Raw genomic sequence first — 115343 nt, forward strand, 5'->3', positions numbered from 1 at the left:
TTAATCCACGCCGCCAAAAAGACAGCCAACGTGACCCCGACGGTATATCGCAGGATCCGTTGCTGTGTTTGTTGGTCGAGTACGGGCTTATCGGACATAAGACAACACGCTAATAAATCGAATCCAAAGCTTGCCTATCGCATTGAAAACAAAGTTATCGCCACTATAAACAATCACATCTGCCTGACCACCGACACGCAACATGCCTTGCATGGTGTCACGCTCAAATTCGATGGTGATCGGAAGCATTTGAGTTTGGCGCAACCAGCCCGTTTGTTGGCTAGCTTGAGCAAGCTTACCCGCCTGATCGTTCTGTCCCCAATCCACACCCCAATCGATGCTGCTGACACGGCCTTTGACAATCTGACCCGGAGCAAAATCGAGCGCGACTTCCACTTCATCACCCACCGCAACATTACCTAAGCTGTTCTCACGATAATAAGCTTCGATCCAGATGTCTTCTGTTGATACAAACGTCATGATCGCTTGTCCTGCAGAAGCATAGAAACCTTCAGAAAGGCTAAAGTTAGACACACCGCCTTGAGTCGGTGCTTTGATAACGGTGCGTTCAAGGTTTAGCTGAGCCTGTTCCAACGCCAGTAATGCCGCTTTCACTTGGCTGTTCTCTTCACCCTCTTTACCCATCTGCTGCTTGGCACGCTCCAAATCCGCTTCAGCGTTAGTCACGCCTGCACGAGAAGTTGCTAATGCAGCTCGAGCCTCATCAGCGTCCGATTTAGACATCACGCCTTTTTCAGCCATTTCCAGAACACGTTTCGCTTGAAGCTGAGTATTTTGTTTCTCGACCAGAGCAGAAGTTAATTTAGCTTGTGCAGAAGCGATGTTGGCAGTTTGAGCTCCAACATTTTGCCCTGCAATCTCAAGGTTTTGTTCGGCTTGTTGCACCGCAATTCGGTAATCAGATTCATCAAGAATCGCGAGTGTGTCGCCTTGATTAACCAATTGATTCGGCTTAACTAATATATCAAGCACTTTGCCTGACACTTCAGGCTTAATAGGAACGATGTAACCCTTCACGCGGGCATTATCGGTGATTGGTATAATTCGATCAGCAACAATACTGAACAGCAGCGTGAATGCCACAAACCCAAGTAGGTAGTTGGTTACCTTTCTTACCTTATCCTTGCCATTTTCTGGTTGGCTACTTTCTTCATTGTCGTCTTGCTTGTTCCCTTTAACTTCAGACATGGAACTCCCTTCTCAATAACTAACATCAACAAAATTAATATCTTAAAAATAAACCTGACCATGGAAAACTCAAGTAAATAGGGTTAGATTTACTAAACAAAGTGTCGTAAATGATATGCACGTCCAATTATGTATCAATGCACAAGGATTGATTGATCATGGCCAACAGCTCTTACCAAGTACCCGTTATACAAACCAGTTACGCCAAGATCTTAGTCCAAATTTTTACTGACTATGGATTAGACCTACACAAACTGCTCGAAGACTCGGGTCTACCACCTGATCTTATTGAGTCAGAAAGTGACTTTGTGCCGTCGGAATCCATCAAACGATTGATTTATCTGACCTCATCACAATTGGGCGTTTCCCGATTTACGGATGTACTTGGCCTTGCTTTTAGACGAAGAATCATCCCATACGTCTTGCATCAATTTACCGAGTTCGAAACCATTGGCGACTCGTTAAAACACATCAACACGATCTTCTCTTATGACTCGCCTGGCAGTAGCGTCGATTTCGTTGTTGAGCATGGCCAAAGCTGGTTTTGTCGAACATCGCCTGATGAGCCCTCATCGATGTTCCAATGGGGCGAAGTATTTGCCATCACCTACATCATCGAACTGATCACGATTCTGTCTCACTCACCTTGGCAACCTACCAAGATTCGTTTGCAAGGACATGACACCGACATCGTCAAAACGCTGGTTCCAAGCAATTGCCAACTGTTCATCGACCACAGTTCAACCGCGGTGATGATCCCTGATGAGATCCTACAGCTTCCCATTCGTATCACCGCCAAAGACTTAAGCAATAAGCCCGCGATCATTGAGTGGCACACCAGCTTTACCGACAGTGTTTACGAGTTACTCAAGCCTTACATGAAAGAGCAAGACCTCTCACTTGAAGAGGCCGCAGAGCTGCTTAATTTCTCAGTGAGAACCTTTCAACGTAAGCTTAAAAACGAAAATACCACCTACAGAAAGATCAAAGAGAACCTGATGTTTTCTGTCGCCTGTGAGCTAATGGAAGAAGGTCATACGCTGACTTATATCTCTAGCCAACTGGGTTACACCAACATCTCGCATTTCTCTAGAGCCTTTAAACGTGTGTCTGGTCTTACACCGAAGATTTATCAACGATCGATATCGGCTTAGGCATAGTTAAGTTCATTAGCTAAATAGATTAACCAAGCACAATCGGTGCTGGGATGCCTGAACTCGAACTACACACCCTATTTCGACCATTCCCTTTGGCACGATAAAGCGCCCTATCCGCACTGCGATAGGTCGCTTCAGCTTGCGCCTGTATTTCAGACACACCGCTGCTCACGGTCAGGTTCAATGTAGTCCCTTTGGTAATCACTTCTTTCAATCGATACATGGCTTCAAACGCATCGGCCAAGTTGGTTTCTGGCATTAAGATGGCAAATTCTTCACCACCAACGCGTGCCACGATATCAGTATCTCGGCTGTTGTTTCTCAATAGTTCTGCGACCTCTTTAAGTGCCGCATCACCTTGGTCATGGCCGTGGTTATCGTTAATGGATTTAAAATGGTCCAAGTCGATCAGAGCGAGACAAGATTGCGTGTAGCCGTAACGTTCCGCGAGGTTTGAATAATGGTTTAGATCTTTATCGAAACGACGTCGGTTCCAGCAGCCTGTGAGCGAGTCTGTTTCCACCAGCATTCTTAATCGACGCTCTAAGATCTTACGTCGGCTGATATCGGTAAAAGTGACCACGTACTTTTCATTATGTGGCAGTAATTCGGTAAGCTTTTCGACAACCACGTTGACCGTAAAGTGTTCACCAAGTCGGCTGACACCACTCAACTCACCTTTCCATCTGTGATTTTGCTTGAGCGAGGTGGAAATGGTCGATATCAAGCTACTGTTGTTCATAAAACAGAGGTCAGAAATAGGACGTGCTTCGACTTGGTCGAACGCATAACCAGAGACTCTAGAGAACTGTTGATTGACCTGAATTATTCGTAATTGACTGTCGAGAATAATAAAACCGGCAACACCATCAATGATCGCCTCAGACAAGCTGTTCTGGCTTTGAGTCATTTCGTGTCGATACAGGCGTGCGGTGATCAGTGTGCTAAGAAGGAACAACGCGCATACAGAAAAAACCATAGCTGCGGTAGAAGCAATGCTCAGCAACCACAAGCTAACCAACGTATTTAGGACAAGTGCAGACACCACGTACAACGGGGCTCTGCGGTCAAAATTCAACTTGTTCATAATGTGCTCGGGAGATGGACAGAGCGCTATGATGACTAAGTTTTATAAACAATATTTACCATTTTACGACACATACAAATTCAAATTATATGAGCACTTTGAAGATCAAAAACTTATGCTAGTTATTGAGTAAGAAGAGCAAACTACCACCACTGAGCGAACTGCCGTAATTGAAGTTAATCCCAACACCAAAGTTATCAAAGAAGTAAGAATCGTAAGGCACATCGAACACTAAGCCTGCACCAAACTCATAGTAATAGTGGGTATCGAGTGGATCTGTGAGGTCCCCTGCTACGTCGATTCTTCGCAGGTTATAGTGAATCTGAGGGTTCTTTAACGACCAAGCATCCAGTGCCACATTTTGTCTGAATTCAATCTCGTTAATAAACCGCAAACCTTCAGGGTTGCCGATATCGCCATCATTGGCTTCCCCCCAGCCCGTTCCATAGAAATAACGCGTCCTTGATGACACATTCCAACTTCCCCACTCCTGTTTCTGTAGGTATTTGAGTTTGACCGACGGCTCACCAATCAATGCCCATGCAGAAGTGTTCAGCGCGTATCCATCGAGCTGAGATTGAAAGGCTTGAGAGTAGCTATTTTTATATTCGTATTTATTACGGTAGTAGAGCAAGTGAGTGCCTAAACCATAAACGATAGACCAATGTTGGTTTAAATGGCTTTGAGCGCCGAAAAAGCCATACAGGCCCAAAACTGAGTCTTTATTGGGGTTAACTCGACGGTCTGATGTGACATCCGATGAAATCTCAATATCTTGCTCAGAGAGCGCATAAGACCCGCGCACCGACCAAATCAAATCTAGGTCAGGATCATCGGTTTTAATCACGGAAGAATAAGGGATAGAGCCGACACTTACTTGGCTTCGAGTATCGATAGTTTTATCGGAGCCAAAACCACTGTCGTTTAGATTGATGAACGAGTTAGGGTCAAAATCGACAAAACCAATAGAGACGGCATCGCTGTCAGTAAGCGCAATTGAAACGGCGAATATCTTTTCCAAGCGATGTTGAATCGCCTCATTAGATGCATAGGCCGAGGAAGAAATAAGGCTCGTTAAAAGTAAAGCAATCGAAGGGGGATATAACGATTGGGGTGAAAGCATTAAGTTGACTCCATTCAAACTTATGCTTCAAGTGTAATTGGTAATTTAACTATTTCAATCATATAGTTAATAGTGTGGTTGATACCCCTCTCAGTTCCGTTTGTAAGAGTGTCGCCAAATCTATTGAGCCCCAAAGCTCTTCTACGTCTTGGATTCTAAAGTGAATAATCATATCTACCTCTGTTTAAATCTTAGGCTCATGCCGAAAACTCATACTGAATCAATCTTGATCGGGATACTTACCATAATGCGCCACGCGCACTTTAAGAGCTGTTTCGCATCCTGAGCAATAAGCGTTTGAATATCCTATATTTATCTCCTAAGTTTTTTATAACCCTTTACTCAGGAAGAAGTAGATGAGCAATATTGAAAAAGTATATGGATTTAATACGCCCCAGCGACTCTTTGTCGGCTACACACTCGCAGTACTCGTTGATTTAACCGTTCTCAATTTTTTTGATGAATACTGGGACTTCGTTAATATCGAGTCATTCACCATCTCATTTGCTGCCGCGATTTTGCTGCAGCTGTTGCTCAAACTGTCCATCGGCTTAGAACATAAGCTCGCGGATTACTTTAAGTCGAAACCCGGCACTGCACCTAAGATTTACAGAGGCCTATCTAGCTACGTAATTCTAGTCGGTTCAAAGTTCGTGATGCTAGAAGCGATCAACATCCTATTTGGTGACAAGGTCGATTTCAGTGGCCCTTGGAACGGTGTGGTCGCCTTCTTTGCCGTGGTGTTTACGATTCTGATTGCCGAAGTGATTGTCTCTAAGATCTACTTTGCACTGGATGACACGCAGAAAGCCGAAAAAGCCTAAGTGCTCGATTAGATAAAGTTTAATCGAACTAGAAACAAAAAAGTGAGCCACATGGGCTCACTTTTTACGTTTAGCTGTTAAGTCTAAAAATATAGTGTTTAGCGAAATTAGATAAACACTCTCGCTCTAATACCGAATACCCAAGCGCTACTCTCACTAGAAAACGCAGGATCTTTGATGTACTGGATGTCAGGCGTTACTTGTAGGTGGTCACCAAACTGCATGTTGTAGTAGATCTCCGCTGTCCATTGCTCTGTGCTACCGCTTATTGCCTTCGCATCAGCTGCAAAAGAATCACCATTCACTTCCGCCCAGTTTAGCGCTACACCTAGGTTATTCGTCGGTTTTCCTAACCCGAAATATCCCATACCAACCGAGATTGATTTATCGTAAAGGGCAACATCCCCTTCAGAGAAGCCACCACGAACAAACGGCATAACTTGATCATTCATGAATTGACTCCATGAAAAGTTAACTCCCGAGCCACCTTCCGCAGCAAGGCTATTACTGTGGCGCGTATCATCACCAAAATCCCAGAAAGTCACATGGAAGTTATCGGTGTAGATCTGCTCTTGCGAAGCCGTCCAACCTAATTCCAGTGTCGTAAAGTAAGACGCATCGCTGCCAAAAGCGGTATCAAAACCATCAAGAATATCATCTGATTGACCATTTGCATCCGCGATACCACCGACGACATAAAAATTCTCGCCCAACATATGACCAGCAGAAAGCGCAAGTACACCATCATCTGGTAAGCCCATTGCGCCTGAGCCTGTCGAGAACGCCAAGTTAGTAAAACCAGACCACGGGCTTGCTAGAGCGTAAACATCTGCATAGTTCGTTACATCCTGCCAACCGACAACAATAGTGCCTTTGCCATCGTTGGTTTTTTGCTTCCAATTTAAGTCTGTCACTCGAAAACCTTGGTCACTGTATGCAGGGCCAATTGCACCAACATAGCCAAGCGGGCCGAATGAATAGTCTTTGGGCGCAGTATCACCATAGGCATGCCTATGTTCCACCTTCCATACCAAGCTACCTAAGTTCTGTGTGCCATTTCCTAGTAGGTGCCATGACCCGTATAGTCGTGCGACGCCTGATGATGCATTAACGCTATCGCCACCAACGCCATCTCCAGAAGTAAGGCCCAACGCAAAGTAATCCGCACCAAATGTAAAACCATCCGCAGCAAGCTTTTCACGCCAATCCAGTTGCTGTTCTTTCTGTTTTGAAATTGTATTTTCAACAGAGTCTGGACCTTCGAAATTTGCGCTATAAACCGCTGGGCTCATTGACGTTGCTAGCACCATCACAGCCATACTTACTTTAGATAATCTTGAATTCATCTTGTCACCAATGCTTTTTGAGTGAGTTCTATTTTATTCATTGCTCACATTGAAAATTGTCATTTGATGACAACCATTAATTTTCTTTCTCGTAATAGTCTTCAATCATCGAAGCTTTCATTTCATAACCCATGGTGAGGTTACTTTTTCCATCGACTAAGAAAACTTCTTCAGTCACTTTGTTCGAGCTAAAGTCACCTTCTACCCATACTGGATACTGAACGTTCTGTACCTGAAAGCCTTCAGGGAAAGACACACGCACAATCTGGTTTGCTGGCGGAGGTGGCATGTGAATACATGCGCCCGCCACTGGCACTAAAAGAAACTCAATTGCGGTCATACCTTCTGAGAACTCTAAAGGCACGATGAAACCCGGAACTCGCACTTTCTTGCCGTCAAATTCTGTCGTGATAGCTTCAGCGTTCGCCTTCATGGTTTTCATGTATTCGTCACGCAGCGCGATCATTTCGTCTGCATCAACGCCCTGCTCATTTAGCGTTTTTTTGAATAATAAAGCCTGTTGTTGAGCTTGCTCTTCCTCTGATGCACTCATTGCTATCACACCTTGTAATAGACGCATTTGCTGATCGGTAAGATCTGGCATTTTTAATTTCATTTCGTGAGATTCTGAATTCAGATCTTGCCACTCAAGATTCATCGCTGTTTCAGCAAAGGTAGGTAAAGCGACGATAGTCAGTGACATCATCGATAAGATAAGAGAAAGCGTTTTTTGCATAAGGGACACCTTGAAGAGAGGTGACCTACCGAAGTAGGTCGCCTATTAAAGCTTAACTTTTAACTGAATAGTCGCGCTGTGTTACAGCGTGTTTTTGTAGACTTTGCCATCTTTCATGATGACTTTGATGGTATCGATTTCAGGACTACGCGGCTCTGCGTCAAACCATTTTTCGTTTGCACCAATCACTGTTAAGTCTTCAAGTGGGTTGCCTTCTACAATGATGATATCAGCGTATGCACCCGCTTCAATCACGCCCAACTTACCCTCTGGATATGGGTCCATCACACCAGACAACTTAACGATCTCGCCGTTTACTGATGTCATGCCTTTCAGAGTGAAGAAGTTACCAAGCTCTTTGCCCGCAAGGTAAATCGTATGGTCGGTTTGCTTAATACAAGAAACCACGTCACCAACACAGTCTGTGTGGAAGCCCCATTTAGGTTGGTATTTGTTTACGTTCGAGATGTAATCTTTGAACGCTTTGGTTGCAGATTCCGCTTTACGCTTAGATGCAGGGTTCGAGTTAATCGCTTCGATCTGTGTTAAGTAAGGGGAGAACGCAGTCATGTTGGTTGTGATGTAAGCATCTTTATCTTCCATCTTGTCAGCGATATCACCATCGAACATGAAGCCGTGCTCGATTGTTTTAACACCCGCATCCAAGTTACGCATGATCGCTTTTTTACTGTAGGCATGAGACATCACGTAAGAACCGTAAGCATCGGCAATTTCTACAGCTGCCTCAATCTCTTCCGCAGACATCGCATTCAGTTGCCAAGGGTCAAATGATGAGGCTACACCACCCGATGACATGATCTTAATTTGAGTATTGCCTTGCTTGAAGTTTTGACGCGCAGCGGCTTTGATTTCGGTAATCCCGTCAGCATTAAAGCTCACGCTATTACGAGCCATATTGGTCGATGAACCAAAGAAGTGTTGGTTAGCCGTGGTTAGATTACTGAAATCGGCGTGTGAACCCGTTGGCCCAATAAACGCGCCTGATGTGTAGAGTCTTGGCCCCGGCAACATGCCTGAGTCGATTGTTTTACGTAGGCCCGTGTTCAAACCACCCGCATCACGCCACGTGGTAAAGCCTGATTGAAACGCAGCGTTAGCGTTGACTGTTGCTCGAGCGGCCAGTTCTTCAATCGTACGGTTGTTTTCGTGGTCACTTAGATTACCACCATTCATCAGCAAGTGACCATGGCCTTCGATTAATCCCGGCATTAACGTTTTGCCTGTGCCATCAATCACTTCAGCTTCGCCAGCCTCGATCGGGCTTGCAGAGATTTGTTTGATTAGGTTGTCTTCGACTAATACGTGATGGTCTTCGTACAATTTGTTTTCAGTACCATTGAACACATCGACGTTAGTAAATAGCGTTGATGCTGCATTTGTAGAAAGAGCAAATGAGCACGAAAGAGCAACAACAGAGAGCTTTAAGCCTGCATTTTTCATTTTTACACCTTGATTCCGTTTGTTAGTGGCGTCCACTTCCCATAACGATTCCGTAACTACTAATGAGTGTTATGAGGTTTCAAAGATGTTTTTATTGGTCGTGACACTCACAAAAATCTAATCAAAATTCTGTGAAATAATCGAGGCAAAACAACTCATCAACATTCAATAACTTAGTAGTGATACTGCCAGTCTTCAAGGTTGATAAATGGCCATTTGATGACAATAAATAATTCTGCATTCAGGCTCCGGTTTCTGCTTACAGGCTGGAATTTTTAGTCACTGGCTAGAGTTTTACTCCGGAGCTGTTATTGCCGGATCTCTTACTGATAGCTTTGTACTGCTGCTTACCGACGTTAGCTGTGCTCTTTTCGGTACTGTCTTGGCGTCATGTTCATCTGTCTTTTAAAGGCTCGGGTAAAGTGGGAAGAATCGGAATAGCCCATCTTTGCACCAACTTGCGTGATCGATAGATCGGACTGCTCTAGCAATTCCAAAACCAGCTCAAGAACCATCTCTTCAATCAAGCTCTTGTAGACCACTCCTTCACTTTCCAGACGACGTTGAATCGTCCTAACGTGGATATTAAGAATCTCAGAAGCCAAGCTAATCGGGAGTTTCCCCATCGTGAGGTAAGGCTTGATCACCAACTTGAAGGCATTGAGAAACGTACTAGGTAAAGGGGCGGTTGGCTCAAGTACCTCAGCAACCTTTGGCAAGACAATCGGCGCAAGCATGATCTCTTCTGGAATTTCAAAGGCAGTAACGGGTCTCTGTGTATAAAACTGAGCAGTGCCCATTTGTGGAAGAGATTGAAAACATTCGAGATCGCCACTTTGAATACCAACCTCAGACGGCTTCCAACGTCCTTGCGTTAATACTGAAAGTAGCTCGTTAATGAAAATGACAGAGAACAATTCAGCGAACTTAAACCAAGGCGCGTTAGTAAATGGCTTCTCGCGAACAAACCACCACTTACCACCTGCGTGTTTGGTATAGACATGAGCCCCATTGGATACCAACTTTAACTGTTCACCAAATTGGTCTAACGCACTTTTCAATGAATCCTGCTGGCTTAGCTTAACCACAAACCTTGGTACATAAGTTTGCTTGCAAAAGCTCCACATAAACAACGAGAACTCCTCTCTCGACGCCGACTCCCCCATAATCTTGACCACATTTTTTATGGTGGTCTCTGGGAGGTAATCGTAATGGTCATTGCTGGTGAGAATGTCATTGGGGATTTTGGCACTGCGTAACAAGGTGTAGATTTCACCATCGATATGTTTGAACAGTTCCGCAAACAGCTCTACTTCCTTCTTATCAACCACTGTCATTATCTGAGAGGTATTTGGCATCCTTTCCTCTTAATCTGTTCTTTCAAGAACTCTAATTATCACCTTCTTTAAGATAGCAGAACAAACGATGGGTTACCTAGGCCTACTAACCGAATATCTCCGTCAAAATAACGGATAAACAAACGGTTAGTGGCCAAAATCATGTTTACTGACTTGGTAGATTATTGAACGGCGAGCTCCCCTCTGCGTACCCAGAATGCTCGAACATGGTCATAAATCAGATTAAACACAAACGCGTAAATGGTAATAAAAATGGTCACGCCGATATCCATCAAAAATGCCTGCCATAACCCCACGTTAAGCAAGTATGCCATCACAGGGATCGTCGCTATCAACAAGCCAGCCTCAAATAGCACGACATGAAAAACACGTAACTTGAGTGAACGCTTGGATTTTTCACCCGTGAAATAACGATCGAAAATACGGTTAAAACAGTAGTTCCAAATCATCGCGATGGTCGCAACAACTATCATTGTTCCTGATAAGGCATTTACATCGTGCTCAGTAAATATCGCTAAACCTATAATTGACAGTGTGACAGCCAATACTTCAAATAATACAGAGTGAAACACTCTTTCTAAGGTATTCATACATTCCTCTAAATAATCTAATGCGTGTTGGATTAACCGAGATTATGTCACCGGAAACAATAAGAGAAAGTTAACAGCCATCACGATTAGTGATAGCTTAAGCATGAATAACCCATTTTGTATTGAGCGAGAGATAGCATGTACAGTTTTGAGCAACTAAAAGTCTTCGTCACAGTGTGTGAAAGTGGCTCTTTTTCTGCGGCAGCACGCAAACTAAAACGCGCTCAATCCGGCGTCAGCCAGTCGATCGCCAATCTAGAAATCGCCATCGACCAAGAGCTGTTTAACCGAGAGAAAAACATCCCCGTTTTGACCAATACAGGTAAAGCGCTATTGCCTGTAGCTAAGTCGATTCTTGATCAGCAAAAGTATTTCGATCAAAAAGTAGAATCCCTGACACAGGAAGATGAGCACGAACTGATCATTACCATTGACGAAAGCATCATAGATAAAAATTTCATCAAGATAATCAGCTCACTAGCCGATCAGTTTCCAATCACACACTTCGATATCATTACCACCTCAACCTTTGATGTTGAAGATCTAGTAAGACGCAGAAAAGCACAGATTGGCATCATCTACGCGGACGGTGAGCTCAAGGTTGATATGGATTTCTTCTTGCTGGGCCAAGCGCGTTTCCTAACCGTTAGTTCAGCCACTCACGAACTGAGTCACATGTCCGTAGTACAAGACTCAGACCTCAAGCGCTATCGCCAATGTGTGCATCGTAGTTCAAAACAGCGCGAATTGTGGTTCACCTACGGTATTAGTTCGATGCTTTGGTATGCGAACAACCACAAGACCATTGTTGATCTCGTTGAACAGAACGTCGGTTGGGCAAATGTGCCCGAAATGATGGTGATGGAAGGCATTCAAAAAGGCGATCTTGTGGCGTTGCCTGTCTCACACGAGCATGGTGGTTGGATTACTCCAGTGGGTTGTTTAGTTTCTCGCAGCCACATCAATGGCCCAGTTCTCACCAGCCTTATTGAGCAGCTTAAGGGACACTCACTGCAATACAATCAATGGCAGGCAAACTAACCTCCCTTATTCTTCACACATCGTCAATTCAGAGGTTCAATATCGGCGTGGAACTCACCACTGCTACCTCATTTCTGCTTATCTTGCCGATAAATATCTTTGTCGTCTGGATAAAACACCCTAGTTGATGTCCAAAAGTGACCTAACTACACTGCGATCCCAACGGGTTTGTCTTTTCAAACAAATTTAGACGGACCCAAATCGCTCTTTAACACCACTGACCCAACTTCAAATCTCTCAGATAAACGCTCTGCCTTGCAGTCGCTTATTCCGGTTTCAAATAGATCACTTTTTGAATATTAATTCGCCCCAGTTTATGAGTGCTCATCGAGTGCTTTTTTATATCTAAATGAACCTTTTGGAAAATTTGTCGTGAACGTTTTAAGAAATATTTGCCCTGAGAAAATGGGTAAAGAGCGTAACAAACGAGAGTATGATTTACGCGTACTTAATTGTGTCAGTGAAAGCGAATATGAATCGCGTATGGCGGTTTGGAATAGTCTAGCGTTAACTGCTACTCCGTCTGCTTCGGAAACAAAGGGCTTCATCGATGAGTCTTTCAACAAGCTTCAACAAGACCTGAAAGAAGCTAGCCGTGAGTTGTCGATTAACTACACGGACTTCATCGCAATGGCGCATGAAGAGATCAACTACATTAAGGTGTTTGTTGCTGATAAAACCGCACAATACGGTTGGTACGCTGCGATCGTTCTTATGATCATCGGCACCGTTGCTCTGTGTATTCAATAGACCCAACAGTGTGTTAGATAGAGCACCTTAAATGCTCAGTCGATAAGCACATCTACCACTACTTTGTACTGGTGCTTTCACTAGAAAACAGATGACTAGCCTCATTTGTTTTCTAGTCTATAACCTCTTCACTCTCCCATTAGAGATAGTAAGTCTTGGGTCGCTTCTTTAGGGCTTTCAGCGTGACATATCGCCGACACCAAAGCCAAGCCGTGAATACCCGTCTGAACCAACTGCGGAATGTTCGACTCGTTGATGCCACCGATACCCACAATCGGCAGTTTGGTCGTTTCTAACGCTATTTGAATGCCTTCGTAACCCCAGTGTTTCTTTAGATTTGTCTTGGTAGGTGTCGCGAAAATCGCACTAAGGCCAATGTAATCAATCGGCAAACTATCGGCTTCTTGTAACTGCTGCTCAGTCTCAATCGACAAACCAAGAATCTTATCAGGGCCAATCAGCTTGCGTGCTAACGCGGCAGGCATATCCGATTGCCCCAAGTGCAAACCATCGGCATCAACGGCCAATGCCACATCAACTCGATCATTAATGATCAACGGCACACCTGAACCAGACAAAATCGACTTAACGGCCTGCGCTCGTTCAATAAAAGCTCTCACATCTCCATGCTTCTCTCTTACTTGAACCATAGTGACACCACCAGCGATTGCTTGTTCAACCACGAACTTAAGCGTTTCTAAATCTTGTTGGTCATCCGTTACTAAGTAGAGCTTATAAGGGTTCATATCGTGCCTTTGGAGTCGGAGTCTAAATTGAGTTGCTACCATTTTACCGACAATTCGCATCATGTGCATGGAAGTTAATACTAAATTAGCTCAATTAAGCGCGCACCATTGAATATACAACTCGTTGAAAGCATACCGAAAATCCTGAAATTTTTAACGAAAGCGTTACTTATTACACAAACTATTCACTTAAGCCTGCCCAGAACGCTGTTTTATGGAATACTTCGCTATGAAGGAATCAGGTAAATATAGGGATAGTTATGCGCCACCTTTCTATAGCGCTCAAGATCAAGCTGGGTTATGCCATCTGCTTGCTCTTTTTCGTCATTTCAGGCTTTGTGAGTTACAAAGGTATCCAAACCTTGTCGAACGGCTTCAGCCAATACAGTGAACTCAGCCATAAAGCAACACTCTCAGGCAACATTCAAGTGCACTTTCTTCAGGTGCGTTTGGCTTCTGAACGTTACTTAGAGTCATTGGATGAACAGTACGAAACGAATTATCAATCAAGTAAACTCGCGATTGATGAACTGCTCAACAACTTAATCCAAACCACCACCAACACCGATAGCTTGTCGAGCCTGCAATTAGTGCAAGACAGCGTTGCGGCCTTTGATGTGGCTTATGGGTCAATGAAACAGAGTGAGCTCCTCATCGACCAATTGGTGAATGTCGAGATGGTCAAACGAGAAACCAACGCCCTCAAAGCCGCTCAGAGCTTGTTGTATGAGTCGTACAACAACAATGATCCAAACGCGAGCTTATACGCGGGTATGTTGATGGAGAACTTCCTCGCAGCCAAGATCACCGTGCTCAGTTACTCAAACAACAACGACCTCAAAACCTATGAAGCGGGCAAAGATATCTTTGAATACGCGTTGCCAGGTATTGAAGGCGACATTGAATCTCTCAAATCCTCACCTTATCAAAGTGAGCTGATTGAAGACTTCTCGAACCAACGCGAAGCGTATGCAAAGGGCTTTGAGCAAGTTCATCAACAGATGATTGAGAACACGCAAAGAACCGCTACCCTCGCCTCTATTGGCGACAGTTTAGCGATTGCGGTCGCGGATGCTCAAAGTATTCTTGAACAACAAAAGCAAGCGCTCACGCCTGTACTGCAAGCCAGTGAAAAGCGCTCGATTCAAATCATTATATTGCTGACAGGAGTTGCCTTAGTTATTGGCATGACGAGCGCCGTGTTGGTGACTCGCTCTATTACCACAGGCATCGCGCAGGTTAAACAAATCACCAACGAACTTTCTCAGGGCAATCTGAATGTTGAAGTGAACATTGAGAGCAAGAACGAGATTGGTGAACTGCTAACCAACATGGAGATCACCATTGAGTCTCTGCGCGATATTGTTGGCCAAGTGAACCGCTCTAGTGTGCGTATTGGCGAGATGTCAGAGTCGCTTAACCAGGTGACCAATAATAGCTCGACCAACGCAACACAGTTGAACAGCGAAATGCTCAATATCTCTTCTGCCGTTGATCAATTGGCTTCCAGCACATCAGAAATTGCTGCAAGTGCTAACCACGCCTCTCAAGTTGCCAACCAAGCAACCGAGAATGTGGCGATGGGACTCAAAGAAGTAGACAAAACACTGCATGAGATTGGCAGTGCCGATGAAAGCATGCAGGTCAGTAGCCAGAAAGTGACGGACCTACATAAAGAGTCGATGAACATTGGTGCCATTCTTGAAGTAATCAAAGGCGTTTCTGAACAAACCAACCTACTGGCATTGAATGCGGCTATTGAAGCAGCGCGTGCAGGTGAGCAAGGTCGAGGGTTTGCTGTCGTAGCGGATGAAGTAAGAACGCTCGCTAAGCGTACTCAAGATTCTGCAAGCCAGATCGATGAACTCATCACCTCGCTACAGCGCGGTGCTAAAGACGCACTCGAGTCGATCAAAGAGAGCCACAGCACGGTTTCCGATGCTTCGACTCAGGCACAGCAAGCCTCTCAGAATTTGCATGTGATTAACCAACACATCCAGGATTTGAATCAGGCCAACAGCCAAATCGCGATATCCGTCGATGAGCAGGACTGCTTAACCAAATCACTGGGTGAAAATGCGCAAGGTGCCAATACTATCGCACAAAGTAACCAAGAGTCTGTAAGCAGTATTTCTGGCGCAGCGAGCGACTTAACTGAGGTTGCTCATCACCTAGAGAGCCAAGTGAATCGATTTAGAACCTAGCATAAGCTGCTTTATCACAGCTGACATAGTTCTGAGTCACAAACAAAAAGCCCCCTACACATAAGTGTCGGGGGCTTTCTTTTAGTTAAAAGCTTTAAATTAAGAGCCATTAACTTCGAACTATCAGTTTTGAGCTTAGAACTAGATTAAGCCTACTGAATCTTCAGACGCTGAATCAGTGTCTCTTCATCTAGTTGATACAACTCATCAAGCAAGTTCATTTGCAAGCTACCTGGGCCACGAGAGTTCTCAGCCGCGATTTCGCCAACCACACCCAACACCGCTGCAGCAGCCAAACCACTTTCATCACCGACAGCAGCAAACGCGCCCGCCAAAGTAGTTAAGGTACAACCCATGCCCGTCACATACGGCATCATTGGGTGCCCGTTATTTAACGTCACAACACTGTCTTTCGTGACAACGTAATCCGTCTCACCAGAAATCACCACATTTGCGCCATATTCAGCCACTAAGCATTGCGCAGCGCCTAATGCAGCATCACTACTATCCAACGCATCAACGCCTTTGGTCTGTGCTTGCTCACCCGCTAGCGCGATAATCTCGGACGCGTTACCACGAATGATCAACTTATCCGCTAAACGTGCGATTTCACGAGAAGTCTCAGTTCGCAGCGTACTTGCACCACAACCCACAGGGTCAAGAACCACCACCTTGTTGTTCGTGTTTGCTTGTTCTACCGCGAAGCGCATTCTTGGCGTCCACACGCTATCAAGCGTGCCAATGTTGATCACCAAAGCGCCAGAGAAAGACATCATCTCTGCCAATTCTTGTTGTGAGTGCGCCATGATAGGAGAAGCGCCAATCGCCAATAACGCATTCGCCGTATTGTTCATCACGACGTAGTTGGTGATGTTCACAACCAATGGCTTCTGCGCTCGCACATCGCGCAGCGATTGGATGATTTGTTCAGTTAGCATGGGTAAATCCTTATTCGTTAGAAGTCGCTTTAATCAGCTGGTGAATCATTAAGAGCGTTCAGCCCTTGCTGCCAGAAAGCCACTTCCATACGGGTTGCGGTTTTGAAGATATGAACGATGTTCTGACCGCGCTCGCTGTTGATATCAATTTCAGCAAGCAGTTGATTGAAGTATTCTGCGCCCGTTGCAACGCCAGACTGGAACTCTTCTCCGCCGTAAAGCTGAAGCCAGCTCGCGTATGGGTTGCCTTCTAATACGGTATCGCCACTTTCTAGAAGTGCTTTACCAATCACGGCATAACCAATTGAACACGGAGCCAGTGCCGCATATAAGTCGACAAGATCACCCGTCATGCCTGCATCCAGAACGTAGCGCGTGTAAGCAACTGTTCCGAAATCTTCTGGCTCGTTTTCCAAATCAGATTCCGTTAAGCCCCATTGACCACAGTAGGTAACGTGGTGAGAGATTTCTGAATCTAATAAAGCATGAACACTTGGCAGTGCACGACGCATATCAGCCAGTGTTTTTGCCTTGTAAATCGCCAATGCATAAGCGCGAGCATACTGTTTTAAGAACAGGAAATCTTGCTTCAAATAATGTAGAAAACAAGGCTGAGCGAGTGTGCCGTTTGCCAGCATTTTAACAAAATCATGCTCAGTGTAGTCTTGCCAATCTTGCTGACAGGCTTGGATTAAGTCTTGGTATTTCATGAGATTCCTTAGTCAAAAGTCGGCACGTAGTCAGCGGCTTTTGGTAGTGATTTAATAATACCTTTGTCGAACATGAACTGTGCGTAATCGTCGTAACGCTTTAGGTCAACAGCAGAAGGGCGAAGTGCAAAACGAGTCAGCGTGTCATTCCATGCGCGTTGGTTAAGCTCGTTATTCAACGTATCTGGTGAATACGCCACAAACTCGCTCCATGACTCTTGTGGGTGATTCACAATGTAAGTTGTTGCTTGTTCCAATGCTTTGTTGAACGCTTTGATCGCTTCATCATCGTGCTGCTTTGCGTTCGCAACAAAGATAAGCTCATCGTAAGCTGGCACACCGTGCTCTTCTGGGAAGAATGCTTTTGCTTTAAAGCCTTCAAGTGCCAGTTGGTTGGTTTCGAAGTTACGTAAGCCACCCCAAATTGCATCTACCTTGCCTGATGCCAATGAAGATGAAAGTGCCCAACCGACATTGATGGTTTGCACGTCTGTAAACGCAACATTTTCTTGTGCTAGCATGGTGCCGATAGTCGCTTCTTCGTTACCCGCAATCGCGATACCGATCTTTTTGCCTTTCAGATCCGCTAACGAATCGTTCTTGCCATTATCCAGTACCATTAGTGTGTTCAGTGGCGTCGCGATAAGGGTTGATGCACGAACCAAAGGAAGACCCGCTGCCACATCCATAGTTAAACTTGGTTGGTAAGTTACCGCTAAATCGACCTTACCTGCCGCAACCAATTTTGCTGGCGTGCTTGGGTCAGCTGGTTCTTGAATTTCAACCTCTAAGCCTTGCTCAGCAAAGTAGCCACGCTCTTGAGCGATCACAATCGGGCCATGGTTCGGGTTCACAAACCAATCCAACATCAATGTCAGTTTCTTTTGTTCAGAGTCCGCTAGAGCATGACCTGAAACCAATGAAGCAAGCAGTGCCACTGCACCTACCAATTTGGTATTTTTCATAGTTAACCTTTCCTTTTGAATATTATTATTGTGTGTATCGATCTAATTTTTAACTAGGTTTGTTTAGATAAATAGCCTTGAGCGAAGCTTTATTAAACAAAGAGTTATTGAGCTAACCATCACTGGTTCTCCCAAGGGATAGCTTTTTTAAGTAATTTATCTGTGATGAAATAGAGCGAGATAGACAGCACCGCCAAGATGAATAAGGCAGCAAACATCTCATCAATGATCATGCGTGCGTTGGCTTGCAGCATTAGGTAACCCAGCCCTTCACTTGAACCCACCCACTCACCGACAACCGCGCCAATTGGGGCAATCACCACAGCCACACGAATACCAGACGCCAGTGTTGGCAATGCAGCAGGCAGTTGGATATAACGCAACAATTGCCATTTCGATGCACCCATCGTCTTAGCAAGATCGAGATAGCCTGTCGGTGTATTACGCAAGCCGTCGTAACAACAGGTCGTCACAGGGAAGAAGATAATGATCGCCGCCATCACCACTTTTGACGCGATGCCATAGCCAAGCCACAGCATCAATACTGGAGCAATCGCAAACACGGGGATCGCTTGGCTAGCAATTAAGATAGGCAATAGCCAACGTTTCAATGGATCAAACATCAACATCTGCAAGGCGAAAAACAGCCCCATAGACAAACCTAGCAATAGCCCAAGTAAGATCTCTTGCGCAGTCACCCAAGTGTGTTTGAGCAACACATCGTAGCGTTCAATCAGCTTGAGGAAGACTTCTGCGGGAGCCGGCAGAATGAAGCTTGGCATCTCAAAGATAACCACCACCATTTGCCACAAACCAAGAATCACAGCACTGCTGATGACCAAACGCATAACAGGGTTCATTTGGCGAGGATATGTTGTGCTAGCCTGCGCGTTAGTTGAACGAGTCACAGCTTCGCTTCGCGTTAGATCATTCATAATCACGCTCCAACTGGTCTAAGATCGCCTGTTGCAACTCGGCACACTCACCATCGAGCACTCGTGGCGTTGACGTGTGAGGCACAGATAAAGAGTGAGCACTCGCCGGTGTGCCTTGCAACACATACAAGTTATCCGCCAAACGCACCGCTTCTTGTGGATCATGGGTGATCAGGACAACGGTTTTATCCCTTAACAGTTCACACGCTAAGGTCTGTAACTTGTGTCTCGTTACCGCATCCAGCGCAGAGAACGGCTCATCCATCAGCACCACTGGTTTGTCTTGCATTAAGGTGCGAGCCAAAGCAACACGTTGACGCATACCACCAGACAACTGATCCGGCATCGCATTCGCATAATCAGCCAAACCAACCGCAGCGAGCAACTCGAGTGCTTGATTGGTTTGCAGTGCTTTGTCAGAAGCTGGATTTTGAAAACGATGACTCAGGCAAACATTGTCGATGACCGATAGCCACGGCAGTAACAAATCTTGCTGCGCCATGTAAGCGATGCGATCCGTTAAAGGTAATTCATCAGACGTTGCCAATGTGCCCTGCCACTCCACCCTATCGTCCAGTAAGCCTGCCAGATAACGCAATACCGTGGTTTTTCCGCAGCCACTTCGACCCAACAATACCGTCCACTTACCTGCGTTTAAGCTAAGCGACAACCCAGACAAGGTCGCGTGCTCACTGTCGTTATAGCGTAAGGAGGCATTGCTGAGTTGAACACCAACCGTATTAACGGACATTGCCATGTCCAGCGAAGAAGTGATTGACAGGGCCATGACCTTGACCGACTTGCAACTCATCAGCATGAGCAATCGCGCGAGAAATGTATTGTTTTCCTAGGTCGACAGCCTCTGGAAGCGTGTTGCCTTGCGCTAAGAAAGAAGCAATGGCAGAAGAGAGCGTACAACCCGTGCCATGGGTGTTTTTGGTCGGAAAACGCTTCGCGCTAATCACAGCAGATGTGGTTGGTAGAATCAGTAAGTCGTTACTGTTTTCATCTTTCTCCAAGTGACCGCCTTTTAGCAGTATCGCTTTAGCACCTAAAGCGCGCAGGTCTTCAATCATATCCTGCATTTCAGCTTCGCTTTCAGGTACCGGTTTACCCGTAAGTGCTGCGCCTTCTGGCAAGTTCGGGGTAATGATATCTGCCAACGGAATCAGCTCTTGCTTTAGCGTAGTAATGGCAGCGTTTTCTAAAAGAAGGTCACCACTGGTTGCAACCATTACAGGATCAATCACTAAGTGCTTAGGCTGGTATTGCTTAATTTTGTCCGCAACGACTTTAATGATTTGCGAATCCGCCAACATACCGACTTTTACTGCCACGATATTCAAATCGGTAAATACTGCGTCTAGTTGGCTAGCGACATGCTCAAGTGGGATTGGAAAAATGGCTGACACGCCTTGTGTGTTCTGAGATGTAATAGCGGTAATCACCGAACAAGCGAAACTACCCGTTGCAGACATGGCTTTGATATCAGCTTGGATCCCTGCACCACCGCCGCTGTCAGATCCAGCGATCGTCAAAACAATCGGAGTATTCGTGCGAATCAAACCATCAGCAGAGTGCTGTAATGTTGAGGCTTTTGGAGTTAAGTCTTTTGAAATAGAACTGTGTGTCATTGTCGCTCCTACTATCTTACAAGACGTAGGAGAACGAACACTGATCGAAGGAGAAGTCGCATTAGGCTCATGAAAGCTTTCATGGGTGCAGACGTAGATCGAGTGCTTATAGTTCCCTACGCCAGTATTAACTGAATCAGGTTCAACGGGTCTCGATTAACGATCTCAGCAAACACCAAATAAGGTATATGCCCCCCGACTATTGATAGCGATAGTAACAGCACTCTCACAACTGAGATACTGATTTTATTCATTTATAAGATTCACGCATGAATAAAATTCAATTTAGCTTTCTTCACTCACTCTGAAACAAGTGCCTAAACAAGTGCTTAGACTAGCGATTAGACAAATGCTTAGCGCTGCTCTTGAGTTGGTTGTGACTGGATAAACAAGCACAGCACAATCAGGAACATACCTAACCATCCTGCCGATGGAATCAACTCTCCAACAATACACACGGCAAGTACCGCGGCAACAACTGGTTCAAGCAAGGTAATCAAGTTGGCACTGCTCGCGGTGACATGTCGCAGGCCAAAACTGAAGGCGATATAACCCATGCATTGAGGAATTAACGCCAAGTAACTCACGACCAATATATTGGTATTCGATGCGAACAGGTTATTCCCTGTAAACCAGAGCGTTGGCAACAACAGCATCGCACCGAGGCCAAAAATACTGCCCATCGCCGCTTGTGACTTAATCCCTTTATCGATCAGTGCCTTTGTCGCCCAAGAATAAATGGCATAGCACAGGCCTGCCACCAAACCTAATCCAATCCCCAAAAGCTTCAGGTCGTCGCCAGAGTCACTCTCCGATGATGATTCTGAAAATACCAACAACCCAATACCCACGACACCAATCGCAAAGCTAGTGAGCCAACGTTTGTTGATATTATTGTTTTTGCTAATCAGACACTCTAGCAGCGCAGAAAAGAAAGGTGCGGTAGCAATCGACACCACCGTGCCTATTGCGACACCCGATAATTTCATCGAAGAGTAGAAAGCCAAAGGATAGATCGCTAAAGCCAGTGCACTCGCCGCTAACAGCTTTTTGTTGAGCAAAAGCTTATCAAGTGAAGATAAAATCTTTCGATACGCCAAGCCCGCTTGCATTAGGCCGCCGACACCCATAGAGAAAGCACCAATCGCTAATGGGCTTAGATCAGGCGCAAAACTTGCGGCGGTGCCTGTCGTGCCCCATAAAATGGAAGCAAACAAGATGGATAAAGTGCCCGTTTGGAATTCGTTGACGCGATTGATGGCAAGATTCATTTCTATTACCCAATTTTCAGTTGTGAAATAGATAATAATGAAGATTGATAAAAGTTAGTTTGCCGAAAGGACGCTATTGTTGTTTCTAAAGACTGTCTTTCATTGAGCCTAAAAACGCCCTTGGAGACATCCCAAAGTGCTGAGAGAAGCGGCGACTGAAAGCAGAAACATCACTATATCCCACATTTTCAGCGATCAATTGAACAGGTAAATCTGTGTGGGTTAACAAGGCTTGAGCTTTCTCCATACGATATCGAGTGATGTATTTAAGCGCACTGATACCCAGGCATTCTTTGAAGCGTTTTTTAAATTGAGTGGGACTCAAACAGGCCGTTTCTGCAAGTTGTGATATGGATAACGGTTGTGTGTAATTATCCGCTATCAGCCTTTGTACCGCACGAATTCGAGGGTCGATGCTCTTGCTTACTTCTTGTTGTTCTAAAAGCAGTGAAAACACATCCAAGATAGACGATTCAATGCCACTGTCTACTTGATATTCCAGCTGCTTCTCAACGAACAGTAAGAAGCTCATCAAAGGTGGTGTTATCGTGAAAACCGAGAGCTCATGCTCTAACAAGTGCTGCGGTAACTCTGCCATATCTGCGACAATAAACCGTGCTGCTTCATCCGCCTTAAAGGCATGCGCTGTGGTTACCGGAATCACCACGCATTCACCTACGGCCACTTTGCCGACATATCCAACCATCTCAAGGTTGATACTCCCTTGGATCGGCAATACCAGTTGATGATGGTCATCATGAGCATGGGTATTAAATTGCTTGGTGTAAGATCGAATGCTTAAGCTAGATTTCATGAGCAACGCCGGAGTACATTTCGCTAGGTTAAAGTAAGAGACACAACGTTACATTATCACTTCCCTAGAGTCACACTCAATACTCATCAAATTCATGCGAGCTAGGTGACATGATCAAAAACGGCCTCTAAATAAGAGACCGTTTTTATTAAAAATCGTCATTCACATCAAGCTTAGAATGACACTTGGCTATCTTGACCAACCGTTACTTGCACGCCGTTTTGAACATCATAGATTTCAAAACCATCAGCAACCGGATCAGCATTATCTTCACCACTGTCATGTTGCGCAGTACAGGTATAACCCAATGAGTAAGTACCTGGGTCAATGAAGCCCAGTGAGAACTCATAGTTCGTCTGTGCTTCATTCATTGTCACTGACGCTGAAGTTACCGGTTTCACTTCATCACTGCCGCCAATTGGAGCCATGTCAGCTTGTTCAACATTACCTTCATACAAGTAGATCGACTGAACAAATGTATTATCACCACCGTTACAAGTGTCATAAGTAGAAAGAGCAACAGTGCCTTCAATATTTCCCGTCTCAACCGTATTGATAAGGCTTACAGACGTTCTTTGAATAGTGTAATCAGGGTAAGTCGAACTGTTCTTTAGGCCGCGTCGAAGATCGAACTCGACAACAAAGTCGTTACTCTGTTCGTTCACATTAAATGAGTTATTAAAGTAAAGTACGCCAGCTTTATCTTCTTTTCCCACACCTTGCGGACACGCGCCTTCACCTTTCACCGTTAACTCACGGGTCGTATCATCGTTTTCTATCACGTAAGATGGATCTGTTGGATGATCGCCATCATTGGCAAACACACACAACTTATAGCTGCCTACCGGAATGACCTCATTTTCAATCAAAGGAAGTGCATCGCTGCCTTGGTAATCCAGCAAATTCACACTTAATGGAATCGGATCCTCACCATCTGGCAAAGGATCGCCATTTTCATCAACGTAATCGCCGTTTTCGTCCGTTTTATACACATCATATATCATTGGCGAACCTCCCCCTTGAGGAAGTAAAGCGACCTTACTGAATGTCACGGTGACGTCTTTAACATCATCAATGGGCGCATCACTCACGCTTAAGGTAATGGGTGTCGTGCTGCTTGATGAACCTGAATCACCACCACAACCAACAAGCCCAGCCAGCACAAGGCTCGCTAAAGCGGTTTCCTTTAAATACTTCATAACTAGCTTCCTATAAATCACTGCTCAATAAAGGGCTTAGTTTGTTGCCCTCTTATTCATTTCCTTAATGTGGCTCATAGATAAACCGCGCTTATGGCCAAAATCGGTTAGCCCTATTACTTAAGGCTTTCTTCATCCAAAAACTCTGCTCATCAAGATGCACATATCAGGTCGCACATAGGTTAATTAAGTCTAGTAAGTAAATTGTCAGTAGTCGCACATATTTGGCAAGATTGCTGTCAATTGTGTTGAAATAGTCGGTGTGTATGGAGTCAGATAAGATAATTGAAAGCAACTCAACCAAAGCCCCAAACTACTACCAAGATCAAAAAAGGCCGTCAAGACAGCCTATTGCTGAACTTAAACGACCTTTTCATTGAATGCGAATAAGCTAAGACGATATCAGCTCATTCAAACTCACTTATTTTTGAAGTTGCTCTTTAGCCGCTTCAACCTTAGAAAAATCTAGGCCAAGCTCTTCAACTGCTTCTTTGATTAGCGCAGGGTTTTGCATTACCTGACCCATCAGCATTTGAAGTTTGTCTTGAGGTAAACCAAGTTGGCTGATCGTCGCCATTGCTGCAAGAGGGTTCTCGGTCAACGTCTTGAATAGCTCGCTGATCTGCTCGTCGCTAATATTGTTCTCTTTCAACATTGCTAAAATCGGGTTCATTTTTTTGCCTTTGAAACACTAAATTAAGTAGGAGCACAGCATACCATCTAGCTGTGCTCGATTGTACTAGCAACTTATACTTTGCCTACTATGAAATAACCCTAAGCCTAGCGAGACTCTAATGGGTAAGAGCGGTAACTCCACATACCATACGTTCTAAGAGCGTCGCGGTAGATACCTAACAGCTCACCACTGCTCGCCTTCTTAAGATCTGCGAGCGGCTTGTCTGGGTAAGAAACCGTATCAAAGGTGATGCCTTGAGGCCCCGTTTGCCAGCTCGCGATTTCAAACAGAGTTTGACCACGACGAACATGGCTTGCCGAGCTGATAATGGTCGCATGCTTAATATCATGACGAGCAAGCGCATAGCTACTGAATAAGGCATTGCCTACCGTGCTGGTCGCGTAGTTCTCTTCAATGACGCGATCTTTACTTACCCCTTTTGAGATAAGCCAATCCGCCATTAACTTGCCTTCAGTCTTATGGTTCTTCGGCACGCCACCCGTTAACACGATCATCGCATCTGGGTTCGCTTTAGACATCGCCAACGTTGTCTCAAGACGTTCGATCAAGATTTGATGCATAGAACCATCAGGGTTAAGTGCGTAGCCCAAAGTGACTATGGCACCGTGGTCGCTCAACAGCCCCTTATCCGCAGACTCTTTCAACGGTGTTTCTAACACGCGGTCGACCGTAGCAAAAATGCGTTTAATATCTTCTGCCTTACCTTTATTCAGGCTCTCTAGCTTCTCCATGTGCTTGTTGGATTCACTTTCATTGCCTTCAAAACGCTGCCAAACCGCAAGGTAAGCATGAAGATCGACATCGTCTGGTGCAACCGTCAACGCTTGTTCAAATAACTCAATCGCGCGCTCTGCGTTCTTGTTGTAGATCTGAGCATTCGCCGCCGAGATCAACAAATCAGTACGGTAAGGTTCTAGCTGGTACGCTTCTAACAATCGGTTAGTCACAATTTCCATGTTGCTTGGCATTTTGGCCGTGAAGCCCGCGTGTGAAATTCTTGCCGGAGACTTAAACGCCTGCAACGCATCAAGAAGTAATTGGTCGACAACTTGTCGCTTAGTCACCAACTGCGCGTAATCCGCAGAAGCCTGTACTGCGCCATCGTTAGCAGCAAAAGAAAATGGAGTTGCGCCAAAAGCGAGCATGCCACCAAGAGCGAGGGCGATAATGTTCTTTTTCATGGAAAGATCCTGTGTCGTTAAGTGTTCACATCAGATTTGCTCACCAATGTAAGTCCCTAAGATTAAAAAACCGTGAAGCACACCTGAATCTCTAACGTTTATATTCATTTGTTGCATAAGGTGTGGCAGCAGATCACGATTTTGAACTTACCAGTAAGCCTGTGTATCCAGATAATTCTGAGTAGAAGCAGTACTCAACAGTTATGTTGGAATATCTGACTGCGGATTTCATACGCCCTATCCCGCCAAAAACCGCCAAAAACCGCCAATCACAAAGCCGAACTCCGCATAAAACAACGAATCAAAAAAGCCACTTTAAGCTAATTTTGTCAACAACTTAAAATCCAACACACTGAATCGCGCGATGTTACCCCTCGTTCAAATAACGAAGTTTTGAGCAAATAGATTTAAAACACGCATCAACCGATTTTCAAATAATTTAAAATCAATTATTGAACGATCGTTCAAGAGGTGCTTTAATGAATTATCAATACAAGGAGTTACCCCATGCTTAAGTTCTATTTTCACCAAACACCCAACCCAATGAAGATCGCTCTGTTTCTAGAAGAGACAGGTCTAGATTTTGAACTCGTTCCTGTTGACACCTTAAAGGGCGAGCAACACACGCCGGAATATCGCTTAATAAACCCGAACGGGAAAACACCTGCCATTGAAGACGAAGGACAACGCGTATTCGATTCTAACGCTATCCTTCTGTACCTATCAGAGAAGACGGGCAAGCTTGGTGGTCAGCCAGAAGACAGAGCCGAACTACTCTCTTGGATGATGTTTATCGCGAGCGGCCTTGGTCCTTATTCGGGCCAATCGGTACACTTCCGCCATGCAGCGCCAGCAGGCTTAGACTACGCTGTGAACCGTTACCTACGTGAAGCACAACGTCATTACGAAGTGCTAGAAAAGCATATGGAAGGTCGTGAATTTATCGTCGGAAATGAGTACACGATTGTTGATGTCGCTGCATGGGGTTGGATTGATAAAGCACCTGTCGTGCTTGGTGAAGAAGGCCTAGAACCTTACCCGAACTTGAAGCGTTGGTTTAACGCAATCAACACTCGCCCAGCCGCACTACGTGCCCGTGAAACCGGTAAAGATGTTGAATTTAAAACCGAACGTGATGAAGAAGCGAAACGAGCACTGTTTCCTTCGAATTATGCGAAGTAGAAGATAGCTGCAAGTTAACACTTTTCGAAATGACGGTTAAAATCCCAAACATAAAGAGCCGCTAAAAAGCGACTCTTTATTTTCAAATCATGTTGAAACGTCATGACTTTATAATCCACTTATCCAAAACACATTTCTGGACAGAAATGAGCTACAGGTTTTGCTAAATTAGTAAAATATGAATTATCTCAGGTATGGCTGACCTATCTTTCTGTGATTAAATTTTCATCTTACTAAAACTCAACAACGTCATCTGAACACCGCTACCTTTCTTATGATTTTGGGCCTTTGTTGTCAAATCTGCCTCGTAAGTAACCTCTTAATTTACCACGGTGAAATACCCATGATTCTGTAACTAACTTTCAAGCCCTTAGGGGCTGGTTTTGCCTACAGTATGTTATACAACTAGTTGCTTTAGCGAGTTTTGTGGCTGAAGTCCCTGTTTTACGGCTTAAAATCAGCTATTTAACGTAATAGGCATAATGACTACCGAGAAAATATGGGTGAATTTACAATTACAGTCGATAGGTGTCTGGTAGCATGGGGAGATATACGATCTGAGATCGTTGAATACAATGTTATGCATTTTAAGGAAATATATTGGCAAAGTTTAATAAAGATAAGATACCTTTGTCTGGACACTATGAGATGATGTCTAAGGATAATCATAAGTTATTCAAGCGCACTGAACAGTGTTTACTCGGTAAAGGAATTTGTAGTGAAAAGGCAATCAGGTCTCATTCTATTCAGGAAGCCTCTTTACGACAAATAGCTGATAAGACTTCACATATTTATTCTTTCGAGTCACTTAGCTATAAAGAGTTGATTGATTTACACAATAACGGGGTATATTTGCCTAAAAAAATTGGTGTCTCTAACGCTACGATATTTAATGGATTTTGCTCGAAGCACGATACTGAATTATTCTTGTGTATAGAAAAGATTGAAATAACGCCAAATAAGGAACAACTAAATGCATTGTGTTTTAGAGCAATGTCTAAATCGTATTTGGGTAATAAAAGTTTAAAAGAAGCAATAATTAATATCTTAAAAAATGACTATCCAGAATATCATAAACCAGATAAACAGCTTGCATATATACGTCATCAAGCAAAAAGTCAGAATAAAAGCCTTGAACAGCAATCGCTTGAATATATTACTGCAAAAAATAAGATGTTTATACCTGAACTGATTAAAGAAAATTTTCTTTTTTTTAGGTTGCAGAGTATTCCGGACATTATGTGTTCAACAATTTTAGCTCCTATATTTGATTTTGAAGGTTTCTCGCTTTTAAATGAGGGTGTCCCTAACGATATTCAGTACCTATGTATTACTATTTCCTCTGATGTTAAAGGTGGCTATGTGATCTTGCAATGGTCCAAAAATGATGAGATTACAAGCTCATTTATCTCTTCTTTTTACAATGTTGATTGTGATTTCAATAAGTTAATGGCTTATATTATGTTGTTTACGGATTTTGTATTTTCTCCTAATTGGTGGGAGGCATTACCTGATAACCAAAAAGAGATAATTACGCACTTTGCTATGGCTCCGCATTTCATATCATTACTTGAAGATATGGGGGTTCCTTTAAAGGTCTATAACAATTTTCTATCAAAAGGTATAAATTTTGTAGATTGGAGAGTGGTTGAGTGTAAAACAAATGCATAACAATAACGGTTAAGTCGATTCAGGCTGCTTGAATTGAACATAACGCCCGTTCTATGCACCAAAACAAAAGGTCAGCTATTAGCTGACTTTTTGTTGAATCTCGCAAATAGTAGAGATTAGAAAATATATCACCAATCAGCATTAATAGATTGTGAATGAGTATTTACGTTAACAAGAAAAGGGGCAATAATGTGTTGAATGAACGTCTAACATTGAAACAACTCATACGCCTTATTTTACCCACCTTTAGTAAGGAATGTGATCGGTGATGTAGGCTGCCCATAAAAAATTTCTGTATAAGTCCCAAACAAAAAAGAGCCGCTAAAAAGCGGCTCTTGATTTTCAAACTATGTTAAAACAACCATAACGTGATAATTGTGATTCCTTTCATTTCAAAAAGTTACCAAAAAAACAACCATATGTTGATGTTTTTGTGAAAGCGCAGCTTTGCTCAACCAACACCTGAAAGAAAACTACTTTCAAATATGGGTAATTTTATTTAGCCGATTTGCTTAGGTAGGCTCTTGCATTACTTTAATTGGAACTCGAAATCAAAAAAGAAGCAGCCTAGTGCTGCTTCTGTCTATTGTTTAATGATTAAAGTGTTCTGGCAACCTCAAAACCATCCCAGATGGCGGTCATGATGGTACGAGCTTTCTGGCTATCACCAATGTTAAACACAGTATCCACGTCCAACTCATTAGCCAGCGCCTCATGAAGGTGATCTTCAGCCTTATAGCCTAAAGCTAAAACTACATGGTCAGAAAGAATTTCCATCTCTTTGTAGTCACTCTTAACCAACACACCTGTATCAGTGATGGTTTGTAGTAAAGTTGAAGTCAACACTGTCACTTGCTCTTTAACCAGCAGCTCTTTTAGCATTTGATAGTTAGCAAAACAAGTACCGTGCGGACCACCGATGATGTCATCGCTTCCCTCAATTAAAGTCACAGCTTTACCCTGTTGCGCCATCCACAATGCAGCCTCAGCACCAACTAAACCACCACCAATCACGGTGACTTTGTCTCCTGTGATCTTGTCTGGATTCATCAGCATGTCTTCTGCAACAATCACATGAGGCTTATCTTGGCCTGATAACCATTTTGGCTTCACTGGGAGCGAACCTGTCGCAAAGATAACGCTGTTTGGATTAAACGATTCAATGGTCTCTTTATCTGCCGTAACGTCAAAACGCACATCCACGTTCTTACGCTCCATCTCACCTGCAAACCATTCAATCAATAACTTGTCATCATGCTTGAACGGAGGTTGGCTACCCGGGATAACGTTTCCGCCAAGTTTTTTTGATTTTTCAAGCAGTGTCACCTTATGACCACGTTCTGAGGCAATACGCGCTGCTTCCATACCTGCAACACCGCCACCGACAACCACGACGTTCTGGCTACGATGGGTTGGCGCTAAGCGAAACTCTTCTTCACGGCCACAGCTTGGGTTCACCGCGCAAGACAAGTTCCCCACTTCTGCCATACGACCTAAACAGCCTAAGTGACACGAAAGACAAGGACGCACCTCTTCAAAACGACCACGGCGAATCTTGTTAACCGTATCTGGGTCAGCCAGCAGTGGGCGCCCCATTGATATACCATCAGAGATGCCATTCTCGACTGCATGCGCTGCTAGATCGGGGTTTTCCATGCGACCAGACATCAGTACTGGCACATCGACCACCTCTGACACTGCCTTACAGTAAGGCTTGTACATTCCAGGTTCGAAGTAGTTAGGCGGATGGTTCCAGTACCATGAATCGTAGGTACCAGCATCCACATTCAATGCATCGAAACCGGCATCTTGAAGGTATTTGGCCGCTTTAAGGCCCTCTTCCATATCACGACCAACTTCCTCAGCTACTTCGCCAGGAAGAATACCTTGGCCAAAGCCTTTCATGTTCCCTTTCACTGAGTAGCGAAGCGAAACAGGAAAATGCTCGCCACACACGGCTTTAATGCCCTTTACGATTTCAACCGCAAAGCGGTAGCGGTTTTCAAAACTACCGCCGTATTGGTCAGTACGCTGGTTAAAAAATTCCATGGTGAACTGGTCAAGCAAATAGCCTTCATGCACTGCATGGATTTCAACACCATCGAAGCCCGCTTTTTGCGCAATCGCCGCAGACTCAACAAACTTACCGATAAAGTACTTCACCTCATCCGTCGTTAGTTCTCGATGCTGAATAGAAGGATCAAAACGGTTTGGCGCGTCAGAAGGCGCTATCGATTTATCTTCTGGGGTAAAGCCTGGAATACAAGAACGCCCCCAACCTGCAGTCAACTGAGCAAAAATTTTCGCACCGTAAGTGTGAACGCGCTCAGTCATCTCTTTGGCACTACGAATATAGGCCGTTGGGTGGTTGGTTGGACACGGAAGAGAAGGCATTGGAAATTGTTCCAACTCGTTTTCGACCATTTGTACACCAGTAATAATCAAGCCTACGCCGCCACGAGCGCGCGCGACATAATACTCAACGCCACGTTGGTTGTAGGCCCCGTCGCCGTCGACACAGCCCAATGTACCCATTGGCGCCATCGAATACCGGTTTTTCAGTTTCAAGGAGCCAATTTTCATTGGCTCAAAAAGGATTTTGTGCTGTTGTTTTAACATTGAACACTCCACATTATTGGTATGCCACCAAAATAGTTAGTGACAGAATCTGCGAGTATTAAAACAACCCTCAACGCTCATTACTTGGCAAAACAGGACATCTAATTAACCGTTCAAGACATCCCAATTTTTTTTGATATGAATCATAATCAGGCGCCCTTCATCTTAGTGTCTTGCCTTATTGACATTGGCGGTACGCCCGTCCATCTCTTAAACGCACGCGAAAAAGTGCTCAAGTCTGAAAAACCAAGTTGGTAGGCGATTTCGGTCATATTGACTTTTCCGGCATCAAGGAGGTGTAGCGCTTTTTCAAGCTTATACTTTTCGATAACCCCTCGATAACTGGTATTTTGCTGTGAAAGATGTCGATTTAAGGTGCGTAAGTTCATATTCAGCGCATCGGCAATCACACGGCCATTTACATCAACTAAGTTACTCTGTTTATTGAGGAAGTGATAAATCTGAAGAATCAAATCATCTTTTTTCAGCCGTTCCGCCTCTTCTCGTAATAGGTTCACACAAGAAAAATGAAGATTTTTGTCACTATGGGTGAGGGGAATATGAAGAAAACGCTTAGGTATAACCAACTTACGGATCGGTGCCCCTTCCACTATTGTGCAGCGCATTACCTGCTCTAGTAGCGCGTTTTCTTCCTCGCGATAACGATGCTCTATCAAACAAACATCCAGCATCACTTTGCTATTGCTTAACACCTTGTGAATGATTTTAATCACCACGGCGATAAACAAGGTGATCCCAAGGTAACTGACTTTTGAATCGTTACCCAGCGACTCCGTATCCATCACCCAAAGCTCGGCATTTCCTTGGCGATCACGTTTGTAAACCAATCGCACTGGCGCACTCAATACGATCACGTACTCCTGCAGCACTCTCAGCAAGCTGTCAAGATCTCGCGCCGTCCATAGCGCAGTCGAAAAACTGCCAAACGTCAATGACTCTACAGTCTCGGCAATGTTAGCCAACATGATTGGTGTCTCATTTTGCTGATACGCGTGATAAAGCGCAGAGCGTAAATCCTGCACATTGACCCTAGCTTCGTCATTGCAACGAATAGCTTGAATCAACGACTCCTCTCCTATCGGCTTCAACAACTTTACCCATCCAGCATGGACAGAAAGCGCGTTGTCAAAAACGGATTTTTTATGATTCATATCACTTAACACCCTAAATTTGTGACCCAATACACAAAGGTTAACACTGTCTTAACTTGCATACTAGCTGTCTTAAAAAGCCAAATATTGACCTCCATCAACAGAGTAAGCTGTATGCAGTGAAACGGACTTTCTTCCCTACATAAATCACATTGGACATGATGCATCAGACATTTTCACGGTTGAGAAGTCGATGTCGAATAGTTCAATATACGAAAACAGAGAGCGTCACTATGACTGACTGGAAAAATCAATTCGCCGAAAAAATCATCTCGTTGGAGTCGGCAGTAGGCAAAATTGAATCGGGCGATAAAATCTGGGCTGGTGGCTTGTTGTCGATGCCAGTTATTTTTCTACAGGAACTCGACAAACACCTGAACCAATTTCACGGCTGTGAGCTATACACAGGCCTAATGACTTACCCATACGAATTCCTAAAACCTCAATATAAAGAGAACTTCAAACACATCAGTCTTTTCATGGGCCCGCTAGAGCGCAAGTGCCAGCATGGCGGTAACATTGAAGTCATGAACTTCCACTTCTCAAACTTCAAGCAAACGTTCGCAAAACTACAACCAAACACAGTCATTATTGAGGTGACTCCACCAAATGCTGATGGTTACGTAAGCCTAGGCGCGTGTGGCGGTGTTGGCAGCAAAGAAGCCCTGAAGTACGCAGAAAAAGTCCTTTTCGTGGTGAACGACCAACAGCCATTCATCGGCAACAAGGATAACCTTATTCATATTGACTACGCTGACTTCATTATTGAAGGCCACCACAGTGTTGCCACGCCAAAAGCGGGCGAATCAAGCGAACTAGAGCAACAAATTGCCGAGCACGTTAGTCCCTACATTAAAGACGGCATGACGGTACAAATTGGTATTGGTACCATTTCTAATGCAATGGGCATGGCGCTACGAGACCGCAAAGACTTGGGTATCCACACTGAGATGTTTACCGAATCTTTGATGGAAATGTGTAAAGCGGGCGCGGTGAGCGGCAAGCTAAAAAACTACAAGCCGAACAAAATCATCACTGCATTTGCAGCCGGTCCTCAAGAAGTGATGGACTTCCTGCACAACAACGAAGCAATTGAAATGGGTGGTATGGCCGATGTGGTCGACGCTTACGAAGTCGCCAAAAACGACAACTTCGTTTCAATCAACACCTGTGTCATGGTTGATGTGGTTGGTCAAGTCGCGTCTGAAGGCGTCGGCTTCTCACAAATTTCTGGCTCTGGCGGTCAGCTTGACTTCGTTCGCGCGGCGGGCATGTCTAAAGGCGGCGTCAGCATTCTGGCCCTATCTTCAACACGTGATGGTAAAGAAGGTCTGGAGTCAAACATCCGCATTGCACTTCCAACAGGAACACCTATCACTACGCCTCGCAACGACACGCAAGTTGTTGTCACCGAATACGGCGCAGCCGACCTACGTGGTTTGACGACGCCACAACGCGTGAAAACCCTCATCAACATTGCTCACCCAAAGTTTAGAGATGAGCTTCTAGAGCAAGCGACAAAACTTGGTTTGGCTAAATAAGGAGTCCAGATTATGTACAAAGGTCAATTTTTTACCCTAAATACACTGGGCGACAAGCAATCGGTTGAACTAGTCTTCAACGCTGAAAAAGATCCAGTCAATACACTACGTAATGCCGCGCTAACAGAGCTTGAAGCGTGTATTACTCTTCTTGAACAAGATAAGCCAAAAGGCCTCATCATTCGTTCTGGAAAAAAGCTATTCAGTGCAGGTGCTGATGTGAAAGCCTTCCGCGATCTATTTAAAGACGGTGACGCGGCGATTACACCTTTCCTAGATTGGGTACACTCTATCTACAACCGCATTGAAGATCTCGATTGCCCAAAAGTAGCGATCATCAATGGTGTAGCGGCGGGCGGCGGTGTTGAGCTGTCTTTATTAGCTGACTACCGCTTAGCAACTGCCGATGCGAAAATCAGTTTACCAGAAGTGAAACTTGGCATTATGCCTGGTTGGGGCGGCGTTACGCGTCTTCCACGTATCGTTGGCGTTGATACAGCTCTGGCTTGGCTGACTACAGGCAAAAATTTCTCAGCTGAGAAAGCGCTAAGTGATCACGTGGTTGACGGTATCATTGAACCAAACCAAGAAAATCAGGTAGAGCAAGCGCTGCGCGTTATCGAGCGTGCGCAGTGCGGTGAACTGGACTGGCAGGCACGTCAATCAGAAAAATGTCAAGCCCTGCCAATCAATGACCTAGAGCTAGCGATGTCAGTTAATGTCGCTCGCGGCATGGTGGCAAAAGTGGCAGGCCCTCACTACCCTGCCCCTGGCATTATTCTCGATACCGTATTCAACGCTGCGCGTTGCACTCGTGATGAAGCGTTGAAAGTTGAAGCAAAAGGCATCGTGGCTTGTGCAGAAAGCGGGGTCGCTGATGCACTGGTGAATGTTTTCCTAAGCGATATGGCGGTAAAAGCGGCGGCGAAAAAGCACGCTGAACAGTCTGATGTGAGCAAAACGGCGCAAGTCGGCGTGATCGGCGCAGGCATCATGGGTGGTGGCATTGCCTATGTGAGTGCCGACCGTGGCATTGATGTGGTGATGAAAGACATCAACAAGCAAGGTCTCGATCTTGGTCTATCAGAAGCGAACAACCTTTTAACCAAGCAAGTCGAACGTAACAAGAAAACCCCACGCGAGATGGGCAATGTCCTAAATCGCATCGTGCCGACACTGCACGACGCGACACTGGAAGACACCGACCTGATCATCGAAGCAGTGGTTGAAAACCCAATGGTGAAAGAGAAAGTACTGGCTCAACTTGAAGAGACGGCACCTAACGCCATCATCGCATCAAATACATCAACGTTGATGATCAGTGGGCTAGCTCAGGCACTGAAAAAACCTGAAAACTTCTGTGGTATCCACTTCTTTAACCCGGTACACCGTATGCCGCTAGTCGAAGTGATTCGTGGCGAAAAAACCTCAACGGAAACCATCGCCAAAGCGGTTAACTATGTTCTTCAATTAGGCAAAGTGCCTGTAGTAGTGAATGATTGTGCAGGCTTCTTGGTAAATCGCTGCCTAACCCCTTACTTCCTTGCATTCAACCAACTGCTGGTAGACGGCGGTAACATTGCACAAGCAGACAAAGTGATGAGCAAAGGCTTTGGATGGCCAATGGGCCCAGCGCACCTTGCAGATGTGATTGGCCTTGATACGGCTAAGCACTGTATGGATGTGATGGATGAAGCCTTCCCTACTCGCTTAGGTAAGCCTCAAGTCAACCTGATCGAAATGCTTTGTGAGCGTGAACAGCTTGGTCAAAAATCTGAACACGGCTTCTATAGCTACCAAAAAGATCGTAAAGGTCGTCTACAGCTGTCACTCAGCATTGATACTCAAGTGCTACTTGATAGCGAATGTGCTACTCCTGCGGTATTTAGCGATGAAGATGTGACCATGCGCATGATGCTACCAATGATGTTTGAGGCAATTCGCTGTCTAGATGAAGGCATCATCAGTTCTCCTCAAGAAGGCGATATCGCGTTTGTTTATGGTACGGGCTTCCCTCCATTCCGCGGTGGTATTTTCTACTACATGGACAGCCTTGGCCTCGATAACTTAGTGGAACTCGCGCAAAAATACGAAGCATTGGGCTCACTCTACGCGATACCTCAGGGTTTGATTGAACGTGCGAATAACAACCAAAGCTTTTACGCCTAATTAGGAGAAACAAAATGAAAAATGTAGTGATTGTTGATGCTATCCGTACTCCTATGGGTAAATCAAAAAATGGTGTGTTCCGCCACGTACGTGCCGACGATCTGTCTGCACACCTCATGAAAAGCATGATTAAGCGTCAACCTAACCTCGATGTAACGCTTATCGACGACGTCATTTGGGGCTGCGTGCAACAAACTGAAGAGCAAGGTGCGAATCTAGCTCGCGTCGCGGCTTTGCAAGCTGGCCTTCCTGAGACAGTACCCGCAACCACAGTCAACAGATTGTGTGGATCATCAATGGATGCATTACACATGGCAACACGTGCCATTAAAGCTGGCGACTCAGATGTAGTGCTAGTCGGTGGTGTTGAACACATGGGCCACGTGCCAATGACAAAAGGCATCAGCATGAACCCATATAATCGCAACATGGCGCAAGCCTCTGCGATGATGGGACTAACTGCAGAAGCCCTTGGCAAGATGCATAGCGTATCGCGTGAAGAACAAGATGAGCTAGGCGCTCGTTCTCATCGTCTTGCTCATCAAGCCACCCTTGAAGGTCGCTTTGATAACGAGATTGTCCCAACACAAGGCCACGATACTGAGGGGCTGCCGATTTTAGTCAAACACGATGAAGTTATTCGGCCTGAAACCACGGCAGAGTCACTGTCTACGCTTCGCCCTGTATTCGACCCACGCGGCACAGTCACTGCGGGCACTTCCTCTGCCTTGTCTGACGGCGCGTCATGTCTACTGGTGATGAGTGAAGAAAAAGCCATCGAACTGGGATTAAAAGTAAGAGCACGCGTAATTGCTGCGACCAGCGCAGGTGTTCCTGCTGCGATCATGGGTTATGGTCCAGTTCCAGCAACACAAAAAGCGCTGAAGAAAGCAGAATTAAGCATTGACCAAATCGACTTTGCTGAAGTCAACGAAGCGTTTGCTGCTCAAGCGATTCCTTGTCTAAAAGACCTTGGGTTGTGGGAGCAACGTGATGACAAAGTAAACTTGCATGGTGGTGCGATTTCACTCGGTCACCCACTCGGTTGTTCTGGGGCGCGCATTGTCGGTTCTCTGATCAACATCATGGAGCAGCGTGGCGGGCGCTACGGCCTTGCGACCATGTGTATTGGTATGGGCCAAGGTATCGCAACCATTATTGAACGCATTGAATAAAGAAGACTGAAGTTAACCAAAGCCAAAGAGCTCTGTCCTACCCAGAGCTCTTTTTCGCCACAAGTTAACTTGGAAGGAAAGACCCTACATAATTGAATTTTTTGTTTTTAAATTCACGTTATTATCATTGTCGAAACAAACATTCTGTTCCTATAAATAACCACCTTCGGTGAAAATTATGAAAAAATTTACCTTAACCACACTCACATTCGCACTCGTATCAGCATCTGCTCACGCAAATGTACCAGCAGAACATCCACTAGCTAAGTACCTGAATGCGCCGGGTGCCTCGGTAAACTTGCCAGTTACCGCTGCAAAACAGTCTTTTGAACTTGATTTTGTGCAAGGCGCGTACGACAGCTTCGAAAGCTTCCATGCTCAAATGGGTGGTGACCATGCGCTGTATTACATGACCAACTTCAGCACTGTAATGCGCACCGACAATGTTAATCCTGCGACCGAGCAAAAAATATTGGCGCGCAATATCAATAACGAAATCGGTAACATCACTGTCAAGACTGACAGCGAAGGTGAACTGAAGATGGATGACTACTTCGTTCATCCAACATTCCGTCACCAAGGGGTGATGATGATCCACAAAGGCGAAGTGGTGTACGAAGCATACCCGGGTATGAAACCAACGGATTCACACGTTTGGATGTCATCATCAAAGACACTGACTGGTCTTATCACGGCAATGCTTGCGGAAGACGGTAAGTTAGATATGAGTGCTTCAACCACGAAATACGTACCTGAACTTAAAGGCACCGCATGGGACAACGTCACTATCCTTGACTTGGTTAACCATACAGCTGGTCTTAATCACGAAGAGAGTAACGAATCTATCCTAGACCCTGAAGGTGTATTCGTGCGCTTCATTAGTTCTGCACTTGGCACTACCAATGGCTGCACTACAGGTGAAACATGGTTTGACGTACTTAAAGAAGTGCAACCACTAGAAAACGAAAAACCTGGTGACCGTTTCCGCTACTCTTCACTTAACACGCACGTACTAGGCCAAGTAATTCAAAATGCAACTAATAAACGTTGGACTGACGTTGCAGAAGAGCGCATTTGGGGTAAATTGGGTGCACGCATGCCGCTACAGGTTCACCTAACGCCTGACGGCACACCACTGAACCTAGCGATTATGTCTTCGACACTAGAAGATTTCGCGAAGTACGCAACCATGTACACACCAAGCTGGGATAAGGTAGCACACGAGCAGGTAGTCACAGCGACTCTACTTGAACGTATTCGTTCAGCTGGTAACGCAGACGCATTTGTAGGCGGTCACAAAGAAAACCAAGCGATTGGTCTATTTGGTGAAAAACCAGTGAAAGGTGCCTATCAGTTCGACTTCATTTTTGAAGATGGTGCCATGTACAAACACGGCAACTCTGGTCAAGGTGTCTACGTTGATCCATCGCGTGACTTTGCAGCCGTTTACTTCGGTGCAACACCTTATGTGAAGCCTTACGGTGAGATTAAAGCACCAGCTTACTTCCGCAAAGTGGCAGAACAGCTAGATAACGCGAAGTAAACAAAATCAATTATCGGGATAAAACCAAAGCCTAAGCAAAAACGCTTAGGCTTTTTAGTCGATAGCAATTTTTTAACCTTGGTTGACGTACGCTCATGACAAAGGGCCAACAACCCCGTATCTTATACATTATTCTCGCGACAAGGTTGCTCTATGATTTCAATTGAACAGATTCACGCGTTTACCCTGGTGTACCAACATGGCTCCTACAGTGCCGCCGCTCGCGCCGCACAAAAAGAGCGCAGTACAATTCGCGAGCAAGTGGTGACCTTAGAAGATATTGTCGGAGTTGAGCTGTTCCACATTGAGGGACGAAAAGCAAAACCCACCGATGCCGCACACCAGCTCATCTCTCGTGCCACCAACCTAAGTAAACAAGCCCAAGATTTTGAGTTAACCGCCTTTTCTCTACTCAATGATCCACTCGAAAAATTGATCGTCATGCATGATGATCAAATTCCAAGTGCATGGCTGAGTAATGCCATCATAGAGATCAAAGAACAATACCCTCAATTGACCATTGACGTTATGTGCGCCTCAAGAGAGTACGCTTACGAGTGCCTCGAGCAGAACCAATGCCACATTGCGATAATGGCTACCGAAGACTCACCCAGAACGCAAGCTCGAATTGATTCTCTTTATATCGGCAATATCGCTCTTGGTGCTTATATCAGCCCTCACGCCTCTCTCGCCCAACAGCCAAATGTCGCGATTAATCAACTCAGGCTCGAAACCCAATTTGAACTGTCTCAAACTCAGGAAGGGGATTTAGGCTGCTTTCGCATCTCAAATACGATAGAAAAAGTAAGTTCAGTCAATTTGGCCTGTGCTCTGCTCGCACAAGGCGGCTGGATAGCCTTATCTATTCCCATGGCTGAGCCATTTGTCCAACAAGGTCTACTCCTACCACTTTCACTGAGTGAAGCGACGCGCAATTACACGCGAGGCTTATGTCTGTTTTTTGGTCTTACTAGCAATAATCGAGAAGAGATTCGCTTCGCGTTGGATTGCTTTAATCGCCATGCAGCACCTTTTTTATTAAGTTAAAGAGATCCGTTCTCAGCCAAAAAACCTTGCTAACAGAAATGCCCCTTTTCGGTCAGATAGTCTTTTGCTTGGCTAACAATAAGTTGCTTTATATCTGTAATCGTCTGGTTAGATTGCAACGCATACGTTTGGAAAAACGCAATGCCAACACTGTATGGTCGTGTCAGCTCTTTGAGTGGCAACTCTTTAACCCACCCAGCTTTTTCATAGCGAGCGGCATCAAGTCTGTTTAGTGCGCTCCAACCTCCGTATTGTAGTAACTCTACGATCAGATCAGTATTACTCACTACACAGTGACTATTTGAATGCTTCATTGCATTTAATGGTAAAACATCAATATTTTCACTGACAAATTGCATCTCCTCAGTCAAATCAAGTAGAGAAACAGCAGGATTAAGAAATAGCGACGAGCTTGGATGCGCATAGGCCGAGAATAGCGATACGCCAAGATACGTCACCTCGACTTTTTCATTTGGAAATGCCTGGCCTTGATTAGCCAAAATCGCAAAGTGTGCCTCTCCCTCTTCTAATAACCTCAAGCTTTCTAGGCGGTTCTTGTGCAATAGTCTGAGTTTAAGCCCTTGATAACGCGACGCTATTGATTGCTCAATCGCACATAAAAACGCTGTTGGCAGTACGGTCTCATGGAGTATGGTTAGCTCGGTCAGGTCTGTGTCATACATCATTCTTGCGCTATGTTCAAAGTCAGCGACTTGCTTAATGATGTGTTTCGCCTTTGAATAGAGCTGAATGGCGGCGGGACTAGGCTCAAGTCGTTTGCCTTTAACGGTGAACAGTGTTTTTCCGATGTCAATTTCTAGGCCGATCACATGCTCCCTCACCGTAGCTCGGTCTTTGTTTATCATCCGACCCGCGGCGCTATAGCTATTCATTTCGTACGCAGCTTTAAAACTCGCCAATTGTTCGATAGTCAACATATCACTCCTCAACATATGGACGGGAAACCCCACCAGTATGCAGTTGAATGGATAAATTGTACAACGATACAATAGAGACTCTTTAGCTCAGTCTGGTATAGAAATATGACAAAATCATTCAAAAAACACAGCCTAATAGCATTGATGAGTTCACTCAGCTTCGCCGCTTCAGCGCAAGCCCTCTCTCCGGTGCAATTACTCGTTAACGCTGACATTATCACCATGAACCCGGCCCAGCCTTCTGCTAACGCCATGGCGTATAAAGATGGTCACATCATCGCCATTGGCGAAGAAGCAAAGGTACGCGCAGCGATTGACACGCCAGTTGACGCCACCGACCTCAATGGCCAAACGATCATTCCTGGTCTATTGGAAACCCACGACCACCTATTCTTGTCCAGCGGTTCATCAGTCCTTACCGACGTTGCCCCTTTTTCGACGCCAAAGCTTGCTGATGCCTTGGTTAAGATCGGTAATACCGAAGCGAATGAAGACGGTTGGGTGAATGCGTTTGGCGCGGACCAAACCCTGTATGAAGAACGCCGTGGTCCTCATATCAGTGAGCTCGACGCGTTGCATCCTGATAAACCTGTTGCCATTTTTCACTTAAGCGGCCACGGTGTTTATGTGAACAGCAAAGCTCTTGAACTGGCAGGTGTTGATGAGACAACCCCTAACCCGCAAGGCGGAAATATCGAAAAAGATCAAGATGGCAAACTCACAGGATACCTTTCGGGACAACCTGCGATGTTTTTGGTTACCAATTACCCAACGGCCAACCAACAGACCGCGCGTATTGCCGCTAAACAGCGCGCTCAAGTCGGTATCACAACCGCGTCTGATTTAAGTGTGATGAATCAACCTATTTTGGAGTTGTTATCCAACGTCACCGCCGAAGATGACTTTGCGGTGCGCTTGGTGGGTGGACTTTTCTCTACAGCGCCAAATTTTGCTGATCTAGCGAGTAGCGTCAGCGACTACGAGAACGAAAAATTTAAAGTACCCTTTGTTAAAACATGGACAGATGGTTCGATTCAAGGCGGAACGGGCAACCTTTCTAAAGGCTACTATGATGACAGCTTCGGAAGTGGCGGCGCACAAGGTACCCAAGAATACTTTAACCAGCAGATGATCGACATCTACGAATTTGGGCTATGGCCGGCATTCCACGCCAACGGAGATGGTGCGACAGATATGGCTCTTAACGCCATTGAACATGCACAGAAAAGCACTAACAACCTCGAGATTCGCCCGCAATTGATTCACTCTCAATACACACGACCGGATCAAATAAAGCGCATGGCTGAACTAAAGACCAATCCGACATTCTTTACCACGCATGTCTATTACTGGGGTGACTTGCACCACGACCATACGCTCGGTGCAGAGCGAGCGCAGCGATTGAGCGCAATGAAAGATGCATTTGACGCAGGCCTCAAGCCATCTATGCATAACGACAAACCCGTATCAGACATCGATCCGTTCTTGAATATGGAAATTTCTGTATTGCGCCAATCGTCATCGGGCCGTGTCCTTGGTGCCGACCAAGCGATTACACCATACCAAGCGTTGGAATCGTATACAGTCAACGCAGCGTATCAATTTGGTATGGAAGACGTGGCAGGTAGCCTAGAAGTAGGAAAGTACGCTGACTTTGTCGTGCTTGACAGCAACCCACTAACCGTTAAACCTGAAAAACTACGAAATATCAAAGTAAAAACGACGGTTATGAACGGTAACATTACCTACTCTGAAAACTCACCAGCCGCACTATAGTGACTCATTGAGCCAACAGGCCAGTCCTTAACCTACCACGGTGGACTGGCCACCAACAGATGTGTGCATAACAAAACACTGGAGAGACTATGAACCGTATTGTTTGGCTATTATTACTCATCGTGACACCCACCGCTTTAGCTTGTAACTTTCATCAAGATCGTGGGCGACTGTTCGTTCCCAACTACCCAGCGATCATGTTGACGCTGCCAAGCATAATCGAAGCGAGTGAAAGCAATGAGATAGCACAGATTCAAAAACCGCACGCAATGATCAATTGGCTATTGTCCCAGAAGCTCAACAGCACCATGCCCGTTGAGCCCTTCACCTTTTATCAAGTTGTTGAGGGACACTACTCTAGCGTCACTGGCCACTCGAGCGGTTGGCTTAGTCAATATCAAGGCGAAAACAAACCCAAGCTCGGTGAGCTCATGATACTCAGCGAGTTAAGTGTTTTTAATGCACTCTTGGAGCAGCAAATTACCATCGAGCAGGCTTTCGACCAAAAGTGGATCACCATTAACGGTCCTAAAGCCCAACGACAAGCGGTGAAGACGTGGCTGACTCAAGCTTTTAACCAATCTTAACGACCACCTACCTGAGTGACGTAAAGCGCCTGTACAAGGCTTGATTACCGTTCGGTTATTTACGTCCGTCCATACTCACTTCAGCAAAGCGTCACCCTGCCACCTTACCTATTTAGCAAATATTCCTACCAGAGAAACCTAACACCAGAGTCGCTGTGTATGGCTATTTCAGCAACAAACCATTCAATCTTTTCATCAACCCTATTAAGGCCGCGGTTGACGCTGAGTGAGGCGGTTATCTTCCTACTCGTTATTATTTTCCTCGATTAGTTCACTGTAATCAGCATATCTTCATGACCTATATCAACAATTTCTCCTTTGTCCTATCTTGCCAACCTACTGGCCTAAAATGCAAAGCGGAAAGAACGCTCGCTTGCTTTAATGCCCCTAAGAATTGAGTGACACAACGCCTATGAAGGTAAGAACCTATTCCCCCAATTTTTCATATACGCCGTCACCATTCCATATTTAAACATTGGTCACGCAAGGAAGCACCTTTGTCCATTAATGAATTAAAAAAGCTATTAATCCGAGGTGAATCCATGAAGAAAACAACTGTTGCTGCGACGCTACTGCTCGTCCTTTCGAGTACCGCAATTGCCGAAGAACAAGAAAGCGAAGTCATCAACCCTTCCGACCTGACACGCGTTTATACCCAAGCCGCTGTATTTCTAGACTCGAATGCTGACGTTCGCATGTCAGGAATGATGACTGGCGCATGGTCTGACGACATTCAATTTGCTGGCTTTGCAGAAGGCACAATTGGTAACGATGACGCTAAAATTGATGGGAAACATAAGGTTGGTACAGATTACCAAAAAGGTCGTGTGCAGTACTTTCAAGTTCATGCGCTAGACAATCATTTAATGCCGCGCGTTGGCTTCTCGACCGATTTAATCCACCAAAATGGCGAAGCTGGAACCGCTAAAAATTCAGGATTAAAAGATACAACGCTATTTTCAGCGGGTGTCATCGGCCTGATCAATCCTGCCTACACCTTTGGCGCTAAAGTGTTTCCGAACATCGCTTACACCACAGGTAACGTGTTTGGTGAAAGTGCAGATGGTTACATGCTAAACATGTTTCTGACGAAAGAAATTGGCGACTCAGGCAGCTTCATTCAGTTTTCACCAGAGTACTTCAAAGCAGAAGGTGATGTGGTCTCTATGGAATCAAGCAAACTCAATTTCTTTGTCAGCGCACCGACTCGCTCTGACCGTACGCAATGGCTAATGACTCGTTTCGAATACGGTTCAGCTGATGTCGTTTTGCCTGATGGTACTGAAATTAACAACGATCCTGAACTACGTGTCGAAATCGGCATGAAGTGGTTCTTTTAACACACAATAATATCAAGAGTGTGGGCCTAATAAGCATCAAGCCTTAGGAAGGCCCCACGCTCTGATTGCCACTAGGGAGCTTTCAGAATGAACAAACCGCTTGTGATAACACTGATCATGCTCTTGATTATGCTGATTGCTCCCCTTGCCTTTGCTCGGTTTGTTCACTACTCAGTAGCCCAACCGAATTTGGGCTGGGAAGCGAGCCAAACCGATATCAATCATATCCATACACTGCTGCGTGATCGTTAATCCCTTCCCGTCGCGTTGTACGTTAGATAACCTAAACACTGTGGACATCATGACCATCAAACAACCCGAACTGACGGATTTTGTCAGGTTATTTCAGGAAATTATTGCTCATGTTAGGGACGACTCAGTAAAAATTTTTCCGAAAGAGAAAGGCCGCATTATCGCGCGCGTCGAACAGTTAGTCGAGGACACGTTAGAGAAACAACAAGTGGAAGCTGCACACATAGATCAGGCGCTTACATTAGTCGAGCATCTGTCGATTGTGGTCAATCTAAACCGCTACGAACAGTTTAATCAACTGCTAGAGCGAGCACGAAAGGTCGCCACTTACTTGCTCAACAACGATGCCGCCTCCCCTTGCCAAGATGAAGAGAAAATGCGTCTGCTATTTTCATATCTTAAGCATCGACAAATGGTATCTAAACCGACCCAACTCACTGAAGGCAACGGCCTTCATATTGCCGCCGCTTACCGTAAGGGCTTGCTCAATCTTAGCGAAGCCATCGACGCCTATCGCGCTCAACTTACCTGTCAGAATAGGTTGCAATTTGTCCAACTGCGCGCTTCGTGCGTATCAATTACGGCTTAATTAAACCTTAAGTCATATATCGTGATAACAGAGAACTCATATGAAACGAGCATCCATCGTACTCGCGTTAACGACCACGGTTAGTGTCTATAGCGCTGAAGCTACCACCAATTCGACCTTTGAAAACACACTTACTCAAGATTGGTCTGGCGCAAGAACGCATCTCACCGAGTCGGGGGTGACAGTCAATGCCGAGTACACTAACGTCTACCAAGCACCGCTCAATACGACACCAAATGACCGCTCCAACACCTCTCACCGTTTTGACCTATTTACCCAACTTGATTTTGCTGCGCTCGGTCTTTGGCAAGGGGGCAAACTTAATACACAAGTGATTGCCAGTACGGGTAAGGCAAATGATTTTGGCCTTATTCAGCTCTCCAGCCCAAACTCAACCCTGTTCGCTCATGACGATTCAGTGATGGTGACGAGTTTCAATTACAACCATGAGCTTAGCCCAGCGACCCAACTCATGATCGGTAAGTTTGATGCGATTGAAATGATGCGCCCAGCCAGTTTCTATGGCGGTGGCACACGCCATGGCTTTATGAACTTGGCGTTTACTGCGCCGCCTAGTGGTGTAGTGCCACCTTCGTTTTTCGGGGTCATTGCGAATCACAAAGTTGGAAACACACTTTGGAGCGCGATGGTGTTCGACCCACGAGATCGCTACACCGAAAACTTAAACTCAAGCGGTCTGTTTGACGATGGTGTCAGTGCCAGCTTAGGCTTCGCACACTTTACCCAACTGTTTGACCGCCAAACCTTGCTATCACTTAATTATGCTTACAGCACGGAAAAAGGCGCGGACTTTAGCTCACTGACTCCAGACTTAAACTTCGATGCGACCGCACAATACAAGTACAACGCACGCTTCCAACTGTCGCACAACTTAGTTGAGCGAGCGGGTAATCCAACGGAATCTTGGGGCTTGCACCTGCGTGGTTCACTGGCTGACGGTAACCCGAACGTCTTTAACGCGACCTTTGCTGGTGGCTTAGGTGGTAAAGCGCTGTTCTTCGACCGTCCAACGGACACTTGGGGGCTCGGTTACTACTACTACGATCTATCCGATGATCTCCAAGACAGCATCAATGCGTTACCAACTCCCTATGAGCTACGAAATGAACAAGGATTCGAAGCTTACTACGCCTATGAGCCACTACCTTGGTTGACTATCACCACTGATATTCAATACGTCACGTCAGCGCTCAACACCCAAGACAAAGCTTGGTTAGCGGGTATTCGTACCAACATCCGCTTTTAATCATTAGCTTGTTCAAGATAGCGCTCCATCAATCACGATGGAGCGTCTTTTAGGCTAGGTATTGCTTGCTTAATTGGCATACAATGTTGGCTACCTCACGCAATTGCTCATCACTGCGGTAATGAATTGGAAAAAATGCACAAAGGTTATGCGGCTGTGACTGCAAGACTTCTTCGAGATCAAGCTTGATCAGCCCTTTTTGTGTTACTTGAGAGTTTGCTAGCCATTCTGGAATGATGGTCCAGCCATCTTTCGCGGCCATCTCTAATAACAGGTTAGTATCAGTAATAATTTGCGTGTTTACCGACATGGGATAAGCACCGAGTCCCCCCCTTGCCGCACTCTCTGTCATGTACTGTTTCACCAAGCGCAGTTCATTAAGGCTGACAGACGCCGCCTTCGCCAGTGGGTGCTGATGAGAAAGGTAGGCTGAAAACCGCATCGTTCCTAGATTGATCACATCCAATTCATGGGATGTAGCTAGCAAGTTTTCACTCGCCATTAATGCTATATGAGCGATTCCTTGCTTTACCTCAACAAACGCATGTTCACGAACACGGTCAAGAAATTGGACGTTCAAGTGTGGGAATTGTTCTGATATCGCGACATGAATATTGGTGAGTAATGCCATCGGCACCAAAGAATCGTAACAAATAACCAACTCTGTGCGCGCCGAGTCATGCAATGAAAGAAGCGTTTCTCGCAAATCCCTTGCATGCTTGGCTAAATACACGGTTCGCTCATAAATCGCATCTGCGGCTTGGGTCGGCGTTAAGCGCTTACCTTCGAGTTGAAACAAAACCAATCCCGTTGAGTCTTCTAACGCAACAACCTGCTCTCTGACCGTTGTCCGTGTTTTACCTAATATTCGTCCAGCCTGACTGTAAGAATGCGTCACATAGACCTGATTAAAGCAGTGAATTTGTTCAAGGGTAAACATCATTCCCCTCCAGACAATGTACGTATTATCCTATCATTATGAATTTTTTTGATATTTATATCCATCGTAAAATTACTGTGAAGGTTAATAAAACCAATCGAAAAACGCTTACTAAAGGTGAAACATAATGAAATTTCTACGAAAAGCTTCGACCCTAGCTATTACGATGGCACTCGCCACATCAGTTAATGCGTCATCCGTTGCAATGACCCAGTTTGTAGACAGCAAAGCTGAGCGTCTGCAAGAGATTTATAAAGACCTGCATGCTAACCCAGAGCTTGGATTCATGGAATATCGCACTGCGGGTGTCGTGACCGATGAACTAACCAAACTCGGCTTTGAGGTAAAAACCGGGATTGGTAAAACCGGCGTGGTCGGTATCTTGGAAAATGGCCCCGGCCCGGTGGTAATGTTCCGTGCCGATATGGATGCCAACGCGGTCAAAGAAGAAACCGGACTGCCTTATGCCAGCAATGTAAAAGTCACTAACTTAGATGGTGAAGAAACTTATGTTTCGCATATGTGTGGCCACGATGCACATACGACCTGGCTGATCGGTTTAGCTAAAGTCATGGCCGAAATGAAGTCTGAGTGGCAAGGCACACTGGTATTGGTTGCTCAACCGGCAGAAGAGCCGATTGAAGGCGCACAATCTATGGTGCAAGATGGCATGTACACGACTCATGGCGTACCTGAGCCAGATTACTTCATCGCAATGCATACCTTCCCATTTGCGACAGGGACAGTACTAGCATCTCCTGGTCGTGTTAGTACCGGCTCTGATCACATTGACGTAACCTTCCACGGCATTGGTGGGCACGGCTCTTCTCCCCATTTAGCGAAAGATCCAGTGCTGATGGCTGGTCAAGCAATTGTTCAACTACAAACCGTGGTCTCTCGCCACATTGACCCGACCGATGTGTCGGTATTAACTGTCGGTTCAGTGCAAGCGGGCGTCGACAACAATGTCATCCCCGAAGAAGCCACGCTAAAACTTAAGCTCCACTTCTCGGATAACGAAGTTCGCAAGCAGATGCATGAATCCATTACCAACATCGTTAATAATATCGCGCGCTCCAACGGCGTCACAGAAGAAGATCTACCGACAATTACCTACAAAGGCTTCGCTGCGGCCATGGTCAATGATCCAGAACTGACTAGTCTTATTCAGCAAGAGCTTCGTGACACTGATTATATCAACAAAGTCGTGCCTCAATTCCAAGCCCCGGCATCGGATGACGCAACAACCTTAGTTGACCATATCCCAGGGGTAAAAGTCTCTTACCTAGCCGTTGGTTCAGCTGAGCCTAGGCTGGTAGAACAAGCACATAAAAATGGCCAGCACTTCCCATTTATGAACCACAACTCAGACTACCAAGTTGACCTTGATGCGATCGGTAAAGGGACCAAAGTGGCGTCAGACATCATTCTTAAGATTATGGAAAAATAGTATTACCTCATTAACGTTATGTAGGGTGCACGGACGCACCTTTATCTTCATCTGCTACCGCGATCCATTCTCCTCTCCACGAAACTCAACCTCGTCAGAAAACCTGTTGTTTACCCATCCACCCACTCTGTCATCCTAACGAATTCATCACCGATAAAGTCATCCTTCAACGCTGATGCCATGCTCGCTACGTCTTTCCCCCTTCCCCCACCGAGACATCCGCTTTACTTTCTTAACCGTAATCATGGTTAAATATCACGCAAAAAAAACGGAGCTCAATTGAGCTCCGTTTTACGCCTTAATGACGGTATTTGTTATGCTTTCACTTTTTCACGCAGTTTTTGGAACACGGCATAAAAACCTGGTGTCATAATCGAGCCTACCGCAAGCACCATCAACATGCCACCCAGCAGGGCAAGACCTGTGGTATTTTGCGCTATTGCGCCCGCACCTTGCGCAAATGCAAGCGGTAATATACCCAGAATAAAGGACCACGAGGTCATGTTTACCGCTCTAAAGCGCATTTTACCACCTTGAATCGCTGCGTCTTCAATCGAAAGACCTTGTTCTTCACGTTTAATCTTAGAGAATTCGACCATCAAGATCGCGTTTTTCGCCGCTAACGATATCAACAGTATCAAACCAATTTGACCGTAAATCGACAGGGCTTGTCCCCCCATCAGCAACGCCGCATAGGTACCTACAGCCGCCATTGGCGCAACGATGATGATTGCTGCAGGCAGTGCCCAAGACTCATACTGTGCCACTAAGAACAGATAGATGAACACCAAGGCTAGAATCATCGCAATCTGCGCGGTACCGCCGGCTTGTTTCTCTTGGAACGCCATGTTAGTCCATTCAAACGTGTAGCCAGTTTCCAGCACTTCACCTGCAATACGCTCCATCGCTTCAATCGCTTGACCCGATGAGTAACCTGGCGCCGCATTTAGCTGAATACGTGCCGCTGGCAGCATGTTGTAACTGGTCACCAAATCTGGTTCAAGTGTCGGTAAAATCGTCGCCACGGTAGACAATGGAACCTGCTTACCACTGTTTGATGGCACATGGATCCGCAGAACGTCATCTAGATCATTGCGCTGCTCACCTTTGGCCTGAACAAATACACGGTAACTACGCCCATTCAGTGCAAAATCATTCACATAAGAAGACGCAAGATGCGTGGCCATCGCATCATTGATCGCGCCTAACGTTACGCCCATTTGACGTGCTTTTTCACGGTCAATGTCAATGTGGTAATGAGGAACGTTAGCACGATAGGTGGTCATCGCACGGGTGATCTCTGGGGCTTGGTTTGCCGCCGCGACCATCGCGTTCGTCATTTGGGACAGTTCTTGCGCACTAAGACCACCTGTGTCTTGCAACATGAACTCAAGTGAATCGCCTGCACCCACACCTGGAATCGCCGGCATACCCATAGTAAACGTCACCGCCTTATCGATGCCGTGCAATTGATGATTCAAACGCTGTGCAATCGCAGCCTGAGAGTGGTCACCCTCAAGTTCAAGACGCTGATCCCAGTGCTTTAAATTAATGAACATGGTCGCTGAGTTCGACGCAACACTACCCGTTATCGCGTTAAAACCAATCGCACCCGCATAGTCTTCGATGGCTGGGTCTAGATTCAAGATCGCTTCAGCCTTACGGATCAGCTCGTGAGTTCGTTCTTTAGATGCGTTGTCTGGCAAGAACATCGCAAGCGCCAATACCCCTTTATCTTCAGTAGGCACAAACGCGGTTGGTAGCTTAGCGTTCATAGCGACCATAGCACCGACTGCGACAGTAAAGGCGACGCCCAACACCAAGCTCTTACGAACCATGAGTGCCACTGCTTTACCATAAGCATTAGTCACACGGTCAAAAATACGGTTAAAAGCAACAAACCATTTCGCCGGCTGACTATTACGTTTCATTACCATCGCACACAGGGCTGGAGATAGAGTTAAGGCGTTGATCGCAGACAATATTAACGCGATACAAATCGTGATCGAGAACTGCGCAAACATCAAACCGGTAATCCCCGGCAGCATAGCAACAGGAATAAATACTGCGAGCATAACTAGCGTTGATGCGATGATAGGCCCCGTCACCTCTTTCATGGCTTGAATGGTCGCTTCCTTACTTGACCACTGCGGCTGCTCTTCAAGAATACGTTCGACGTTTTCTACCACGAGGATCGCGTTATCTACCACAATACCAATCGCAAGAATCAGACCGAATAGTGTCACTGTGTTGATACTAAATCCGCCCATCTGCATAAACGCAAAAGTACCAATTAAAGACACCGGAATTGCCACTACAGGCGCTAACGTCGCACGCACATTTCCCAAAAATAGGTAAGTCACCGCGATAACCAGCAGAACCGCAACAACTAGCGTTTCTACAATACTCTTAATCGATGCCTCTACCGCAAGCGTAGTGTCGTAAGGGATGGCATACGACATGCCAGCTGGCAAAATGGATTCAATGTCTTTCAGCACCGATTTTACCGCTTCCCCCGTTTCCAATGCGTTTGCATCCGGGTTCGCTTGCATCATCACTAGCGCAGCTTCTTGACCATTGTAGTTAGCGTATGCATCGTAGAACTGGCTGCCTATTTCGATATCGGCCACATCCGCAAGGTGAACATGGTTACCATTAGCCAATGTTTTAACAATCACTTTCTCAAAGTCTTGTGCACTGGTTAAGCGCCCTTGGGTGATCAGGTTAAACTGAAGCGCGGCATTTTCACGGCTCGGGCCTTGACCAATACGGCCAGCAGGGACAACAGCATTTTGCTCACGAATCGCATTCTTCACTTCTACGGTGCTCACACCCAGCGCCGCCATACGATCCATATCAAGCCATACACGCATACCATACGTCGCACCGATGAGGTCACTGGTCGCCAGCCCAGGAACACGCGCAATACGCTCCATGAAGTTGGATTCCACCCACGAGTTCAACTCAAGCTCAGACAGTGACTGATTTTCAGAGTAAAATGCAACCGCAAGCAAATCATCCGGTGTCGCTTTACGGATACGAATACCACGCGCACGCACTTCGAACGGCAACATGTTTTCCGCTACTGCCACACGGTTTGAAACGTTAACCATCGCCATGTCAGAATCAACGCTGTTGTCAAAGGTGATATTTAAGAAATAACGGCCATCGTTAGTCGAACGTGACTGCATGTACACCATGCCATCTACACCGTTTACCTCTTCTTCGATTGGGTTACCAATCACCTCTTTGACTGTTTCAGCACTCGCCCCCGGCAAAACAGCAATCACGCGCACCTGAGGCGGTGTCACACTGGGGTATTCGGAAATTGGCATAGTTTTAATCGCAATCAAACCGATCAAGGTCAGAAAGATCGAAATGACAAACGCAAATTTTGGTCTATTGATGAAAAATTGACTTAGCATGATCCTACTCCGCTACCACTACTTGAGCACCTTCCCTAATGCGCTGTAGACCACCTATAATGATTGGCTCTTCCACGGCCAAACCTTGTACAATAAAGACATATTGACCAATACGTTCAGAGACTTCTACGTCTCGACGAACTGCAATACCGTCTTCAATCATCATTACGTATTGCGCTTTGTGATCTTGGTGAATCGCCGCGTGGGGAACTTTAACCCCTGATAACGCTTGAGTCGGCGCAAGACCAACACGCACATACTGATTCGCTGTCAACTGGCCATGTTCGTTATTGAAGATTGCTGCCAAATCAATCGTGCCACTTTGAGGGTCGATCTTGTTATCAACAAAAGAGATTACCCCTTCGCTATCGACAATCTCACCGCCAATTTCTAATGAAACCAGTGTTGCGTCTTGGCGTGAAAAATCATGTGCGGAGACATCGGTCTGCTTAAGTGAGAAGCTCGCTTCAATTGGGTGGATTTGCACCAAATCAGTAAGTGGTCCAAAGTTAGGCCCGACCATGTCGCCAATAGAGAACTGGCTTTTTCCCAGCTTTCCACTGTATGGCGCTCTTACTTGGGTTTGTTCCAAGTTGTCTTGCTGGACAACAAGGTTCGCTTGTGCAGACTCAACGCGGTGCTTAGTTTGAGCCAACTCTGCCGAGCTTAAATCAAACTGAGCTTGAGATACGCCACCGCTTTTCAACATGTTTGCGTTACGCTGGTGGTTAAGTTTAGTCAGAGCCAGCGCTGCTTTCGCCTCGCTCACCGACGCCTTAGCGGCATCCAAAGCCGCTTGATATGACGTTGGATCTATCTCAAATAGCACGTCACCTTTTTCAACCACAGCACCATCTTCAAAGTTTTTCTTGAGTAAGTAACCTGTGGTTCTTGGCGTCAAATTAGCAGACTCAATCGCTTGCATTCGGCCAACGTAATAGCTAGTCGGGCTATGCAGATACGTCTTTGCATTGACTACACTAACAGGGGTTGCTTGAGCTACGTTTTGTTGGTCACTTTCATTTGAGCTACCACAACCAGATAGCAAAAGGGCAATCGCTGTGTATAAGGGCAATTTTCTCATGAGTTTCTCTTTATTAAATAATTTGATTGAGTGAGTGTGGTCGAATCACTAAACATCTAGCAGACGATTGATCGTGTTTAGCGATTCGTCATCGAGAACGCCAGCTAGGAAATGCAGTTGGAGATTTGCCACCAAAAAGTCGATCTGAGCAGCGGTTAACTGCTCTTTCGCTGAGTAAAGTTGACGCGTCGAGTCAAGAACATCGACGATAGTACGTGTACCAATTTCTAACCCTTGTTCAGTCGCTTTTAGAGCCGACTGCGCCGAAATCACCGCTTGTTGATACGCCGATTGCGCGCTCTTAAGCGTCACTAAATCTTTTTCGGCGCTACGTACCTTGCGTGCTACCTGTCGCCAAGTATGGCTTTGCAACTCAAGCGCCTGTTGGTACTGAATGTTTGCTTGCTCAACTCGATTACCCGTCGCGCCACCGCGGTAGGCAGGGAGAGACATGGCAACGCCAGCAAACACAGTGGCATTGTTGTCTAAATCTTGAAACGAACCTTTTGTTTGCTGTGGTGCATTGCTACGTGATTGAGTGGAAAACGCATAGCGGTACTCGGCAACTAAGCCAATGGTTGGCATATGCCCAGCCTGAGCAAGTGCAATCTGTTCACGCGAGAGTTCGACCAGCTGACGTTGGATCGCCATTTGCTGACTATCTGTTTGCGCGAGCTCTTGCCAGCTAATTCGACCATTAGGTTGGGGAATTGAAATCTGAGGTAAATTCGTGCTTAACGAGGCTACTTGGGCATATTCACGGCCCGTCAACTCATACAAGTAATCAAGCGCCTTTTCCAACTCGTTTTGAGAAAAAATCACCGCTGTTTCCGCGAGATCATATTGCGCTTGCGTTTCTTTGACATCATTCTCTGGCACGAGGCCGTTACTCAAACGGTGCTTCACTTGAACCAAGTGTTCACCTATCGCTTGCTTGGTGGCTTTGACCTGTTTTTGTTTCTCTTGCGCTTTGAGTGCATTGAAATAGCCATTTACGACACTCATCTGCATCGTCGCTAGAGCATAGTTGTAGCTAATCTTGCTGAGCTCATGCTGCTGCTCGGCGATGGTACTCGCTCGATTAAGCTGGTCATTAAAAATATTTTGCCCAACCGATACGAACACTTCTGCGCCTTGACCATCGGTTTCGTTCATCGTTGTCCAATCGTTTCGTAGCGCACCGTACTGAGCACCCACATCCACCTGTGGGCGATATTGACCGTCAATGATGTCGCTGCCTTTGCGCGCACTATCCATTTCCAGTGCAGCACTCGCCAATATCGGATTGTTCTCTAGTGAGTCTAGATAGAGTCGCTGCAAGTCAACAGTTTGTGCCACTGCGGACGCGCCACTAAGTGTCAAACTGACCCCAACTGCTGATAACAATAGTCTGTTCATATTTTTACTCGCTGGTTTACAACGTAATTAATCGTGTTTAATGACGCTGTTTTACTGAGAAACCGGTGCAAAACGTAGGCTTGGAAGAACAGGAATTGTTTCAGATCAGCTTTCGCTGCGGTAAGAAAGGAAAAGCGTGGCTACGCTCAGTTTTTTTTGTTATTTAATTTATTACTTATTAATTAGGAAGGCGACATTCGAAATGCTGGGCCTAAAAGCGAAAGTAACCTGGTTTAACTCTGAGAAAAAATTTGGCTTCGCTGTACCAGATGTCGTGCCCATTGACGTATTGATTGATCTTTCCAGCATCAACTTGGCCAACATGGAATTAGCCCTTGGACAGCGTATTTATGTAGAAATCGAAACGCCTGATGACGGTGGCTTTCGCGCGACTTCAGTGATCCCACTATGACGGATGAAGCATCGGTGAAGTCGACGCCAAGCAATAGACGAGGGAGACCCAAAAGTGCTCCGTTAGCAAAGCAGCAACGTCACGTAGCTAAACGCTATCAAGATCTGCTCAACGTGCGTCAACAATTCGATCTAGAGCTGAAACAGCACTACCCGAATTTAAATCCCGCAGAACTCAGCGATGTCGCCCAGATTGCTCTTGCCACCGCGGAAGAATATCGCTTATGGTCGGAAATCGATAATCAACTGCTCGCCATTCAGAGGCACAAAGATCCAGAAACGCAATTAGTGCTCCAGTTAGAGAGGTTCCAGCAGCATTTAGTCCAATTGCAAACCACTTATCAGTTAATCCTCTCTCAGCGCAATCAACCAGTCCTACCCAGCAAAATCTACTGGCGACATGCTAGCAGTGAAACGATCAATAACGCGATCTCATATTTAAGCTCTCACTCAGCGAACCAACAAACCGTGACTCTCTATGGGTTTGCTCTTTGGTTGAAAGCCCAATGTGTTGAGAGTGATGAGAAGAATGGAGTTAAAACTTGGCGAACATTGATCAGAAAGGTGCTGGGCCACATCATTGAAAAACGTATTGGCTTAGTTTACCCAATACACAATGCCAACACGGCTGGTCGTCCGAAACTCCCAACGCCTGTTGATCTCGTCAGGGCGGAGCAAGCCTTGATCGATGATTATCAAGAGCTAGCCATAACCTATCGAACGCTACAAATACTACCACTAACACCGGAGCGAGTTTGGCGAAATCAACAACATAGCATATTCAAAAAAGTAGGCAGAAAGCCGTTAACTAAGCACCAAAAAGCACTAAGAAAACAGAGCAAACTCGAGGAGCAGTTGCGTGAACTAGAACGCAATAAAGAAGCAATATTAGCAACAGAGTCAGAGCGACATACTGTACGTGGGCGCAAGCCTTTAACCTATCAACAATTAAGATCAAGTTTGCTAGAAAAAATACAAGCACTTACCGAACTTTCCGCGTAATACGCTTAGAGCCCAACACAACACTGGGTTCGAAATCAAAATGATAACAAGCGACACATTCTAAAAAAGCTTTTAGCGGGGCACATGTTCCCATCTTAGCACTGACGTAACGGTATATTTTTTGCCACGTGACTGAGTTAAGTTTCGAGCAGGGGTATCAAGTGAGTTTCAAGTGCAAGCAGAGTAGCAGTTAAAGGGGGGGAAGGTAGAGCAGACATAATATTGCCTCTTCACTATTTTGTCTTAAACCTACGTAAGTCCAGACCCTGAAGAGGCAATATCAAATTATGACTGTACCAAATATCAATATATAGTTGTAAATATCAATTTATGGTTGTTTCAACAAAACTATTCGAACTCGTTCAGATTACTCTTTACCGAATACGTTGTTCTCTTGCTCTTGTACACGGATGAAAGTTGTACGCTTAGTTAGCTCTTTAAGCTTCGCTGCGCCTACGTATGTACAAGTTGAACGTACACCACCAAGGATGTCAGAAATCGTGTTGTGAACAGAACCACGGAACGGAAGTAAAACAGTTTTACCTTCTGCAGCACGGTACTTAGCAACACCACCTGAGTGCTTGTCCATAGCCGACTGCGAAGACATGCCGTAGAACTTCATGTATTGCTTACCGTCTTGCTCTACTACTTCACCGCCTGACTCAGAGTGACCTGCTAGCATGCCGCCTAGCATTACGAAGTCAGCACCGCCGCCGAACGCTTTAGATACGTCACCCGCACATGAACAGCCACCGTCACCGATGATCATGCCGCCAAGGCCGTGTGCTGCGTCGCCACACTCGATGATTGCAGAAAGTTGAGGGTAACCTACACCTGTTTTAACACGAGTAGTACAAACTGAACCAGGGCCGATACCAACCTTAACAATGTCTGCACCCGCTAAGATTAGCTCTTCAACCATGTCACCCGTTACAACGTTACCCGCAGAGATAACTTTGTTCGGGAATTCTGCACGTACTTTTTGTACGTACTCAACTAGGTGCTCTGAGTAGCCGTTAGCGATATCAATACAGATAAATACGAAGTCTTCGCTAAGCGCCATGATTTGCTTAGTCTTCTCAAACTCAGCTTCAGATGTACCTGTTGATACAAATACGTTGTTCAGTGTTTTCTTGTCTGCTGTTTTAGCAAACTCAGCCCACTGCTCTACTGTGTAGTGCTTGTGTACTGCCGTCATAACACCGTGCTCTGCTAGAGCAGCTGCCATTTCAAAGCTTGCTACCGAATCCATGTTCGCTGCAATTACTGGAGTACCAGACCATTGACGACCGCTATGCTTGAATGTAAAATCGCGGGTTAATTCAACTTGAGAACGGCTTTTAAGGGTAGAACGCTTCGGACGGAAGAGTACATCTTTGAAACCTAACTTAAGTTCTTGTTCGATACGCATAGTGTTTTCCTTGATTCATAAAATTATGTGTCTCTCGCGAAATGCGTAGTAAAACCGTTGGCAGACGAGTTTACTTTTCTTCGGACACAAAAAAACCGGAGCGTTGGCAGACGCTCCGGTTTTCAGCATTATAGGTCGTGATTTAGTAACAGCAAGTCTGATATTTCACTTTTTTTTGTGTTATCCTCTCAAAGATTCCATATCTGGTAAAACCTCCCTAGCTCGACCTTCTTACTAAATTCTTACTAATTAATAACTTAGCGAACCAATCACGCAAACGTTGTCGGTTTATTGCGCAATCGTTTTCCTCTCTCTTTCACACAATATCGCCTTCATTAAGCAAATATGTGAAGAAAGTGCCTCGAGATCACATAAAAATCACACTTTTCTCCAACAAAAAAATGCCTTTTTTCTTAAATAAATTCGATTTTTTCCAAATTATTTCTGTTTTCGTCCAAATTAGGCAAACTCATCGTGTTGCTGGTTAACCTCACCTAAGAGAAACACGCTTCAATGCACTCGATTTTGAAGGCAAGCTTCATTTGATTTCGACAATCCAAATCCCAGCCTCTATTAAAAGCCCCCTAAAAAGCCAAACTTTATAAACCACCAACAACCAAAATCATGCTTCTTTGGCGTCTGGTAGTTCATTCAATCTAGATTCTTGAGGAAGAAGGTTCGAAAAAAGAAAGTTCGCTGAGCGAAAAGCAGAGTAAACATTGAAAATTTAGAGTGAGTAGATGAAAGAGATCGAAGCCTCTAAGGTCAATTGAAGAATAAAAAGCAAAAAAATGGCTAAGGTGGTTAACCTTAGCCATTTTTATTCACTCTTTAGGTTCAGTGCTAGTTCTTTTGAGAGGCTAACGCTTCTGCAGTCGCATCTTGAATAGACAAGAACAATGAGGTCACTTGGCCTGTTGGCGAGCGCATCGGATTTAGCGTGACGTTCTGATACATGAAATCAGCTTGTTGGGTTACTGGTCTAACGTTACGACACTTAAACAGATAAGGCCTTTGTTGCCATGTAATGAAGCTGCGACAGCCTAAGTCATAGACTGGCTTGGTTTTCAGCCTAAACCACTCTTCTGGGATTTCAGGGAATAACTCAAAGATCGACTTACCAATAGCATCATGCGATTGCTTGCCACTGTGGTGTGTCATGAAACCATTCCAGACTTGTACCTGAAAATCACGGTTAATGACCACCAGCCCCATATCGACGTTTTGAACCATGTCGACCATCCAGTGGAACTGTTCAAATTCAGCAGGAAGATTCAGCATATTAAAACTCCTCCATTAGATAGGCCAATTTGTTGTCTAGAAGAGGCAGAGACTCATCAACGAACATAAATAGAAGGTCACAACGGATAGAAGTGCCATCAATGTTATAGCTGACTTCGAAGGTCATGGTCTTCTTAAACGAACCACTGGTATTTTCGATGACCGAATCAATCGAGATGTGTTGACCTAGCAACACAGGAGAACTCTGGAAGAAACGAACTTCTGATTGCTCCCCTAGTCCATTCAAGAATGAGCCAACGAGAATATTCGACACATCCATAAGCAGTTCTAACTCTTCAAGCTGTTCGCTTTCGGTTGGTACCTTCATGAGTTTCTTAAGGTCGCTCACGCTGGAGTCACTCAGCAATACTAATGCTTCACCTGCTATGCCTTCTCCGCTAAAGCCTTGGCAAACACCCGACACTTGGTCGTTGTCGGCTAGATCGCGAAGTGCCATGTGCAATTCACTCACTTCGAAGATGTTCACGTTCGGTAATGGTAAGTGGACAAATACATTAAAGTGGCGCGCCAATGCATCGGCTGCACGGCCTATCGCCACATTCGCGACTTCCATATAGATGTCGCGTCTGCGAAGTATTGGCAGTTCTAAAGGCGAAGGCGTAATGAGTTGAGGCTGCTTTGGCGGCTCAACATGTTCACGTAAAATCGCTTTTAACGCTTCTTTGTCGATCGGCTTTTGCAAAAACGCTTTAGCACCAAGGTCCATCACCTTCTGCTGCGCTTTTGGTTGGATATCACCAGAAACCACCACAACAGGCGTGGTGTCACCTAAACGTTGCATCTCTTCCAATGTGCCATAGCCATCTAATTCCGGCATGGTGAGGTCGAGGAACATCAGTTTGAACTGGTTTTGAGCGAGCTCTTCAAGTGCATTAAGCCCATGAACAGCAAAAGTTATATCTGCATTTAGAGAACTAGGCAGTGATCGAGCCATCTGCTTCCTTGCTAACGCAGAATCATCACATATAAGAACTGGGAACGACATAAATGCACCACTGACAAATTAAAGCTAATTCGGACGAGTGTAACAGAACATTATGGTATCAGGTACGGGGTGAATGGATTTATGTGTAGATTATTAGTAAGAATGATGAAACAAGCAGGTAAGCTATTATCCGACATTATTCTTCATGAAAAACAATATGCTATAAAGGTAATAACCGTTCGTCATTGTAGAGTAATAGCACTTTTTCATGGAACAACAGCGCTAATTTATGAAATGACAGCCTTAATAAGTGAGTTTATTAAGGCTCAATCTCGTCATGAATGTATCGGTTTTATATGCTCTATATAAAAGAGCGAATACAAAGGACTAAAACTGATATGAAGGCCATAGAATCAGTAATGCGAAACGTATGATCACAGCAAATACCAGCAAAGCGATACCCAAACGGTACCATTTGTATTCGGCTATGTTCATTGGGATACGCTTGTAGAACATCGTAATCACGCCTTTCCAATCGCTACTGCGTCTTCCGTACTGCATCATGCTCGTCAAAACAAACAGTGCGCCAAGCACTAGCATCCCTTTTTCAGCCCAGAACAATCCAATTTCCATTTGTGTATTCCTCGATAAAACGGTGAGCGACTTAAGTCATTCTAGTCACCTTTTAGCTGTGTTTCTGTAAGACCAAGGTCTAAGTCGTGCCGTGCTTAGATGAAGGTAACTAAATGAACGCAATGAACTCAGCAAATTTAACTGAACGACATGTTCATATCGAGTTCAGCTTACTCACCTATACTCATGTTTCCACTAACAGGAGAAACTCAATGAAATCACTGAAAAAGTCACTTTGTGTATTAACTGCTTCAGCTCTACTCGTTACCGCTCCGTTTGTGAGTGCTTCATCACCACAACAACCGCCACAGCCAGCAGTGAGCCCACTGCAAATGGTTATTGCTTCTTTAAATCTAAGCAAAGAACAACATGCGGAAGTCATCGCCCTCATTGAAGACTACCAATCTGATAGAACAAAAATCGATATGGATAGTGCGATAGAACTTAAGAAAAAGCAGATCGCCTTAGTGACACAACCTGAGTTTGATGAAGCTGAGATGGAAAAGGTCATCGACACCGTTCAAGCCACTGAGAAGTCGATGGTGATGCAAGAAATGCGTCTTAAGAACAACATCTATAACGTATTAACTGAAGAGCAAAAAGAGCAATTTAAGACGATGATGAAGTCAGCTCTGTCTGGTGGAAAGTAGTTTGGTTGAAAGTAATCTGGTAATAAATCATCTGGCAGAAAATAGCTGATCCTGATATTGATTCACTCCCCCAAGAATCAATTTAGATAAACAACAGCCGCAGTCGTTTGATGACTGCGGCTTTTTCGTTATCAACTAACTTAATTAAGAGTAAGCTGAACAATCTAAGTCTGGTGTCTTACTGCTCTTGTTTAGAACGACCATCAAATGGATCAGCAATAGAATACCTGTCACGCCTAAACCAACGCCGATTCCACCCCAGATCCCTGCCAATTCGAATTTTGGCATCAAATACCAAGCTGCAGGTAGACCAAATACCCAGTAACCGATGGCAGTCATCACGGTTGGCATAGAGACAATCTTCATTCCTCTTAGCAGGTTAATCGCTAATAACTGCCAAGCATCGACAATGAAACACAGAGCCACTACCCAGATAACAGAAGCCAATAGCGATGTCATTGCGCCAGTACCGTCATCCAATTTGAAGATAGAGGCAATCATTTCAGGCCATATGATGAACACAGCAGACAAGGCCACACTCAATACCGACACCAATATAAAACTTTGAATCGAGGTTCTTTTGATGCCTTCGTAGTTGCCTGCACCATAATCACGGCCTACTAAAATTGCGGCAGCTTGCGAGAAACCGAAGTTGAAGTTCCAAGTAAAGCTTAGGCATTGCAGCAGGATTTGGTGCAAGGCTAACGAAGCAATACTGATCGTGCCCGCCATTAAGGTGCCGCCGTATATCAAGCCATGCTCAAGTAACGCCGCCAAGCCGATAGGTAAACCCATTAGCAACAAAGGGCTCATCAGCTTGATGGAGTACTCTTCGGTATTTAGCCAAGGTGCGAACTGTTTGAACTCGTCACGTTTAAACACCCACACTGTGTATCCAACCATCACGATGAATGCTGCGATAGCCGTGCCTAAGCCTAAGCCTGTTAATCCCATATCGAGCTGGAACGTGAGGAAGTAGCTCACGGGCACATTCAGAATCACTGTGATTATCGACATCACCAGAATCGAACGCACATTACCAAACGCACTGGTTAAGCCACGCAGCACCAGCAAGATAAGCGAAGGCAACATCACCCATTTCAAGGCATGGACATATTCCATGGCTAAAGTGATCACTTCTGGCGGCTGTTTGGCTGCTTCTAATACCAGCGGAGCAAACCAGAAGCTCGCCATTAAGGTCACACTGAGTACGAACGCCAACATGGTTGCGCCTTTCACGGCCAATCTAATTTGAGTATTACCAAACTCTGGGCGTGCGACACGCTGACCATAAGCAATTGCGATCAGGTTTGCGACACAACCGACGGTGCTGCTCGCAATAATAAAGATGAAGAAGTAAATAGAGGCACCTAAGCCACCAGCCGCAAGGGCTGACACACTGATACGCGACATCATCCAAACATCAGTAAGGACTAAAGCCATGGATATCAGCTGTGAAATGATCAAAGGGAATGCAAGAGTGAGTATTTTTTTCATGAGCGCCTCAGTTAATTTCGCCCAAAATACGATCGATGGGGCTAGCGTTCAATTGATAAATTTGCGATCCTAGCATTCCATAAACTCATGCTAAAGAATTATGACCCCATATCCTAGCTTACCATCGTCACATAATGGCTTAAAAGCTTTCGAAGCTGCCGCAAGGCTTATGAGCTTTACTCTGGCTGCCGAAGAGCTGCATGTAACGCAAAGTGCGATTAGCAGACAGATCAAACAGCTTGAAGATGAGTTAAACGCATCACTGGTTATTCGTAAGCATCGAGCCATAGAATTAACGGTACAAGGTCATGATTTGTATGTCGCTTTGCGAGAAAGCTACGGCAATATCGAAGCTGTTATCGCCTCTTGGAGTGAACCGAAGCAGAAGCGTATCGTAATCAAAGCAACCTTGAGTTTCGCAACGCGGGTATTGATCTCTAAAGTCAGAGAATTAAACGAGCGTTATCAGGAATATGAGATCGTCATAGTTCCTGTGATTGAGGAAGACGAATCAATCAACAGCAGCGAATATGACCTACTGATCTTCCACACGCGCTTCAAAAAACGCTATGACAAGGCACCAGACATCACCTTCTTGCGAGAAGAGTTCATGGCGCCGGTCTGTTCTACTAGCTTAACCACTAAAGACACCGACCTCGATTCAATCTTAACCTTACCAAGGCTGCACCCGACCTTAGATCACCATGATTGGAAAGTATGGCTAGCTGATGTTGAATCCCCACCGAAGAAACCCGTCAGAAATACCAGCTTCTTATCTTTAGATATGGCACTCAGTGCCTGTTTATCCGGTGAGGGGGTGACGGTCACAGATCTGTTGTTAGTTCAACAAGATCTCCAACGAGGCTTCTTGTACTGCCCTAAGAATGCAAAGATCCAACACAGTGCTTGGACTTACTTCATTCACCAGCGTAGTCACACGCCTATCATCAACGACCTTATTGAATGGCTTAGAGAAGAGACAGAAAAAGAGATCGAGTTACTGAAAGCACTGTCTCATCAGAATCATTGGTTTGGTGTTATTAGCGATCAACAGTAACGATAAGCCTTAAGCTTAGATACAAATAAGCCGCAGAACTTACTGCGGCTTATGCTTTTTACCAGTGGTGTTCGCTCTAGAGAATAAGCATTAAAGCTTAAACATACGTGCACTGCGCGGTGGTAGATTGAACGTATGGTAGCGAGAAGAAATGGTTTCTGTCGCGCTGCTTAATACGTCTTTGTATTGAACATGCCAATTGAACTCATGTTGGTAGGTATCAACCGTCACGCCACGCGTTTCGCCACACTTGTTAATTCCAACAACGCCTTCTTTGCCACGCTTAAACAGCAAAGTACATTGGTCGCTCGAAATTATCGTCATCGACTTACCTTGCATCGCGTTATGGAAACTAAGCATATTCTTCATATTCGAGCTATTCCAAACATTGCCCCAACGACCATTATCTTTGTCTTCTGAATCCGGAAGATCATCACTGTAGATCAGCGGCGTGCCGCCATCTTTCCCAAGGATATAAGCGTAAGCAAGCTGCTCATCTTGTGGATCCATAATTTGGTAACGGAAGCCGTCGTTGGTTGGAATATCATGTGTGATCGCGAAGGTGATCGAACGATTGTCATCGAGTGCTTGGCCGTACGCTTTTGGATCATGCAGTTGGTTCAAGCCACCGCCCATTGAGAACGCCGAACGAATCGACGCAAACAACGGGAAATCATACGCGGAGTGATTAGTATTATTCAGGTAAGGCGCTAAGAATGACTCATAGCCACTGTTCCCTGCCCCGCCACTGGTGATCACTTCACCAAACACATGCATGTTCGCTGTAATTTCAGGCGTGAACACTTGGTCGATTTGGTACTGGCTCATGTGTTTGACGGCATCAATTCGGAAACCTTTGATACCCATATCCTTCAACGCTTTCAGATATAAGCGCTGCTGCGAAACTACCCAGTTATTTGGATCGAGATCAGGCAAACCTACATCGCCATCAGCCCCGCACAAACGCCAATATTGAACATGACCGGGATCGTTCCAATCTGAAATACAGCCCGCGGCATGGAAGTCATTAGCGGATACAAAACCTTGAGTCAGATTGCCAAACAGAGTCTGGTCAGCATAATAGCTTGAACGGCTCGCATAATCGTTTAGTACTTCGGTTCCCGGATAATCCAAGTCACTTCGCTTCCAGCTTTCGTTTGCCATATGGTTGAGCACCACATCGGCGTAAACATCGACGCCCACACCTTTGAGAGCGGCAATCATTGCGGTTAGATCTTGTTTATTGCCGAGAGGTGAATCAATGGTGCGAAGATCTTGAGGTTGGTAACGCGCCCACCATTGGCTGCCGCTCGATTTCATTGCGGGAGCAACCAGTACTTTCTTATAACCGGCTTGAGCAATTTGATTGGCGTTGGCTGTCACATCTGAATACTTCCAGTTGAAAGCGTGCAAGATGGTATCTGCATAAGTAGCTGGACTGAAAGAGCAAAGCGCGAGCGTGGATATGAGTAGGGTATTGAACGGTTTCATAGAACATATCTCTTATTATAAATTCACGAGAATGATATGACTAAGAAAGACAATTAAAACGACCGATAAATCAGAGTTGAATTAGCGTCACCTTCTGTTGATGTTGATTTTATAAAATTGAGCTATAACCGATCTTATGTGAGATAAAAAACGAAGTAATCTGAAATGAGAATTAATTGAATCAAGTTGACCAGAACAGGACAAAGACTTTGGTCGGCTCTTCTAAACTAAGTTATGATTCCTGTTCCCTCAACCGATTGATATTTTTATGCCTTCTTTCTCTTTTTCAATGATCCCTGTAGGGGTTAGGTTCATGATCCTCTCTGCTTTTGGATTCGCACTGATGTCAGCGTGTGTGAAATACATCAGCAACTACGGCATACCTGTATTCGAAATTGTTGCAGCAAGGGCTTTGGTGTCTTTGATCATCAGTTATATCGACGTTAAACGAAAAGGCATTTCGATCTGGGGAAATAACAAACCTTTGTTGTTTGTTCGAGGTGCAGTTGGCACCGCAGCACTGATGTGTGTTTACTACGCTGTGACCACGCTACCGTTAGCAGAAGCGACCATTCTACAATACGTACATCCCGTATTTACCGCATTGCTCGGTGTGCTATTTCTGAAAGAACGCGTCCAAAAATCGACCATGATCTGCATTGCGTTCTGCTTAGCAGGGTTATTAGTAATGGTTCAGCCAAGCATGAGCAGTGGCACGAGCAGCGAGTTACCGCTATTTAGCATAATGGTGGCGTTATGTGGCGCATTTGGTAGCTCAATTGCTTATGTGATTGTGAGAAAGCTGAGCCAAACGGAAGACAGCTCTGTCATCATCTTCTACTTCCCACTGGTTGCCCTACCGATCTCTACAGCCCTTATCTGGAACGACTTTGTATGGCCGAGCCTATTCTTAACCGTGATGCTCGTGTTAGTCGGTATTTTCACTCAAATAGGCCAATACGGTTTAACCAAAGCGATGCAAACTCAGGCAGCAGGCAAGGCTTCAGCTTACTCATACGTTCAGATCGTATTCTCAGCACTATTCGGTGTGTGGGGCTTCAATGAGATTCCATCAGTTTGGACTTACCTAGGTGGTGGTCTAATCGTAACTGGCGCGCTAATCAATGTGTTTGGCAAACAACTATTGGTGCCATTTAAAGCTAAGTAGACAACCAAACTAACCCTCAACTAGTCAATTGATCTAAAAAAGGGCATTGCGGAAAATTCCACAATGCCCTTTAAGTACTTTCTACCCTACTATCATTCTACTAACTTGTCGCATTACGAAGTTTGGGATCATCACTCAGATATTCAACGAACTCGATTTCAAAGCCAGCCGGATCCACAAAGTAGACGTTCTTGCGATAAGGTTCTTCGGCACCGGGCTTGGCTATCGGGAAACCAGCATCAATAAGGCGTTGAGTGACGCTTTCAATGTTATTGGTTACATAAGCGAAGTGTGCGAGGCCAACAGAATGCCCAGCCAGATCTCTATTTTCACCTTCACCGTGATCACTGATTGCGATGTATTGGTACTCATCGCCAAAATGCAGCCAATTACGTGGCTTACCCGACCACTCCCCTTTTCCCTCGTCACGAACATACCAATGAGGGAATGCCGCTTTATAGAAAACCAGCATTTTTGGGATGTCTTTTACCACTAGATTTACATGTTCAAGTTGGATCATTCTTCTCTCCTTAAAGTATTCTCGTAAGCAACGTTGCATATCCTAATACCTCAAGTTAAGTTGAGGTAAAGCACTAATTTGCATTTATTTCGAGAACGTCTTTAGAGCCCAAATTGTTCTACTTTGACTACATACAAACTTTAAGTTTAGACGACCTAATCTAATGTGGCTTCCTTGCCAGTGTTCTGTTCTTTGTACCTTGGTGATCTCGTTGTTCAGGCAAATAACTAAATCGCGACACACATTGGCGTATTAGAAATAGGGTCACGAAACACGCTCGCTTTGAGATCAAATACGTTACTGAGCATGGTTTCGGTCATCACCTCATCAGGCGAGCCCTCTGCGATCAAACATCCCTTTTCCAAAACCACTAGATGGTCGCAATAACGACTGGCTTGGTTCAGGTCATGCAACACAACAACCACCGTTTTTCCTTTAGCATTCATCTGTTGCATCAGGTTCATTAATTCCACTTGGTGAGACATATCAAGGTATGTGGTCGGTTCATCCAACATCACGACATCCGTATCTTGTGCAATTACCATCGCAATCCATGCTCTTTGACGCTGGCCACCAGACAGTGACTCAACAGGCTTATCAGCAAACTCGAGCACACCTGTATCTCGCATTGCTTGCTCGACAATCCTTTGATCGTCCTGTCCTAACCTTCCCCAATGAGAGACATAGGGCGAACGGCCATATTCGACCAATTTTCTTACCGTAATGCCTTCCGGGCTGACCAAGATTTGCGGAAGAAGTGACAACGAACGAGCGAGCGCTTTATCGCCATAGCTTGATAGCGGTTTGTCTTCAAACAACACCTCTCCAGCCACTGGCTTGTTAATTCTGACTAACGTCTTTAACAAGGTAGATTTACCGCACCCGTTAGGTCCTATCAATGCGGTAATTTTTCCCTTGGGGATAGAAACCGACAGGTTCGGTATGATCGTTTGTTTGCCGTACGCGACGGAAAGATTCTGCGTTTTAAGCATGATTACCAACCTCGATAACGATAGAGAAGAAAGATGAAATATGGCGCGCCAATCACGGAAGTTAGAACGCCTGCTGGCAATTCAATCGGTGGTTGTAGACCTCTAGCTAACCCATCAGCGCTGGTAACCAGAATTGCCCCTACCAATGCAGATGCAGGGATTAACAACTTATGATTATGCCCAAACAACAAGCGAGCTAAGTGAGGTGCTAATAAACCCACAAAACTGATCGTTCCAGCAACAGAAACGCTAACACTGGCAAGCAATACAGCGGCCAATAACGCGAGAGCCTGAATCTGTTTTGGCTTAGTGCCCAATGTGGTTGCACTTTCCTCGCCAAGCCCCATCACATCTAATCGCCAAGCAAGCCATAATGCCATGGGTAACAACAAGAGCAGAGAACTCCAAATAAAAGGGACTTGCTGCCAATTTCTGCCCCAAAGACTGCCTGTTAGCCACACCATGGCCGTGTTGATCTCTATCGGGTTGGTGACCAACAAGAAGTCGATACAACTGGCCAGAAACGCACTCACCGCAATACCAATAAGCGCCAATTTGGCGGGTGTTGGCCTTGACCACCAGGCCAATGCAGCAATCAGTCCAGCAGCTAATACCCCACCCAACATCGCCACCACAGGAAGCACACTGACTGGTGCATTGGGAAACCAGACTAAACTCGCTGTCGCAGCAAGTCCTGCCCCAGCGCTAATACCCATAAGATCAGGCGATGCTAACGGATTACGTATCACGCCTTGCACTAATACCCCTGAAAGCCCTAACCCTGCGCCCACGCTTATCGCAAGCAACATACGTGGTAGCCGATACTGATGGATAACAAAATCGTCACTGGAAAACGCGACCAAATGTTCGATGACTTGAGGAACAGAAAGTGACGCTGCACCGACAAACAAACCCGCAGATGCCACTAATATGAGAATCCCGGATAACAAAACTATCTTAGTGTGATGGTGCATTAAGATCTCCTCGTCGCAATCAAAATAAAACAAGGTGTCCCGAGCAAAGCAGTAATAACACCAACGGGTGTTTCAGTCGGGAAAGCAATCGCTCGCGACAGCGCATCTGACCAAGACACTAATGCTGCGCCTGCCAATGCTGAAATAGGAATCAGCACATGGTAATTGTGCCCAACCATAGGTCGAACCAAATGAGGCACTAACAATCCAACAAAGCCAATTGGCCCTGCGATAGCGACGCTTGCTCCGGCAAGCAACACGATCGTCAGTCCACTCACGAGGCGAGTAAACCTGATGTTACTGCCCAACCCCACAGCTACCTCTTCACCAAGTGCCAGCAAGTTGAGGTTGCGAGCAAGACTCATCGCCAACATCAAACCAATCACTACAGGCGGCCAAAGCTGTTGCCATTGCTCATCATCGACACTAGACAGTGAGCCAGTAAGCCAATGCAAGACGCTATAAGCCATGTCGTCAGCAAGAATCAGCGCCGCTCGTGTCAGTCCAATCAATAACGCTGTAATGGCGATACCGGCTAGAACCAAACGTAACGGATGAGAACGTTCGGAGAAAAAACCACCGAGGAGCATCACGGCACCGCCGCTTAGCAACGCACCAAGAACCGCATTAAGGATAGGGTTTAGCTCGCTAACCACAGGTATACCTATTGCAGCTAACGCCATAAAACAGGCTGCGCCAGCGTTAATGCCAAGAATCGACGGAGACGCCAGTGGGTTACGCGTTAATCCTTGCATCAATAACCCAGCGACAGACAAACTCGCACCAATCAAGAGCCCCGCATAAGCTCTTGGGGCTCTTAATGTCGCCAATATTTGATGAGTCATGTTGCTTTCATCAAACGCAAAACAGTAGTGAATCAAGTCACTCAATGTTAATGAGAAATTAGACCACCCGGTCATAGAGGCCGCGTAACCAGATAGTGCCAAACACGACACTAATGCCGCAAATAATGTGACTCTCCACGACAGTATTGGCCAGAATCGCTTACTTTTAGAGAACAACAACGTACTCATGATGGGTCCAAGATCTGCTCAAGATTTTTCGCCATTTGTTCTGCCGCTAACATGCCTCGATTCAATGACCAAAGTGCTGGTGACACTTCTACAACTTGCTGTTTTTTTGCAGAGGTTAGTACATTGAATAACGGATTTTTCTGCCAATCATCAACAATATTAGGATGAGAATAAGCGCCAAGGAGCAACCAATCCGGATTGGTTTTCAACAACAACTCAAAGCTGGTTGGTAAATATGCCTTCTCTGTTGGTTTCACAATAGGGCTCGCAATGCCTAATGTGGTCAGCACGCCCCCTGCGTAAGATGCAGGGCTATGTAACCACATACCTTTATCCGACACGACAGCGAATTGGACGGTTTGTTTGAGCGAGAAATGACTTTTGAATTCGGCCATGGCGTGTTGATGTTGTTGAATTCGTTGTTCCATTGACGATTGTTTATCGAGAGCGATGCCAATCTTGAGCGCAGACTCCAAATTCTCTTGATACGTCTCGCCGCGGCTTTTAAGCAGCAGAGTTGGTGCGATACGTTGTAGATCTTGATAGACAGTACGATGACGCTCTGCATCAGCAATGATCAGGTCAGGCTTTAATACCGCAATGGCTTCTAAGCTAGGCTGAGAACGCATGCCAACCGATTCCCATGGTTGAACCAACGCACGCACCGCCGGGATCACTCTCGAAGCATCATTGTCATCAGCAACACCAACAGGAGAAACACCCACCGCAGCTAACGCATCTACAAATGAGAACTCCAAAACCACAATACGTTGCGGAGTAGTCGCTATCTCAAACTGACCCTGTTCATCTTGTATGACCCTGGTTTGTGCTGAACTGGAGAATGAGAACAAGCTTATAATCAGCAAAGCTAAGGTTATCGCTATCCTGCTGAATAAAAACGGCCTATTAAATGACAGCAGTCCGTTCGACAGCTGCAATGGATTCGAAAACAAAAGGCGAGAGATGTTTTCCATATTTAATTTTCCTTAAACGCTAGAACCGTGAAAGCCGCCAAGAGTATTGGCGACTTTTATTCGTTATTACTTTCAACAAATTACGTATTAGAACTGATAATTCAGATCCAAAGTGTAAGAACGTCCCGGGGCTGGATAACGACCAACTGGACTGGTATCAATACCGCGGAAGTAATAGTCCTCATCAAACAAGTTGTTCACCGCAAGGTTCATGCGTAGCTTGCTGTTCTCATCCTTGTACAAATCCGAACCTAGGTTAAAGTTCCAGACCATGTAAGCAGGCACTTTACCTGTCGCGCCCGTTGCATCTTCGGCACTTGTATTCGCATTGTCAGAGTAAGACTCGCTGAAGTAGTAACCAGACAAAGTCGTATCTACCTTGCTAAAGGCGTAAGTCGCATCCCAGCTAAATTGATGCTTAGACGTATATGGAAGTTGATTACCTTTGTTTGCGCCCTCTTCCTCTAACGTTGCATCTAAGTAGTTATAGCCAGCGCCCAAACTCAGAGCTTGCATCGCTTGAGGAATATAACGACCAGAGAGCTCAACACCTTGGTGAAGGGTTTTACCAATGTTATCGAAAGTTTGGGTAACACTTTGCCATTGCAGCTGATCTTCAAAATCAATGCGGTAAAGTGCGATGTTAAAGCTGGTTGAATCTTGGTTGTAGCGAGCACCCAACTCGTAGTTCCACGCTAGCTCACTGCCCTCTTCACCTTTACCACGGATGTAAGCAATTTGTGGTGCACGCAAAGATTTCTGTGCATTGGTGTAACCAACCCATTGTTCAGTCAGATGGTATGCCAAAGTTAAGCCAGGAAGCCATTCCGTCACTTTGTTGTCTGTGCTCTGTGCTGTACCCAGATCATCAAACGTCATATCAATCGATTCGTAACGAATACCCGGCGTGACTTTCAGTACGTCATTGAACAGGCCGATTTCATTGCTGATGTAACCAGCAAAAGCGTCAGTATCTAAGTGCCAGTCACGTGGGGTTGTTGTAGCACCACCAGCAATTGGCGTTTGAGTCAGCTTGTAATCAATATCTTCGTTAACATAGCGTGCACCCACAATGACGTTTTGCGTTACGGTATTTCCGTCAAAGTACATCGCGAGTTTAGGTTCAACACCATAAACAGCAAATTCACGTGGTGACGTACGAATATCAGTTGATGGTAATGCAGGGTCCGCCCAGTGACCGCCAGCGCTATTAAAGCCCCATTGGAAGAAACGCTCAGAGCGGTGACCAAATGTCAGTATCTCTAGCTCTGCACTATCGGCAATGTTCAAATCATGCAAATACTTTAGGCTCCAACGCGTCGATTTACCTTGGTATTCATCATATGGTCGCTTCGATTGGGTGCGATCATTCTTGTAATCTTCTGGCGATAAAGCACCCGGCATTTGGGTGTCTGCATCATAACGCTGCACGAAGGCTTGTAGCTCTTGAGTATCACTCAATAACCATTGCAGTTTCGCCTGGAAGTTTTTTACATCTGTGTCGGAGTGCTCACGGAAGCTTTCACCTTTTAAGAAGTTACCTTCCACTTGAAGTGCCAGCGTATCGGTTAACCAACCACCCGTTCGCAGGTAAAAGTCGTTGAGCGGCGTATCGCCATCCTCGAATACAGTAAAGCGATTACTGATTTCCGTTTGCCACTCATGTGGAATAGGCTTGGTCACCAAGTTGATCACACCACCGACGTTGTTTGGTCCGTACTGAACCGCCGCACCGCCTCGCACAATATCAATACGATCAAGCATCGACAGCGTTGCAGGGAAAATTGATTGTCCTGTGTGACCATACGGCGCCAGTGTCAGAGGAACACCATCCATGAGGAATTGAGCGTGCCCACTGCGACTCGCTTTCAAACCACGCACTGAGATGTTAGGCAAAACACCGGTGCCCGTTTCGTCTTGAACCTTAATGCCCGGTACACTTTGGAAGGCAGAGTCAATCGAGAGTGCGCCAGTCTTTTTAATTTGTTCATTAGTCAGAACAGTACGAGCTCCCGGATACTCTTTCACATCCTCAAGTTCTGAATTACCGATCAAGCTGCCCGTCACGACAACCGTTTCCATGGTCGTCGTTTGTGGATCTGACGCGGCAAATGCGCCCATGGAAGTCACTGAAGCGATGGCCATTGCAAGGGCACTTAGACGCAACTTTTGATGTGATTGAGTACAGGGTTTACCACCCAAATTCTGGTAAGGCATGAAAATCTCCTAAATAGGCAAGTTAGGATCAAAGGCCATGTTTACGATTCGGCGCTTTGATCCTATGGGCTAAACGGCCTCAAAATGAAGCCAACTGTTCATTCATTCGTAGCGAATAAATCAATCGTTTTTAGAGTTAAAATAGCTCTTAGAAATGAGCTAACTCCTAGAACTGAACTAGCTCTTAGAACATAATTAGCTTTTAAAACTGATAGCCGTAACTGAGCATAAATTCGGCTGGCGCTCCGTAACCAATCTGGTTAGTACCAGACGTGCCGTTGGTTGCGCCCAGAATGTATTTCTCATTAAGCACGTTGTAAGCATTCGCTTGAACTTTGTGACGACCCGTGGTGTACGCTGCCATCAAGTCAACCGTGGTGTAGTCACCCAGAGCTACCGCTTCATCATTACCTGCGTAACGGTCGCCAACATATTTCACACCACCACCTAAACGCCAGTTGTCGTCTAGCTGGTAAGTACTCCAAAGTGAGAACAAATGATCAGACACATCGTTTGGCTTTTTGCCTGTCTCTTTGTTCTCCGCGTCTAAATAGCTGTAGCCTACAGAAATGTCCCACTGCTCGGTAAACTGACCGCGAGCTTCTAGCTCAATACCTTGGTGACGAGCTTCGATCTTGTTAACAACGTCGCCGTCTATATTCGTTTCTGGTTGCTCTTGATCGATTTGGAAGACCGCGGCATTCAGCATCAAGGCGTTATCTAGTAAGTAAGCTTTTGCACCCACTTCTTTTAGATCGGTATGGAAGAATTCAGCCAATTTAGGGTTGATGTAGATACCTGAGTAAGGCAATTGCCATGAACGAGCTAAGCTTGCGTACACTGACATATCGTTGTTGATTCGGTAGACCAAACCACCGCGGTAGCTCACTTTGTCATCGTCTAGATTCTCTTTTGCTGAGCCCGCTTTTTGCTGTTCAAGCTCCATCGAGTCGTAACGCACATTGCCGATCACTGAAAGATCACCAAAGGTGTAAACGTCTTGAATGTAGACACCTGTCGTCGTTGTCGTGTTATCACGGAAAGGTTTGAAGCCCGGATCAGGTGTTGGACCTGCGACAGGGTTATAGATGTCTTTCGAAGGTAAGGTTTTATCGCTTGCGAGCGTTAAGTCGATATTGATCTGATTAAAATCCGCACCGATCATCATTTGGTTCGAATCGGTTTCCCAAACTAGCTCAGATTGAAGAGTGGTTGTGGTACGAGGGTCGTAACCGAAGTTATTTACCGTCTGAGATACTTCATTACCAGTTACCGTTCCTTGGCGTGTACCCTTTTGCTCAAGTTCGATATGGTTATACGCTGCGCGGTTTGTCCATGCCCATTCGCTGTTCAAACGCCACTCATAGTCAACGCCCACACGAATGCTGTCTGACTCTTGATAATCGTTGGTGCCACCGTAGAAAGTACTCTCTGAGACATCAACAGGTTTGCCATTCTTGGATGGAACACCACGATATGGCACCAGTTCTTGGTGAGAGTATTCAACATCGAGATCGATAATGTGTCCATCAGAAGGCATCACTCGAATGGTGGGTGCGATAAAGAAGTCATTCGAGTCGACGTGGTCTACATAGGAATCCGATTGTCGACTTTCCACGTTGATACGCCCGCTGACTTTATCACTAAACGCCATCGAACTGTCAACCTGACCAACAAACAGATTGTTGCTGCCAACACTGCCATTAACGTGAGTGAAGTTATCTCCGTTAGCACGCTTGGTGACCAAATTGATGATACCACCTGCTGAACCTCGGCCATAAAGTGCGCCCGCAGGGCCTTTGACCACTTCGACACGTTCGATATTCGCTAAGCTTCGGTACGATTGAAGCGTTCCGTCATCACGCATGCCGTCACGGTACATATCGTTGAGAGCATCAAAACCACGAATCACAAATTGGTCTCGGCTCCCCTCACCCAAGGTGTTGTTAACTCCGGCAACACCATCAAGAGCATCCACCAAACGTACAGCACCGCGGTCTTGCATTTCCGTTTTTGTGACAACAGATACTGCCTGCGGTACATCCAACCATTCGACATCAGTTTTGGTACCCGACTGAGGCATATGCTCCGCGTAACCTTCGTACTGATGACCAATAACTTGCAGAGTTTCATCCACAGCTACACCTTCTGCTGCCATAACATTTGGCACAATAGATACTGCTGTTAATGCACCTCCAATTGCCAAAGCGAGTGGGGACAAGGCCAATCTAATGTTCATTATCTAATTCCATTTTAGTTTATAAAATCACAATAGTGCGAATGAAAACAAATATCATTTATATTTGCAATATATATTTTTTGATCTATATTTGCCTTGCAATATGCAACACCACTAATGACATAAGAGTCAATAAAAACAATAAGATAGGAAAATTCTCTTTCTTATATACCCGAAAGAGAGCACTTGAAAGCGAGTTGTGAGCAGGCGACAACAACGTTTTGGAAATTAGGAAAGCCCCATGAAATCTACGATAATCATCGTGAGTCACGTCGTGAATGATGCAGTCACTCACGGCTTCGTACCTACCGCAAAGGCGATGGGTCTTCACGTCGTTTTGATCACAGATCACAAGCTCAACCACCTGAAATTGAGCAGTGATGATGAACGCTTTAATCCCGATGAAATTTTAGAATGCGATGTCTTCAACCCTCTTGAACTCATCGAAATCATCACCGAGAAAGATCTAGCACCTCATGCTGTTTTCAGTAATAGCGACCACCTACAAACTTCCACTGCTATCTGTGCACAGTTCTTTGGTGTACCCGCTAAAGATTGGAACGTGACGATTAAGGCGAAAAACAAATACTTAACTCGTCAGGCTCTCAACGAAAAATCGTTACCTAATACTCAAAGTGTTTTGTTAAGTCGAGAGAGCGCTCCTGTATTCGATTTCGATTTTCCTGTCGTTGCGAAGCCCAAGGAAGGCGTGGCTAGTTTAGACGTGCAGCGCTGCGATTCTGCGGCTGAGCTGGATAACTATTGCGATACGTTTTGGCAAAAGCACCCTACTACTCCCATCTTGGTTGAGGCGTTTTTGCAAGGCCCACTGATTACTGTCGAAACCATTGGCGACGGGGATCATTTGGTCGCACTTGGTGGGTTTGATGTAGAGCTCTCAGCACCACCCTACTTCATCGAAACCGCGGCGAGTTGGAATGGTGTTAACAGCGTTCACTACCGTGATGAATGTATACGTCAGCTTCAAGAATTCGGGGTGGGGTTTGGTGTCTGTCATAGCGAGTTCATCATCACAGATTCAGGACCGGTATTGGTCGAGATCAACTATCGAAGTATTGGTGATGGCCGGGAGTTTTTGCTTGATAACCTCAGTGGCAGGAATTGGTTCAATACCATCTTAAATCTTCACTTGGGTCACAAGCTTGACCCTACATTTCGTATTGATGGCAGCGCCCATGTGCACTATGTAGTGGCCCAACAAAGCGGAGTGATTGAAGGGTCATCAACCTCTTTCATTCACCAAAAGGGCGATATTGTCACTCAGCAGCAAGTCCTTAAAAAGGTGGGTGATACATTCCAACAAAGTTTCTCCAACAAGGATTACTTAGCGAGAATTTCGGTCGTTTCTCCTTCTGGTCAAACTCTAGAACCCGCACTACAACAGGCAATCTCTCGCTTCAATCTAACAGCAACAAACGAGGTAACAGCATGAATGAAAACGCGTTATACCTCACTCAACGCTTAGTCGATACTTGCTTACGTGAAGATTTGTTCGGATTAGTTTCTCAAAGCCAATTTAAATCTCAGCTCCCGAGTTCACTCAAGTTATCTTCTTATCCTCGTAATCAAATTTGGGCTATTTTTGCGGGTTCAGACTTTACACTCTACTTGCCCGTTACTCCGAGCTATTACATGCAGCGTTGGGTATACGGCCAAACAGATGGTTCGAAAGGTGATGGTTGGCTCATCGAGAGAAATGGTGTCGTTGAAGCACAGCTGCACTATCAAGATTGGATCGAATTATTGAAAGCAGGTGCTCACGAAAGCTCGCATTCGTTATTAGATGGTTATTTACAAGAACTCGAATGCGCAGAAAAACACAAGGAATTGTGTGATAGCGCCTTCAGTCAGCAATCCGAATCACTCATGCTGCCGATTTCTCAACTAGAGCGTTGGGAGCAAAAGCTATTGCGTGCCGATCAAATCGCATCCTATCTTGACCACCCTTACTACCCGACAGCACGTGCTAAGTTCGGTTTAAGCGATCACGATCTAGAACAATTTGCGCCAGAATTTGCACAAAGCTTTGAACTTCGTTGGCTCGCAATCGAAAAGTCACTGGTTACATTGACCAGTCCACCACCTGAATGTTGGCCAACGATGGAGCAAGTGGGTCTGCCCGCCGACTTTGCTCTTAGCCATGAGTTATTCCCCGCACATCCATTGACACTAAGGAGTCTTGATGGACTTCCTGACGGTGTTATAAAAGCTCCGGTTGCATATCTAGAGGTGACTCCAACTTTATCAGTACGTACTGTGGTCGTGAATCAAGCACCACAGACCCACATCAAGGTGCCGCTGATCATGCGGTCTTTAGGTACTAAAAACATTCGCCTAATTAAACCATCCACACTTTATGATGGGCATTGGTTTGAACGTTTATTGACGCACTTAGAACAAACAGATCAAGACTTACACGGCACGCTTTTCCATTGTAATGAGAAACATGGCGGCCATGTTGGAGACGATAAAACCTTTGCTTATATTGTGCGTGAATACCCGCTGAGTTACTTCCAAGACAAAGCACTGGTGCCTGTGGCTGCGCTTGCCAGTCCAATGCCTGATGAACGTTTGTTCTTGGAACACCTCGCCGAGCAGTATTATCAGCAAAATACACTGACTTGGTTTAAAGATTACGTCGATCTGCTATGCAAAGTGCACCTTACATTGTGGATTCGTTACGGTATTGCTTTGGAGTCTAACCAACAAAACGCCATCATTGCATTCAATGAGCAAGGCAAGATGACCTTAGCCATGAAAGACAACGATGCTGCGCGTATTTGGCCAGAGCGTTTCCAAACGTTTGAGCAACAATCGCCCGTAAAATGCGACCACCTTTTAGATCAACGCATCACTGTAGACAACGAGCTTGCTCTTGGTCAGATGTTTACCACGATTACTTTGCAGTTAGACATTGCCGCGATTGTCGAAGCAATGGCGACGAAAGGAATCGCCACGTCAGCTTATCTGTATGAAATGGTCGCCAATAGCCTCTCCCAACAGCTTAGCCAGTTGGACAAACAAGGACACAACACCAAGCTCGCAAACGAGATGTTGTTTGAGTCACCCAACTTATACGCTAAGTATCTATTGAGCTCGGGGAGCTTATTGTCTAAAGAGGCGTCTGGCGCAAGCGATATCAATAAATTTTATGGCTTGTCAGCACCGAACTTTTTATTGCTCACCAGCGAAGAAGCACAACACACTTACCTTGAAAACATCAAGCAGAGTGTGAGTTAACCCATCATGACCAAACTCATTTATTGTGTACTTTTAAGCCACTTTATCGCCGCGTTTGCAGCCTTAGGAATGCCGCTGTTTTTGCCAATGGTATTGCCAACACTGGATGCAAACATTACTTCGGATTGGGCGGGGGTACTGTTCATTTTACCGACCTTTTGCACTGCCGTTGCGGCACGCTTTTGGGGGCAGTTTGCTGATAAATATGGCAGACGTCGCTCTCTATTACGGGCTCAACTCGGGCTTGCAGCAGGCTTCGCGCTGTGTGGCTTAGCCGATAATCTCTCAATGTTTGTGTTTGGTCTTATCATTCAAGGAACCTTTGGTGGCACCATGGCCGCCTCAAACAGCTACTTATCCAGCCAAATCAACGATGCGAAATCACTCGGTAAGTCACTCAATAAAACTCAGCTTTCTGCCCGTCTGGCGCTAATTATTGCTCCGATTGGGCTTGGCTGGAGTTTATCAGCAACAAACCCGCTGAACGCGTACCTGTGGCTGTCCGCTTTGCCGCTATTCGCGCTAGTGATCACCTTAACATTACCCATTGATGACTTAGCGAAATCTAAGGGAATTGTAAAAGATCAGGCATCGAAGAAAGCTCAATGCAGCCAAGTCAATTCGTTAAATACGCTTTACTGGGTGTTTGGCGCGCAGTTCAGCTTTGCTTTCGCCATGGTCGTCACGTTCCCCTATTTCTCGCCTTATGTGCAGCAATATGGCGTGACAAATCAAGCGTGGATTGGATTTCTATATGCCCTCCCACATGGTGTTTATCTGCTCTTTGCAGGGAAAGTTCATCTGTTCTCTGAATGGGTTGATCGCCACCAGCTTGAACACAATCAAGCGCAGCGTACTTTATGGCTAGGCTTTGGTTTGCTTTCACTCAGTGCAGCAATGCATCTCACGCCATATCAAGAAGTGTTGATTATTGCTCGTATTGTTTTCGGACTTGGCATGGTTTGCTGTTATCACGGCTTGCATCAAGCATTAGCAAACCAAATTGATCGACGACAAAGCGGCAAAGTATTTTCGCGCTTTGACGCTATGTCTAAATGGGGTGGCGTTGCGGCTGGATTGAGCGCGTCTTTCATATCAAGCCAGGGCTGGCTTAAGGTTCCTTTCATACTTTCTATGTTGGTCAGTGGCATTGCTGCTATCGCGCTGATCATCCATTCAAAATTTGGACATCAACATGTTACAGACTCAATTACCTCCAAGTGAATATTCCGCTGAAGACCAAGTTCTTCAAAATTGTAAAAAAGTACTGCTAAATCGAGAAAAAGCCCAACTCAATACCATCATGGGCGTGGTGAACTGTTACTTACGTGAATACGCGATACCCAATAAGCAGGTTGATTGGTACTACAGTTCGGCCTCTCTTCCTCAAACTTTGAAAAGAAACTACAACGCTCACCAACGCGTGGCCATTCACCTACCTCATCAAGATCAACCTCAGAAAAATGGTCTGATGGTTTTACCCGTTGAGTACACCAGTAAACTGGGGAAAGTGAAGCTCAGTGATACACCTTGGGCTAAAATGCCCGGTGCAGCTTGGTGTAAGTTGGACGCAACGCAAACCCTGACGCTTCTACTCAGTTACCTAAAACAAGTGCTGACGATTCCATTCAATCACGAATTGATCGAGCAAATGGAAAACAGTTTGTTGATCACCGAGCAGTTCCTAAACTCTGACGGCTCTCCTCAGTATCACAATGCGTTTATCGCATCAGAGCAATCGTTACTTTGGGGACATACTTTTCACCCAACGCCAAAGAGTCGATCAGGCGTAAGCATAGATGATCTGCTAGCGTGTTCCCCTGAAGTTGGCGCTAAGGTTCCTCTCTATTGGTTTAAGATCGACACAGAATTGCTTGATATCTTAAGTTCAGATGACCGAACTTCACCAACGACCATGCTTGAACAACTTGCGCCAGACGAGAACAATTCAGCAACTACCATGCTTTACCCTTGCCACCCTTGGGAAAGTTACACACTTTTGCAAAACCCAGTGGTCAAAACGGCCATTGAACAAGGCAAAATCATCCCGCTTGGATTAGGTGGTGAAAAACTCTTACCCACCTCATCCGTGCGCACTCTGTATCACCCAGATATGGATTGGTTCGCTAAGTTCTCTATTAATGTACGTTTAACCAACTGCGTACGTAAAAACGCATGGTATGAGCTCGATAGTGCCGTTCAATTAACCTCGATTCTGCATCCAATCAAAGAAAGCGAACAGTTACGTAATCCAGTATTCAAGGTAATGACTGAACCTTACGCCACCACATTGAATCTAGAATCTGTGGCTGAACAAGAACATGCGGATGTTATTAAGGCTCGAGAATCATTTGGTATTTTATATCGAGAGAATTTCAGTTTAAGTGAAACCGATATTTTGCAACCAACGTTAGCGGGTGCGCTCTTTGCTTACGACAGTGACGGGAACAGTTGCATCGCCACTCAACTCAAACAAAAAGCGCAAACAACACAAAGCCAATATGCAAATATCGCCACGCTGTGGTTTGAACGCTATCTGCATTGTTTGATTCCTGGTGTCTTTAACTACTACTTCAAACACGGAGTTGCGTTTGAACCTCACCTACAAAACACGCTGATTGGTTTTGAAAAAGACATGCCATGCTGTGTATGGATTCGAGACTTAGAAGGCACTAAGCTGCTACCCGAATTTTGGCCATCAGAGACACTTCAGCAACTTTCAGAGCGTGCTCGTCAATCGGTGTACTACAGCCGTGAGCAAGGTTGGAACCGCATAGGTTACTGCACCTTCATTAACAATGTTAGTGAAGCTATTTTCTTTATCGCTGAGGGGGACTCGGCACTTGAGAATACGTTATGGGGAACTTTAAAAGACGCTATCGTCCGCTGGCAGTCGATCAATGGTCAGCAACCAGAACTGATGGCATTGATTAACGATGGCCACTTCCCAAGTAAAAATAACTTCACAACCCGTTTGATGCAAAATGCCGATAAAGAGTCTGGGTACACACTAGTTGCTGCACCTTGGCCGACTCATAAAAGAGGAGCTCACCATGCTTAATTCGCCTCAACTTCCTGAGAACATCCATCAAGAAATCCACCAATTGGCCAAGCAACAAACTCAACCATTATGTGCTTATCTTTATGATCTCGATGCATTGAAGCTGCACATTAAGCAGATGCGCCATGTATTACCAAAAAACGTAGAGCTATTTTACGCAGCGAAAGCGAATCCTTCAGAACCAATATTACGCACTTTAGCTCCTTATGTTGATGGTTTCGAAGCGGCATCAGGCGGAGAGCTTACACACCTCTACCAGCAACAACTCAATAAACCACTGATCTTTGGTGGTCCTGGGAAAATGCCAAGTGAATTAGAGCAAGCAATTGAACTCGATGTTGATGCGATTCATGTCGAGAGCCTCACTGAGCTACAACGCATTGGTGCTTTAACTCAGAGGTTGAATCGGCCTGCTTCGATCTTTTTGCGTATGAACATCGACATTGGTGACATCACACTGAGCAAATTAGCCATGGGGGGAAAACCCACTCCATTTGGTTTAGATGAAAGTGAGTTAAACAACGCATTGATGTATTTGCGTGATTTCCCGTTAATCAAACTGAAAGGATTTCACTTCCATTTGATGTCGCACCAACTTGAAGTCGGTCGACACTTAGCTTTGATGGAGCGTTATTTCCAAGTAGTGAAGGAGTGGAAAGAGAAATACTCACTTGAAGATCTTACGATCAACTTGGGTGGCGGTATGGGAATCAATTACCAAGATCAGGAGCAACATTTTCCATGGGTAGAGTTTTGTGACAAGTTAGAATTCTTGATCGCCAAAGAACAACTACAAGATTGGACACTGCGTTTTGAATGCGGGCGCTACATCTCAGCACCTTGTGGCTACTACGTGATGGAAGTGTTGGACATTAAACAAAACCTCGGTGAAAACTTTGTGATTGCTCGCGGAGGCACGCATCACTTCAGGACGCCCGCAGCACAAGGGCATGATCACCCTTTTGTTATCATGAAAAATAAGCAGTCCCCTACTATTTCAAACCCGATAGACCAGACTAAACCCACGCTGGTTGGGCAGTTATGCACACCAAAAGATGTCCTTGCACGGAATCAAAATATCGATCACATCGACATCGGCGATTATGTGGTGTTCACCTTAGCGGGGGCTTATGCTTGGAACATCTCGCATCAGAATTTCTTAATGCATGAACCTCCGGTGTTTCATTATTTCTAACATCTCGCTGTGCTCTATGATTTTTAACTTACGGTTTGAGGTGAAACTCCATGGGGCTAGCTAAAACCACAAAATAGAAAAGGCACTAAATAAAAAGACACCAAATGAAAAAAGGCGTTAGTAAACTCAGGTCTACTAACGCCTTTCTTATGTTTACCTTAATCCTATTACCAAACAACTACGGTGATTGAGTACTCGGCTCCCCACAGTGATCGCAATGCAGAACCAAACCGTAGTTAATTGAAATACAAGCACTTAGCATTTTTCATCGACTACTTAGCGGGAGCAACACATGGACAACAGAATCACCATTTTAGAGTTTCTCAGAGTGTTCGAATGCATTCGCTCATCTGGCGAGCAACTGAACAATAAATATCAAGCGGGCGAAATGACGGCTTGGCATGATTACGATGGTTACACCTGTTGGCTAAGTTACAAAGACGTAACCGTGACGCTGATGTTTCATGGCTCGCTAAAAATTGAGTACGACAACGCTGCAAACTATTCTGAATTCATCGAGCATTGTTTAGGTATGCTCGCCATTGAACCTTCTCCATAAAACGCGATCAGACTAACGGCTAACGGAGAAAATTATGAACGAATCAATTTTTAAAACGCGTGCATTACGTAAGCAAGTAGCTCCTTTATGGCTAATGCTCAGCCTTTCTTTTTTATGGTCAGAAGCGTCAACAGCAGGAATAGAGATGATTGATTTCACGCAAGCGAACGAACATACAAATTGGACAGTGACCAACGACAATGTGATGGGCGGTATCTCAACTGGTGGAGTTATTTATAGCGGTGGGATGAGTCAGTTCAAGGGAGAGCTTTCATTAGAGAACAATGGTGGCTTTAGCTCAATCAACCGCTCGATTGAATCACTAAGATCTGAAGCAGACAACGTAGAACTGACGTTTGTGGGCGATGGCCGTACTTACCAATTAAGGTTCACCACATGGAAAGGCGGTTATCGAACCAACTACAAGCACAACTTTGAGACAATAAAAGGTGAACAACTCAAGAAAGTCTTCCAACTAAAGGATTTTCAAGCGGTGTTCAGAGGTCGATTACTCAGTGGTGCGCCAAGACTTGAAGCCCAAGACATCAAACAGATCGGCTTTTTGATTGCAGATAAACAACCTTTGCCCTTCGAGCTAAACCTCATTCAGGTTCAATTCAAAACCTCGCAAGAAACGGAGTAAAGCTTTGTTGGAATAAACACAGTAAATCACTTAATAAAAAAAGCCCCTGATACCTTATCGATTCGCGATAGACATCAGTGGCTTTCTGTTCAAGCGTTCAAGCTATTCAAATAAGCAACGGCTCAAACCGTCAAAGTTCTAAATCATTAACGATTAATATTTGATGGCTGTTTTACCAATCGACGCACTGCTTTCAATACGTTGGTGCGCATCCTTAATTGTATCCACATTAAAGCCATTTAGGGTCGTGGTAAGCGTAGACTTAATGCGGCCAGCATCAATCAGGTTCGCAGCTTGGAACAGGATATCTTGTTGTTTCTGAATATCGTCTGTGTTGAACAGTGAACGTGTAAACATCAGCTCCCACACAAATCCTGCAGACTTACCTTGTAGCGCTGATAAGTCAATCCCGCCATCGAACTCTACAATCGAACTGATCATACCTTGCGGTGCGATCAACTCCACCATCGCGTCCCAGTGCCCTTTGGTATCAGCGACATTGAAGATGTAATCGACATGCTGGATACCTTGTTCGCGTACAGATTCAACCAAGTTACGGTGATTAACGACATGGTCAGCGCCCATATCCCTAACCCACTGTTCGGTTTCTGGTCTTGAAGCTGTCGCGATAACTTTCAGATTGGTCAATTGCTTAGCCAGTTGAATCGCAATTGAACCAACACCGCCCGCTCCACCAATGATCAGAATCGATTTTTTCTCTTCAGGACGAACACGCAGGCGGTCGAACAATGCTTCCCAAGCCGTAAGCGTTGCTAGTGGCATAACTGCTGCAGCTTCATCAGAAAGGCTCTTAGGCGCTTTAGCGGTAATACGGTAGTCCACAGCTTGGAATTCTGCGTTGGCACCCATACGTGTTACATCACCCGCATAGTACACACGGTCACCGACTTCGAAGCCTTCAACGTCAGCACCTTTACCAACAACTTCACCGACTGCGTCATAGCCCAGCACTTTTGGCTGTTCAAGAGTTTTGTCTTTGGCATTACGAATACGAATTTTGGCGTCAGCAGGGTTGATAGAAGTCGCGCTCACTTTTACCAGCAAGTCATTATTTTTTAGTTCTGGCAGACTCGTTTCAAACTCAAATAAACTGTCTTGCTCTGTAATCGCAAGTGATTGAGTAAATCCGATAGCTTTCATTTTTGATGGTAGTGACATGGTGCTTTCTCCTTAAATTAGATGAGTTAATCTTAAAGAGTTCTCACTCTAGATAAACAGCCTAATTTTTGAATTATTATCAAATATTTTTTGACAATCGTACTACTGCTGCGCAATACGACAATCTTATGGTCTTTTCAACGGCATAGCGGTTAAATAAAGCCTTTCTCAATCAACCAATCACGCGTTACTTCATCTTGTGGTTTACCTTCACGGCAAACTTTGTAATCCAGTTCGGCAATAATATCGTTCGAGAAACGTAGGGAATCCAACGTCTTAATCTGTTCTTCGCTTAACAAGTGTTTCTTGTCATCTCTTAGAAGCAGTACCGCTCTATCTACAATTCCAAGCAACCTCTTTGGATCTTTGAGCTCTCGAATATCATAGCGATAGTGCAAAAACTGAGGCTTCCACAGCGGTACAACAACCCACTCTTTATTGGCCACTGCACTTTCAAAAGCATCAAAGCAATCAGCTTCGCTGCCAGAAAAAAACTCGTAACCCGAACCGCTCAGCCCATATTCTTTCATCATCTGGATAGAGAAGCGTGTGATACCAGCACCGGGGTTAATACCCTGAATTTTGGCATTCATTTTATCTACGACTTCAGGCTTCAGTAGATCTGCGATTTCTGAAACTGCCTCTTCAGGCACATAATCAGGCACACCCCACAAAGCGTAAGGTTCATAATGAAGCCCAAGCTCGATAAGCGGCTCAACTTCTTCAACGCCAGCTTTGTAAATACCGTGACTTGATGGCAACCACGCAGAAGAAAGCATATCCACTTGGCCTGTTTTCAGCTTTTCAAAGTTCTCCTGATGTGGAGAGAAAATGCGCTCTACCTCAAAGCCCATGGCTTTCAATACATTGGCAACCAATGATGCGGTCGTACGGTGGAACGACAAATCCGTTACACCCATTATGATTTTCTTAGTCATCTTGTCCCCCTAGATCGTAGGCTTCGTTCATGCAGTTTGTACTGCGATACGTTGTTGGTATGAACACATAGTAGTTAGATCATTACTTACGAAAAACAGCTTTATATTTGAATTATTATCAAATTAATTTTGAAAATTGAGCATTTAAGGATAGCTTTGAATGAGTGCAACAGGATTAACCAACTTCGTGGTTAGACAATATTTCAATACAATGTTTAAAACCTTATCAAACACAGGTAGATAATATGCTTCTGGAAGACTTACAGGTCATTTTAAAGGTAGCGGAGTTTCGTAGTATCACCGCAGCTGCAACTAACCTAGACATGCGAACAGCGACGGCAAGCGCTGCTGTAAAACGTGTGGAAGCCTCGTTAGGGGCTGAGTTATTTGTCAGAACCACTCGTCATCTAAGGCTCTCTTCTGCAGGCGAACGTTATCTACCTGAATGTGAACAAGCTTTGAAGATGTTAGAGCAAGCAAAGCTCAACATGCGTGAAGAGCTAGGTATTTTGGATGGAGAAATCCGCATCGCGCTTTCTTCGGATTTAGGACGTAACCTCATCACTCCTTGGCTTGATGAATTTCTGCTTGAATACCCCAAGGCGACACTTCGCACCAGCATCAGCGATAGCAACATCGACTTTTATCGTGATTCTGTTGATATGGCGCTGCGTTACGGCTCTCCGACCGACGCAAACATGTATGGTTTCAAGATCTGCGATGTACCGAGAATATTGTGTGCAGCCCCTGAATACTTGGCCGAGATGGGAACACCAAACCAGCCAAGCGACTTAGCTCAGCACAACGGTTTGCTTTATCAGTTGCATGATATATTGCAAGACGAATGGATGTTTAACGACGGTAAGCAAGATCATAAAGTGAAGCTGAAAGGGAATCGCGCATCGAACGATGCTGACCTTGTAAGACGTTGGTGTATCGCAGGTAAAGGTGTGGCAATAAAGTCATGTTTAGATATGTCGAGCCATTTGCTTTCTGGCGAAGTGGTTAAAGTTATGCCTGAATTTAAGCCAACCCCAACCGAGCTGTGGTTAGTGTGCCCTAGTCGTCAGTCCATCACCCCGACCGTTCGCTTATTGAGAGATTTATTTCGCGAGAAAACCGCAGAGATCCTTTCTCAATTGAGCGAGCAAGGCATTATAGAAACTCAAAAGTCTTAACGACCTAGAGATAAAAAAGGCGTTAGTGAGCTTTGATCCACTAACGCCTTTAATCATTTGAACATCACACTGTATTAACGGATGTATCTACCTTAATACAAATGCTTAGTTTGACTCGTCTTCAACAACGTCACAATCAGCACAGCACTGAAGAGCGATTTCATGCTCGAAAGTGATGGTGTCTTTGCCTTCTTCCAGTAGCTCTGCGATTTCATCCGCGACTTCTTTTTCATCATCCGCTTCGATGTCGCTTGCTAGCTCTTCTTCTGAATAACCGAAGAAGTTTAGTAATAGGTACTCACGAGCTTCATCTTTAGTACAAACCACGTTTGCTGAAAGATCTGGCGTAACCTCACCTTGTGCAAGAGTCGCTGTCAGTTGAGCGATAACATCCTCTTTCATCGCAAGCGTTAACCAACCAAGATCAGTACTTACCGTCGTTTTTTTACAGTCGAAGCAAGGCAGTTGGTGAAAGTAGTATTGAAAGCTAGTCATAGGTAATTTCTTCTTTAAATGTTGTATAGCAAGATTATGCGCGTTTTGTAGCAAAATACTATCTCAATCACAACCTGAGACTGATTCGATCTGAATATTTTTACCAAGTACAGAGCACCATGATGACTACTGATAAATTTAAGGCTTAGCTCACTTGGGAGATCATCTCATTACGACGAAGTTTGCGAAGTGTTGTTGGCTCCACGCGATTTAGCTTTGTAATTATGTAACCAGCAACAAAATAACCCGATGCACAGCCCCCAAAATGCACTGCCGATCCCCAGTAAATTGGTGCCAGAAGCGGTGAATAGAAAAGTCAATAGAGCAGGCTCTCGATAGTGGTTGTCTGCCATCGAAACCGCTAAACAATTCATCAATGTAGGCATCACAGCCAAACCCGCGACAGCTATCACAACCGCTGAGGGAACCGCGCTAAACAGCGACACAAATGACATCCCCATCACACCAGCTAACAGGTAAAATACACCCATCGAGACCCCAGCCATATAACGTGTTTTGGGGTCATCATCTGCATTGGGCCCCATGCAGATCGCTCCCGTAATTGCAGCAAGGTTATACGCAAAGCCACCAAGCGGGGCCAATAGTAACCCTGTCACACCAGTGGTAGTGATGATCTTAGATGAATCAACTTGGTATCCGTTCGCTTTTAGAACCGCAAATCCCGGTAAGTTCTGTGAAGCCATCGTCACTATAAACAATGGGATACCGACACTGAACAACGAAAAGAACTCAAAATCGGGCGTAATGAACACTGGGGTCGTTAATCCCATAGTCACCTGACTAACATCGAGTTTGCCAAACCCCACACACATAACCAGTGCGATGATGAAAATGCTTGGGATCAGTAAATTTCCTAACCGCGCTTTCGCCAGAATAAATACAGCGAGCATGACCGCAACTATCTGAACTTCTTCCATTAACGACGTAAATAAACCCAAACCAAACTGCAACAAAATCCCCGCCAGCATGGCAGATGCGATTGATGTTGGGATCTGTTTAAGTACCTTCTCAAAGATTCCCGCTAAGCCAACCAGCGTGATCAACATCGAACTGAACAAAAACACCGCAACCGCCTGATTCATTGTTAGCCCTTCCAAAGAAGTAATTAACAACGCTGCTCCGGGGGTCGACCAAGCTGTAACCACAGGTTTCTTGTAATAGAGCGAGAGCAATATCGTAGTGGCGCCCATGCCAATTCCCAACGCCCAAAACCATGACGCGACTTGCTCTTCAGTTGCTCCTGCACTCATTGCCGCTTGGAAAATGATCGCAGCAGCACTCGCATAACCGATGAAAACAGCAATAAAGCCGGTACTGACGTGAGAAAATTTTAGCTTAGTCATGTTAATTTGTTCCTGTGTGCGTTATAACGTCCATAGATTGAACTTAGCACCTGTGCGCTATAACGCACAACTGATTTTTTAAAAAAATTTGTAGAGAAAAGATGCAAACAGAAATTAAAGTTGGCGTTAACTTGAAACGCCTTCGCCAAGAAAAAGGCTGGAGTTTAGACAAAACAGCGAAAGCAACAGGCGTAAGTAAGGCAATGCTAGGACAAATTGAACGTGGAGAATCCAGCCCGACAGTCGCTAAGCTCTGGCAGATAGCTTCTGGGTTCGAGGTGTCACTTTCGAGTTTTATCGCTGCTAGTCCAAACAGTGAACTGACGAGCTTATTCAGAGATGCAAACGAACTAAGGCATGAGGAATACAACATTGGTTTTTTCGTCAGTTTGTTGTTTCCTTTTGAGGAAGTACTAGGGTTTGAGATATTCGAACTCACTCTGTCGCCCAACTATCAACATGAATCCGCCCCACATAACGCAGGCGTCACTGAGCACATCTTATGTATTTCGGGAGAGATGGCCGTGCTGTTTGATGGTGAGTGGCAGACGTTAAGCGCAGGACAAGCCGTTCGCTTTAATGCTAACCAGAGCCATGGCTACAAAAATGTCGGTGAAGGAAATGCCGTATTTCATAATGTGATTCACTACCCTAACAACAAGCAATAGTGCCGGATTTGGCGATAACGTATGTATAGCGCTAACGGATGAGTTGGCAGACCACTGGCTAGTATTCACTTAGAACGTTTATACGTTGACGACCATGCTGCCATCTTCCGCTTGATAACGAGCCCATAGTTGAGAAAGGTTTTCTTTATTAAGCTGTATCTCTTTTTCTTTCAGGAACGCTTCGTTGTGCAGCTTCGAATACGAACGCTCAGCGAGGTCACAGCTAAATGTAACGATGGTTTTCCCTTTCCCCATTCTAGCCGCAGCGTATAGCGCACCTGCTACGTTCAGCGATGAACTGCTTCCTAGAAGAATACCGTCATGCTCCGCAACAAGTCGGGATATCGTCACCAAATCCTGATCGGGAAGCGTGATTGCACGATTGATTTTTGCCTGCCTGAAATTTTCAACCGTTCGCATGATCCCTATGCCTTCCGTGAACGAACTTCCCGTTGATTGATAGTGTCCATTACGTAAAAACGAATAAATTCCGGACCCATTTGGGTCAACTAACCAAGTTTCCAGATTGGGTTGCTGCTCAGATAGGTAGTGTGAGTTTCCGGCAATGGTTCCTCCTGTCCCAACCACTGAAACTAGAGCATCAATATTACCTTGTGTTTGCTGCCAGATCTCCGGTCCAGTATTTAAATAGTGCGCTCGATAATTACTGAGATTTTCGAACTGATCTGCCCACCAATAATTTTCATTTTCGACACCGATCCGCTTGGCCGTGTGGTAAAAGTGTTCAGGATTTGCAAAAGGACAAGGGTCGACCAATAACAATTCAGCGTTATAAAGCGAGATCATACGCTCTTTCTCTTGTGCCTGCCCTTTTGGCATCACCACCAACATTTTATAACCGAGGGATTTAGCCACTAGAGCAAGGCCGATTCCCGTGTTTCCCGCGGTACCTTCGACGATTGTCATTCCCGGCTTAAGTTTGCCAGCTTCTACTGCATCCTTAACAAGCTGAAGAGCTGCTCTATCTTTAATCGAACCACCCGGGTTCTGGTGTTCGCACTTAATAAGAATCTCACAACCTGAAATCTCTGAAAGACTGTTGATTCTAACAAGATCGGTATCGCCAATGAGTTCACTGAGATTGTTTGCAATGTGGGTAGATGACATCGCGACTCCATTTATTTGTTGAGGATAAGTTTGTTCATCGATTGGGTTGTCGATGATCATAAGCGTAGCTCTGAGGTCTGCTTAGTCAAGGAGTGGCGGAATTGAAAAGACTCTCTCTTTCAAAATAACAATTATAATTAGGGGTGATCGAATAGACTGAGGGTAAAAAAATGTTTCTAAAAGAGAAAAAGAGCGGTGACCTCGTAGATGTAACTGAAATGACCAAATTAACCAACTTATTTCAGGACAGTATCGAAGGTCGGTTTCAAGCTGGCGAAGAACAGCAAGACCCTGAGATGTTTAAAAAGTCCGAGCTGATGTTTATGTCAGGTGAAGAGTTACCTAGATGCTGGACTGATCCAAACTACCGCTCAAGGACTAAATAACCTAAGCGATTCCGGTGCACCAGAAACTCTGTTCTAAAGGTGTTTGACAAGCGCCTTGTAGGCTATAGCCCCTGCTAAAACATTCAGACGCACCTTAACTAGATACCAAAAAGCGAGCCACTTGGGCTCGCTTTTCATTATCTGATTTTCTTAGAATCTATTACAGATAGTTCTACCAACGGTTAAATAATCACGAGCTCTCGTTGGCTAGCAAGCTATTAGAATCGCAACTACTAACACGGATTTGGACAAGTAATCGCTAGGTCGTGTTGGACAAATCGTTAAATAAGTTTAAATGCCTTAGTTAGACTTTTTAGTGTCTAGATGTCTTAGATCTTCAACTACTGGTTGGATCCTTACGTCATTTCCTCCTTTCCAGTTAGCTGCATATACTCGCATCCAGTTTTCACCTAGGAATAGAGAAACTTCATCTTTCGTCCAACCATGTGTTGTTTCCAAAGCATCGACCACGGCCCAAATATCGGCAGGATGCCCAGTCTCAGAGATGGATCCATACCCTAATGCTGGTGGGTAGTTTTGTGGATTCGAGGAAATCATTGTAAGTGAATCTTTAAGGTTGTGTAGGTAATCAACAGCAACGGCGACATGACGCTTACCATCGACACCAAGTTCACGCTCAATTAAATCAGAAATATAGACAATGTGTTCGGCAACTGATTCGCCCGATGCATCTGACTCCTTGTTCAGGAAGCCGCCAACAAAATTAACGCCTATTAGACCATCAGTCTTAGCGATCGCTAATATTGCTTCATCATTGATATTTCTAGAAATTGGCATGAGTGCAGCAGCATTTGAATGTGAAGCCACTACAGGGGTTGTAGAGTATTTAGCGATATCAATACATGTTTAGTTTGAGTCGTGCGAGCAATCCGGTACCACACCATTTTTGTTCATGTGCTTTAATGCGGCTAATCCTAATTTTGTCAGCCCCTCACCATTTCCTACGCCTCCCTTTACAGATTCACCAGAGCCAGAAAACTGATTGTTTTTATTGTAAGTGAATGACATGAGCTTAACGTCTTGGCTAAATCGGTCAATATGAGTTATATCTTCACCCATGGGGGTGATTGCCTGAAAATTAAAGATAACTGAGGTGACACCTACAGCTTTGTTTGCCTCGATTTCTTCAACGGTTGTCACGTGTTTTTGGCCATGTTTTTCGGCCAAATATTTTTTTGTAGCAGGCACTCGATCATAAATTTCTTCGATGGTTTTATCGGTGCCATTTGATAGCGTGGTTGAATAAACATCGTAATCCTCCTTACCAGCAATCGCGAGCATATCAAACTGTTCAGCCGTCATTGCAGGGAAGCCTTTCCCATCTGAACCAATCCCACCGACAGCAGTGCCATCGATAACAATGCGATCAGCATACTTTGCCTTATACTTTTTACGAAACTTAGCGCGCTCCTCGTCAGTGTATGGCGCAGCAGCATCCACTAAAATATCAATACGCTGCTTTATTTGATCGGCTGGTTTTACATTACCCTCGTGATCAAGCGCATTCCAATATTTAGCATTAATATCTTCAGAGAGTGTAACTTCAGAAGAAACCGCTCCAGTTGCTACGGTTAAACATGTGAGTGCCAGTATTGATTATTTCATATGCGCTTCCTGATTAAAGTGAATCTAAATAGTAAACAGATTGTTATAGCCATCTTAATTTATTCATATCTGCAACTACTTACCTTTTTATGCAAAGGGAGTATATTATAAGAAATCACGTTAAGTTGGAGTTAAGAGTGATTCCATTAGTCAGTGCCCAATTAGTGAAAGCCATTTTGAGTGGTTATCAAAAAGTACTCGGAAAGACAGTAGATATAGAAGCCTTTGGCCTTAGCTATCATATCTATGAACAAAACTCATATTACTTTCCGTCTAAACCACTCATCGTTTTTCTTAACTTCTTACACCATACTTTGAGCACAAAACAACTCGTTGATTTTTATACATATATAATCAATAACTTTGCTATTCCTCATTACTTGGCCCAGTGTTCGAGTAAGCCTACCAATGTAAGAGATTCTTTGCAGAAAATGATAAAGATTTCTCGGATACAAGCACCGTCCGCTCAGATTACGTTAGAAGAAAATAGCGACATATTTTGGCTAAAAAGAACCCAAGTGATCCATGGGTTGGATGACACACCCTCAGACTTTGTATTCGTTCTCTTTGTTCAGTTATGGATCAACACCATGTTGGGCAAGGCAGTGAAAATACATAAAATTCACACCCCTTCAAAGTCGCTATTTACACTTGGGGCATTAACAGTGACTAACCCTCAAACGGATATTCATTATCAAAAGGGGTTCACTAGCGTTGGCTTGTTAACTTCGTTATTAGAACGAGAAACGACCTTACCCAATGAGTATTTTGAAAATCTACAATCGAGATTAGAGCCGATTGATTTTTTAGATTCGGTCAAACATGCGATGGACAGTTATCTTGGAACTGAAAACTACAGTATTGATAGAATTGCCGGCGTGCTAGGTGTAAGCGTCCGTCAGTTTCAATACAATTTAGAAGCACATGGTGTTACGTATCAGAAGTTGAAAGATGAAGTGATACAACACAATGCGAAATGGCTAATACTACAGAATCAGTCGAATTTATCGACTATTGCGACACAACTTGGCTACTCTTCTATCACTCAGTTTTCGAGAAGCATTAAACGCATTACGGGCATGTCTCCACGCGCGTACAAACAGCATTTGTTCAATGAACAACTTGGGAGCTAAGGGGCGAAAGAATACCGATGTTCGACTCTTCGATTTAGAGCCAAATCTTAGATACATGTATATTCTCAGTTATCACTCAGAAGCGATAACTGTTTTGACTACCAGGTAAATATCTCTTATTGGCAATTTTGGCTTTGCTGTAGCGCCCCATTAGAGAGAGTTTTTATCATCGTTGGATTTCTCATTCCCCTTAAAGTACTCAACCAGAAAATCAATAAAGGCACGTATTCGATAAGGTTGATATTCACCCGACTTATAGACCGCATGCATGGGTAAACTTGCCGCGGTGTAGTGCTCAAACAACGGCACCAATTGTTCATTTTCAAAGTACGGTTGAACCATCCAACTTGGTAATGCTCCAATTCCATGTCCCGCTAATGCCATAGCCAACAGCATGTCTGAACTATCGCTTTTAAAGACTTCTTTCACCTTGACCTTTAGTTGTGGGGCCAACTCTTGTTCAAATACCCAAGTGTTTGATGGGGAGGAAAGAGAGTACGTAAGGCAATCATGATGTTTTAAGTCGCTAGTGAGTTTCGGGGTAGATCGGGTTCTCAAATAGTCTGGAGAAGCAAAATATACCAACTGGTTGTTAAACAAAAAACGGGCTTTGTAATCAGAATCTTCGAGGACAGAGACACGCATAGCGATGTCAATACCACTTTCAATAAGGTTAATTTGTTTTTCATTTACCGATAAATTGATCAATACCTTTGGATGCTTAGTCATAAACTGTCCAATAGGTTTAGCAAGCAATCGTGTCGCCATCGCACTCGGTACTGACAACGTTAGCTCTCCAACCACCTCGGAGAGTTCGCCTTTTAACTCCGCTTCTGTGGACTCCATTTCTTCTATGACTCGCTCACAATAAGCCAGATAGCTACAGCCCTGTTTTGTGAGTTCAATTCTTCGACTATTACGATAGAACAATGAAAAGCTGATATCACGCTCCAACCAGGCAATTTTTTTGCTGATAGAACTTTGCGTGACGTTCATCTCATCGGCAACAGCCGTAAAGTTTCCTAAGTAAGCCGTCCGAATGAATACTCTCATGCAGTTGATCTTGTCCATTTGGATTCCATGTAGGAATGGGTGGTATACCGATTTTACTATTCAACACCCCTAAATGGAATGATTTAATAACGGCATCACACTAGAGGAGTCTATTAATGAATACTAAATCACAACCCATTGCGATAGTTACAGGCGCTAACGGTGGCATTGGAAAAAATTACACTCGTATGATGCTCGACGATGGATATCAAGTAGTTATGGCTGTGCGTAATGCGTCCGCAGGAGAATTGGTACGTGAAGAACTGCTCAAATCTCATCCGGACGCTTTAATCGATGTGCTAACGGTGGATATGAGTAGCCTATCGTCAATTAAGGCGTTTTCTAAACAGGTAACCCAAAAATATACTCGGATTGATGTACTCGCTCACAACGCGGGTGTCTACTTTTTTGATAACAAGCGTCGAGAATCTGAGGATAGAATCGAGCTAAATGTTGCGGTCCATGTTGTTGGCCCGTATGCGTTAACAATGCAGTTACTACCACTACTAAAAGAAACTCGTGACTCACGAGTGATCACCATGTGTTCTACTGAACATCACGGGGCTGAATTGGATCTTAGTGATCTTCAAATGGCGGAAGATTTTGAACAAAAGGGCAACACAATCGCTTACGCTCGTAGTAAATTTGCAGGGCTGGCACTGAGTCACGCGATGGGAAGACAATTTGCAAAAGACGGATTCAATATTAAGGTAATTGCGGCGCATCCAGGCGTTTCTATTACGGGTATTCAGCATAAGGGTAACCCTACATTTATGCAGCGTGTTGCCATTTGGGTATATGGTAAATTATTCGCAGCAACCCCAGCAGAGGCAGCAAAGCCACTTTATTTAGCCTCAACAATTGGAAACATGGGAGAGTTTTACGGCCCCACAGGGTTTAAGGAAATGAAAGGTAAGGCAGGACTCGTTCATCCGGAACCAGAGGCTCTTGATGAACAAGTAGGGACGAGCCTCATACGTCAAATGGCTACACTCAGTGGCGCTAATAGTGAATGACTGTATGATCATCTTTACTAAGCGAAATAGACTCGTTCATGAAATAAAATCTGAATACTATTTCTAAATATACCGACCATTAAGATGGTATCGAACAACGACCTAACTACCGTCACTGTTCGTTGAGAGGTTAAACAATGTTATTTATTCAAGGGTTACTCATTGCGTTTTTCTTATTTGCAAGCTCAATCAAAATCTTTGGTTGGCTAAATAAAATCTATGAACCACAATTAGCATTTTTCCGCCGCTACGGACTTAATCGTGCGGCGATGTTTGCGGTGGGAGTGGTTGAAGCAACAGGTGCGATAGTGATGTTAGCTGGTATGATTACTGAAGACTCATTGTTAAGCGCCGTTGGTGCAAGTTTCATTGCTTTTACTTCAGTAGGCGCAATATTCTTTCATTTCCGTTTTGACACTTGGAAAGATGCAATACCGTCGATAGTGACGCTTCTTCTTTCTGTTCTGATTTGGTCACCACAATTAGAGATGCTTTAACCATACATATAAAACAAAAAAGCGAGCCACTTGGGCTCGCTCTCAAATCATCTATATTTGCTTAAGCGGTTGCTTAGATTACAGAAGCTCTACCGACTGTTGAGCAATAACGAACTCTTCGTTGGTTGGCAATCTAATAATACTGCTTTCACATATTCCACTACCATTCAATATTTTACCAAGCTAGCTGCAACATAGCCAAAAGCGTTCAAATGCACATTCCACACCATGTTTCAAATCTTGTAAAATTATCTCAGTTGATGACTAAATATAGACATAGCTGCCAATAATTTAAAAAGGATAAGTACCCTACTAATTAAAGCGGTAGTAGAAGCCTAAAATTGCATCATAACTTGCGTCATTTTCCATATCTTTAAGCATTAGGTAAGGCTCTAAACCTGACTCCCCCATGTATCCAACATAAAACTCATGGCTCACAAGATAGTTATCTGACACTAAATGACCAGCTTTAACGACATCTCTCGTTATATCATTTTGAGCGTAATTTAGGCCGGTGCGGTACACCAAATTGAGGTTTTTTATAGGTTGATAAACAAATTTCGCTCGCGCCCGGTACATGCCGATAATGGTCTCGTTGACCACGTCTTGCGTTGCCATTAAATCAAAAGTTGTCATAAAGTTTGGTAGAACAAGATAGTTAAAAGTTGCGCCACCCCAAATTGCGCCAGCCTCCGTCTTAAAATCATCTGAAATGCCCAACTGCTTCGCAATAGCAGCATAGTTGTCACCCATAGATTCATACGCTAGACCGAAATCAAACTCTGCGCTCATTTTCTCAGACAAAGGCATACGATACTTACCGTAAGCCGTTGCGAGGTTGTACTCTAACCCTGCAGTCTCTTTGTTGCCTTCAACACTAAAAATACCTGCAACAGAATCCGTCATTTTCACTTCGGTCTCTAACTTGTAAATATCTCGGTTGACACCACTTTCAAGTCGAATGTAATCCGCCGCTGCAACTTGGAAAGAGAGTCCTAGAGCTGCGCACATCATCGTTTTTGTTAGTTTCATCTGCTTTATTCTTAATATTTGAATATCATTATGGACATGACCGCTACCCACTAGCGGTCATGGAAGTTAAAAAGGTGGTCAGCTTCGTTACTTCTTGGCGTTATAACCTTTGAAGTCAGCGCCAGTTGGGATGTTCGGGTACTGGTGCATTGAACGAGCAGTTTCAGCGATGATCTTGCCAATCGGCTGTACTAGCCATGAGTGTTGGTAACCTTCATTGGCCCAGATTTCGTATTGTTCACCCGGATCACGCTCAAGATCGTAAATCAAAGGAAAGGTAAGCGTTTCAAATCGGCCATGGGTCTCATAGGCAACTTTGAAATGCATCTTGTAGTTGTTCCATTTCACCGCAAATAACTCATCGTTCACGTACGTCAGAACATAGTTGCGGTTAGATTTATCGCTGTTACCTAAAATAAAGTCACTTTGATCGATCGAGTCGATAGGACGATCGGTTGGGATTTTGTCTTCATTACCAGTCAAATGCGCTAGGGTGCTGAACCAATCCAGATCAGAAATAATCTCATCGGTTACCTGCCCTGCCTCAACTTTGTTGCCGTAACGCACTACCGCCGGAGTACGCATTCCCCCTTCAAAAGCGGTACTTAAACCACCTCGCCATGGGCCATTGCTGCCTAAAGGCTCTTCACCTGGTTTTAAGATATTGCCTTCAACAATGTTGCCTGAGCCGTTATCGCCAGCAATGATGACGATGGTGTTATCTAACTGGCCACTTTGCTTTAAAGCCGTCATCAAACGACCGATATTATGATCGAGTTCAAGTTGAGTATCGGCATAAGTACCTTGTTTCGACTTACCTTTAAACTCATCCGACACGGTGTATGGCGAATGGAAAGTAGTGAAGCCAACATAGGTATAGAAAGGTTTGTCTTGGCTGATACTTTGGTTGATGAACTCAATGGTTTTATCCACCAGCTCTGCATCCATTCCCTTTTTGGTGTCTAGATTAAACTCTTTCACTTTTTCAGGCTTGCCTCCTTTGACACCTTGCCAAATGTAAGGAATCTCAGCGACACTTGAGTCGAAGTCTTTACTACTGGTGTAACCAGCCTCATCCGAGCCACCTCGGTAGCCGTACCAATCGTCATAACCTTGGTCGATTGGTAAGCGACCATCGACAGAGCCGATGTGCCACTTGCCATACAAAGCCGTTTTGTAACCATCGTCACTGAGCATTTCTGCAATGGTGTATTCCCAAGGAGCTAGGCCATCAGCCACACCTTTTAGAATTGGCACCTTGTACGTACCTGAACGAATCGGAAGACGCCCCGTGTGCATTGCAGCTCGGCTTGGCGTACATTGGTTTTGAACGTTGTAGTTGAGAAAGCGGATTCCCTCTTCTGCCACTTTATCAATCTCTGGGGTTGGGATTTGACCGCCTTGGCTAGAGATATCGCCCCAGCCCCAGTTATCTACCATTAAGAACATTACGTTTGGCTTTTCAGCAGCTTGGGCGGTATGAGCGACACCAAGCGCCCCCGCAACCGAGAGTGCAACTAATTTTTTACGCATAGAGCTCTACCTTTCTAATTTAAGATTTATTTGTTTTAAATTGACCGTGTTTCACTGGAAGCGAGTTAACTCGCAGAAGATGGGCGAGTTTCTCGTCAATATGGCGGAAAAAGTCGTACCACCCTTCACACAAATAGTTGTGGCCACGCTCGCCTGATGAAGACGAAATAATGCGATTTTTTGGACACTCACCAAAGCATGCAAATTGATAAGGGCATGCTCGGCATTGAGCTGTTAACGACTTGCTTTTGGCATAACCAAAGGCTTGCTGAACAGCACTAAACGCCATCTCATCGAGTGATGATTGGTGAATATTTCCTGCTAAGTAATCTGGATAAACAAAGTGGTCACAGCGGTAAACATCCCCGTTGGGCTCGATGGCTAAACCTTTGCCACACATCTCACCTAGGGTGCAGAGCGGGTTATGCTCTCCCATCCAAGTAGCAAACAGCGCCTCAAAATACTGCACATGAACACGGCCAACATCATAGCGATACCACTCATCAAAGACCGTTTTTAAGAACGATCCCCAATCTTTGGCTTCAACAGACCAATGCTCGACAATTGAGTCTGGGTGAGATGGCGATAAGCGAGGGTCGCCTTGCATACATTGGCTTGCTTGTGGTGATTGTGTACGAAACGTTTTGGGTTCAACAATTGGGATAAACTGAATCAGTGGCGATTGCACCACATCACGCAGAAAGCGATACACTTCAAGCGACGATTGGCTCGTCAGGCGATTCACGCAGGTTAAAGTGCAAAATGAAACTTCATGTTTTTTAAGGAGTTCAATTGCTCCCATGACTTGCTGCCAAGTGCCTCGGCCTGCGCGATTGGTACGATAGGTATTGTGTAGCATCTCGTCACCATCAATACTGATGCCAACAAGAAACTGATGTTTTGCTAAAAATTGACACCACTCATCGTTAAGTAGAGTGCCATTAGTTTGCAGGTCGTTCAGGACCTCTACATCTTTAGGACAATACTTTTTCTGTAATCGAACAACTGTACGGAAGTAGTCCAAACCCAACATTGTTGGTTCTCCTCCCTGCCATGAAAAATTAACTTGAGGAGCATTATGAGCTGCAAAATATTGCTTGATGTAGGCTTCTAGGCTTTCTTCATTCATTTGTTCGCATGCACCAAGGCGATCCGCCAGCAATTCTTCTTTACTGAGGTAATAACAATATTGACAATCAAGATTGCACTTTGCCCCAATAGGTTTCGCCATGACATGCATATTTTTCTTTACTTTTTTATTAAAACACTGAGTGGTTAAAATCATATTTTTCGCCTTAGCTATATTTAAACAGCCCTATATATTTTCAAGTAAGAAGTACGAACAGATATATCTTGGCGGAAATAATACATATATATAAGGAAAAACTGATTTTCCCCTCAGGCAAATTAGCTCTGATAATATTCTATTAAATTCGTTGGAGTATATTTATGAAAAAAACGCTCTTAGTAGCAGGAATAGTAGTTGCGTATGTAGGAATGGGAATGTTGGTCTGCCCGTTTGAATTTTTTGACTTTAATTCAGGCGTACCTTTCACGTACTCTGTAGATAGGGCTAGTGAGTTTAGAGGAGTAGGCGCATTCATCTTGCTTTGCGGCCTATTTATCACTTTTGGAGCCATACTGAACAAACAATTAAACAATATGTATTTATTGTCCTTAGCAATTTACGCCAGTTTTTCGTCAGGTCGAATCACAAGCTTAATTATTGATGGCATTCCAAACCAAACCATCTCCCTTATTTTAGGCATCGAAGTCGTTATATTCATTGCATGCTTAATTAGTTTTTTAAAACACCGAACAACCAATAAACCTATTTAATTATTTTCTAATTAAATAACCCCCCAATAATTATCTCTATAGGTATTGAAGATGGACTATATCGATCTTGTCGATAATGCTCGTTTAGAATTTGCATTTAGTATGACGTCCCACCATGTGTGGGTGCCCATTTATCTAGGTGCCGCTTTAGTCGCAGCAATCCTCGAAACACTTTATGTAACAACAGGTCGTATCGACTACAAAACATCCTCTATGTACATCAGTAAAATGCTGTTGCCGACTTTTATCGTAATTATATTTTTGGGTATTGCCACTCCCCCATTTTCTGATGATTGGACAGTATGGTGGAGTTACGTCAAGGTACTTGACCCAGAAGACCTCACAGGTCGAATTCCTTCGACTTTAATTGTTGTCACTCTGATTGCGTTTATTACCAGCCAAGCAGGGTGGAAGCGACTACCACCTAAAATTCATGTTATTGCAACTTGGATCTTACCTTTAATGCCTGCAATAGCGGAATCTTCTGCTATTGCAGTTAATGGTTGGATGCACGCACCTCATACCACATCATCATTTGATTTGGATACCTTGATGTATGTTCGTGACAGCTTCTCCGCTTACTTCTTCCAACCAATGACTGCCTTACGCTTTGCACATAACTTTGCAGCAACTTACATTGTCGGTATTGCTGCCGTGTTAAGTATGAGCTGCTACTTTTTGCTGCGTAACAAACATGCGTTCTTCGTTCAAAAAACGGTACTTATCGCCTCTGTCAGCGGTTTGCTCCTTTCTCTGTTTTTAGCCGTAGCCGGGGATGAACAAGGTAGAGCGGTAGCAGAAACTCAGCCAATGAAACTGGCCCAGCTTGAAGCTCTGTGGGAAACAGATGCAGACCCACACTTGGTTCTATTTGCCATTCCTGATATGAAAGAGATGACGAACAAGTACGAGATTTCCGTACCCTACATTCTTGGCTTTCTATTAGGTAGCGATGACGAAAACCCTATTAAAGGCATTAAACAGCTACTAGAAGAAAACGAACAACGAGTGCGTAGCGGTATGATCGCCTACCAAGCCATGCAGGAATACCAACAAGACCGCGCCAATCAAGAAGCTGAGCATCGCCTGCTTGCGCATCATAAAGATCTTGGCTTTGCTTACCTATTGGGTAAATACACCGATGACATTTTGTCTGCAACCGATGCGGATATTAAAAATGCCGCCAAAGACACCATGACGAACGTCACTTTCTTGTTCTTTAGCTTCCGCATTATGGTTGGCTTGGGGATTCTGCTGACAGGTGTATTTGCTTACTGGTCAGTGAAGAGCTACAAAAACTCGCTTGATACCGCTTCACCTTGGATGATTAAGTTCTCAATGCTTGCGCTTCCAATGGCGTTAGTAGCTTATTTGGTCGGCTGGGCGCTGTCAGAGGTGGGACGCCAACCTTGGATCATTTATGAAGTTTTACCGACCTTTACTGGTGGGGGCGACTATCAAAACGGCCAGTCGGCAGGCTTCCCTATGGACACACTCGTTATGATCACAGCAGTGCTGTTCTCAAGCCTGAGCCTCTATATTGCATGGTTGATTCGCCGTGGCCCACAACTGACTAACAAGTAAGGATTCATTATGATTTGGTACATTGCGTTTTATACCACGCTGATTGTCTCGGTCGTGCTGATCGCCAAAATAGATAAGCGCCACAACGAGCAAGATTGATAACAAAAAGGCCAAGCATTCACCCTGTCGTTTGGCCTTATTCGATCAATACTGCTTATAATTGACGTACGATAATCTTTGATATTTAGGATGGCTGTAAAATACCAACCATCACTTTTACTTGTTGAGCTATCATGCTGAGTATCAATTTTGATCTAAACCTAATCCGAGTGTTCCTGACTATCGCTGAAACTCAAAACATCAGTGCAGCAGCAAAACGATTAGGGAAAACACCCAGTGCCTTATCAAAAAGCTTACAAAAGCTACGCGATGAAACGGGCGATCAACTATTTATTCGCAGATCCTCCGGCCTCTCACCAACACCGTATGCGGTGATGCTAGAACGAAAGCTCAAAGCGGTACGAAGTGATATTCAAATAGCCTTTGCCAATGAGAAATTTGAGCCTAAAGATTTTCAGGGTGAGATCGTGATTGCTATCAATGCGGCTCTACAAGACATTTTTCAACCACACTTAATGCAAATGTTGGCATCTCACGCCCCTAAAGCAACCTTCAGTTTCATTAATCGCCAAGCGTCAACTTATCAAGACTTACTTGCTGAAAAAGTGCACGTTGCAGTTGGTTTTTGGAGTGATGTTTGCTCAAAGGAAATCAAACAAAAGGTGATTGGTGAGAACCGATTTTCTTTGTATGCAAGAAAAGAGCACCCTGCGACCACCCTCGAAGAAGCGTTACGTTCCCCATTAGCCATACTACGTGTCAATGGATGGAACTCGGAATACATTAACTTCTCTCAGCACTTAACGCGTGAAGGTCTTGCTCATCATATTCAATTTAAGTTTGAAGATCTTAACGCTTTCTTAAGCTGCATAGAAAATACCAATTGCGTAACCCCACTTCCATACTTTCCGAAATTAGAAGAGTTTAAGCGCTTCGCTCTTGATAAGTTCGAATGCGACATCAAACTCGTTGCTTGCCACCCATCAAGCCACCGCGATGCAGCACTTAATCAATGGTTAGTTAAAACCATTGAGAAAGCGTACAAAGCAAACATAGAGTTAACAAAATAAACACAAAAAGGGAGTAAACTCCCTTAAATATATTTGTTATTCGCTAGTCGTAACCCTTAAATTCTTCACCTGGCTGAATGTTTCGGTATTGATGCATGCTGGCCTTTAAATCTGCGATTCTTTTCATGACCGGATCAAATATCCACGTATGTGAGTAACCCTCGTTACCTAGTAATTCATAGGCTTCTTTAGGGTCGTTTTTAATATCAAAGACTTGTGGGAAAGTGAACTTCTCTATTCGAGAGTGCGTTGATTCTGCCGCCATAAAGTGCATTTTGAAGTTTCGCCACTTAACAGCAAACAACTCATCACCGACAAAAACAACAAAGTGATCACGATTAGATTTCGGTTTACCTAAGAAGAAGTCCTTCTGGTCAACACCATCAATTGGTCGGTCTTTTGGTACTAGATCCGCAGCTCCGGCAAAGCTTGCAATCGTTGTGTACATATCAATATCACCAACGATCTCATCAGAGACACGACCAGCTTCGATTTTGCCTGGGAATCGAATCATAGCTGGAGTTCGTAATCCTCCCTCATAAGCCGTACTTAAACCACCCCGCCATGGACCATTTGAACCGCCTCCTCCGATTTCACCTGCAGCAAGCGCAGATCCCTGCGGAAAGTTACCAGCACCATTGTCACCACTCAAAATAACAAGGGTATTCTCCTCAATACCAGCTTTTCTAATTGCATCTAAAATTAGGCCTATGTTGTAATCCACCTCCATTTGAGTATCAGCATAGATGCCCGCTTTAGATTTGTTCTTAAAGTCATCATGTACTGTAAATGGGGGATGGAAATGTGTGAAACCCACGTAGGTAAAGAATGGCTTACCTGACTTCGCCTTCTCTTGAATATGGGCAATAGAGCGTTCAGTAATCTCTCTATCTAATATCACCTTCGCTGGAATATCGAAAAGTTTAACCTTGTCAGCAGGTTTCCCTTTTACCCCCTCCCAAATATAAGGTGTTTCAGCGAATTCGGGATCCCATTGGGGGGTTGAGGTATAAGATGCTGCGTTAGTCCCTTCATTCGTTCCCCAGAAGTAGTCATAGCCTTGATAATTTGGAAGTTTTTCAATACTAGCACCGACATGCCACTTACCAAATAATGCCGTACTGTAGCCTGCGTCAGAAAGAAGTTCTGGTAGTGTATACTCCCATTGTGCAAGGCCGTCAGGTTCCCCTGGAGCAGGCACTTTTTGATTCCCCGTCCGGATCGGCAATCGACCTGTATGCAGCGCAGAGCGAGTTGGAGTACATTGATTCTGTACATTAAAGTTGGTTAGCCTAAGACCTTCTTTAGCAAAGTCATCTATGGTTGGCGTCTGTATTGTACTTCCCTGCACACTTAAATCACCCCATCCCCAGTTATCAACCAGTAGATAAACAATATTCGGCTTTTCCGCAGCCGTAGTGGCGCTAGATAACGATATTGCACTTACTAACAAAACTTGTTTAAACATTTTCCTCTCCATTTAAGTCCATTTAAATCAAAAGTTTGGGCAGTATCCACTTACTTATAAACGCCCTTATTTATATATACACGCAATATCATAAACTGGCCACTTTCGATGCACTGGTTGATCGCCGCAACATCACCAAGGTTGCTATACCTAAATCATAGCAACAAAAAAGCGAGCCACATGGGCTCGCTTTTGAATTTTTATGCTTTTGCTTAAGCAGTTATTTAGATTACAGAAGTTCTACCGACTGTTGAGCAATCACGAACTCTTCATTGGTTGGGATAACCATTGCTACAGCGTCTAGCATTTCAGACTTCGCGATGATGCCTTCAGCACCAAAGCGAGCCGCTTCGTTACCCGCTACATCTTCAACAAAACCTAAAATCTTAAGGTTGCTTAGGATCTCACGACGAATTGGTAGAGAGTTCTCACCGATACCGCCAGTGAAGATGATTCCGTCTAAAGAATCTAACGTTGCAAGGTAAGAAGCAATGTATTTTGATACGCGGTAAGTAAACACCTCAAATGCTAACTTAGCACCTTCATGACCCTCTTCCATTGCTTCTAAAATGCCACGAGCATCGCTCGTAAGACCAGACACGCCTAGGAAGCCAGACTCCTTGTTAAGAGAGTTGAAGACTTGCTCTTGCGACCAACCTTTCTTAAGTAGGTACTCGATGATGCCTGGGTCTAGGTCACCACAACGTGTGCCCATCATAAGGCCAGAAAGCGGTGTGAAGCCCATTGATGTATCAACACTGTTACCGTCTTTGATAGCACATACAGACGCACCGTTACCTAGGTGAACAGAGATGAAACTCGCTTCTTCAACTGGTTTGTTTACCATCTTCGCAGCTTCACGACTAACAAAGTAGTGGCTCGTACCGTGGAAACCGTAACGACGAACACCAAAGTCTGTGTATAGTTCTTTTGCGATTGCACCAGTGAATGCACGTTGTGGCATTGTTTGGTGGAAAGCCGTATCAAATACAGCAAATTGAGGTAGAGAAGGGAAAGCTTCAATCGCAGCACGAATGCCGATAGCACCTGCAGGGTTATGAAGTGGAGCTAGGTCAGATAGACTTTCAATTTCGTTCGTTACTTCTTCAGTAATACGAACGGTTTGAGTGAACTTCTCACCGCCGTGAACGATACGGTGACCGATAGCAACGATATCAGCAGTGAAGCCTAGATCTTCCATCAGGCCAACTAGTTTGCCAATGGCAATTTTGTGGTGGTTACCCTCACCTTGAATGGCAATTTCAGTTTTCTCGCCTTGATATTTCCAGCTCATGCGAGCATCTTCAAGACCAAAACACTCCCCTAGGCCACTCAATACTGCTTCACCAGAAACAGAATCAATGACAGCAAATTTTAGGGATGAACTACCCGAGTTAATAACCAGAACAAACGAATTAGACATTGGATATGGATCCTGTTTCAGTACGAATTGGATGAAGTATTTACTTCAATTTTAGTTAAGCCCATTATTCAATAATTTTTGAATCTTTCAACTTTTGTTTTGAAAAAATCACTAAATGAACACAATTAAGTTGATCTTAGTCATTAAACCATTTATTTCGAGAGCGAAATTAAAAAATAGTTGAATAAGAAAGTTAGCGAACAGGTGACGCAAACGAATGCTCACGTTATTTTTAACTTGATTGAGTTAATTAGAGCGACTCGAACAGATGCAGTCAATCCGCCTAGAAAACAACCGCCCTTCCCTTTCGTCTGCTTATCATTACCGATAACTTTTTACTCGATTTCTCAGTGCTTACATCAAAAATATCACAGGTGTGTTGAGAATAATGAACGACAGAGCCGATCTTCTTTTGATTGCCTTCGAGCACAACGGTTCGAATATGCGCATGTAACGTCGCTTAGATAGCCTTCACTCTTTATTTCGGCATCTTGTAGCACATTCTTTTGGTAAAGGCTTAGAACGCGATACAGCTAATTTATTGGCACTCAGATAAGTTATAGGCGTAAAGCTTAGTTGAAGTAAGCTGACTACGTATATCGAGCCAACAAAGGCTTAAGTTCAAATAGCAGGCACAAAAAAGCCGAGCATTACGCTCGGCTTTGAAATTCAGTGTCTAGACTAAAGAGTCTAAGCGACAGGTTGATTAACCTTCGTTGCGCTCTGGACGACGACCACGGTTACCACCGCCATTGCCGTTACCATGGCCACGTTCGCCACGGAAGTTACCACGGTGATCGCCACCACGGTTACGGTCGAAACGACGCTCGCCATCACGGCCGCCTTCACGGTTACCATCGCGTGCACCATCACGGTTGCCACGGTATCCACCACGACCGCCTTCACGGTTGCCACCTTCGCGGTTACCATCACGGTTACCACGGTAGCCGCCACCATCACGACCGCCACGACCGCCGCCACGGTTGCCATCACGACCGCCGCCGCCACGACGAGGCTCACGGAAGTCGTTGAAATCAACAACAACAGCGCCAGCTTCTTTTTGACGAATACGTAGTTTGCTTAGCTTACCCGCAGTTTCAGAGTTCATTGCTTTTGGCAGTTGAACGTAAGTAGAACCTTGGTCTAGCTTGATAGCACCGATAGAGCCTTTAGTTAGGCCAAGTTCGTTTGCTAGTGCGCCAACGATGTCTTTAACCTGAACGCCTTGCTCACGGCCAACTTGTAGTTGGTAAGTATCCCAATCTTGCGTATTGAAGTTGCGATCGCCACGACCATTTTCACGGTCTTCACGACGCTCTTTGCGACGGTTTTTGTCACGCTCAATAGCAGCGATCATTGGGTCTTCGCCAACGTAGAATAGTGGGCTCTTACCTTGCTGACGCTTAAGAAGCATTGCAGCTAGAGTAGCAGCATCAACTTCTAGAGACTCTTGAAGTGTAGAGATAAGACCTGCAAAGTTTTCTAGAGCTTTGCTTTCTTTCTCTGTTTCAAGTTCAGCGCCAAGCTTAGCAACACGTGCAGCAGCAACTTGGTCACGTAGAGGAAGTTGAATTTCTTCCATAGATGACTTAGTTACGCGCTCGATTGTACGAAGCATGCGAATTTGGTTAGTGCGAACTAGTAGGATCGCTTTACCTTTACGTCCAGCACGGCCAGTACGACCAATACGGTGGATGTAAGATTCAACATCGAATGGGATGTCGTAGTTAAATACGTGAGTGATACGTGGAACATCAAGACCACGTGCTACAACGTCAGTTGCAACTAGAATGTCGATAACACCTTGTTTGATGTGATCAACAGTGCGCTCACGTAGAGACTGAGGAATATCACCGTGCAGTGCAGCAGCTTTGAAGCCACGTGCAGATAGCCAATCAGCTAGACGCTCAGTATCTTGACGAGTACGTACGAATACGATTGACGCGTCAGTTTCTTCAGTTTCTAGAAGACGAGACATTGCTTCGTCTTTTTCTACGCCTTTAACAACCCAGAAGTTCTGCGCTACTTTATCAACTGTGTGGTTAGTACCAGCAACGTCAACTTTAGCCGGGTTACGTAGGTAACGGTCAACAATAGTCTTAACCATTGGAGGCATAGTTGCAGAGAAAAGTACACGTTGTGCAGATTCTGGAGCTTGCTCTAGGATCCAAGTAACGTCATCTACGAAGCCCATTTTTAGCATTTCATCTGCTTCATCAAGAACAAATGTGTGTGCTTCATCTAGGTGTAGACGGTCACGAGTTAGTAAGTCTTTAACACGACCTGGAGTACCAACAACAATGTGAGCACCGCGGCTTAGAGCACGCATTTGGTCAACAATTGAAGCACCACCGTAGATTTCAATAACCTTAAGACCTTTGATATCACGGCCAAGGTTTTTGATTTCCGCAGCAACTTGGATCGCTAGCTCACGAGTAGGAGCCATAATGATTGCTTGTGGTTTGTGTTGGTTTAGGTTGATTTTGTTAAGTAAAGGCAGAGAGAATGCTGCTGTTTTACCAGTACCAGTCTGTGCTTTACCTAGTGCGTCACGGCCTTCAAGAAGAAGAGGAATAGCTGCTGCTTGGATTGGAGTCGGAGAAACGAAACCCATGCTATCAAGAGCTGAAAGAATGTTATCGTTTAGGGCTAATTCATTAAATTGAATTACAGATTCGGACATTGGGATCCCACTATATATAAGTAAACAAAAGGTCCCGGGAGCTCTATCAATTCCAATACTGATCCAATCAGATACTGATTCCATTCAGAGTTACGAAGCAGTAATAAAACACTTCAAGCCATTAGGGACGTCTAAGGGAGGCGGATTATTCCCTAAATGCATAAAAAAAGCCAGAAAAAATTGAAATACATCACATATTTTTCGGTTTTCTATCAATACTGGCTATCATATCGTCAAAACTTGATGGATATCTCGTCAAGGCAATAGAGTTCGACCAAATTGGTAGGGTTAAATAAGAGGGCAATTAATTTACGCTCACTTCGGCTTTAAGTAGTAATCGGGCCTCGCAATGATTATAGTGTGCTCAATTGTTCTCGTTAGATAAAAGTAAGATGTTTCAAGATAATCCTCTACTCGCTCAGCTCAAGCAGCAAATCCAAGAAACCCTCCCTAAAAAGGAAGGTACTATCAAAGCCACTGAAAAAGGTTTTGGTTTTCTCGAAGTTGATAGCAAAACAAGCTTCTTTATCCCGCCTCCGTACATGAAAAAATGTGTTCACGGTGACAAGGTGATTGCCATCATTCGCACCGAGAAAGAGCGCGAAGTAGCAGAGCCTGAGGAATTGGTTGAACAAGGTCTTACTCGCTTTATTGCGCGAGTTAAGCTTTTCAAAGGCCGATTGAACGTTGTTCCTGATCACCCGCAACTGAAAAAACTGCAACTTAAAGCGAAAGCAAAGAAGGGCCTGAACCCTGAAACGCTTAAAGAAGGTGACTGGGTTGTTGCTCATATCGTTCAACACCCATTAAAAGGTGACAATGGCTTCTTGGCTCAGATCTCTGAGAAAATCACAGACGCTGACGACAAGATTGCACCTTGGTGGGTAACGCTGGCACAAAACGACCTTCCAAACAGCGAACCTGAAGGCATCGACAACTGGCTAATCAACGATGACGCCGATCTTGAACGTGTAGACATGACGCACGTCCCTTTTGTGACTATCGATGGCGAAAGCACAAAAGATATGGATGATGCGCTTTACGCGAAGAAGAAAGAGAACGGTGATTTTGAACTGACTATAGCGATTGCCGACCCTACGGCTTACATCTCTCCTGATGATGCGATGGATAAAGTGGCTCGTGAGCGTGGTTTCACGATTTACCTCCCGGGTCGTAACATCCCAATGTTGCCTCGCGACCTTGCAGACAACTTGTGTTCACTGATCGAGAATGAAGTTCGTCCTGCACTTTGCTGCACAGTAACGGTATCTAAAGATGGCGTTATCGGTGATGACATTAACTTCTTCGCTGCGAACATCAAATCTCATGCTCGTCTTGCTTACGATAACGTATCAGACTGGCTAGAAACAGGTGCATCAGAGAAATGGCAACCATCAGAAGAGATTGCTGCGATTGTTTCTGACCTTCACCAATTCGCTCAAGCACGTTCAGCATGGCGCTCAGCAAACGCTGTTGTATTCCCAGATCGCCCTGACTACCGCTTTGAACTTAGCGAAGATAACGATGTTGTCGCTATCCACGCTGACATGCGTCGTAGCGCAAACAAACTGGTTGAAGAATCAATGATCAGCGCGAACATCTGTGCGGGCCGAGTACTCAAAGAAAGCTTCAACCAAGGTGTGTTTAACTGCCACTCTGGTTTCAAGGCTGAGAAAGTATCTGACGTTCTTGAACTGGTAAACCCGCAAGCGGAAACACCGTTCACTGAAGAGCAAATCGTTTCTCTAGAAGGCTTTGCTACTCTGCGTCGTTGGTTGGGCTCTTTAGACAACAGCTACTACGACAACCGTATTCGTAAATTCCAAGCGTACAGCGAGATCAGCAATGAGCCAGCACCACACTACGCGATGGGTTTAGATATTTACGCAACTTGGACTTCTCCAATTCGTAAATACGGCGACATGATTAACCACCGTATGCTAAAAGCGCACATCCTAGGTAAAGCGCCAATTCAAACACCAGATGAAACCATTGGTGATGAACTTGCCCTACACCGCCGTCACCACGGTATGGCTGAGCGTAATGTTGGCGATTGGTTGTATGCTCGTACTCTAGCGAATGCTCCAGCGGAAGAAACTCGCTTCCAAGCAGAGATCTTCGATATTAACCGTGCAGGTATGCGTGTACGTTTACTTGAAAATGGTGCTGCTGCATTTATCCCTGGTTCTCTCATTCTTGATAATAAAGAAAGAATAGAGTGCAACGGAGATATGGGTACTGTATCTATCGATAAAGAAATGGTATACAAACTGGGAGACGTTTTAGAAGTAGTTCTCTCCGAAGTTAATCAGGAAAACCGCAACTTAGTAGCAAAACCTACTCAAGTATTTGCGGACTTGCCTAGCGAGCCTGAAACGACAAACGAAACTGAAGCTTAAAACCTTTAAAGGTTAGGCTTGTAAGGTTAGAGCTTTCAAGGTTAAAAGCTTCAAAGGTTCACTTCTAAAGGCGCTAATTATTAGCGCCTTTTTTGTAAATGTCTCATGCTTAAACAATACTTAAAAAAAACAATCAATAAGCAATCAATTTACAACGTCAAAGAAGCTCACTATGTCATCAATCACAGTTACTCAGTTCAGAAACTTCATTCCCAGGAGACGAGAACGTTATCCTGCCTCTAAAAACGGTATCTTTATGGTATCGAAAGGCAGCATTTCTTTTGTGTTACCCAATGGTACTCAAGCCTCGTTGCAAGCCGGAGATTTCACCCTTTACAATTCTGGTCAGATTAAAGACATCACGGTTAACACTGAAAATGGCGAATTCAGCGCAACCTGCTTAGATTTTGATTTGGCTATCTTTCAGAAGTTCATTAATCAGTTCAGCGATTTAGAATCCACTCGTATCCCAGACAAGTACATTAAGTTCAATCAAACGGATACTGAGCTCTGTCAGTTGAAAGATCTCATCATGTCACTCGCCAACTCTTCTTCTCAGAATGACTACGCACTCACTCAATTAGGCTTAAGTTTACTGTCACTGATGGTCGAGCAATATCCTGCTCTTTTGGTCATCATTGCTCGAGCTTCGAGATTAACCGTGACGCAAAAAGTCATTCACTACATCGAACAAAACATAGAAAACAATATCTCTTTAGACACGCTGGCGAGTTACATGGGAATGTCGCCAGCAACGCTTAAACGTCGTTTGTCTGCTGAAGACCTTTCGTTTTCGAATCTATTGAAGATCAAGCGAATTGCCCACGCCGCTACGCAATTAAGAACGTCAGATAAGTCGATCACTCAAATTGCTTATGAATCTGGCTTTAAAAGTGCCGCTCACTTCAGTACTGCCTTTAAAACCTATCACGGAAAAACGCCAAAAGACTTCCGTTCGTTAATCGCACGAGCGCAACAACAAGGCATTAAACCGCCCGTCTAATGTGTAGGGAAACAAGTTAATAAGGCGCAAGTGGTAAAGCTTTGGCGTTGCGCCATCTAACTATGATGATCTAGCCACCGGCGACGTTAAGGTGATCGGTTATGACCAAAAATATGACTTAGGATCTTTTTCTATTTCAGCCAGAATAGCATCAAGATCCTTCGATTTAGGAAGGTAGGGATAAGGTCCCCAATTGACGGAGTCAGTTTCGGTATCGTCTTCAAGTGGCACCATCACCAACCAACAAGATAACGATTCATCAAAGGTCACGCAGGCTATCTCGTTTGTATAATCGCTATGAGATGAGTCGAGCAGGTAATGCGCCTGAGAAAACAGCACACCACCCTCACACTCTTCATATAGGGATTTGCCTAGCTCGACAGGTAAACTGCGATTTCGAGATGTACAGAGCCTCTCAGCCCCAATTAAAAGACGATTCAGTTCGATATGAATGACGGACATAACACCCCTTGTAACTTCATAGAAACTTCTAAGTAGTGAATTCCTCTACTTAGCTTAGGACTCAACAAACATTTTAGCGAACAAGCGCAAACAAAATACCCGCCCTGCTCCCAGAAACGAATCCTGCTTTCGTAAACCCAGAAAACTCTCACTCATCAAGCTAACAGCTATAAATCAAGCGTATAGAATTTCACAAAAGTGTCATATAACCGACCTATCATATGCGGCAAATGTTATTAACTAGGAGTTGTTTATGTTACGAGTCGCGCTTGCCTCTCTTTTATCCTTAGCCCTGTCTTCTCATGCTGCTTTTGCACAAGAAACCACTATTTCGGGCTCCACTTCAGTATCACGAGTGATGGATGTATTAGCTGAGGAGTACAACAAGACTCACCCTGATAACTACATTGCCGTTCAGGGCATTGGTTCTACCGCGGGTATTACCATGGTTAATAAAGGTGTCTCTGATATCGGTATGAGCTCACGTTATTTGACCGACCGCGAACAGAACGACAAGCTGAAAGTGTTCCCGATTGCTTTTGATGGCCTAGCCGTCGTAACCAACCGTTCGAACGGTGTAAGTAACGTCACTCGCGAACAGTTATTTGATATCTACAAGGGCAAAATCACAAACTGGAAAGCAATAGGTGGTGCAGACCAGCCTATCGCAGTGGTGACTCGCGAAGCGTCTTCTGGTTCACGCTACAGCTTCGAAAGCTTGCTTGGTTTAACGAAAATCATTAATGACCGTCTAGTGTCTGACATCAACCCAAATAACTTGGTTGTAAACAGCAATAGTATGGTTAAAACGATAGTTAACCATAACCCGCACGCGATTGGTTTTATCTCTGTTGGTTCGATCGACCGTTCGATTAAAGCAATTACATTTGAAGGCGTGGAGCCAACATCTAAAAACATTGCCAACCACAGCTATGAACTGGCTCGCCCATTCTTATTACTGCATAAGACAGACTCTGTTTCTGACGAGAGCAAAGACTTCATCAAGTTCGTGAAATCCAAACAAGGCCAAGACCTTATTGAGGAATACGGCTACACTCGCATTAAATAAGTAGGATAGTTTTATCTAATGTAAACAAAAAGAGAGAGCACTATGCTCTCTCTTTTTTTGAATCTTTATAAATCGCTTCTTTACAAACCACTTAGAAGTGAAGTTGAATCACCGAAACGATAACAGCACCAGGACGGCGAATACCTTCTATTTCTACGCGGATTTCGCGCTCTATCTCTAGGCCTTTCTTGATTGGCGTTACTTTTGTTAGCGTACTTTTAGCACGAACGTTACTGCCCGATTTTACAGGATATGGAAAGCGTACTTGGTTAAGACCAATGTTTACAACCATCTTCGCTGTTGGGAATTGAGACTTGTCAGGATCAACGCTGTCAGTCAATCGAGGAAGCAGAGATAAAGTCAAAAAACCATGTGCGATGGTTGTTTTGAACGGAGAGTCTGTTTCCGCTTTTTCAGGCTCGGTGTGGATCCACTGCATATCTTCAGTCACAAGGCCGAACTGGTTGATACGGTCTTGACTTACATTGATCCAGTCGCCAGTATGAATGACTTCACCGATCTGCTGATTAAGCTCATCAAACACAAGTTGTGCTTCTGGCTTAAGTACGATCGGTTGCTCCACCGGCATCTCTGGTGCATCTTCATTGACAGCAGGTTTGTGGTGATCACGAACCCACGCAAAGAAATGACTATTTTGCGTGCGATTAAGAAAGTCGCCCCAGTAATCTCTAAGAGCTGG

The 115343-nt window shown here is 44.8% G+C and carries 99 protein-coding genes, 1 pseudogene and 1 riboswitch (2 of these 101 running past the window's edge); of the genes and pseudogenes, 44 read left to right on the forward strand and 56 right to left on the reverse strand.

Going from position 1 to position 115343, the window contains the following annotated elements; genetic code table 11:
- A protein-coding gene (locus OC193_RS20440; RefSeq protein WP_048662243.1) for a DUF2955 domain-containing protein crosses the window boundary here: on the reverse strand, positions 1–98 show its 5' end (the start). It extends 922 nt beyond the left edge of the window; only the first 98 of its 1020 coding nucleotides appear in the window; the start codon lies at positions 96–98; its stop codon lies off the left edge, out of view.
- Positions 88–1209: an HlyD family secretion protein gene (locus OC193_RS20445; RefSeq protein ID WP_017629920.1), complete on the reverse strand. Its 1122-nt coding sequence runs from the start codon at positions 1207–1209 to the stop codon at positions 88–90. The genes OC193_RS20440 and OC193_RS20445 overlap by 11 nt, the downstream gene beginning before the upstream one ends.
- A 158-nt stretch (positions 1210–1367) precedes the next feature.
- On the opposite strand from OC193_RS20445, the gene OC193_RS20450 reads away from it, so the two are divergent.
- The gene (locus tag OC193_RS20450; RefSeq protein WP_048662244.1) at positions 1368–2363 is read left to right on the forward strand and encodes a helix-turn-helix domain-containing protein; all 996 of its coding nucleotides are present in this window, start codon (positions 1368–1370) and stop codon (positions 2361–2363) included.
- Positions 2364–2391: 28 nt separating this feature from the next.
- On the opposite strand, the gene OC193_RS20455 is transcribed toward OC193_RS20450, so the two are convergent.
- Both OC193_RS20455 and OC193_RS20460 read right to left on the reverse strand, forming a co-directional pair.
- Positions 2392–3453 (reverse strand): sensor domain-containing diguanylate cyclase, encoded by a 1062-nt coding sequence (locus OC193_RS20455; RefSeq protein WP_048659940.1) that lies wholly within the window; start codon positions 3451–3453, stop codon positions 2392–2394.
- Between the two features lie 118 nt (positions 3454–3571).
- Positions 3572–4576, reverse strand: coding sequence for a Solitary outer membrane autotransporter beta-barrel domain (locus OC193_RS20460; protein ID WP_048659938.1), 1005 nt, complete (start codon positions 4574–4576; stop codon positions 3572–3574).
- Positions 4577–4932: 356 nt separating this feature from the next.
- Here OC193_RS20460 and OC193_RS20465 point away from each other — a divergent pair, with 356 nt between their 5' ends.
- Positions 4933–5400 (forward strand): hypothetical protein, encoded by a 468-nt coding sequence (locus tag OC193_RS20465; RefSeq protein WP_048659937.1) that lies wholly within the window; start codon positions 4933–4935, stop codon positions 5398–5400.
- A gap of 107 nt (positions 5401–5507) precedes the next feature.
- On the opposite strand, the gene OC193_RS20470 is transcribed toward OC193_RS20465, so the two are convergent.
- The 5 genes from OC193_RS20470 to OC193_RS20490 form a co-directional block, all read right to left on the reverse strand.
- Positions 5508–6746 (reverse strand): carbohydrate porin, encoded by a 1239-nt coding sequence (locus OC193_RS20470; RefSeq protein WP_230682682.1) that lies wholly within the window; start codon positions 6744–6746, stop codon positions 5508–5510.
- A 76-nt stretch (positions 6747–6822) separates the two neighbouring features.
- Positions 6823–7482, reverse strand: a complete 660-nt coding sequence (locus OC193_RS20475) for a DUF3299 domain-containing protein (protein WP_048662245.1) — start codon at positions 7480–7482, stop codon at positions 6823–6825.
- A gap of 81 nt (positions 7483–7563) precedes the next feature.
- The gene (locus OC193_RS20480) at positions 7564–8943 is read right to left on the reverse strand and encodes a metal-dependent hydrolase family protein (protein ID WP_048662246.1); all 1380 of its coding nucleotides are present in this window, start codon (positions 8941–8943) and stop codon (positions 7564–7566) included.
- A gap of 356 nt (positions 8944–9299) precedes the next feature.
- Complete coding sequence (locus OC193_RS20485) at positions 9300–10280, reverse strand: helix-turn-helix transcriptional regulator (RefSeq protein WP_048662528.1); 981 nt, start codon at positions 10278–10280, stop codon at positions 9300–9302.
- Positions 10281–10462: 182 nt separating this feature from the next.
- Entirely contained in the window at positions 10463–10891 is a 429-nt protein-coding gene (locus OC193_RS20490; protein WP_048662247.1) for a PACE efflux transporter, read from the reverse strand.
- Positions 10892–11029: 138 nt separating this feature from the next.
- Here OC193_RS20490 and OC193_RS20495 point away from each other — a divergent pair, with 138 nt between their 5' ends.
- Entirely contained in the window at positions 11030–11932 is a 903-nt protein-coding gene (locus OC193_RS20495; protein WP_048662248.1) for a LysR family transcriptional regulator, read from the forward strand.
- Positions 11933–12337: 405 nt separating this feature from the next.
- Entirely contained in the window at positions 12338–12682 is a 345-nt protein-coding gene (locus tag OC193_RS20500; protein WP_048659932.1) for a hypothetical protein, read from the forward strand.
- 128 nt (positions 12683–12810) lie between these two features.
- Here OC193_RS20500 and thiE read toward each other — a convergent pair whose 3' ends face one another.
- Positions 12811–13428: a thiamine phosphate synthase gene (thiE, locus tag OC193_RS20505; protein WP_048659931.1), complete on the reverse strand. Its 618-nt coding sequence runs from the start codon at positions 13426–13428 to the stop codon at positions 12811–12813.
- A gap of 260 nt (positions 13429–13688) precedes the next feature.
- Between thiE and OC193_RS20510 the strand changes: the two genes are divergently transcribed.
- Complete coding sequence (locus tag OC193_RS20510; protein WP_048662249.1) at positions 13689–15632, forward strand: methyl-accepting chemotaxis protein; 1944 nt, start codon at positions 13689–13691, stop codon at positions 15630–15632.
- Positions 15633–15784: 152 nt separating this feature from the next.
- Here the strand turns inward: OC193_RS20510 and thiM are convergent, their stop codons facing one another.
- From thiM to OC193_RS20565, 11 genes are all read right to left on the reverse strand, one after another.
- Positions 15785–16570 (reverse strand): hydroxyethylthiazole kinase, encoded by a 786-nt coding sequence (thiM, locus tag OC193_RS20515; RefSeq protein ID WP_048662250.1) that lies wholly within the window; start codon positions 16568–16570, stop codon positions 15785–15787.
- A gap of 29 nt (positions 16571–16599) precedes the next feature.
- Positions 16600–17280 (reverse strand): thiaminase II, encoded by a 681-nt coding sequence (tenA, locus tag OC193_RS20520; protein WP_048662251.1) that lies wholly within the window; start codon positions 17278–17280, stop codon positions 16600–16602.
- A gap of 8 nt (positions 17281–17288) precedes the next feature.
- Positions 17289–18245, reverse strand: coding sequence for an ABC transporter substrate-binding protein (locus OC193_RS20525; RefSeq protein WP_048662252.1), 957 nt, complete (start codon positions 18243–18245; stop codon positions 17289–17291).
- A gap of 119 nt (positions 18246–18364) precedes the next feature.
- On the reverse strand, positions 18365–19180 hold the full coding sequence (locus OC193_RS20530) for an ABC transporter permease (protein WP_048662253.1): 816 nt from the start codon (positions 19178–19180) through the stop codon (positions 18365–18367).
- Complete coding sequence (locus tag OC193_RS20535) at positions 19173–19931, reverse strand: ABC transporter ATP-binding protein (protein ID WP_048662254.1); 759 nt, start codon at positions 19929–19931, stop codon at positions 19173–19175. Before OC193_RS20535 ends, OC193_RS20530 begins: the two co-directional genes overlap by 8 nt.
- The gene (gene thiD / locus OC193_RS20540; RefSeq protein ID WP_048662255.1) at positions 19921–20814 is read right to left on the reverse strand and encodes a bifunctional hydroxymethylpyrimidine kinase/phosphomethylpyrimidine kinase; all 894 of its coding nucleotides are present in this window, start codon (positions 20812–20814) and stop codon (positions 19921–19923) included. Before thiD ends, OC193_RS20535 begins: the two co-directional genes overlap by 11 nt.
- 96 nt (positions 20815–20910) lie before the next feature.
- Positions 20911–21022, reverse strand: a riboswitch (TPP riboswitch).
- Positions 21023–21167: 145 nt separating this feature from the next.
- Positions 21168–22085, reverse strand: a complete 918-nt coding sequence (locus OC193_RS20545; protein WP_048662256.1) for a DMT family transporter — start codon at positions 22083–22085, stop codon at positions 21168–21170.
- 85 nt (positions 22086–22170) lie between these two features.
- On the reverse strand, positions 22171–22899 hold the full coding sequence (locus OC193_RS20550) for a helix-turn-helix domain-containing protein (RefSeq protein WP_048662257.1): 729 nt from the start codon (positions 22897–22899) through the stop codon (positions 22171–22173).
- 173 nt (positions 22900–23072) lie between these two features.
- Positions 23073–24098 carry a DUF4382 domain-containing protein gene (locus tag OC193_RS20555; RefSeq protein WP_048662258.1) on the reverse strand — a complete coding sequence of 342 codons (1026 nt, stop codon included), beginning with the start codon at positions 24096–24098 and terminating at the stop codon, positions 23073–23075.
- 421 nt (positions 24099–24519) lie between these two features.
- Positions 24520–24771, reverse strand: coding sequence for a DUF2999 family protein (locus OC193_RS20560; RefSeq protein WP_004731647.1), 252 nt, complete (start codon positions 24769–24771; stop codon positions 24520–24522).
- A gap of 107 nt (positions 24772–24878) precedes the next feature.
- Positions 24879–25976, reverse strand: coding sequence for a YdcF family protein (locus OC193_RS20565; RefSeq protein ID WP_048662259.1), 1098 nt, complete (start codon positions 25974–25976; stop codon positions 24879–24881).
- A gap of 507 nt (positions 25977–26483) precedes the next feature.
- Between OC193_RS20565 and OC193_RS20570 the strand changes: the two genes are divergently transcribed.
- A complete protein-coding gene (locus tag OC193_RS20570; RefSeq protein ID WP_017068442.1) occupies positions 26484–27158 on the forward strand; it encodes a glutathione S-transferase family protein in 675 nt (224 codons plus the stop codon).
- 600 nt (positions 27159–27758) lie between these two features.
- Positions 27759–28829, forward strand: a complete 1071-nt coding sequence (locus tag OC193_RS20575; protein WP_048662260.1) for a hypothetical protein — start codon at positions 27759–27761, stop codon at positions 28827–28829.
- Positions 28830–29426: 597 nt separating this feature from the next.
- Here the strand turns inward: OC193_RS20575 and OC193_RS20580 are convergent.
- On the reverse strand, positions 29427–31448 hold the full coding sequence (locus tag OC193_RS20580; RefSeq protein ID WP_048659914.1) for an oxidoreductase: 2022 nt from the start codon (positions 31446–31448) through the stop codon (positions 29427–29429).
- A 149-nt stretch (positions 31449–31597) separates the two neighbouring features.
- Entirely contained in the window at positions 31598–32620 is a 1023-nt protein-coding gene (locus OC193_RS20585; RefSeq protein WP_048662261.1) for a helix-turn-helix domain-containing protein, read from the reverse strand.
- Between the two features lie 233 nt (positions 32621–32853).
- Between OC193_RS20585 and OC193_RS20590 the strand changes: the two genes are divergently transcribed.
- The 5 genes from OC193_RS20590 (at position 32854) to OC193_RS20610 (ending at position 40095) form a co-directional block, all read left to right on the forward strand.
- Positions 32854–34161 (forward strand): acetyl-CoA hydrolase/transferase family protein, encoded by a 1308-nt coding sequence (locus tag OC193_RS20590; RefSeq protein ID WP_048659912.1) that lies wholly within the window; start codon positions 32854–32856, stop codon positions 34159–34161.
- 12 nt (positions 34162–34173) lie between these two features.
- Positions 34174–36330, forward strand: a complete 2157-nt coding sequence (gene fadB, locus OC193_RS20595; protein ID WP_048659911.1) for a fatty acid oxidation complex subunit alpha FadB — start codon at positions 34174–34176, stop codon at positions 36328–36330.
- Between the two features lie 14 nt (positions 36331–36344).
- On the forward strand, positions 36345–37505 hold the full coding sequence (gene fadA, locus OC193_RS20600) for an acetyl-CoA C-acyltransferase FadA (protein ID WP_048662262.1): 1161 nt from the start codon (positions 36345–36347) through the stop codon (positions 37503–37505).
- 178 nt (positions 37506–37683) lie between these two features.
- Entirely contained in the window at positions 37684–39048 is a 1365-nt protein-coding gene (locus OC193_RS20605; protein WP_048662263.1) for a serine hydrolase domain-containing protein, read from the forward strand.
- A gap of 153 nt (positions 39049–39201) precedes the next feature.
- On the forward strand, positions 39202–40095 hold the full coding sequence (locus tag OC193_RS20610; protein ID WP_048659908.1) for a LysR family transcriptional regulator: 894 nt from the start codon (positions 39202–39204) through the stop codon (positions 40093–40095).
- Positions 40096–40124: 29 nt separating this feature from the next.
- Here OC193_RS20610 and OC193_RS20615 read toward each other — a convergent pair whose 3' ends face one another.
- The gene (locus tag OC193_RS20615; RefSeq protein WP_048662264.1) at positions 40125–41033 is read right to left on the reverse strand and encodes a LysR family transcriptional regulator; all 909 of its coding nucleotides are present in this window, start codon (positions 41031–41033) and stop codon (positions 40125–40127) included.
- Positions 41034–41138: 105 nt separating this feature from the next.
- Between OC193_RS20615 and OC193_RS20620 the strand changes: the two genes are divergently transcribed.
- The 6 genes from OC193_RS20620 to OC193_RS20645 all read left to right on the forward strand — a co-directional run bounded on the left by OC193_RS20620 (position 41139) and on the right by OC193_RS20645 (position 46844).
- A complete protein-coding gene (locus OC193_RS20620; RefSeq protein WP_048659906.1) occupies positions 41139–42809 on the forward strand; it encodes an amidohydrolase in 1671 nt (556 codons plus the stop codon).
- Between the two features lie 89 nt (positions 42810–42898).
- Entirely contained in the window at positions 42899–43396 is a 498-nt protein-coding gene (locus OC193_RS20625) for a hypothetical protein (protein ID WP_048659905.1), read from the forward strand.
- 542 nt (positions 43397–43938) lie between these two features.
- Entirely contained in the window at positions 43939–44736 is a 798-nt protein-coding gene (locus OC193_RS20630; protein ID WP_048660005.1) for a hypothetical protein, read from the forward strand.
- A gap of 87 nt (positions 44737–44823) precedes the next feature.
- Positions 44824–44988 (forward strand): hypothetical protein, encoded by a 165-nt coding sequence (locus tag OC193_RS20635; protein ID WP_155407276.1) that lies wholly within the window; start codon positions 44824–44826, stop codon positions 44986–44988.
- A gap of 49 nt (positions 44989–45037) precedes the next feature.
- Positions 45038–45577 (forward strand): acyltransferase, encoded by a 540-nt coding sequence (locus tag OC193_RS20640; protein WP_230682269.1) that lies wholly within the window; start codon positions 45038–45040, stop codon positions 45575–45577.
- A 40-nt stretch (positions 45578–45617) separates the two neighbouring features.
- A complete protein-coding gene (locus OC193_RS20645) occupies positions 45618–46844 on the forward strand; it encodes a carbohydrate porin (RefSeq protein ID WP_048659902.1) in 1227 nt (408 codons plus the stop codon).
- A 49-nt stretch (positions 46845–46893) separates the two neighbouring features.
- On the opposite strand, the gene OC193_RS20650 is transcribed toward OC193_RS20645, so the two are convergent.
- Positions 46894–47787: a LysR family transcriptional regulator gene (locus OC193_RS20650; protein WP_230682684.1), complete on the reverse strand. Its 894-nt coding sequence runs from the start codon at positions 47785–47787 to the stop codon at positions 46894–46896.
- A gap of 124 nt (positions 47788–47911) precedes the next feature.
- On the opposite strand from OC193_RS20650, the gene OC193_RS20655 reads away from it, so the two are divergent.
- Positions 47912–49234: an amidohydrolase gene (locus OC193_RS20655; RefSeq protein WP_048662267.1), complete on the forward strand. Its 1323-nt coding sequence runs from the start codon at positions 47912–47914 to the stop codon at positions 49232–49234.
- A gap of 314 nt (positions 49235–49548) precedes the next feature.
- On the opposite strand, the gene OC193_RS20660 is transcribed toward OC193_RS20655, so the two are convergent.
- The 3 genes from OC193_RS20660 to OC193_RS20670 are packed head-to-tail and all read right to left on the reverse strand — an operon-like array spanning position 49549 to position 55141.
- On the reverse strand, positions 49549–52659 hold the full coding sequence (locus OC193_RS20660; RefSeq protein WP_048662268.1) for an efflux RND transporter permease subunit: 3111 nt from the start codon (positions 52657–52659) through the stop codon (positions 49549–49551).
- A 4-nt stretch (positions 52660–52663) separates the two neighbouring features.
- Entirely contained in the window at positions 52664–53743 is a 1080-nt protein-coding gene (locus OC193_RS20665) for an efflux RND transporter periplasmic adaptor subunit (protein WP_048659898.1), read from the reverse strand.
- 48 nt (positions 53744–53791) lie between these two features.
- On the reverse strand, positions 53792–55141 hold the full coding sequence (locus OC193_RS20670) for a TolC family outer membrane protein (protein WP_048659897.1): 1350 nt from the start codon (positions 55139–55141) through the stop codon (positions 53792–53794).
- 202 nt (positions 55142–55343) lie between these two features.
- On the opposite strand from OC193_RS20670, the gene OC193_RS20675 reads away from it, so the two are divergent.
- The gene (locus OC193_RS20675) at positions 55344–55553 is read left to right on the forward strand and encodes a cold shock domain-containing protein (protein ID WP_048659896.1); all 210 of its coding nucleotides are present in this window, start codon (positions 55344–55346) and stop codon (positions 55551–55553) included.
- Entirely contained in the window at positions 55550–56554 is a 1005-nt protein-coding gene (locus OC193_RS20680; RefSeq protein WP_048662269.1) for a hypothetical protein, read from the forward strand. Before OC193_RS20675 ends, OC193_RS20680 begins: the two co-directional genes overlap by 4 nt.
- A 367-nt stretch (positions 56555–56921) precedes the next feature.
- Here OC193_RS20680 and OC193_RS20685 read toward each other — a convergent pair whose 3' ends face one another.
- The 3 genes from OC193_RS20685 to OC193_RS20695 form a co-directional block, all read right to left on the reverse strand.
- Positions 56922–57965 carry a GMP reductase gene (locus tag OC193_RS20685; RefSeq protein ID WP_048659894.1) on the reverse strand — a complete coding sequence of 348 codons (1044 nt, stop codon included), beginning with the start codon at positions 57963–57965 and terminating at the stop codon, positions 56922–56924.
- 843 nt (positions 57966–58808) lie between these two features.
- Positions 58809–59246 carry a PAS domain-containing protein gene (locus OC193_RS20690; protein WP_048662270.1) on the reverse strand — a complete coding sequence of 146 codons (438 nt, stop codon included), beginning with the start codon at positions 59244–59246 and terminating at the stop codon, positions 58809–58811.
- Between the two features lies 1 nt (position 59247).
- Complete coding sequence (locus OC193_RS20695; protein WP_010430576.1) at positions 59248–60252, reverse strand: response regulator; 1005 nt, start codon at positions 60250–60252, stop codon at positions 59248–59250.
- 102 nt (positions 60253–60354) lie between these two features.
- Between OC193_RS20695 and OC193_RS20700 the strand changes: the two genes are divergently transcribed.
- Positions 60355–60561: a hypothetical protein gene (locus OC193_RS20700; protein WP_048666313.1), complete on the forward strand. Its 207-nt coding sequence runs from the start codon at positions 60355–60357 to the stop codon at positions 60559–60561.
- A gap of 18 nt (positions 60562–60579) precedes the next feature.
- Here OC193_RS20700 and OC193_RS20705 read toward each other — a convergent pair whose 3' ends face one another.
- Positions 60580–60825, reverse strand: a complete 246-nt coding sequence (locus OC193_RS20705) for a hypothetical protein (protein ID WP_048662271.1) — start codon at positions 60823–60825, stop codon at positions 60580–60582.
- Positions 60826–61037: 212 nt separating this feature from the next.
- Here OC193_RS20705 and OC193_RS20710 point away from each other — a divergent pair, with 212 nt between their 5' ends.
- Positions 61038–61475: a Spy/CpxP family protein refolding chaperone gene (locus tag OC193_RS20710; RefSeq protein ID WP_048659892.1), complete on the forward strand. Its 438-nt coding sequence runs from the start codon at positions 61038–61040 to the stop codon at positions 61473–61475.
- A 144-nt stretch (positions 61476–61619) separates the two neighbouring features.
- Here OC193_RS20710 and OC193_RS20715 read toward each other — a convergent pair whose 3' ends face one another.
- On the reverse strand, positions 61620–62972 hold the full coding sequence (locus OC193_RS20715; RefSeq protein ID WP_048659891.1) for an MATE family efflux transporter: 1353 nt from the start codon (positions 62970–62972) through the stop codon (positions 61620–61622).
- 100 nt (positions 62973–63072) lie between these two features.
- Between OC193_RS20715 and OC193_RS20720 the strand changes: the two genes are divergently transcribed.
- Positions 63073–64029 carry a LysR family transcriptional regulator gene (locus tag OC193_RS20720; protein WP_048659890.1) on the forward strand — a complete coding sequence of 319 codons (957 nt, stop codon included), beginning with the start codon at positions 63073–63075 and terminating at the stop codon, positions 64027–64029.
- 90 nt (positions 64030–64119) lie between these two features.
- Here OC193_RS20720 and OC193_RS20725 read toward each other — a convergent pair whose 3' ends face one another.
- Positions 64120–65520 carry an alpha-amylase family protein gene (locus OC193_RS20725; RefSeq protein WP_048662272.1) on the reverse strand — a complete coding sequence of 467 codons (1401 nt, stop codon included), beginning with the start codon at positions 65518–65520 and terminating at the stop codon, positions 64120–64122.
- 268 nt (positions 65521–65788) lie between these two features.
- Between OC193_RS20725 and OC193_RS20730 the strand changes: the two genes are divergently transcribed.
- The gene (locus OC193_RS20730; RefSeq protein ID WP_080967422.1) at positions 65789–66688 is read left to right on the forward strand and encodes a DMT family transporter; all 900 of its coding nucleotides are present in this window, start codon (positions 65789–65791) and stop codon (positions 66686–66688) included.
- 100 nt (positions 66689–66788) lie between these two features.
- Here the strand turns inward: OC193_RS20730 and OC193_RS20735 are convergent, their stop codons facing one another.
- The 7 genes from OC193_RS20735 to OC193_RS20765 form a co-directional block, all read right to left on the reverse strand.
- Entirely contained in the window at positions 66789–67208 is a 420-nt protein-coding gene (locus OC193_RS20735) for a VOC family protein (protein ID WP_048662274.1), read from the reverse strand.
- Positions 67209–67435: 227 nt separating this feature from the next.
- Positions 67436–68200 carry a Fe(3+) dicitrate ABC transporter ATP-binding protein FecE gene (fecE, locus tag OC193_RS20740; RefSeq protein ID WP_016784219.1) on the reverse strand — a complete coding sequence of 255 codons (765 nt, stop codon included), beginning with the start codon at positions 68198–68200 and terminating at the stop codon, positions 67436–67438.
- A 2-nt stretch (positions 68201–68202) separates the two neighbouring features.
- The gene (locus OC193_RS20745; protein ID WP_048659884.1) at positions 68203–69174 is read right to left on the reverse strand and encodes an iron chelate uptake ABC transporter family permease subunit; all 972 of its coding nucleotides are present in this window, start codon (positions 69172–69174) and stop codon (positions 68203–68205) included.
- Positions 69174–70208, reverse strand: coding sequence for a FecCD family ABC transporter permease (locus OC193_RS20750; RefSeq protein ID WP_048662275.1), 1035 nt, complete (start codon positions 70206–70208; stop codon positions 69174–69176). The genes OC193_RS20745 and OC193_RS20750 overlap by 1 nt, the downstream gene beginning before the upstream one ends.
- Entirely contained in the window at positions 70205–71182 is a 978-nt protein-coding gene (locus tag OC193_RS20755) for a Fe(3+) dicitrate ABC transporter substrate-binding protein (protein ID WP_048662276.1), read from the reverse strand. Before OC193_RS20755 ends, OC193_RS20750 begins: the two co-directional genes overlap by 4 nt.
- Before the next feature lie 87 nt (positions 71183–71269).
- Positions 71270–73399: a TonB-dependent receptor family protein gene (locus tag OC193_RS20760; RefSeq protein ID WP_048662277.1), complete on the reverse strand. Its 2130-nt coding sequence runs from the start codon at positions 73397–73399 to the stop codon at positions 71270–71272.
- 202 nt (positions 73400–73601) lie between these two features.
- Positions 73602–75638, reverse strand: coding sequence for a TonB-dependent receptor (locus OC193_RS20765; RefSeq protein ID WP_048662278.1), 2037 nt, complete (start codon positions 75636–75638; stop codon positions 73602–73604).
- 241 nt (positions 75639–75879) lie between these two features.
- On the opposite strand from OC193_RS20765, the gene OC193_RS20770 reads away from it, so the two are divergent.
- From OC193_RS20770 to OC193_RS20800, 7 genes are all read left to right on the forward strand, one after another.
- Positions 75880–77091: an ATP-grasp domain-containing protein gene (locus tag OC193_RS20770; protein WP_048659879.1), complete on the forward strand. Its 1212-nt coding sequence runs from the start codon at positions 75880–75882 to the stop codon at positions 77089–77091.
- Positions 77088–78899 carry an IucA/IucC family protein gene (locus tag OC193_RS20775; RefSeq protein WP_048662279.1) on the forward strand — a complete coding sequence of 604 codons (1812 nt, stop codon included), beginning with the start codon at positions 77088–77090 and terminating at the stop codon, positions 78897–78899. The genes OC193_RS20770 and OC193_RS20775 overlap by 4 nt, the downstream gene beginning before the upstream one ends.
- Positions 78900–78905: 6 nt before the next feature.
- Positions 78906–80123 (forward strand): MFS transporter, encoded by a 1218-nt coding sequence (locus OC193_RS20780; protein ID WP_048662280.1) that lies wholly within the window; start codon positions 78906–78908, stop codon positions 80121–80123.
- Positions 80095–81960: an IucA/IucC family protein gene (locus OC193_RS20785; protein WP_048662281.1), complete on the forward strand. Its 1866-nt coding sequence runs from the start codon at positions 80095–80097 to the stop codon at positions 81958–81960. The genes OC193_RS20780 and OC193_RS20785 overlap by 29 nt, the downstream gene beginning before the upstream one ends.
- Positions 81953–83155, forward strand: a complete 1203-nt coding sequence (locus OC193_RS20790) for a type III PLP-dependent enzyme (protein ID WP_048662282.1) — start codon at positions 81953–81955, stop codon at positions 83153–83155. The genes OC193_RS20785 and OC193_RS20790 overlap by 8 nt, the downstream gene beginning before the upstream one ends.
- A 292-nt stretch (positions 83156–83447) precedes the next feature.
- On the forward strand, positions 83448–83714 hold the full coding sequence (locus tag OC193_RS20795; protein WP_048662283.1) for a DUF3081 domain-containing protein: 267 nt from the start codon (positions 83448–83450) through the stop codon (positions 83712–83714).
- Between the two features lie 34 nt (positions 83715–83748).
- Entirely contained in the window at positions 83749–84357 is a 609-nt protein-coding gene (locus OC193_RS20800; RefSeq protein ID WP_048662284.1) for a CIA30 family protein, read from the forward strand.
- A gap of 153 nt (positions 84358–84510) precedes the next feature.
- Here the strand turns inward: OC193_RS20800 and OC193_RS20805 are convergent, their stop codons facing one another.
- Both OC193_RS20805 and OC193_RS20810 read right to left on the reverse strand, forming a co-directional pair.
- A complete protein-coding gene (locus OC193_RS20805; RefSeq protein ID WP_048662285.1) occupies positions 84511–85536 on the reverse strand; it encodes a zinc-binding alcohol dehydrogenase family protein in 1026 nt (341 codons plus the stop codon).
- Positions 85537–85688: 152 nt separating this feature from the next.
- Positions 85689–86456 (reverse strand): glycine betaine ABC transporter substrate-binding protein, encoded by a 768-nt coding sequence (locus tag OC193_RS20810; protein ID WP_048662286.1) that lies wholly within the window; start codon positions 86454–86456, stop codon positions 85689–85691.
- Between the two features lie 263 nt (positions 86457–86719).
- Here OC193_RS20810 and OC193_RS20815 point away from each other — a divergent pair, with 263 nt between their 5' ends.
- Positions 86720–87652: a LysR family transcriptional regulator gene (locus OC193_RS20815; protein ID WP_048662287.1), complete on the forward strand. Its 933-nt coding sequence runs from the start codon at positions 86720–86722 to the stop codon at positions 87650–87652.
- Between the two features lie 105 nt (positions 87653–87757).
- On the opposite strand, the gene OC193_RS20820 is transcribed toward OC193_RS20815, so the two are convergent.
- Both OC193_RS20820 and OC193_RS20825 read right to left on the reverse strand, forming a co-directional pair.
- Positions 87758–88147, reverse strand: a complete 390-nt coding sequence (locus tag OC193_RS20820; protein WP_048659870.1) for a hypothetical protein — start codon at positions 88145–88147, stop codon at positions 87758–87760.
- Between the two features lie 170 nt (positions 88148–88317).
- Positions 88318–89511, reverse strand: a complete 1194-nt coding sequence (locus OC193_RS20825; RefSeq protein ID WP_048662288.1) for a benzoate/H(+) symporter BenE family transporter — start codon at positions 89509–89511, stop codon at positions 88318–88320.
- Between the two features lie 101 nt (positions 89512–89612).
- On the opposite strand from OC193_RS20825, the gene OC193_RS20830 reads away from it, so the two are divergent.
- Entirely contained in the window at positions 89613–90179 is a 567-nt protein-coding gene (locus tag OC193_RS20830) for a helix-turn-helix domain-containing protein (protein ID WP_048662289.1), read from the forward strand.
- 78 nt (positions 90180–90257) lie between these two features.
- Here the strand turns inward: OC193_RS20830 and OC193_RS20835 are convergent, their stop codons facing one another.
- Positions 90258–91307 carry a cysteine synthase A gene (locus OC193_RS20835; RefSeq protein ID WP_048662529.1) on the reverse strand — a complete coding sequence of 350 codons (1050 nt, stop codon included), beginning with the start codon at positions 91305–91307 and terminating at the stop codon, positions 90258–90260.
- A 170-nt stretch (positions 91308–91477) separates the two neighbouring features.
- Here OC193_RS20835 and OC193_RS20840 point away from each other — a divergent pair, with 170 nt between their 5' ends.
- The gene (locus tag OC193_RS20840) at positions 91478–91693 is read left to right on the forward strand and encodes a hypothetical protein (protein ID WP_048662290.1); all 216 of its coding nucleotides are present in this window, start codon (positions 91478–91480) and stop codon (positions 91691–91693) included.
- A 300-nt stretch (positions 91694–91993) separates the two neighbouring features.
- Here OC193_RS20840 and OC193_RS20845 read toward each other — a convergent pair.
- Positions 91994–93016, reverse strand: a pseudogene (locus tag OC193_RS20845) (dipeptidase).
- Between the two features lie 440 nt (positions 93017–93456).
- Between OC193_RS20845 and OC193_RS20850 the strand changes: the two are divergent.
- The gene (locus OC193_RS20850; protein WP_048662293.1) at positions 93457–94452 is read left to right on the forward strand and encodes a helix-turn-helix domain-containing protein; all 996 of its coding nucleotides are present in this window, start codon (positions 93457–93459) and stop codon (positions 94450–94452) included.
- Between the two features lie 150 nt (positions 94453–94602).
- Here the strand turns inward: OC193_RS20850 and OC193_RS20855 are convergent, their stop codons facing one another.
- On the reverse strand, positions 94603–95523 hold the full coding sequence (locus OC193_RS20855; protein WP_048662294.1) for a LysR family transcriptional regulator: 921 nt from the start codon (positions 95521–95523) through the stop codon (positions 94603–94605).
- A gap of 98 nt (positions 95524–95621) precedes the next feature.
- Here OC193_RS20855 and OC193_RS20860 point away from each other — a divergent pair, with 98 nt between their 5' ends.
- Both OC193_RS20860 and OC193_RS20865 read left to right on the forward strand, forming a co-directional pair.
- Entirely contained in the window at positions 95622–96521 is a 900-nt protein-coding gene (locus tag OC193_RS20860; protein ID WP_048662295.1) for an SDR family NAD(P)-dependent oxidoreductase, read from the forward strand.
- Between the two features lie 137 nt (positions 96522–96658).
- Entirely contained in the window at positions 96659–97018 is a 360-nt protein-coding gene (locus tag OC193_RS20865) for a DoxX family protein (protein WP_048662296.1), read from the forward strand.
- Positions 97019–97330: 312 nt separating this feature from the next.
- Here the strand turns inward: OC193_RS20865 and OC193_RS20870 are convergent, their stop codons facing one another.
- The 3 genes from OC193_RS20870 to OC193_RS20880 all read right to left on the reverse strand — a co-directional run bounded on the left by OC193_RS20870 (position 97331) and on the right by OC193_RS20880 (position 100868).
- A complete protein-coding gene (locus OC193_RS20870) occupies positions 97331–98050 on the reverse strand; it encodes a hypothetical protein (RefSeq protein WP_048662297.1) in 720 nt (239 codons plus the stop codon).
- A gap of 87 nt (positions 98051–98137) precedes the next feature.
- Positions 98138–99583, reverse strand: coding sequence for an arylsulfatase (locus OC193_RS20875; protein WP_048661162.1), 1446 nt, complete (start codon positions 99581–99583; stop codon positions 98138–98140).
- 19 nt (positions 99584–99602) lie between these two features.
- Positions 99603–100868 carry an anaerobic sulfatase maturase gene (locus tag OC193_RS20880; protein WP_048661161.1) on the reverse strand — a complete coding sequence of 422 codons (1266 nt, stop codon included), beginning with the start codon at positions 100866–100868 and terminating at the stop codon, positions 99603–99605.
- 164 nt (positions 100869–101032) lie between these two features.
- On the opposite strand from OC193_RS20880, the gene OC193_RS20885 reads away from it, so the two are divergent.
- From OC193_RS20885 to OC193_RS20895, 3 genes are all read left to right on the forward strand, one after another.
- A complete protein-coding gene (locus OC193_RS20885) occupies positions 101033–101422 on the forward strand; it encodes a DUF4345 family protein (RefSeq protein WP_048661160.1) in 390 nt (129 codons plus the stop codon).
- A 51-nt stretch (positions 101423–101473) separates the two neighbouring features.
- Positions 101474–103006, forward strand: a complete 1533-nt coding sequence (locus OC193_RS20890; RefSeq protein WP_048661159.1) for a cytochrome ubiquinol oxidase subunit I — start codon at positions 101474–101476, stop codon at positions 103004–103006.
- A gap of 233 nt (positions 103007–103239) precedes the next feature.
- Entirely contained in the window at positions 103240–104136 is an 897-nt protein-coding gene (locus OC193_RS20895; protein WP_048661158.1) for a LysR family transcriptional regulator, read from the forward strand.
- A 43-nt stretch (positions 104137–104179) separates the two neighbouring features.
- On the opposite strand, the gene OC193_RS20900 is transcribed toward OC193_RS20895, so the two are convergent.
- From OC193_RS20900 to OC193_RS20910, 3 genes are all read right to left on the reverse strand, one after another.
- Positions 104180–105604, reverse strand: coding sequence for an arylsulfatase (locus tag OC193_RS20900; protein WP_048661157.1), 1425 nt, complete (start codon positions 105602–105604; stop codon positions 104180–104182).
- Positions 105605–105833: 229 nt separating this feature from the next.
- The gene (locus tag OC193_RS20905) at positions 105834–107027 is read right to left on the reverse strand and encodes an acetate/propionate family kinase (protein WP_048666314.1); all 1194 of its coding nucleotides are present in this window, start codon (positions 107025–107027) and stop codon (positions 105834–105836) included.
- 706 nt (positions 107028–107733) lie between these two features.
- Complete coding sequence (locus tag OC193_RS20910) at positions 107734–109794, reverse strand: DEAD/DEAH box helicase (protein WP_080967426.1); 2061 nt, start codon at positions 109792–109794, stop codon at positions 107734–107736.
- A 308-nt stretch (positions 109795–110102) separates the two neighbouring features.
- On the opposite strand from OC193_RS20910, the gene rnb reads away from it, so the two are divergent.
- A complete protein-coding gene (gene rnb, locus OC193_RS20915) occupies positions 110103–112109 on the forward strand; it encodes an exoribonuclease II (protein WP_048662335.1) in 2007 nt (668 codons plus the stop codon).
- A 172-nt stretch (positions 112110–112281) separates the two neighbouring features.
- The gene (locus OC193_RS20920; RefSeq protein ID WP_048662336.1) at positions 112282–113112 is read left to right on the forward strand and encodes a helix-turn-helix domain-containing protein; all 831 of its coding nucleotides are present in this window, start codon (positions 112282–112284) and stop codon (positions 113110–113112) included.
- A gap of 99 nt (positions 113113–113211) precedes the next feature.
- Here OC193_RS20920 and OC193_RS20925 read toward each other — a convergent pair whose 3' ends face one another.
- Positions 113212–113574 (reverse strand): DUF3024 domain-containing protein, encoded by a 363-nt coding sequence (locus OC193_RS20925; protein ID WP_048661152.1) that lies wholly within the window; start codon positions 113572–113574, stop codon positions 113212–113214.
- A gap of 253 nt (positions 113575–113827) precedes the next feature.
- On the opposite strand from OC193_RS20925, the gene OC193_RS20930 reads away from it, so the two are divergent.
- Complete coding sequence (locus tag OC193_RS20930) at positions 113828–114643, forward strand: phosphate ABC transporter substrate-binding protein (RefSeq protein WP_048661151.1); 816 nt, start codon at positions 113828–113830, stop codon at positions 114641–114643.
- 91 nt (positions 114644–114734) lie between these two features.
- Here the strand turns inward: OC193_RS20930 and OC193_RS20935 are convergent, their stop codons facing one another.
- Positions 114735–115343 carry the 3' portion of a MaoC family dehydratase gene (locus OC193_RS20935; protein ID WP_048661150.1) on the reverse strand. Its footprint extends 78 nt past the window's final position, so only the last 609 of its 687 coding nucleotides appear in the window; its start codon lies off the right edge, out of view; its stop codon occupies positions 114735–114737.

The organism is Vibrio crassostreae, assembly GCF_024347415.1.
GTDB classification, from domain to species: Bacteria; Pseudomonadota; Gammaproteobacteria; order Enterobacterales; family Vibrionaceae; genus Vibrio; species Vibrio crassostreae.

Coding starts and splice junctions, on each gene's coding strand:
- OC193_RS20445 (WP_017629920.1), bottom strand. CDS start 1,209: ATGTCTGAAGTTAAAGGGAACAAGCAAGACGACAATGAAGAAAGTAGC.
- OC193_RS20450 (WP_048662244.1), top strand. CDS start 1,368: ATGGCCAACAGCTCTTACCAAGTACCCGTTATACAAACCAGTTACGCC.
- OC193_RS20455 (WP_048659940.1), bottom strand. CDS start 3,453: ATGAACAAGTTGAATTTTGACCGCAGAGCCCCGTTGTACGTGGTGTCT.
- OC193_RS20460 (WP_048659938.1), bottom strand. CDS start 4,576: ATGCTTTCACCCCAATCGTTATATCCCCCTTCGATTGCTTTACTTTTA.
- OC193_RS20465 (WP_048659937.1), top strand. CDS start 4,933: ATGAGCAATATTGAAAAAGTATATGGATTTAATACGCCCCAGCGACTC.
- OC193_RS20470 (WP_230682682.1), bottom strand. CDS start 6,746: ATGAATTCAAGATTATCTAAAGTAAGTATGGCTGTGATGGTGCTAGCA.
- OC193_RS20475 (WP_048662245.1), bottom strand. CDS start 7,482: ATGCAAAAAACGCTTTCTCTTATCTTATCGATGATGTCACTGACTATC.
- OC193_RS20480 (WP_048662246.1), bottom strand. CDS start 8,943: ATGAAAAATGCAGGCTTAAAGCTCTCTGTTGTTGCTCTTTCGTGCTCA.
- OC193_RS20485 (WP_048662528.1), bottom strand. CDS start 10,280: ATGACAGTGGTTGATAAGAAGGAAGTAGAGCTGTTTGCGGAACTGTTC.
- OC193_RS20490 (WP_048662247.1), bottom strand. CDS start 10,891: ATGAATACCTTAGAAAGAGTGTTTCACTCTGTATTATTTGAAGTATTG.
- OC193_RS20495 (WP_048662248.1), top strand. CDS start 11,030: ATGTACAGTTTTGAGCAACTAAAAGTCTTCGTCACAGTGTGTGAAAGT.
- OC193_RS20500 (WP_048659932.1), top strand. CDS start 12,338: ATGGGTAAAGAGCGTAACAAACGAGAGTATGATTTACGCGTACTTAAT.
- thiE (WP_048659931.1), bottom strand. CDS start 13,428: ATGAACCCTTATAAGCTCTACTTAGTAACGGATGACCAACAAGATTTA.
- OC193_RS20510 (WP_048662249.1), top strand. CDS start 13,689: ATGCGCCACCTTTCTATAGCGCTCAAGATCAAGCTGGGTTATGCCATC.
- thiM (WP_048662250.1), bottom strand. CDS start 16,570: ATGCTAACTGAACAAATCATCCAATCGCTGCGCGATGTGCGAGCGCAG.
- tenA (WP_048662251.1), bottom strand. CDS start 17,280: ATGAAATACCAAGACTTAATCCAAGCCTGTCAGCAAGATTGGCAAGAC.
- OC193_RS20525 (WP_048662252.1), bottom strand. CDS start 18,245: ATGAAAAATACCAAATTGGTAGGTGCAGTGGCACTGCTTGCTTCATTG.
- OC193_RS20530 (WP_048662253.1), bottom strand. CDS start 19,180: ATGAATGATCTAACGCGAAGCGAAGCTGTGACTCGTTCAACTAACGCG.
- OC193_RS20535 (WP_048662254.1), bottom strand. CDS start 19,931: ATGTCCGTTAATACGGTTGGTGTTCAACTCAGCAATGCCTCCTTACGC.
- thiD (WP_048662255.1), bottom strand. CDS start 20,814: ATGACACACAGTTCTATTTCAAAAGACTTAACTCCAAAAGCCTCAACA.
- OC193_RS20545 (WP_048662256.1), bottom strand. CDS start 22,085: ATGAATCTTGCCATCAATCGCGTCAACGAATTCCAAACGGGCACTTTA.
- OC193_RS20550 (WP_048662257.1), bottom strand. CDS start 22,899: ATGAAATCTAGCTTAAGCATTCGATCTTACACCAAGCAATTTAATACC.
- OC193_RS20555 (WP_048662258.1), bottom strand. CDS start 24,098: ATGAAGTATTTAAAGGAAACCGCTTTAGCGAGCCTTGTGCTGGCTGGG.
- OC193_RS20560 (WP_004731647.1), bottom strand. CDS start 24,771: ATGAACCCGATTTTAGCAATGTTGAAAGAGAACAATATTAGCGACGAG.
- OC193_RS20565 (WP_048662259.1), bottom strand. CDS start 25,976: ATGAAAAAGAACATTATCGCCCTCGCTCTTGGTGGCATGCTCGCTTTT.
- OC193_RS20570 (WP_017068442.1), top strand. CDS start 26,484: ATGCTTAAGTTCTATTTTCACCAAACACCCAACCCAATGAAGATCGCT.
- OC193_RS20580 (WP_048659914.1), bottom strand. CDS start 31,448: ATGTTAAAACAACAGCACAAAATCCTTTTTGAGCCAATGAAAATTGGC.
- OC193_RS20585 (WP_048662261.1), bottom strand. CDS start 32,620: ATGAATCATAAAAAATCCGTTTTTGACAACGCGCTTTCTGTCCATGCT.
- OC193_RS20590 (WP_048659912.1), top strand. CDS start 32,854: ATGACTGACTGGAAAAATCAATTCGCCGAAAAAATCATCTCGTTGGAG.
- fadB (WP_048659911.1), top strand. CDS start 34,174: ATGTACAAAGGTCAATTTTTTACCCTAAATACACTGGGCGACAAGCAA.
- fadA (WP_048662262.1), top strand. CDS start 36,345: ATGAAAAATGTAGTGATTGTTGATGCTATCCGTACTCCTATGGGTAAA.
- OC193_RS20605 (WP_048662263.1), top strand. CDS start 37,684: ATGAAAAAATTTACCTTAACCACACTCACATTCGCACTCGTATCAGCA.
- OC193_RS20610 (WP_048659908.1), top strand. CDS start 39,202: ATGATTTCAATTGAACAGATTCACGCGTTTACCCTGGTGTACCAACAT.
- OC193_RS20615 (WP_048662264.1), bottom strand. CDS start 41,033: ATGTTGACTATCGAACAATTGGCGAGTTTTAAAGCTGCGTACGAAATG.
- OC193_RS20620 (WP_048659906.1), top strand. CDS start 41,139: ATGACAAAATCATTCAAAAAACACAGCCTAATAGCATTGATGAGTTCA.
- OC193_RS20625 (WP_048659905.1), top strand. CDS start 42,899: ATGAACCGTATTGTTTGGCTATTATTACTCATCGTGACACCCACCGCT.
- OC193_RS20630 (WP_048660005.1), top strand. CDS start 43,939: ATGAAGAAAACAACTGTTGCTGCGACGCTACTGCTCGTCCTTTCGAGT.
- OC193_RS20635 (WP_155407276.1), top strand. CDS start 44,824: ATGAACAAACCGCTTGTGATAACACTGATCATGCTCTTGATTATGCTG.
- OC193_RS20640 (WP_230682269.1), top strand. CDS start 45,038: ATGACCATCAAACAACCCGAACTGACGGATTTTGTCAGGTTATTTCAG.
- OC193_RS20645 (WP_048659902.1), top strand. CDS start 45,618: ATGAAACGAGCATCCATCGTACTCGCGTTAACGACCACGGTTAGTGTC.
- OC193_RS20650 (WP_230682684.1), bottom strand. CDS start 47,787: ATGATGTTTACCCTTGAACAAATTCACTGCTTTAATCAGGTCTATGTG.
- OC193_RS20655 (WP_048662267.1), top strand. CDS start 47,912: ATGAAATTTCTACGAAAAGCTTCGACCCTAGCTATTACGATGGCACTC.
- OC193_RS20660 (WP_048662268.1), bottom strand. CDS start 52,659: ATGCTAAGTCAATTTTTCATCAATAGACCAAAATTTGCGTTTGTCATT.
- OC193_RS20665 (WP_048659898.1), bottom strand. CDS start 53,743: ATGAGAAAATTGCCCTTATACACAGCGATTGCCCTTTTGCTATCTGGT.
- OC193_RS20670 (WP_048659897.1), bottom strand. CDS start 55,141: ATGAACAGACTATTGTTATCAGCAGTTGGGGTCAGTTTGACACTTAGT.
- OC193_RS20675 (WP_048659896.1), top strand. CDS start 55,344: ATGCTGGGCCTAAAAGCGAAAGTAACCTGGTTTAACTCTGAGAAAAAA.
- OC193_RS20680 (WP_048662269.1), top strand. CDS start 55,550: ATGACGGATGAAGCATCGGTGAAGTCGACGCCAAGCAATAGACGAGGG.
- OC193_RS20685 (WP_048659894.1), bottom strand. CDS start 57,965: ATGCGTATCGAACAAGAACTTAAGTTAGGTTTCAAAGATGTACTCTTC.
- OC193_RS20690 (WP_048662270.1), bottom strand. CDS start 59,246: ATGCTGAATCTTCCTGCTGAATTTGAACAGTTCCACTGGATGGTCGAC.
- OC193_RS20695 (WP_010430576.1), bottom strand. CDS start 60,252: ATGTCGTTCCCAGTTCTTATATGTGATGATTCTGCGTTAGCAAGGAAG.
- OC193_RS20700 (WP_048666313.1), top strand. CDS start 60,355: ATGATGAAACAAGCAGGTAAGCTATTATCCGACATTATTCTTCATGAA.
- OC193_RS20705 (WP_048662271.1), bottom strand. CDS start 60,825: ATGGAAATTGGATTGTTCTGGGCTGAAAAAGGGATGCTAGTGCTTGGC.
- OC193_RS20710 (WP_048659892.1), top strand. CDS start 61,038: ATGAAATCACTGAAAAAGTCACTTTGTGTATTAACTGCTTCAGCTCTA.
- OC193_RS20715 (WP_048659891.1), bottom strand. CDS start 62,972: ATGAAAAAAATACTCACTCTTGCATTCCCTTTGATCATTTCACAGCTG.
- OC193_RS20720 (WP_048659890.1), top strand. CDS start 63,073: ATGACCCCATATCCTAGCTTACCATCGTCACATAATGGCTTAAAAGCT.
- OC193_RS20725 (WP_048662272.1), bottom strand. CDS start 65,520: ATGAAACCGTTCAATACCCTACTCATATCCACGCTCGCGCTTTGCTCT.
- OC193_RS20730 (WP_080967422.1), top strand. CDS start 65,789: ATGCCTTCTTTCTCTTTTTCAATGATCCCTGTAGGGGTTAGGTTCATG.
- OC193_RS20735 (WP_048662274.1), bottom strand. CDS start 67,208: ATGATCCAACTTGAACATGTAAATCTAGTGGTAAAAGACATCCCAAAA.
- fecE (WP_016784219.1), bottom strand. CDS start 68,200: ATGCTTAAAACGCAGAATCTTTCCGTCGCGTACGGCAAACAAACGATC.
- OC193_RS20745 (WP_048659884.1), bottom strand. CDS start 69,174: ATGCACCATCACACTAAGATAGTTTTGTTATCCGGGATTCTCATATTA.
- OC193_RS20750 (WP_048662275.1), bottom strand. CDS start 70,208: ATGAGTACGTTGTTGTTCTCTAAAAGTAAGCGATTCTGGCCAATACTG.
- OC193_RS20755 (WP_048662276.1), bottom strand. CDS start 71,182: ATGGAAAACATCTCTCGCCTTTTGTTTTCGAATCCATTGCAGCTGTCG.
- OC193_RS20760 (WP_048662277.1), bottom strand. CDS start 73,399: ATGCCTTACCAGAATTTGGGTGGTAAACCCTGTACTCAATCACATCAA.
- OC193_RS20765 (WP_048662278.1), bottom strand. CDS start 75,638: ATGAACATTAGATTGGCCTTGTCCCCACTCGCTTTGGCAATTGGAGGT.
- OC193_RS20770 (WP_048659879.1), top strand. CDS start 75,880: ATGAAATCTACGATAATCATCGTGAGTCACGTCGTGAATGATGCAGTC.
- OC193_RS20775 (WP_048662279.1), top strand. CDS start 77,088: ATGAATGAAAACGCGTTATACCTCACTCAACGCTTAGTCGATACTTGC.
- OC193_RS20780 (WP_048662280.1), top strand. CDS start 78,906: ATGACCAAACTCATTTATTGTGTACTTTTAAGCCACTTTATCGCCGCG.
- OC193_RS20785 (WP_048662281.1), top strand. CDS start 80,095: ATGTTACAGACTCAATTACCTCCAAGTGAATATTCCGCTGAAGACCAA.
- OC193_RS20790 (WP_048662282.1), top strand. CDS start 81,953: ATGCTTAATTCGCCTCAACTTCCTGAGAACATCCATCAAGAAATCCAC.
- OC193_RS20795 (WP_048662283.1), top strand. CDS start 83,448: ATGGACAACAGAATCACCATTTTAGAGTTTCTCAGAGTGTTCGAATGC.
- OC193_RS20800 (WP_048662284.1), top strand. CDS start 83,749: ATGAACGAATCAATTTTTAAAACGCGTGCATTACGTAAGCAAGTAGCT.
- OC193_RS20805 (WP_048662285.1), bottom strand. CDS start 85,536: ATGTCACTACCATCAAAAATGAAAGCTATCGGATTTACTCAATCACTT.
- OC193_RS20810 (WP_048662286.1), bottom strand. CDS start 86,456: ATGGGTGTAACGGATTTGTCGTTCCACCGTACGACCGCATCATTGGTT.
- OC193_RS20815 (WP_048662287.1), top strand. CDS start 86,720: ATGCTTCTGGAAGACTTACAGGTCATTTTAAAGGTAGCGGAGTTTCGT.
- OC193_RS20820 (WP_048659870.1), bottom strand. CDS start 88,147: ATGACTAGCTTTCAATACTACTTTCACCAACTGCCTTGCTTCGACTGT.
- OC193_RS20825 (WP_048662288.1), bottom strand. CDS start 89,511: ATGACTAAGCTAAAATTTTCTCACGTCAGTACCGGCTTTATTGCTGTT.
- OC193_RS20830 (WP_048662289.1), top strand. CDS start 89,613: ATGCAAACAGAAATTAAAGTTGGCGTTAACTTGAAACGCCTTCGCCAA.
- OC193_RS20835 (WP_048662529.1), bottom strand. CDS start 91,307: ATGTCATCTACCCACATTGCAAACAATCTCAGTGAACTCATTGGCGAT.
- OC193_RS20840 (WP_048662290.1), top strand. CDS start 91,478: ATGTTTCTAAAAGAGAAAAAGAGCGGTGACCTCGTAGATGTAACTGAA.
- OC193_RS20855 (WP_048662294.1), bottom strand. CDS start 95,523: ATGGACAAGATCAACTGCATGAGAGTATTCATTCGGACGGCTTACTTA.
- OC193_RS20860 (WP_048662295.1), top strand. CDS start 95,622: ATGAATACTAAATCACAACCCATTGCGATAGTTACAGGCGCTAACGGT.
- OC193_RS20865 (WP_048662296.1), top strand. CDS start 96,659: ATGTTATTTATTCAAGGGTTACTCATTGCGTTTTTCTTATTTGCAAGC.
- OC193_RS20870 (WP_048662297.1), bottom strand. CDS start 98,050: ATGAAACTAACAAAAACGATGATGTGCGCAGCTCTAGGACTCTCTTTC.
- OC193_RS20875 (WP_048661162.1), bottom strand. CDS start 99,583: ATGCGTAAAAAATTAGTTGCACTCTCGGTTGCGGGGGCGCTTGGTGTC.
- OC193_RS20880 (WP_048661161.1), bottom strand. CDS start 100,868: ATGATTTTAACCACTCAGTGTTTTAATAAAAAAGTAAAGAAAAATATG.
- OC193_RS20885 (WP_048661160.1), top strand. CDS start 101,033: ATGAAAAAAACGCTCTTAGTAGCAGGAATAGTAGTTGCGTATGTAGGA.
- OC193_RS20890 (WP_048661159.1), top strand. CDS start 101,474: ATGGACTATATCGATCTTGTCGATAATGCTCGTTTAGAATTTGCATTT.
- OC193_RS20895 (WP_048661158.1), top strand. CDS start 103,240: ATGCTGAGTATCAATTTTGATCTAAACCTAATCCGAGTGTTCCTGACT.
- OC193_RS20900 (WP_048661157.1), bottom strand. CDS start 105,604: ATGTTTAAACAAGTTTTGTTAGTAAGTGCAATATCGTTATCTAGCGCC.
- OC193_RS20905 (WP_048666314.1), bottom strand. CDS start 107,027: ATGTCTAATTCGTTTGTTCTGGTTATTAACTCGGGTAGTTCATCCCTA.
- OC193_RS20910 (WP_080967426.1), bottom strand. CDS start 109,794: ATGGAATCAGTATCTGATTGGATCAGTATTGGAATTGATAGAGCTCCC.
- rnb (WP_048662335.1), top strand. CDS start 110,103: ATGTTTCAAGATAATCCTCTACTCGCTCAGCTCAAGCAGCAAATCCAA.
- OC193_RS20920 (WP_048662336.1), top strand. CDS start 112,282: ATGTCATCAATCACAGTTACTCAGTTCAGAAACTTCATTCCCAGGAGA.
- OC193_RS20925 (WP_048661152.1), bottom strand. CDS start 113,574: ATGTCCGTCATTCATATCGAACTGAATCGTCTTTTAATTGGGGCTGAG.
- OC193_RS20930 (WP_048661151.1), top strand. CDS start 113,828: ATGTTACGAGTCGCGCTTGCCTCTCTTTTATCCTTAGCCCTGTCTTCT.